The 113138-nt window shown below is 65.1% G+C and carries 105 protein-coding genes, 3 tRNA genes and 1 riboswitch; of the genes, 51 read left to right on the plus strand and 57 right to left on the minus strand.

Annotated elements, in window-relative coordinates; genetic code table 11:
• On the plus strand, positions 1–1207 hold a 1207-nt coding region (locus tag XH87_RS14465; protein WP_271587810.1), incomplete at its 5' end, for an OmpA family protein.
• 52 nt (positions 1208–1259) lie between these two features.
• On the opposite strand, the gene XH87_RS14470 is transcribed toward XH87_RS14465, so the two are convergent.
• Positions 1260–2216 carry a homocysteine S-methyltransferase family protein gene (locus XH87_RS14470; protein ID WP_271587811.1) on the minus strand — a complete coding sequence of 319 codons (957 nt, stop codon included), beginning with the start codon at positions 2214–2216 and terminating at the stop codon, positions 1260–1262.
• 231 nt (positions 2217–2447) lie between these two features.
• Between XH87_RS14470 and XH87_RS14475 the strand changes: the two genes are divergently transcribed.
• The gene (locus XH87_RS14475) at positions 2448–3068 is read left to right on the plus strand and encodes a TetR/AcrR family transcriptional regulator (protein ID WP_271587812.1); all 621 of its coding nucleotides are present in this window, start codon (positions 2448–2450) and stop codon (positions 3066–3068) included.
• Between the two features lie 9 nt (positions 3069–3077).
• Here XH87_RS14475 and XH87_RS14480 read toward each other — a convergent pair whose 3' ends face one another.
• From XH87_RS14480 to XH87_RS14510, 7 genes are all read right to left on the minus strand, one after another.
• Positions 3078–4835 carry an alkaline phosphatase gene (locus XH87_RS14480; RefSeq protein WP_271587813.1) on the minus strand — a complete coding sequence of 586 codons (1758 nt, stop codon included), beginning with the start codon at positions 4833–4835 and terminating at the stop codon, positions 3078–3080.
• A 116-nt stretch (positions 4836–4951) separates the two neighbouring features.
• On the minus strand, positions 4952–6289 hold the full coding sequence (argG, locus tag XH87_RS14485) for an argininosuccinate synthase (protein ID WP_271587814.1): 1338 nt from the start codon (positions 6287–6289) through the stop codon (positions 4952–4954).
• 91 nt (positions 6290–6380) lie between these two features.
• Positions 6381–7157 (minus strand): phosphatase PAP2 family protein, encoded by a 777-nt coding sequence (locus tag XH87_RS14490; RefSeq protein WP_035703034.1) that lies wholly within the window; start codon positions 7155–7157, stop codon positions 6381–6383.
• A 242-nt stretch (positions 7158–7399) separates the two neighbouring features.
• On the minus strand, positions 7400–7894 hold the full coding sequence (locus XH87_RS14495; protein WP_271587815.1) for a hypothetical protein: 495 nt from the start codon (positions 7892–7894) through the stop codon (positions 7400–7402).
• Between the two features lie 187 nt (positions 7895–8081).
• Positions 8082–9284, minus strand: a complete 1203-nt coding sequence (rlmN, locus tag XH87_RS14500) for a 23S rRNA (adenine(2503)-C(2))-methyltransferase RlmN (RefSeq protein ID WP_271587816.1) — start codon at positions 9282–9284, stop codon at positions 8082–8084.
• A gap of 168 nt (positions 9285–9452) precedes the next feature.
• A complete protein-coding gene (locus XH87_RS14505) occupies positions 9453–10106 on the minus strand; it encodes an invasion associated locus B family protein (RefSeq protein ID WP_271587817.1) in 654 nt (217 codons plus the stop codon).
• Positions 10107–10222: 116 nt separating this feature from the next.
• Positions 10223–11062: an SDR family oxidoreductase gene (locus XH87_RS14510; RefSeq protein ID WP_271587818.1), complete on the minus strand. Its 840-nt coding sequence runs from the start codon at positions 11060–11062 to the stop codon at positions 10223–10225.
• Between the two features lie 203 nt (positions 11063–11265).
• On the opposite strand from XH87_RS14510, the gene XH87_RS14515 reads away from it, so the two are divergent.
• The 3 genes from XH87_RS14515 (at position 11266) to XH87_RS14525 (ending at position 14516) form a co-directional block, all read left to right on the plus strand.
• Positions 11266–12240, plus strand: coding sequence for an NADPH:quinone oxidoreductase family protein (locus XH87_RS14515; RefSeq protein WP_271587819.1), 975 nt, complete (start codon positions 11266–11268; stop codon positions 12238–12240).
• A 251-nt stretch (positions 12241–12491) separates the two neighbouring features.
• A complete protein-coding gene (locus XH87_RS14520; protein ID WP_271587820.1) occupies positions 12492–13337 on the plus strand; it encodes a hypothetical protein in 846 nt (281 codons plus the stop codon).
• 18 nt (positions 13338–13355) lie between these two features.
• The gene (locus tag XH87_RS14525; RefSeq protein WP_271587821.1) at positions 13356–14516 is read left to right on the plus strand and encodes a TAXI family TRAP transporter solute-binding subunit; all 1161 of its coding nucleotides are present in this window, start codon (positions 13356–13358) and stop codon (positions 14514–14516) included.
• Positions 14517–14705: 189 nt separating this feature from the next.
• Here XH87_RS14525 and XH87_RS14530 read toward each other — a convergent pair whose 3' ends face one another.
• Positions 14706–15089 carry a YkvA family protein gene (locus XH87_RS14530; RefSeq protein WP_271587822.1) on the minus strand — a complete coding sequence of 128 codons (384 nt, stop codon included), beginning with the start codon at positions 15087–15089 and terminating at the stop codon, positions 14706–14708.
• Between the two features lie 100 nt (positions 15090–15189).
• Complete coding sequence (locus XH87_RS14535; RefSeq protein WP_271587823.1) at positions 15190–15480, minus strand: 4a-hydroxytetrahydrobiopterin dehydratase; 291 nt, start codon at positions 15478–15480, stop codon at positions 15190–15192.
• Positions 15481–15631: 151 nt separating this feature from the next.
• Between XH87_RS14535 and XH87_RS14540 the strand changes: the two genes are divergently transcribed.
• Both XH87_RS14540 and XH87_RS14545 read left to right on the plus strand, forming a co-directional pair.
• Positions 15632–17077 (plus strand): TAXI family TRAP transporter solute-binding subunit, encoded by a 1446-nt coding sequence (locus tag XH87_RS14540; protein ID WP_271587824.1) that lies wholly within the window; start codon positions 15632–15634, stop codon positions 17075–17077.
• 173 nt (positions 17078–17250) lie between these two features.
• A complete protein-coding gene (locus XH87_RS14545) occupies positions 17251–18792 on the plus strand; it encodes an alkaline phosphatase D family protein (RefSeq protein WP_271587825.1) in 1542 nt (513 codons plus the stop codon).
• Between the two features lie 3 nt (positions 18793–18795).
• Here XH87_RS14545 and XH87_RS14550 read toward each other — a convergent pair whose 3' ends face one another.
• Positions 18796–19179, minus strand: a complete 384-nt coding sequence (locus tag XH87_RS14550) for a response regulator (protein ID WP_271587826.1) — start codon at positions 19177–19179, stop codon at positions 18796–18798.
• Between the two features lie 180 nt (positions 19180–19359).
• Between XH87_RS14550 and XH87_RS14555 the strand changes: the two genes are divergently transcribed.
• Together XH87_RS14555 and typA are read left to right on the plus strand one after the other, a co-directional pair.
• The gene (locus XH87_RS14555) at positions 19360–20124 is read left to right on the plus strand and encodes a Crp/Fnr family transcriptional regulator (RefSeq protein ID WP_271587827.1); all 765 of its coding nucleotides are present in this window, start codon (positions 19360–19362) and stop codon (positions 20122–20124) included.
• A 550-nt stretch (positions 20125–20674) separates the two neighbouring features.
• Complete coding sequence (gene typA, locus XH87_RS14560) at positions 20675–22501, plus strand: translational GTPase TypA (RefSeq protein ID WP_035703080.1); 1827 nt, start codon at positions 20675–20677, stop codon at positions 22499–22501.
• A gap of 3 nt (positions 22502–22504) precedes the next feature.
• On the opposite strand, the gene XH87_RS14565 is transcribed toward typA, so the two are convergent.
• The gene (locus XH87_RS14565; protein WP_271587828.1) at positions 22505–24370 is read right to left on the minus strand and encodes a hypothetical protein; all 1866 of its coding nucleotides are present in this window, start codon (positions 24368–24370) and stop codon (positions 22505–22507) included.
• Positions 24371–24583: 213 nt separating this feature from the next.
• Here XH87_RS14565 and XH87_RS14570 point away from each other — a divergent pair, with 213 nt between their 5' ends.
• Positions 24584–25831: a flavin monoamine oxidase family protein gene (locus XH87_RS14570; RefSeq protein ID WP_271587829.1), complete on the plus strand. Its 1248-nt coding sequence runs from the start codon at positions 24584–24586 to the stop codon at positions 25829–25831.
• Between the two features lie 42 nt (positions 25832–25873).
• Here XH87_RS14570 and XH87_RS14575 read toward each other — a convergent pair whose 3' ends face one another.
• Genes XH87_RS14575 through XH87_RS14590 form a run of 4 tightly spaced genes read right to left on the minus strand, consistent with a single transcriptional unit; the run spans position 25874 to position 29033 of the window.
• Positions 25874–26281: a thiol-disulfide oxidoreductase DCC family protein gene (locus XH87_RS14575; protein ID WP_271587830.1), complete on the minus strand. Its 408-nt coding sequence runs from the start codon at positions 26279–26281 to the stop codon at positions 25874–25876.
• Between the two features lie 60 nt (positions 26282–26341).
• The gene (locus XH87_RS14580) at positions 26342–27661 is read right to left on the minus strand and encodes an SDR family oxidoreductase (protein WP_271587831.1); all 1320 of its coding nucleotides are present in this window, start codon (positions 27659–27661) and stop codon (positions 26342–26344) included.
• An 8-nt stretch (positions 27662–27669) separates the two neighbouring features.
• Positions 27670–28137, minus strand: a complete 468-nt coding sequence (locus XH87_RS14585; protein WP_271587832.1) for a DUF2269 family protein — start codon at positions 28135–28137, stop codon at positions 27670–27672.
• Positions 28134–29033 (minus strand): alpha/beta hydrolase family protein, encoded by a 900-nt coding sequence (locus XH87_RS14590; RefSeq protein WP_271587833.1) that lies wholly within the window; start codon positions 29031–29033, stop codon positions 28134–28136. Before XH87_RS14590 ends, XH87_RS14585 begins: the two co-directional genes overlap by 4 nt.
• A 266-nt stretch (positions 29034–29299) precedes the next feature.
• Between XH87_RS14590 and XH87_RS14595 the strand changes: the two genes are divergently transcribed.
• Complete coding sequence (locus XH87_RS14595; protein WP_158668698.1) at positions 29300–29809, plus strand: GNAT family N-acetyltransferase; 510 nt, start codon at positions 29300–29302, stop codon at positions 29807–29809.
• Between the two features lie 178 nt (positions 29810–29987).
• Positions 29988–30524, plus strand: coding sequence for an inorganic diphosphatase (gene ppa / locus XH87_RS14600; protein ID WP_247299836.1), 537 nt, complete (start codon positions 29988–29990; stop codon positions 30522–30524).
• A gap of 132 nt (positions 30525–30656) precedes the next feature.
• Here the strand turns inward: ppa and folD are convergent, their stop codons facing one another.
• The 3 genes from folD to XH87_RS14615 are packed head-to-tail and all read right to left on the minus strand — an operon-like array spanning position 30657 to position 32204.
• A complete protein-coding gene (gene folD / locus XH87_RS14605; protein ID WP_271587834.1) occupies positions 30657–31541 on the minus strand; it encodes a bifunctional methylenetetrahydrofolate dehydrogenase/methenyltetrahydrofolate cyclohydrolase FolD in 885 nt (294 codons plus the stop codon).
• Between the two features lie 10 nt (positions 31542–31551).
• A complete protein-coding gene (locus XH87_RS14610) occupies positions 31552–31896 on the minus strand; it encodes a DUF167 domain-containing protein (protein WP_271587835.1) in 345 nt (114 codons plus the stop codon).
• 17 nt (positions 31897–31913) lie between these two features.
• A complete protein-coding gene (locus XH87_RS14615; protein ID WP_018645113.1) occupies positions 31914–32204 on the minus strand; it encodes a YggT family protein in 291 nt (96 codons plus the stop codon).
• Between the two features lie 203 nt (positions 32205–32407).
• Between XH87_RS14615 and XH87_RS14620 the strand changes: the two genes are divergently transcribed.
• Positions 32408–32483: transfer RNA gene (locus tag XH87_RS14620), tRNA-Ala, on the plus strand.
• A 119-nt stretch (positions 32484–32602) separates the two neighbouring features.
• Here the strand turns inward: XH87_RS14620 and XH87_RS14625 are convergent.
• From XH87_RS14625 to XH87_RS14655, 7 genes are all read right to left on the minus strand, one after another.
• Positions 32603–33415, minus strand: a complete 813-nt coding sequence (locus XH87_RS14625; RefSeq protein ID WP_271587836.1) for an enoyl-CoA hydratase — start codon at positions 33413–33415, stop codon at positions 32603–32605.
• Between the two features lie 150 nt (positions 33416–33565).
• A complete protein-coding gene (locus tag XH87_RS14630) occupies positions 33566–34360 on the minus strand; it encodes a glutamine amidotransferase (protein WP_271587837.1) in 795 nt (264 codons plus the stop codon).
• A 117-nt stretch (positions 34361–34477) separates the two neighbouring features.
• Positions 34478–35257 carry an SDR family NAD(P)-dependent oxidoreductase gene (locus tag XH87_RS14635; RefSeq protein WP_035703103.1) on the minus strand — a complete coding sequence of 260 codons (780 nt, stop codon included), beginning with the start codon at positions 35255–35257 and terminating at the stop codon, positions 34478–34480.
• 222 nt (positions 35258–35479) lie between these two features.
• Entirely contained in the window at positions 35480–35968 is a 489-nt protein-coding gene (locus XH87_RS14640; protein ID WP_271587838.1) for a tellurite resistance TerB family protein, read from the minus strand.
• A 176-nt stretch (positions 35969–36144) separates the two neighbouring features.
• Complete coding sequence (locus XH87_RS14645; RefSeq protein ID WP_035703107.1) at positions 36145–37554, minus strand: adenylate/guanylate cyclase domain-containing protein; 1410 nt, start codon at positions 37552–37554, stop codon at positions 36145–36147.
• A 50-nt stretch (positions 37555–37604) separates the two neighbouring features.
• On the minus strand, positions 37605–38975 hold the full coding sequence (locus XH87_RS14650; protein ID WP_271587839.1) for a cytochrome P450: 1371 nt from the start codon (positions 38973–38975) through the stop codon (positions 37605–37607).
• A 35-nt stretch (positions 38976–39010) separates the two neighbouring features.
• Positions 39011–40384, minus strand: a complete 1374-nt coding sequence (locus tag XH87_RS14655; RefSeq protein WP_271587840.1) for a hydrolase — start codon at positions 40382–40384, stop codon at positions 39011–39013.
• 137 nt (positions 40385–40521) lie between these two features.
• Between XH87_RS14655 and XH87_RS14660 the strand changes: the two genes are divergently transcribed.
• The gene (locus XH87_RS14660; RefSeq protein ID WP_271587841.1) at positions 40522–42210 is read left to right on the plus strand and encodes an MFS transporter; all 1689 of its coding nucleotides are present in this window, start codon (positions 40522–40524) and stop codon (positions 42208–42210) included.
• Positions 42211–42326: 116 nt separating this feature from the next.
• Here XH87_RS14660 and XH87_RS14665 read toward each other — a convergent pair whose 3' ends face one another.
• Positions 42327–42542, minus strand: coding sequence for a hypothetical protein (locus XH87_RS14665; RefSeq protein WP_035703114.1), 216 nt, complete (start codon positions 42540–42542; stop codon positions 42327–42329).
• Positions 42543–42713: 171 nt separating this feature from the next.
• Complete coding sequence (locus XH87_RS14670) at positions 42714–43022, minus strand: hypothetical protein (protein WP_271587842.1); 309 nt, start codon at positions 43020–43022, stop codon at positions 42714–42716.
• 253 nt (positions 43023–43275) lie between these two features.
• Here XH87_RS14670 and XH87_RS14675 point away from each other — a divergent pair, with 253 nt between their 5' ends.
• Positions 43276–44331 (plus strand): polysaccharide deacetylase family protein, encoded by a 1056-nt coding sequence (locus XH87_RS14675; RefSeq protein ID WP_271587843.1) that lies wholly within the window; start codon positions 43276–43278, stop codon positions 44329–44331.
• Between the two features lie 294 nt (positions 44332–44625).
• On the opposite strand, the gene XH87_RS14680 is transcribed toward XH87_RS14675, so the two are convergent.
• The 5 genes from XH87_RS14680 to XH87_RS14700 all read right to left on the minus strand — a co-directional run bounded on the left by XH87_RS14680 (position 44626) and on the right by XH87_RS14700 (position 49249).
• Positions 44626–45018 carry a hypothetical protein gene (locus tag XH87_RS14680; RefSeq protein WP_271587844.1) on the minus strand — a complete coding sequence of 131 codons (393 nt, stop codon included), beginning with the start codon at positions 45016–45018 and terminating at the stop codon, positions 44626–44628.
• Positions 45019–45189: 171 nt separating this feature from the next.
• Positions 45190–45265 (minus strand) — tRNA-Thr (locus XH87_RS14685).
• Between the two features lie 98 nt (positions 45266–45363).
• On the minus strand, positions 45364–47136 hold the full coding sequence (locus tag XH87_RS14690) for a heme biosynthesis HemY N-terminal domain-containing protein (protein WP_271587845.1): 1773 nt from the start codon (positions 47134–47136) through the stop codon (positions 45364–45366).
• A gap of 36 nt (positions 47137–47172) precedes the next feature.
• A complete protein-coding gene (locus XH87_RS14695; RefSeq protein WP_271587846.1) occupies positions 47173–48441 on the minus strand; it encodes a COG4223 family protein in 1269 nt (422 codons plus the stop codon).
• A gap of 64 nt (positions 48442–48505) precedes the next feature.
• Positions 48506–49249, minus strand: coding sequence for a uroporphyrinogen-III synthase (locus XH87_RS14700; protein ID WP_271587847.1), 744 nt, complete (start codon positions 49247–49249; stop codon positions 48506–48508).
• Positions 49250–49405: 156 nt separating this feature from the next.
• Between XH87_RS14700 and tsaD the strand changes: the two genes are divergently transcribed.
• From tsaD to XH87_RS14715, 3 genes are read left to right on the plus strand one after another with little or no spacing between them, the layout of a single operon-like run.
• Positions 49406–50473, plus strand: coding sequence for a tRNA (adenosine(37)-N6)-threonylcarbamoyltransferase complex transferase subunit TsaD (tsaD, locus tag XH87_RS14705; protein WP_271587987.1), 1068 nt, complete (start codon positions 49406–49408; stop codon positions 50471–50473).
• Positions 50474–50475: 2 nt separating this feature from the next.
• The gene (locus XH87_RS14710; protein WP_271587848.1) at positions 50476–51456 is read left to right on the plus strand and encodes an NAD(P)H-dependent glycerol-3-phosphate dehydrogenase; all 981 of its coding nucleotides are present in this window, start codon (positions 50476–50478) and stop codon (positions 51454–51456) included.
• Between the two features lie 2 nt (positions 51457–51458).
• Positions 51459–51872 carry an EVE domain-containing protein gene (locus XH87_RS14715; protein WP_035703132.1) on the plus strand — a complete coding sequence of 138 codons (414 nt, stop codon included), beginning with the start codon at positions 51459–51461 and terminating at the stop codon, positions 51870–51872.
• A gap of 68 nt (positions 51873–51940) precedes the next feature.
• Here XH87_RS14715 and XH87_RS14720 read toward each other — a convergent pair whose 3' ends face one another.
• Positions 51941–53044, minus strand: a complete 1104-nt coding sequence (locus XH87_RS14720; protein WP_271587988.1) for an adenylate/guanylate cyclase domain-containing protein — start codon at positions 53042–53044, stop codon at positions 51941–51943.
• Between the two features lie 100 nt (positions 53045–53144).
• On the opposite strand from XH87_RS14720, the gene XH87_RS14725 reads away from it, so the two are divergent.
• The gene (locus tag XH87_RS14725) at positions 53145–53591 is read left to right on the plus strand and encodes an SRPBCC family protein (RefSeq protein WP_271587849.1); all 447 of its coding nucleotides are present in this window, start codon (positions 53145–53147) and stop codon (positions 53589–53591) included.
• A gap of 11 nt (positions 53592–53602) precedes the next feature.
• Here the strand turns inward: XH87_RS14725 and XH87_RS14730 are convergent, their stop codons facing one another.
• Entirely contained in the window at positions 53603–54772 is a 1170-nt protein-coding gene (locus XH87_RS14730; RefSeq protein WP_271587850.1) for a DNA topoisomerase IB, read from the minus strand.
• A gap of 398 nt (positions 54773–55170) precedes the next feature.
• Here XH87_RS14730 and acs point away from each other — a divergent pair, with 398 nt between their 5' ends.
• Together acs and XH87_RS14740 are read left to right on the plus strand one after the other, a co-directional pair.
• Positions 55171–57117 carry an acetate--CoA ligase gene (acs, locus tag XH87_RS14735; RefSeq protein WP_271587851.1) on the plus strand — a complete coding sequence of 649 codons (1947 nt, stop codon included), beginning with the start codon at positions 55171–55173 and terminating at the stop codon, positions 57115–57117.
• Between the two features lie 437 nt (positions 57118–57554).
• Complete coding sequence (locus XH87_RS14740) at positions 57555–58070, plus strand: L,D-transpeptidase (protein WP_158671039.1); 516 nt, start codon at positions 57555–57557, stop codon at positions 58068–58070.
• A gap of 51 nt (positions 58071–58121) precedes the next feature.
• On the opposite strand, the gene XH87_RS14745 is transcribed toward XH87_RS14740, so the two are convergent.
• Together XH87_RS14745 and XH87_RS14750 are read right to left on the minus strand one after the other, a co-directional pair.
• The gene (locus XH87_RS14745) at positions 58122–58712 is read right to left on the minus strand and encodes a thermonuclease family protein (protein ID WP_271587852.1); all 591 of its coding nucleotides are present in this window, start codon (positions 58710–58712) and stop codon (positions 58122–58124) included.
• Between the two features lie 70 nt (positions 58713–58782).
• Positions 58783–58983 carry a DUF1674 domain-containing protein gene (locus XH87_RS14750; protein WP_271587853.1) on the minus strand — a complete coding sequence of 67 codons (201 nt, stop codon included), beginning with the start codon at positions 58981–58983 and terminating at the stop codon, positions 58783–58785.
• A gap of 188 nt (positions 58984–59171) precedes the next feature.
• On the opposite strand from XH87_RS14750, the gene XH87_RS14755 reads away from it, so the two are divergent.
• The 3 genes from XH87_RS14755 (at position 59172) to purH (ending at position 64150) form a co-directional block, all read left to right on the plus strand.
• Positions 59172–60518 carry an RsmB/NOP family class I SAM-dependent RNA methyltransferase gene (locus XH87_RS14755; RefSeq protein WP_271587854.1) on the plus strand — a complete coding sequence of 449 codons (1347 nt, stop codon included), beginning with the start codon at positions 59172–59174 and terminating at the stop codon, positions 60516–60518.
• A 155-nt stretch (positions 60519–60673) separates the two neighbouring features.
• Positions 60674–62392, plus strand: coding sequence for a heparinase II/III family protein (locus XH87_RS14760; RefSeq protein ID WP_271587855.1), 1719 nt, complete (start codon positions 60674–60676; stop codon positions 62390–62392).
• A gap of 59 nt (positions 62393–62451) precedes the next feature.
• A riboswitch (ZMP/ZTP riboswitch) is annotated at positions 62452–62533 on the plus strand.
• Positions 62534–62557: 24 nt separating this feature from the next.
• Complete coding sequence (gene purH / locus XH87_RS14765; RefSeq protein ID WP_271587856.1) at positions 62558–64150, plus strand: bifunctional phosphoribosylaminoimidazolecarboxamide formyltransferase/IMP cyclohydrolase; 1593 nt, start codon at positions 62558–62560, stop codon at positions 64148–64150.
• Positions 64151–64323: 173 nt separating this feature from the next.
• On the opposite strand, the gene XH87_RS14770 is transcribed toward purH, so the two are convergent.
• Positions 64324–65712 (minus strand): MFS transporter, encoded by a 1389-nt coding sequence (locus XH87_RS14770; RefSeq protein WP_271587857.1) that lies wholly within the window; start codon positions 65710–65712, stop codon positions 64324–64326.
• A 101-nt stretch (positions 65713–65813) separates the two neighbouring features.
• Here XH87_RS14770 and ggt point away from each other — a divergent pair, with 101 nt between their 5' ends.
• Positions 65814–67565: a gamma-glutamyltransferase gene (ggt, locus tag XH87_RS14775; protein ID WP_271587858.1), complete on the plus strand. Its 1752-nt coding sequence runs from the start codon at positions 65814–65816 to the stop codon at positions 67563–67565.
• A 98-nt stretch (positions 67566–67663) separates the two neighbouring features.
• Positions 67664–68959: an MFS transporter gene (locus XH87_RS14780; protein ID WP_271587859.1), complete on the plus strand. Its 1296-nt coding sequence runs from the start codon at positions 67664–67666 to the stop codon at positions 68957–68959.
• 92 nt (positions 68960–69051) lie between these two features.
• On the opposite strand, the gene XH87_RS14785 is transcribed toward XH87_RS14780, so the two are convergent.
• On the minus strand, positions 69052–69717 hold the full coding sequence (locus XH87_RS14785) for a glutathione S-transferase family protein (protein ID WP_271587860.1): 666 nt from the start codon (positions 69715–69717) through the stop codon (positions 69052–69054).
• Between the two features lie 164 nt (positions 69718–69881).
• Here XH87_RS14785 and XH87_RS14790 point away from each other — a divergent pair, with 164 nt between their 5' ends.
• The 4 genes from XH87_RS14790 to panE all read left to right on the plus strand — a co-directional run bounded on the left by XH87_RS14790 (position 69882) and on the right by panE (position 73620).
• Complete coding sequence (locus XH87_RS14790) at positions 69882–70460, plus strand: DUF2239 family protein (RefSeq protein WP_271587861.1); 579 nt, start codon at positions 69882–69884, stop codon at positions 70458–70460.
• An 89-nt stretch (positions 70461–70549) separates the two neighbouring features.
• A complete protein-coding gene (locus XH87_RS14795; RefSeq protein WP_271587862.1) occupies positions 70550–71899 on the plus strand; it encodes an MATE family efflux transporter in 1350 nt (449 codons plus the stop codon).
• An 87-nt stretch (positions 71900–71986) separates the two neighbouring features.
• Positions 71987–72595 (plus strand): 2-hydroxychromene-2-carboxylate isomerase, encoded by a 609-nt coding sequence (locus XH87_RS14800; protein ID WP_271587863.1) that lies wholly within the window; start codon positions 71987–71989, stop codon positions 72593–72595.
• Between the two features lie 101 nt (positions 72596–72696).
• Positions 72697–73620 carry a 2-dehydropantoate 2-reductase gene (gene panE, locus XH87_RS14805; RefSeq protein ID WP_271587864.1) on the plus strand — a complete coding sequence of 308 codons (924 nt, stop codon included), beginning with the start codon at positions 72697–72699 and terminating at the stop codon, positions 73618–73620.
• A 184-nt stretch (positions 73621–73804) separates the two neighbouring features.
• Here the strand turns inward: panE and XH87_RS14810 are convergent, their stop codons facing one another.
• The 4 genes from XH87_RS14810 to XH87_RS14825 all read right to left on the minus strand — a co-directional run bounded on the left by XH87_RS14810 (position 73805) and on the right by XH87_RS14825 (position 77376).
• A complete protein-coding gene (locus XH87_RS14810) occupies positions 73805–74386 on the minus strand; it encodes a c-type cytochrome (RefSeq protein WP_271587865.1) in 582 nt (193 codons plus the stop codon).
• Positions 74387–74573: 187 nt separating this feature from the next.
• Positions 74574–75854 (minus strand): PQQ-dependent sugar dehydrogenase, encoded by a 1281-nt coding sequence (locus XH87_RS14815; RefSeq protein ID WP_158669383.1) that lies wholly within the window; start codon positions 75852–75854, stop codon positions 74574–74576.
• Positions 75855–76235: 381 nt separating this feature from the next.
• Positions 76236–77222 (minus strand): NAD-dependent epimerase/dehydratase family protein, encoded by a 987-nt coding sequence (locus XH87_RS14820; RefSeq protein ID WP_271587866.1) that lies wholly within the window; start codon positions 77220–77222, stop codon positions 76236–76238.
• Positions 77223–77301: 79 nt separating this feature from the next.
• Positions 77302–77376: transfer RNA gene (locus tag XH87_RS14825), tRNA-Gly, on the minus strand.
• A gap of 272 nt (positions 77377–77648) precedes the next feature.
• On the opposite strand from XH87_RS14825, the gene trxA reads away from it, so the two are divergent.
• Together trxA and XH87_RS14835 are read left to right on the plus strand one after the other, a co-directional pair.
• Positions 77649–78572 carry a thioredoxin gene (trxA, locus tag XH87_RS14830; protein WP_035703183.1) on the plus strand — a complete coding sequence of 308 codons (924 nt, stop codon included), beginning with the start codon at positions 77649–77651 and terminating at the stop codon, positions 78570–78572.
• Between the two features lie 33 nt (positions 78573–78605).
• Positions 78606–79283: an LON peptidase substrate-binding domain-containing protein gene (locus XH87_RS14835; protein WP_035703185.1), complete on the plus strand. Its 678-nt coding sequence runs from the start codon at positions 78606–78608 to the stop codon at positions 79281–79283.
• Between the two features lie 83 nt (positions 79284–79366).
• Here XH87_RS14835 and XH87_RS14840 read toward each other — a convergent pair whose 3' ends face one another.
• From XH87_RS14840 to XH87_RS14860, 5 genes are all read right to left on the minus strand, one after another.
• Complete coding sequence (locus XH87_RS14840; protein WP_271587867.1) at positions 79367–79957, minus strand: cytochrome b/b6 domain-containing protein; 591 nt, start codon at positions 79955–79957, stop codon at positions 79367–79369.
• Positions 79958–80017: 60 nt separating this feature from the next.
• On the minus strand, positions 80018–80296 hold the full coding sequence (locus XH87_RS14845; protein ID WP_271587868.1) for a PepSY domain-containing protein: 279 nt from the start codon (positions 80294–80296) through the stop codon (positions 80018–80020).
• 220 nt (positions 80297–80516) lie between these two features.
• Positions 80517–81329: an SDR family oxidoreductase gene (locus tag XH87_RS14850; protein ID WP_271587869.1), complete on the minus strand. Its 813-nt coding sequence runs from the start codon at positions 81327–81329 to the stop codon at positions 80517–80519.
• Positions 81326–82129, minus strand: coding sequence for a crotonase/enoyl-CoA hydratase family protein (locus tag XH87_RS14855; RefSeq protein WP_271587870.1), 804 nt, complete (start codon positions 82127–82129; stop codon positions 81326–81328). Before XH87_RS14855 ends, XH87_RS14850 begins: the two co-directional genes overlap by 4 nt.
• 30 nt (positions 82130–82159) lie before the next feature.
• On the minus strand, positions 82160–82510 hold the full coding sequence (locus XH87_RS14860) for a hypothetical protein (protein WP_035703203.1): 351 nt from the start codon (positions 82508–82510) through the stop codon (positions 82160–82162).
• Between the two features lie 102 nt (positions 82511–82612).
• Between XH87_RS14860 and XH87_RS14865 the strand changes: the two genes are divergently transcribed.
• The gene (locus XH87_RS14865) at positions 82613–83143 is read left to right on the plus strand and encodes a TetR/AcrR family transcriptional regulator (RefSeq protein WP_271587871.1); all 531 of its coding nucleotides are present in this window, start codon (positions 82613–82615) and stop codon (positions 83141–83143) included.
• 85 nt (positions 83144–83228) lie between these two features.
• Positions 83229–83426: a Trm112 family protein gene (locus XH87_RS14870; protein WP_035703192.1), complete on the plus strand. Its 198-nt coding sequence runs from the start codon at positions 83229–83231 to the stop codon at positions 83424–83426.
• A 216-nt stretch (positions 83427–83642) separates the two neighbouring features.
• Here XH87_RS14870 and XH87_RS14875 read toward each other — a convergent pair whose 3' ends face one another.
• Positions 83643–84863, minus strand: coding sequence for a ubiquinone biosynthesis hydroxylase (locus tag XH87_RS14875; protein ID WP_271587872.1), 1221 nt, complete (start codon positions 84861–84863; stop codon positions 83643–83645).
• A 197-nt stretch (positions 84864–85060) separates the two neighbouring features.
• Here XH87_RS14875 and tesB point away from each other — a divergent pair, with 197 nt between their 5' ends.
• Positions 85061–85924 (plus strand): acyl-CoA thioesterase II, encoded by an 864-nt coding sequence (gene tesB, locus XH87_RS14880; protein WP_271587873.1) that lies wholly within the window; start codon positions 85061–85063, stop codon positions 85922–85924.
• Positions 85925–85963: 39 nt separating this feature from the next.
• Here tesB and XH87_RS14885 read toward each other — a convergent pair whose 3' ends face one another.
• Positions 85964–86854: a DUF4339 domain-containing protein gene (locus XH87_RS14885; protein ID WP_271587874.1), complete on the minus strand. Its 891-nt coding sequence runs from the start codon at positions 86852–86854 to the stop codon at positions 85964–85966.
• A 235-nt stretch (positions 86855–87089) separates the two neighbouring features.
• Between XH87_RS14885 and XH87_RS14890 the strand changes: the two genes are divergently transcribed.
• The 10 genes from XH87_RS14890 to XH87_RS14935 all read left to right on the plus strand — a co-directional run bounded on the left by XH87_RS14890 (position 87090) and on the right by XH87_RS14935 (position 99214).
• Positions 87090–87428 (plus strand): P-II family nitrogen regulator, encoded by a 339-nt coding sequence (locus XH87_RS14890; RefSeq protein ID WP_028176997.1) that lies wholly within the window; start codon positions 87090–87092, stop codon positions 87426–87428.
• Positions 87429–87556: 128 nt separating this feature from the next.
• Complete coding sequence (locus XH87_RS14895) at positions 87557–88858, plus strand: ammonium transporter (RefSeq protein ID WP_271587875.1); 1302 nt, start codon at positions 87557–87559, stop codon at positions 88856–88858.
• Positions 88859–89167: 309 nt separating this feature from the next.
• Positions 89168–89506 carry a P-II family nitrogen regulator gene (locus XH87_RS14900; protein WP_008142813.1) on the plus strand — a complete coding sequence of 113 codons (339 nt, stop codon included), beginning with the start codon at positions 89168–89170 and terminating at the stop codon, positions 89504–89506.
• Positions 89507–89542: 36 nt separating this feature from the next.
• A complete protein-coding gene (locus XH87_RS14905; protein ID WP_035703199.1) occupies positions 89543–90991 on the plus strand; it encodes an ammonium transporter in 1449 nt (482 codons plus the stop codon).
• Positions 90992–91182: 191 nt separating this feature from the next.
• Entirely contained in the window at positions 91183–92805 is a 1623-nt protein-coding gene (locus tag XH87_RS14910; protein WP_271587989.1) for a caspase family protein, read from the plus strand.
• Between the two features lie 136 nt (positions 92806–92941).
• Positions 92942–93346, plus strand: a complete 405-nt coding sequence (locus XH87_RS14915) for a GFA family protein (protein WP_271587876.1) — start codon at positions 92942–92944, stop codon at positions 93344–93346.
• Positions 93347–93574: 228 nt separating this feature from the next.
• The gene (locus tag XH87_RS14920) at positions 93575–94789 is read left to right on the plus strand and encodes an aminotransferase class I/II-fold pyridoxal phosphate-dependent enzyme (protein WP_271587877.1); all 1215 of its coding nucleotides are present in this window, start codon (positions 93575–93577) and stop codon (positions 94787–94789) included.
• A gap of 8 nt (positions 94790–94797) precedes the next feature.
• Positions 94798–97275, plus strand: coding sequence for a DNA translocase FtsK (locus XH87_RS14925; RefSeq protein ID WP_271587878.1), 2478 nt, complete (start codon positions 94798–94800; stop codon positions 97273–97275).
• A gap of 152 nt (positions 97276–97427) precedes the next feature.
• Positions 97428–98186 carry an outer membrane lipoprotein carrier protein LolA gene (locus XH87_RS14930; protein ID WP_035703217.1) on the plus strand — a complete coding sequence of 253 codons (759 nt, stop codon included), beginning with the start codon at positions 97428–97430 and terminating at the stop codon, positions 98184–98186.
• Between the two features lie 212 nt (positions 98187–98398).
• Positions 98399–99214, plus strand: a complete 816-nt coding sequence (locus tag XH87_RS14935; RefSeq protein WP_271587879.1) for an exodeoxyribonuclease III — start codon at positions 98399–98401, stop codon at positions 99212–99214.
• Positions 99215–99273: 59 nt separating this feature from the next.
• Here the strand turns inward: XH87_RS14935 and XH87_RS14940 are convergent, their stop codons facing one another.
• Entirely contained in the window at positions 99274–99717 is a 444-nt protein-coding gene (locus XH87_RS14940; protein ID WP_035703221.1) for a cyclic nucleotide-binding domain-containing protein, read from the minus strand.
• 60 nt (positions 99718–99777) lie between these two features.
• Positions 99778–100464: a response regulator transcription factor gene (locus XH87_RS14945; protein WP_008142830.1), complete on the minus strand. Its 687-nt coding sequence runs from the start codon at positions 100462–100464 to the stop codon at positions 99778–99780.
• A 179-nt stretch (positions 100465–100643) separates the two neighbouring features.
• Between XH87_RS14945 and XH87_RS14950 the strand changes: the two genes are divergently transcribed.
• Complete coding sequence (locus XH87_RS14950) at positions 100644–101237, plus strand: L,D-transpeptidase family protein (RefSeq protein ID WP_271587880.1); 594 nt, start codon at positions 100644–100646, stop codon at positions 101235–101237.
• Positions 101238–101243: 6 nt separating this feature from the next.
• Entirely contained in the window at positions 101244–102029 is a 786-nt protein-coding gene (locus tag XH87_RS14955) for a 2-keto-4-pentenoate hydratase (protein ID WP_271587881.1), read from the plus strand.
• Positions 102030–102118: 89 nt separating this feature from the next.
• Here XH87_RS14955 and XH87_RS14960 read toward each other — a convergent pair whose 3' ends face one another.
• Positions 102119–102808, minus strand: coding sequence for a YggS family pyridoxal phosphate-dependent enzyme (locus XH87_RS14960; RefSeq protein ID WP_271587882.1), 690 nt, complete (start codon positions 102806–102808; stop codon positions 102119–102121).
• A 109-nt stretch (positions 102809–102917) separates the two neighbouring features.
• Between XH87_RS14960 and XH87_RS14965 the strand changes: the two genes are divergently transcribed.
• Positions 102918–104621, plus strand: a complete 1704-nt coding sequence (locus tag XH87_RS14965) for a diguanylate cyclase domain-containing protein (RefSeq protein ID WP_271587883.1) — start codon at positions 102918–102920, stop codon at positions 104619–104621.
• 125 nt (positions 104622–104746) lie between these two features.
• Here the strand turns inward: XH87_RS14965 and XH87_RS14970 are convergent, their stop codons facing one another.
• Positions 104747–105793, minus strand: coding sequence for a GGDEF domain-containing protein (locus XH87_RS14970; RefSeq protein ID WP_271587884.1), 1047 nt, complete (start codon positions 105791–105793; stop codon positions 104747–104749).
• Between the two features lie 192 nt (positions 105794–105985).
• On the opposite strand from XH87_RS14970, the gene leuS reads away from it, so the two are divergent.
• The 3 genes from leuS (at position 105986) to holA (ending at position 110286) form a co-directional block, all read left to right on the plus strand.
• Positions 105986–108610, plus strand: a complete 2625-nt coding sequence (leuS, locus tag XH87_RS14975; RefSeq protein WP_271587885.1) for a leucine--tRNA ligase — start codon at positions 105986–105988, stop codon at positions 108608–108610.
• Positions 108597–109148, plus strand: coding sequence for an LPS assembly lipoprotein LptE (gene lptE, locus XH87_RS14980; RefSeq protein ID WP_158669398.1), 552 nt, complete (start codon positions 108597–108599; stop codon positions 109146–109148). The genes leuS and lptE overlap by 14 nt, the downstream gene beginning before the upstream one ends.
• A 109-nt stretch (positions 109149–109257) precedes the next feature.
• Complete coding sequence (gene holA, locus XH87_RS14985) at positions 109258–110286, plus strand: DNA polymerase III subunit delta (protein ID WP_271587886.1); 1029 nt, start codon at positions 109258–109260, stop codon at positions 110284–110286.
• A gap of 147 nt (positions 110287–110433) precedes the next feature.
• Here the strand turns inward: holA and XH87_RS14990 are convergent, their stop codons facing one another.
• The 3 genes from XH87_RS14990 to rsmG form a co-directional block, all read right to left on the minus strand.
• Complete coding sequence (locus XH87_RS14990; protein WP_271587887.1) at positions 110434–111321, minus strand: ParB/RepB/Spo0J family partition protein; 888 nt, start codon at positions 111319–111321, stop codon at positions 110434–110436.
• A 149-nt stretch (positions 111322–111470) separates the two neighbouring features.
• The gene (locus XH87_RS14995) at positions 111471–112337 is read right to left on the minus strand and encodes a ParA family protein (RefSeq protein ID WP_035711999.1); all 867 of its coding nucleotides are present in this window, start codon (positions 112335–112337) and stop codon (positions 111471–111473) included.
• Between the two features lie 28 nt (positions 112338–112365).
• Positions 112366–113085, minus strand: a complete 720-nt coding sequence (rsmG, locus tag XH87_RS15000; RefSeq protein WP_442868276.1) for a 16S rRNA (guanine(527)-N(7))-methyltransferase RsmG — start codon at positions 113083–113085, stop codon at positions 112366–112368.
• Positions 113086–113138: the final 53 nt, after the last annotated feature.

Here is a 113138-nt window from a genome sequence, read left to right on the forward strand (position 1 = left end):
CGCGCCCGCAGCCGGAACCCCGGCTGCGTCACCGCAGGCTGGTGCCCCGGCCCGGCCGCCGGCGCCTCCCGCTGGCGCCGCGGCGCCGACCGTGGTGCCTGGCACGCCGGCCGCAGCACCGCCCCCCGACAGGGCACAATACAAACCGCCAACGGTCGCACCGGCCTTCCGCACCGCGCCCACGGTCGCAGCCCCGCTGCCGCCGCCGCCGCGTCCGCCGCAGCGTGACCTGACGCCGCTCGCGATCGGAGCCGGCGTGGTGGCCGGAGCCGTGATCGGCGCCACCATCGCCGACCTCCACAACCAGCGGCGCGAAACCGTCGAAGGCGGACGCACCATCTATACCGAGCCGGACCGCATCATCATCCGCGATCCGGGCGGACAGGCCTACGTCCGCGGCAATGACCTCTATCGCTTCCGCTATGGCGCCCGTGACATCCGGACCGATACGGTCGGCAGCGAAACCCGCACGGTTGTGATCCGTCCCGACGGCAGCGAGGTGATCACGGTGGTCGGCGCCGATGGCCGGCTGCTCAGGCGCATCCGCAGGGATCCGCGCGGGCAGGAGATCGTCATCATCGACAACAGCTACCGCGATCCGCGCGCGGTCGGCGGCTTCTATGTCGACGTGCCGCCGCCGGTCGTGAGCATTCCCTATGATCGCTACATCGTCAGCGCTGAGGACGCGTCGCCGGACGTGATCTACGCGACCATGCAGGCACCGCCGGTGCAGCGGATCGATCGGCGCTACTCGCTCGACGAGATTCGCTACAGCCCCAATGTCCGCATGCAGATGCCGAGCATCGACGTCAACACGATCAACTTCGAGACGGGATCGTGGACCATCCCGCCGGACCAGGCGGCCCGGCTGCAGGTGATCGCCGACGGCCTCAACCAGGCGATCCAGCGCAATCCGCGCGAAGTGTTCCTGATCGAGGGACACACCGACGCGGTCGGCAACGAGGTCGACAATCTGTCGCTGTCGGACCGCCGCGCACAGTCAGCGGCCGAATTGCTGACGCAGCAGTTCGGCGTGCCCGCGGAAAACCTGACGTCGCAGGGCTATGGCGAGCAGTACCTGAAGGAGCAGACGCAAGGGCCGAGCTTGATCAACCGGCGCGTCACCGTCCGCCGCATCACGCCACTGCTCAACGGCGGCACGGCGTCGCTGCCACCGCCCCCGCCCGGCACTGCGCCGCCGCGCTGAGGCGAAGCACAAACGCAAATGGCCGGGAGCAATCCCGGCCATTTCATTTGCATCAGACAGTCAACGCTTCCGGCGGCAGGCAGGCGTCGCAAACGGCGGCAACATGCCAGTGATCGGTGCCGCAACAGCCGCCGAGAATCCGCATGCCGGGGAACGTGCGCCTGAGCGAAAGGTACCGGCGGCCGAGATCGACGGGATCGCCGCTGTCGAGAGCCTCCGATTCGTCAAGCTCGGCATGACTCTTGATCGACGCATTGGCCCTGATGCCGTGGATGCGCCGGACCCAGGCCTCGCCGGCCGCGAGCGCACTCTCGAAATGAGTCGGGTGCGCGCAGTTGATCAGGAAATATTCGCAAGCACGGTCCGTTGCGTCGTCGACCGCTTCGATCGCTTCGCGCAGCGACTCTCCCCTGACGAGGCGGCCATCTGTCTCGACCGTGAAAGAGATCGCGACCGGAATTTTCCGCCTCTTGGCCGCACGCGCCACGCCAACGGCCTCGTTGATGCTGTTCAGCGTGAACGCAGTCACCATGTCGGCGCCAGCCTCGGCGAAGGCCGCGATCTGAGGCGCGTGGTAGGCTTCCGCCTCTGCCGCATCCATGTTGCCGGCCTTGTAACCATCGCCTCGCGGACCGATCGCGCCATTGATGACGCAGGGCATGCCGGGGGACTCCCAGTCGCCGCGCAATTCGTCGAGGAAGCGGATGGCACGCTTGTTGACGGCATCGAGCCCGGGCGCGTCGTAGCCGAGCTTGGCACCCCAATCCGGGTTGGCGCGCCAGGTCGGAGTGTCGAGCACGAAGCCGAGCCCGTGCTGCCGCGCGATGCGGAGATAAGCTTCGTAGTACCGCTTCAGATGCGCTCGGCCGTCCGCGCTGTCGAGCAGCACGAATGCCGCGAAGTGGGGCAGCTCCAGCCCCTCGTGAAAGATCAGGGTGGTCTCCATGCCGCCGTCGGTCAGGAAAATGCCGCCGCCGTGCTGCGGCAGACCATGTCGGTATCTGGCCATCGATCGCTCCATCATTTGGACGGGCTCGCTCTCTTCATTCGGTCGCGCCATGCCCGTGTTCGGTCTCGGCATTTGGTGCCGCATAATGTCGCGTCGCTCTAGAAGCCCCGTGGTGCGGCTGAACTTCCACCCGCAAGCGAAGACAAATCAAAGACTTGCATGATCCATTCGGAGTGGTCGCTGGCTGCGGGCGGCAAATTCCGCACCGTTGGTACGGTTTTGGAGTCATCGATGGGAAAGGGCGAAGCGACGCGCGAGCGCATTCTCGAGATCGCGGAAGCGGCGGTGCTCGCAAAGGGCTTCGGAGCGACCTCGATCGACGAGGTCATCGCCGAGGCCGGACTGACCAAGAGCGGATTCTTCTATCACTTCAGGGACAAGAACGCGCTCGCGCGGGAGATGCTGCGCCGCTATGTGGAGACGAACGATCGCCTGTTCGAGGAGATCTTCCAGCGAGGGCGTGAGCTCTCGGACGACCCGCTGCAGTCGTTCTTGATCTCGCTGAAGCTGCTCGCCGAAGTGATGGCCGACCTGCCGAACGGCCATCCCGGCTGCCTGATCGCCAGTATCTGTTATCAGGAGCGCTTGTTCGACCGCGAGGTCCGCGACCTGACCGCGCAATCGGTCCGGGCCTGGAATGCGCACTTCCGCGCGATCCTCGACGGCATCGCCGCAGTCTATCCGCCCCGCGAGCCGGTCGACCTCGACGATCTCGCGGAGATGATCTCGTGCGTGGTGGACGGCGCGATCATCATGTCGAAGACGCTCAACGACCCGAAGCGGCTGGAGCGGCAAATCCTGCTGTTCCGCAGCTGCGTGAAGCTGGTCTTCACGCCGCCGCCTTCCTCGTGAAGCGATGCGTCATTGCTGCGCAGCCAATCCCAATGCGTCGACCATCACACGGAACACTTCCGTGTTGTCCATCGAGCCGTGCACGCGCTCGCTGCCCGGACCGGCCGCGGTCAGGATGACGTCCTCGCCCGAATGCACGCTGGCGCCGATCATCGCCGACAGATTGCCGGGGCGCAGCACCGCGCCCGGGACGTCCTTGTATTTGTCGTTGGCCTTGAAGGTCCCGTCGGCGCCGGCCTTGACGGTCGGCTCGTTGGGATTGTCCAGCTTCGGACGGAACGTCTCGTAGTGATCCGGCAGACTGGCCGAGAAGATGGCCAGCCGGCGGCTCACGTCGATGCGTGCCGGATAGCCTTCCGCGTCGGGAGCCGGATAATTGGGAAATCCAGCCCGATCGTAGACGCCGACGCGCTCGCGCAAGGGAACGTTGGGCGTGGTGGCCATGTCGTCATTCACCGTGCCGACGAGGCTGTTGGGATGATTGTGGTCCGCCACCACCAGGATGAGGGTGTCGTCACCACGCGCCCGCGCCCATTCACGCGTCTGGCGCACTGCGTTGTCGAGCATGATCGTGTCGTAGACGGCGCGCTCCATGTCGAGGGCATGCGCATATTTGTCGATCAGTCCGGACTCGACCATCAGGAAGAAGCCGGCATCGTTCTTCGAGAGGATGTTCAGCGCTGCCCATACCTGCTCGGTCAGATCAGGCTGCTCAGGGAATTTCTTGACGCCGCCACCCTTCAGGAATCTGCGGTCGAGCACACCGTCCATGTTGCCGGTGGCGAACAGGCCGAGCAGCTTGGTCGTCTCCTGTTTTGCGGCAGACGCGCTGAGCTCGCTCGCGGTGGTCGCGACCTGATAGCCTGCATCGCGAAACTTCGCAATGTAGTCAGTCTCGTCCCTGCGTTTCGAGCCCGCAGCCGATTTCGGCAGAAGATTTGCGCTGCCGCCGCCCATCAGGACATCCGGCTTCGCCGCGAAGAGCTGCTCGACGATCCCGTCATAGGCGGCGCGCCGGCGGGTGTGCGCGACCATCGCCGCCGGCGTCGCGTCCTCGATCTCGGTATTGGTGACGATGCCGATCGCCATGCCGTGCCGCCGCCTGGCGAGACTGGTGATGGTTTCGACCCGGGGATCGTCGAACGGGCTCGCGGTGCGGTCCGCATAGACGCCGAGCGCGTTGACGGCGCTCTTGTGGCCGGTCGCATAGGCGCTGGCCGAGTTCGCGGAATCCGTGATGATCGAATCCGTGCCGGCGGTTGCCACCAGCGCCATGTGGGGCATGTCGTCGATGGCGAGCTTGCCGCGGCTCTTGCCCTCCGAAATCCCCTTGGACAGGATTCGGGCTGCGACCCGATGCGCCGGCGACATGCCGTCACCGATGAACAGGATGACGTTCTTCACCTTGCGCGGGCCGGTGTCGTAGACCGTCCATGTGACGTTGCGCTGGCGCGTGCCATCGCTCACGTCCACGGCAACGCTGCCCGGCGCGGTCAGCGCGACGTCGCGCAGGATCAGGGCCGACTGCTCCTTGCCGTCCTCGCGCTCGATGAAGGTCCCAGCACGGCCGAACGCGGTCGCATAATCCGCGCCGTTCACCGTCACCTTCAACTTGGCGGGATCGACCGGCCCGGGAAGCTCGACCTTGAAGTCGAATGTGGCTCCCGCCAGGATCTCGGCACGATCGATCGGATAGATCGTCTGCGCCGACGATGATGACGCCCAACAGAGGACGATGAGAGAGGCGAGTGCCGATCCCCTGACCATGCTCGATGCTCCGCAATCCGGTTTCCAACAGGAACAGGAAGCGTAGCGATCGAGAATGACATCGTCATTAAGCTCGTAACCCGGATGAGCAAGCGCGATTCGGGCCGGGGAAGGCCTCAGCCCTTGTCGCTCTCCAGGCGGAAGATCTGCGAGCCCTCGCTGCCCGACAACAGGCCGGTCTTGGAATAGAGGCCGAGCTTGGTGCGGGTATCGGCGATGTCGAGGTTGCGCATGGTGAGCTGGCCGATGCGGTCGGCCGGCGTGAAGGCGGCGTCCTCGACCTTCTCCATGCTGAGCCGCTCCGGCGCATAGGTGAGATTGGGGCTTTCGGTGTTGAGGATCGAATAGTCGTTGCCGCGGCGCAGCTCGAGCGTGACCTCGCCGGTGACGGCGCGCGCGACCCAGCGCTGCGCGGTCTCGCGCAGCATCAGGGCCTGCGAGTCGAACCAGCGGCCTTGATAGAGCAGGCGGCCGAGGCGCATGCCGCTGATGCGGTATTGCTCGATGGTGTCCTCGTTGTGGATGCCGGTGACCAGGCGCTCATAGGCGATGTGCAGGAGCGCCATGCCAGGCGCTTCATAGATGCCGCGGCTCTTGGCCTCGATGATGCGATTCTCGATCTGGTCGCTCATGCCGAGGCCATGACGGCCGCCGATCGCGTTGGCTTCGAGAAACAGCGCGACGGGATCGGAGAAGGTCTGGCCGTTCAGCGCGGTCGGCTGGCCCTCCTCGAAACGGACCACCACCTTCTCGGCTTTCACCGCGCAATCGTCGCGCCAGAACGGCACGCCCATGATCGGGTTGACGATCTTGATCCCGCTGTCGAGGCTCTCGAGATCCTTGGCTTCGTGCGTGGCGCCGAGCAGGTTGCTGTCGGTCGAATACGCCTTCTCGGCGCTCATCTTGTAGGCAAAGCCCTGGGCGGTCATGAACGCCGACATCTCGGCGCGACCGCCGAGCTCGTCGATGAACTGCTGGTCGAGCCAGGGCTTGTAGATCTTCAGGCCGGGATTGGTGAGCAGGCCGTAGCGGTAGAAGCGCTCGATGTCGTTGCCCTTGAAGGTCGAGCCATCGCCCCAGATGTTGACGCCGTCTTCCTTCATGGCGGCAACCAGCATCGTGCCGGTGACGGCGCGCCCCAGAGGCGTGGTGTTGAAATAGGTGATGCCGCCGGTCGAAATGTGGAAGGCGCCGGACTGGATCGCGGCGATGCCCTCGTGGACCAGCTGCGTGCGGCAATCGACGAGCCGAGCCTTTTCAGCGCCGAACTCCATCGCCTTGCGCGGGATCTCGTTGTAGTCGGCTTCATCCGGCTGGCCGAGATTGGCGGTGTAGGCGTAGCAGCGCGCGCCCTTCTGCTTCATCCAGAGCAGCGCGGCAGAAGTATCGAGGCCGCCCGAAAAAGCGATGCCGACTTTCTCACCCTTGGGCAGGCTTTTCAGGATCGTGGTCATGGCGCGTCCAATCGGTCTCAAATAGCTGATGTTGTTTGTGGCTCGGGCGGCGAATATCAAATTTCGCGAGGCTGAGCACGCATTTAATGGCTCAAACCGAGGGCTCGGGACCGGTCTTGCGGCCGAACAGGCGCTGGCGGAGCCGGTAGGCGGGCATGTTCAGCCGGGTCAGGGCGGCATCGACCGCCTCGTCCGAAAACCGCGTCCGTGGCCACCGGTAGATCAGCGCGTAGGCGAACCAGATCACGACGAAGGTGACGAGGCCCGCGATGGAAACGTCGGTGAAGAAGTGGCCCCCGAAGGCCATGCGCAGCCCGCTGGTCACGGCGCCGAACACCACGGCGGCAGCATAGGCGAGTGGGCGCCATGCCGGCGGCGCCAGCGCGGCCGGCGCGAGCGTCCAAAATGCCGTCGCCCCTTCCCCGGAGAAGAACGAGCAGTTGCGCCCGCAGCCGCCGCGCGGATCCCACCACGGCACGAATTGCTGATCGCCGGCAAACTCGGTCACCACCACCGGACGCGGCCGGCCCCAATAAGTCTTGAACGTCAGGTTGGTCAAAATGCCGGCCGACATGGTCAGCGTCACCAGCAGGAAGATGACCGTGCGCCCCGGCACCATCAGCGGCCGGTCGGGCCGGACCATCTTGACCACCAGCGCGACGAGCGAGGGCAGCGCGAACGCCCAGGCGATCCACATCGCCGCATCGCGCGCAAAGCCGGCCCAGCCGTTCAGCTTGAGCGGGAATGTCTTGGTCGCGGGATCGAAGAACAGCGCAGCGAGCTTGAGATCGAGCTCGGGATAGAGGCCGAAGACGACGCCGATCACGAGCCACAGCGCCAGGGCGACAAAGAGTCCAGTCCGGTTCATGGCGCGCGGTTTAGCGGAGTGGGACGGGGATGAAAACCCCAACCGGCGGTGCCCATCCTCCCCTGGAGGGGGAGGATCGATCGCGCGAAGCGCGAGCGAGGTGGGGTGAAGCCACACAAATGGTCTCTCGTCCGTCGCAACCCTGAGCCACACGCACCGCTATCGAGGATAGTCTGTCACCCCACCCCGGATCGCATCGATGATGCGATCCGACCCTCCCCCTCCAGAGGAGGGTAAGAAACTCACCTGGCATCCGGCCGCGAATTCGACGGCAGCGGCGGCGGCGGTTTCCGCGGGGGTGGCGGATTGCGCCAGGCGCCGGCGTTGCGGCCGGCGATCAGCCAGTAGACGACGCCGGCGACGATGCCCGCACCGGTCATGATTTCCAGGTGACGCCGCACGATACCTTCGAACTGCAGCGTGTCGGAGTGGAAGGGAACGAGGCCGAGATAGCAGGCCAGTCCGACGAGGCCGCCGCCGGCGGCGTAAGCGAGCGCACTGCGGATGTAGAGCGCTTCGGTGATCGCGACGATCACCGCCGCCGGCACCAGCGCGAAGCCCGAAACGAAGATGAAACCGAAGCCGAGCACGATATCGATCGTGCCTTGATCGACGGGACCGGCGCCGAGATCGGCGAATTCCGGAAACAGCAGCGCGATGACGATAATCATCCCGCCGACGAAGCAGGCGGCGAGGAAGCCGATGAAGATGACGATGAGGCGGCCGATCAGGGACATGGGATAAGCAGGTTGCTGATCAACGGCGTCGCGACGCCCACAACCGTCATGCCCGGGCGTAGCCGTCCGAAGGACGGCGTCGCTTCCGCTCGCCTATGCCCGGGCATCCACGGCTCTCGTGCTCGCGGCTCGACGTGGATGGCCGGGTCAAGCCCGGCCATGACGCGCGTGGAGTCCGTACGCATCGTCAATCCGTCATCGCCATGGCGCGGAGCGCCTGACGCTCGCGTGCGCTGAGCTTTTCGGTTTCAGACTTGAGCTGGCCGCAGGCGGCGAGGATGTCGCGGCCGCGCGGGGTGCGCACCGGGGAGGAATAGCCGGCGTTGAAGATATATTCGGAGAATTTCTCGATCTGGTCCCAGTCCGAGCATTCATAGGCCGTGCCGGGCCAGGGATTGAACGGGATCAGATTGATCTTGGCGGGAATGCCCTTGAGCATCTTCACCAGCAGCTTGGCATCGTCGAGCGAATCGTTGACGCCCTTGAGCATCACATATTCGAAGGTGATGCGGCGGGCGTTCGAGGCGCCGGGATAGTCGCGGCAGGCCTGCAGCAGCTCCTTGATCGGATATTTGCGGTTCAGCGGCACCAGCTCGTTGCGCAATTCGTCACGCACCGCATGCAACGAGATCGCGAGCATGACGCCGATCTCCTCGCCCGCGCGCACGATGTTCGGTACCACGCCCGAGGTCGACAGCGTGATGCGGCGGCGGGAAATGCCGATGCCCTCGTTGTCGCCAACGATGAGCAGCGCATCGCGCACCGCGTCGAAATTGTAGAGCGGCTCGCCCATGCCCATCATCACAATGTTGGTGACGCGGCGCGTGCCGTCCTCGCGGTCGGCCCAATCGGCGAGACGGTCGCGCGCGACCATGACCTGGCCGACGATCTCGCCGGCGGTGAGGTTGCGCACGAGGCGCTGCGTGCCGGTGTGGCAGAAGGCGCAGTTCAGCGTGCAGCCGACCTGCGAGGAGACGCAGAGCGTGCCGCGATCGGTCTCGGGGATGTAGACGCATTCGACTTCATGCGCCTTCTCGACATTGTCGCCGCTCGGCAGGCGCAGCAGCCATTTGCGGGTGCCGTCGTTGGAGATCTGCTCGGCCACGACTTCGGGACGGTCGACGGTAAAGTGCTGCGCGAGCTCGGCGCGAATGCCCTTCGAGATCGAGGTCATGTCGTCGAAGCTTTGGGCGCCACGGAAATAGAGCCAATGCCATAGCTGCTGCACGCGCATCTTGCGCTGTGCCGGCGCGACATCGATCTCGCCGAGGCGGTCGGCAAGCTCGGCGCGTGACAGGCCGATCAGCGACGGCTTCGCCGGCGGCACATAGGTTTCGAGCGGAGTCTTCTCCACCAGGATTGCGTTGTGCGGCTGGGTCGACGGTTGCATTGATGAGCCTGATGGTTTGGTCGTTCCGAGGCAGCTCGAAGAGCTGAACCCGGAACCTCGAGATTCCGGGTCTGGTCCTTCGGCCCATCCCGGAATGACGGAAGAAAATCTGGAACACGCTCTATATAGCAACCGGAACTGCCGATTGCGACCTTGTCGCCGGCAGTCTTAACGCCGGCAGTCCTGCGCGATCTTGTCCAACGCCTGGGACAGGCCCTTCAGCGAAAACGTGTCGGTCGTCTCCGTGCCCTTGGCCGAGACGCCCTTGACCACGAGATCCGCGGATTTTCGCATGGCTTCGACCATCCGCTCCTCCTCGGCCGCGTTCTTGATCCAGAGGCCGTCACCCTGCGTGTACATCGCGAAGGAGGCGCCGCCGACTTCGACGGTCGATTCCGAGCCCGGCTTCAGCGCGTAGCCGATCATCACCGAAACTTCGTTGTTGACCTTCTCCGCCGGCCGGGTCGAGACGAACGCATAGGCGGGATCGCGCGGCCGATTCGGCGGATTGGTCTTCGACGATGAAGGCTTGGCCAGTGCGAAGCAGACCTTCTTGCCGTTGGGCGTCGCCGAATAGGCGCCCCAGGTGCCGAACTGGCCGATCAGGGTCGGCTCGGCACCGCCCGCAACCGCCGCGGGCGAGGCTGCCGGCTTGCTCTCGGGCTTTGCAGCCGACTTCGCAGTCGTATGGGCCGATGGCGCGGCCGGCTTTGGTGTCGCCTCTTTTGGAGCAGACTTGTGCGCCGGTTGCGCCCGCGCGGAATCGGCGATTCCCCCGGCCATGACGCCAGTCATCAAAGCTAAAATCAGCACCCGCCACATGCCGCAGTGGTTCCCTCAATATTGTGACTGGAAGATGGCCCGACCGCGCGTTGTCCCCGGGCAGGGATAGCCGGGAAAGTCCAATTTGGGAAGGCAGTTAGCGGCAGCCGCGGCGGCTAGGCCTTGGATCGCGCGGCGCGTTGCTCGGCCCACTGCGTCTCGGTCCAGCCGAGCAAATCCTCGGCGCCGGAACTGCGCAAATGCGCGCCACCGTCGATCACCACCATCTCGCCATTGATGTAACCGGCGCGGTCCGAGACCAGGAAGCTGGCGAGATCGGCAAGCTCGCTGTGCTCGCCGGTGCGTCCGAGCGGGTTGCGCGCGGTCCAACTTTCGTCGCGGCCTTCGGGACGTAGCTGCCCGGATGCGCCGGCGGTCGGAAACGGACCCGGCGCGATCGCGACGGTGCGGATGCCCTTCGGGCCCCACTCCACCGCAAGGCTCCTGGTCATCGCCAGCAGGGCGGACTTCGCCATCGCCGACGGAACCGTGAAGGCGCGGCCTGTGATGGTGGAGGTCGATAGAATCGACAGCACGACGCCGCCACGCCTGCCATCGATCCAGCGTTTGCCGGCGGCGAGCGTGCAGTACATCGCACCATGCAGCGTCGGCGCCAGGATCGCATCCGCGGCACGGAAGGAGAGCTGCTCGCTCCGTGCGATGAAGGTCGCGGCAGCATTGTTGACGAGGACATCGAGTGGCGCTTCGCGCCAGATCTCATTCATCATGCCATCCACGGCGGCGCCCTCGCGAATGTCGCAAGCGATGGTCGTGACCTTGCCGCCAGTCTGTGCGCGCATCTCGCTCGCGGCAGCTTCCAGCCGATCGGGCTTGCGGCCGCAGATCACGAGTTCGGCGCCGAGCGCGAGGAAGCGACGGCCCATCGCGGCGCCGAGGCCCGAGCCGCCGCCGGTGACGAGGATGCGCTTGCTCTCGAGCAGGCTTGTTTCAAACATCGTTTGAATCCTCCATCCTCTTCTTGCTCCGTCATTGCGAGACTATTTCCGCGAGACGGACTCTGGATTGCTTCGCTTCGCCCGCAATGACGAGGATAGGCCGGAGCCTAGCCTCAGACAAAGAATCCCGATTGTCGGGCCGCGCCAAATCCGGCAGAAACGGCCAAACTATAATTCCACTCGAAACACCCCAAGGTGCCGCCATGAAAGCCATCCTCTGCTCGCAATATTGCCAGCCCGACGATCTCGTGCTGGCCGAGGTGCCGGATCCGGTGGCAGGTCCCGGCGAGGCCGTGATCGCGATCAAGGCGGCGGCGCTGAACTTCTTCGATCTCCTGATGATCCAGGGCAAGTACCAGATCAAGCCGCCGTTCCCGTTCTCGCCGGCGGCGGAAGTCGCGGGCGTGATCGAGAGCATCGGCCCTGACGTCACCGACCTGAAGGTCGGCGACCGCGTGGTGGCATCCTGTGGCCACAACGGCGCACGCGAGAAGATCGCGCTGCCTGCGGCGTCGATCGTGAAAATCCCCGACGATCTCGACTACGACCGCGCTGCCGGCATCATAATCATCTACGGCACCGCGCTGCATGCGCTGGAGGATCGCGCCAGCCCGAAACCCGGCGAGACGATCGCGGTGCTCGGCGCGGCCGGCGGCACGGGCCTTGCGGCCTGCGAGCTCGGCAAGCTGATGGGCCTGAAGGTGATCGCCTGCGCCTCGTCGGACGAGAAGCTCGAATTCGCCAAAGCTCATGGCGCCGAGCTGACGCTGAACTACGCCAGGGAAGATCTGAAGGAAGGCTTGCGAAAACTCACCGGCGGCAAGGGCGTCGACATCATCTTCGATCCGGTTGGTGGTGCTTACGCCGAGCAGGCGCTGCGCTCGATCGCCTGGGAAGGCCGCTTCCTCGTCATCGGTTTTGCCGCCGGCGACATTCCAAAAATGCCGTTGAACCTCGCACTGCTGAAGGGCTGCGACATCCGCGGCGTGTTCTGGGGGGCCTGGACCCGACTCAACCCGGCCAAGAACCGCGCCAATCTCGAAAAGCTCGTGAAGTGGACCGCGGAAGGAAAGATTTCATCGCATGTCGACCGCACGTTCCCGCTGGCCCAGACAGCGGACGCGCTGAAGGTGCTCGCGGGACGCCAGGCCATGGGCAAGGTGATCCTGCATCCGTGAGGATGTGGGGCGTCGCTCAGCATCCACAACCGTCATCGCTCGCCAACCATCACCGGTAAAATTGTGGTGCATTCCGCCGCCTCGCCGTAATCAAACCCAAATATCTCCAGATTCGCGCAAATCGCCGTCGTCTTTTGGGCTGAATCGGACGGCGATTTACCGGTTCCAGTTTGCGGGGCACTTCTGGACAACAACAAGAAGACTAAAGCCGGGAATGCCCCTGCGTTGCGTCAGTAATGGGGAGCATCACCATGGAGACGACGGCCCATCGTTTCTCGAGGGAGTCGAGCGCGTTCGACTCCAATCGAGCCGCATCACATCCGCAGACAGCGTCCTTTGTCCGTGCGCGCGCTGCACGGGTGGATCTTTCGCAGGACGAGGCAGTTCCACTGTTCCTGTCCGATCCGCTCGGGGCGCCCGACCCGAGCGAATATGCGCCGGTGAAGTTGCGCTCCAGAATTGTCCCGCGTGTGCTCGCGGCGGTTCTGGCGGCATCCACCCTTGCAGTCCTGATCACGCTGTTTCAATCCGACTTTCGCGGCCTCTTCGCCGCCAATGCCGGTAGCTGGATTCGCATCGTGGCTGACCAGGCCATGGCGTCAGCCAGCGCCCCGGCCATACCGCAGACCCCGCCCGAGAATGCGGTCCGCGTGAGCGATACGAGGCAGGCAAGCGCCGACACGCAGGCTCTCCCTGCACCGGCAACGCCGAGCCGCGAGGCGATCGCGACCGCCTATCAGACGGCGCTGCAAGCCCAGGCGCCTGCGCCCGTTGCGGCGCCGCCAGCACCGCCTGCGCCGCCTCCGCCCGCCAAGACGCTCGACGCCGACACACTGGCCGGGCTGATGACGCGCGCGAAGAGCCTGCTCGGTGTCGGCGATATTGTTGCGGCCCGCCTGCTGCTCGAACGCGCGGCCAATGCACAGGACGCGACGGCTGCGTTCGTGCTGGCGCAGAGCTATGACCCGGCCGTGCTGGGCACCAGCGACTCCCGGCGCATCGCCGCTGACGCGACCGCCGCGCGCGACTGGTACCAGAAAGCCGCGATACTTGGATCGGCGGAGGCGCGACAGCGCCTCGCCCAGCTCTCGAACTAGACCATTTCAGGGGACATCATGCGTAACGCTTTGGGAATGGCGCTGGCCGCCTTCATGACCGTCTGTGCCTTCACGGCGCGCGCCGAGCAGGCCGAATACGATCCGGCCAAGGTCTCGGACGGCCTGAAGGCCATCTTCCAGTTCGGCTCGACCTCGACAAAACGGGCGCTGAACGCCAACACCGTCACGCTGATAACGGGCACGATCGGCGGCACCTATGTGCAGTTCGGCGCCGACCTTGCCTCCGTGCTCGACGACGGCAACAAGATCCGCGTGCTGCCGATCGTCGGCCGCGGCTCGGTGCAGAGCGTTGCCGACATCCTGTTTCTGCAAGGCGTCGATCTCGGTATCGTCCGCGCAGACACGCTCGACTATCTCGAGCGCAAGGGTTTCGCCAAGGACATCAAGCGGCAGTTCACCTATGTGACCAAGCTCTACAACGAGGAGATGCAGGTGATCGCGCCGAAATCGGTCGCGACATTGAAGGACCTCGAAGGCAAGACCGTCAGTGTCGACCTGCCGAATGGCGGCACCTTCGTCACCGCGCTCACCGTGTTCGAGCGGCTCGGGATCAAGGCGAAATTCGTCTATGTCGAGCAGCGTATCGCGATGGAGAAGCTGAAGGCCGGCACGATCGACGCCGTCATCGTGGTCGGAGGCAAGCCGTACAAATCGGTCTCGACCTTCGCCAATGACGGCCGCTTCCATCTCGCGAAAGTCGACTATGAAAGGCCGCTTCAGAGCGACTATCTGCCCGCGACGCTGACCGCCAAGGATTATCCGAACCTGATCCGGGAAGGCGAAAGCGTGGACACGATCGCCGTGCCTGCGGTGCTCGCGGCCTATAATTGGGCACCCAACACCGAGCGCTATCGCAAGCTCGCGCTGTTCGTGGACGCGTTCTTCACGAAATTCACGGCGCTCCAGAACCCGCCCTTCCATCCCAAGTGGAAGGAGGTCTCGCTGGCGGCGCCGCTGTCAGGATGGAACAGATTGCCGGTGGCGCAGCAATGGCTCGACAAGCACGGCATCGAGCCGGTGACACGGCAGCGCTTCGAGGCGTTCCTGAAGCAGAGCCCTGCGGCCGCGCAGGTGTCCGACGCGGACAAGGAAGCGCTGTTCAAGCAATTCCAGGCGTGGGACGCGGCGAACGCGCGGGCGCAGGCGGGGCCGAAGTAGCGGTCGTCGCTGCGAGCAATGGTGTCGCAAGCGCCATCCACACACTCAGCCGTCATCGCCCGGCTTGACCGGGCGATCCAGCACTCCGAAACAGCAGTGATTGAACTTAAAGGCCGCGGCGTACTGGATTCCCCGCCTTCGCGGGGAATGACAGCGGAGTGTGTAGCCGCGACATGCCGCCGAAGACACCTATTGCGCCGCCTCCCCCTCGTCGACGCCACGCTTCAGCGCGGCGCGGGCGGCCTCGCGATGCTCGTTGGTGATGTGGCCGGCGACCATGCGGATGGCGGTGGCGAGCACGGCGGCGTCATCGGCGAAGCCGAGGATCGGCATCACATCCGCGACGAAGTCGAACGGCAGGACGAAATAGGCGATCGCGCCTAACAGCGAGGCCTGGACGTGGCGCGGCGTCTGCCGGTCGAACGCGCAGTAATAGGCGGCAAGCAAATCTTCCGCGAACGGCAGCTGCGCAGCGACACGCTTCAGCTTGCGCCAGAAGCGACGGCGCACGCTCTCGCGATCTTCCGCGAGCCGATCGGCCGGCTCGAACCCGACGCTGTGCTCGGCAGCCATGCTCAAGAATTCCCCGTTCTGCCGGAGGCGGAGGGTCGTCCCGTCCCGGCTGATCACAAGATGGGGATCCGGCCGATCCCCGCAAGACGCGAGCCTGGTGTCAGCCCGCGATGGCGTTCATCGCCTTGGCCAGCGCGACGTCGAGCGCGGTGACGCCGCCGGCGTCGTGGGTCGACAGCACCACCTCCACTGTCTTGTAGACGTTGCGCCATTCGGGGTGATGATCCATCTTCTCGGCGGCCAGCGCAGCGCGGGTCATGAAGCCGAACGCAGCGTTGAAATCCTTGAAGACAAAGGTCTTCCCGATGGCGTCGCGGCCTTTGACGTCAGTCCAGCCCGGTAGTCCGCCCAACGCCTGCTTGCGCGCCTCCGCCGCGAGCCGTTCTGCCATGGTTCTCTCCGTCCTTTAGAGGAACTTTACTCTAACACCGCGCCGACGCCCGGGTTCATACGGAATTCCTGCATCCGCTAACCATGACGGAGATGTAACCCCGCCGGGCAGGAAATTTGCTACAATTGCCCAAGTAAATCGCCGGCCAAAGATGAAATTGAGCCTGAAGCGCCTGTTTGGGAGATCGATGACCGGGGGATTGGACCTGGCCGAAGCGCCCCCTCCGCCTTCGCCGCGATCCGCGGCGCGGAAGACGGCGCTCGTGTCTCTGGCACTCGTGCTTGCGATCGTCGGCGCGCTGGCCGGCGGATATTACTTCGCGATGCGCCCGGTGACGCTCCGGATCGCAGTCGGCCCTGCCAACAGCGATGACGTCAAGGTCGTGCAGGCGCTGACGCAGGCGTTCACGCAGACCAAGGGCCAGGTGCGGCTGCGGCCGTTTCCGACCGAGGGCGCCACGGCCAGCGCCAATGCGCTTGCGGAAGGCAAGGTCGATCTCGCCATCGTACGCGGCGACGTCGACGTGCCCAAGAACGCGCAGGCGGTCGCGACCCTGCGCAAGAACGTCGTGGTGCTTTGGTCCGTGCCGGGCAAAGGCAAGAAGCGGGGCCCGAAGATCACCAAGATCGCACAGCTCGCCGGCCATCGCGTCGGCGTGGTGGGCCGCACCCAGGCCAACGTCAATCTGCTCAAGGTGATCCTCCAGCAATACGGCATCGATCCCGCCAAGGTCGAGATCGTGCAATTCCCCGCCAACGAAGCAGCCGAGGCGATCAAGGCGCGGAAGGCCGAGGTCTATCTCGCGGCCGGCCCCGTCAACAGCAAGATCACGGCGGATGCGATCGCCGCCTCCACCAAGGATTTCGGCGCGCCCACCTTCCTCGCGATCGATTCGGCGGACGCGATCGCGCAGAACCATCCGGTCTACGAAGCGTCCGAGATTCCCGCCGGCACCTATGGTGGCTCGCCCGCTCGCCCGGAGGACGAGGTCAAGACTATCAGCTTTTCGCACCATATCGTGGCGCGCAAAGGCGTGTCCGAAACCACCATCGCGGCGTTCACGCGCCAGCTGTTCGCCGTGCGGCAGCAACTGGTGACGGAATTCCCGCTCGCGGCGAAGATCGAAACGCCCGATACCGACAAGGATGCGGTGATCCCGGTGCATCCGGGTGCGGCCGCCTTCGTCGACGGCGAGGAAAAGACCTTCCTCGACAAATACAGCGATTACATCTGGTGGAGCCTGATGGCGCTTTCCGCCATGGGCTCGATCGGCGCCTGGTTCGCCGGTTATCTGAAGAAGGACGAGCGCGACAGCAACAGTCATCTGCGCGAACGCCTGCTCGATATGATCTCGGCGGCGCGCAAGTGCGAGACGGCCGAAGAGCTCGACCAGATGCAGACCGAGGCTGACGACATCCTGCGCGATACGCTGCGCTGCTACGATCACGGCGCGATCGAGGAAGGCGCGCTCACCGCCTTCAACATCGCGCTCGACCAGTTCCACGCCGCGGTCGCCGACCGCAAGGCGGTGCTGATAAGCCTGCCGCAGAACCTGCAGCGCGCAGGCGTGCAATTCCGGGCCGCCGGCAACGCGTAAGAGCTTGCCAGCGTTATTGCTGCGTCACATTGTCTCTATATAGCTTTGCCGTTATTCCGGGATGGTCCGAAGGACCAGACCACAGGTGGGCAATTGCGCACCAGGGAATCTCGAGATTCCGGATTCGCGCTTCGCGCGCTCCGGAATGACAGCGAGAGATGCGCGAGCCAGCCATGAACATCAAATTCTCCCGCCGCCGCTTCCTCGCCACCAGCGCCGGTGCGCTCGGCACGATCGCGATGCCATATCTCTCGCGCGCGGCCGATCGGCCGGCGGTCACTCATGGCGTGCAGTCTGGCGACGTCACCGTCGACGGCGGCGTGGTGTGGGCGCGCACCGACCGGCCCGCACAGATGCTGGTCGAGGTGGCGACGACCGAGTCCTTCAAGGACGCCCGCGCATTGCCGCCAATCGCCGCGCTCCCCGAGAGCGATTTCACCGCAAAGATGCTGCTGGAGAACATGCCGAGCGGACAGGACATCTTCTACCGCGTCCGCTTCCGCAATCTCTCGCACAGCGCTGTCGAGGGCGAGCCGGTGACCGGCCGCTTCCGCACCGCCCCGGCCGACCGCCGCGACGTTAGCTTCGTCTGGGGCGGAGACGTCGCCGGGCAAGGCTGGGGCATCAATCCGGACGACGGCGGCATGTTCACCTTTTCGGCGATGCGCAAGCACCGGCCGGACTTCTTCCTGCATTCCGGCGACACGATCTATGCCGATGGTCCCATCCAATCCGAGGTGAAACTTGCCGACGGCAAGATCTGGAAGAATCTGACCATCCCGGAGAAGGCCAAGGTTGCCGAGACGCTGGACGAGTACCGCGCCGCGCACAAATACAATCTCACCGACGACAATATCCGTGCCTTCAATGCCGAAGTGCCGATCTTCGTGCAGTGGGACGACCACGAAGTGACCAACAACTGGTCGCTGTCGAAGGACTTGCCGGCCGCCTACAAGGTGCGCGACATCTCGCTGCTCGCGGCCCGCGCGGGTCGCGCCTTTCACGAGATGTACCCGATGCGCGAGAGCATCACCGAGCCCGGCCGCGTCTATCGCCAGATCGCCTACGGCCCGCATCTCGACGTGTTCATGCTCGACGAGCGCAGCTATCGCGGCCCGAACGGCCCCAATCTCGACACCGCTTACGGTCCCGCCAGCTACTTCCTCGGCCCGGACCAGATCGCCTGGCTCAAGCGCAGTCTGTTGAATTCGCGCGCGACATGGAAAGTCATCGCGTCGGACATGCCGATCAGCCTGATTGTCTCCGACACGCCGAAGGGCGGCTCGGAAGCCATTGCGCAGGGCGGCGGCGCGGTGCGTGGCCGCGAGTTCGAGATCGCCGACATCCTCCGCTTCATCAAGATGGCGCCGATCCGCAACACGGTGTGGCTGACGGCAGACGTGCATTACGCCGCCGCGCATTACTACGATCCGAACAAGGCGCAATTCCAGGAGTTCGAGCCGTTCTGGGAATTCGTCTCGGGCCCGCTGCATGCCGGCACGTTCGGTCCGAACGCGCTCGACAACACCTTCGGGCCGGAGGTGCGTTTCGTCAAGGCACCGGGTAAGGACAGCCAGAACCTGCCGCCGTCCGCTGGCATGCAGTTCTTCGGTCACGTCAAGATCGACGGCGCCTCCGGCCGGATGACGGTGACCCTGCGCGACCGCGCCGACGTGGCGCTGTGGTCGACCACGCTCGATCCGAAGCAAAGCTGATCGCTAATTGGCGGCACGTATCTTGAGCGCCGCTTCCAGCGCGTCGCTCGAACACGGCTTCTGCAACCGCGGCCGGCCTGCCAATTCGGGCGGAATGCGCGCGTCGGCGCCGTAGCCGGTGACGAAAACGAACGGAACCTTCAGCGCGATCAGCCGCTCGGCGATCGCAAAGCTGGTCTCGCGGATCAGCTCGACATCGAGCAGCGCGAAGTCGGGCGTACGCTTCGCGATCGCGTCCAGCGCCTGGGTCACCGACCCGACGGTCCGCACACCGATCACACCAAATCCGAGCAGACGGTCCTCGAAATCGATCGCGATGATCGGATCGTCCTCGACGATCAGAACATCGGCTGGCCAGCTCGAGCCATTGGAAAGTGCGGGTGCCATGATCGCATCTTGCGTTCGGGGGTTTTCGGATCAGGACTGCCGCGACACGATGCCTGCGCGTAGCGCATCGAAGGGTTCCCGGAACGAAACTCACCACATCATCGTTCTTCAGTCTGTCCACTTGTGCACACAGGGCATGGACGGAACTCGCTAAGCTGGGAGGAAGGACAGGAGTTCACGATGGATGCGCGCATCGGCAAAGTCACCGAGGTCGAGAGCCGGCCGGCCAACAATCTGCTGCGGCGTTTGAGCCAGGCCGACTACACCCTCCTTGCACCGCACGTGACCGTCGAAGACTCCGCAGCGGGGCAGTTGCTCTACAATCCCGGCGATGACGTGCAGGTCGTCCACTTTCCCTGCGGGCCATCGCTCGCGACCTTCCTCGTTCCCAACGAGGACGGCCGGGACGTCGAAACCATTCTGGTCGGCCGCGAAGGCGCGGTCGGCGGCATCGTCAGCGAGGGATTTCTGCCGGCCTATACCCGGATCTGCGTGAAATTCAGCGGGCCGTTTGCGCGCGTTCACGTTGCCAAGCTGGAAGCGGCCAAGCTGCGCTCGGCTTCACTGCGCAACATCTTTGCCCGCTATGCCGATTGCATGCTGGCCCAGATCTTCCAGTCGACCGCCTGCAACGCGATCCATTCGATAGAACAGCGTACCGCCAAATGGATTTTGGCGGCGATGGAGCGGACCGGCGACGAAACCAGCGTGCCGCTGACCCACGAACAGCTCGCGACGCTGCTCGGGGTGGGCCGCAGTTATGCCAGCCGCGTGCTTCAGTCGTTCAAGGCGGAACGGATTCTCGACACAAGGCGCGGTTCGATCCTGGTTCGCAGCCGCGATGGCCTGAAGCTTCGCGCCTGCCTGTGCAACGATGCCGTGAAAATGCATTTCGAGGAGGTGCTGCGCGGCGTCTATCCGACCGAGGAACGTGAGGCAGGGTAGCGGCTCTTGCTTCCTTCCTTCTCCCCTTGCGGGAGAAGGGGCGCGCGCAGTGCGCGCGTCGGATCAGGGATTTTGTCCGCGAGCTCGCCTTGGTGCGAGAGACCCCTCACCACAACAAGCTTGTGGACAGGGCTGCCCGGCCTCTGCGCCCTGCTGTTCGGCGGGGCCTCGGTGATCGAGGGGAGCAAGATCGATTCCGACATCGCACCGCTGGTCTTCCTGGGGCTGGTCGTCAGCATTGGAGGCGCCGTCCTGATCTGGGCGGCGATCAAGCGGCGGAAGGCCCCGCCCATCCCGGAACCCAGCCCTAAGCCCCGGGAATCCCCGGGCAAAATTCAGTCAACCAACCAGCAAAGAACACATTGTTTTTTGACGGTTTTTGCATATATTGCGCCGCAAACGCGTAGGGTGCCCGGTCGAGCTGACCGGGCTTCCTTTTTGGGCGAAGCAGGCCCCGTTTTCCACGTTTCCAGCGTTGTCCGTGAAGAGGTCCCAGTCTGACCGGCGAGATCGCGCTTAACCCATTGTTCGACCGCAAAGAAGCTCACACATGAACCTTCGCAACGTCGCCATCATCGCCCACGTCGACCACGGCAAGACGACCCTGGTTGACCGCCTCCTCCAGCAATCCGGCACGTTCCGCGAGAACCAGAAGGTGACTGAGCGCGCCATGGACTCCAACGACCTGGAGCGCGAGCGCGGCATCACCATCCTGGCCAAGGCTGCCTCGGTGCAGTGGAAGGACACCCGGGTCAACATCGTCGACACCCCCGGCCACGCCGATTTCGGCGGCGAGGTCGAGCGCATCCTGAACATGGTGGACGGCGCGCTGGTGCTGGTAGACGCCGCCGAAGGCCCGCTGCCGCAGACCAAGTTCGTGGTCTCCAAGGCGCTCAAGGTCGGCCTCAAGCCGATCGTCGTCATCAACAAGGTCGACCGCCCCGACGCGCGCCCGACCGAGGTCATCAACGAGGTGTTCGACCTGTTCGCGGCGCTCGACGCCAGCGAGGAGCAGCTCGACTTCCCGATCCTCTACGGGTCGGCCAAGCAGGGCTGGATGGCCGAGAGCCCCGAGGGTCCGAAGGACAAGGGCATGGAGCCGCTGTTCGACCTGATCCTGCGCCACGTCGCGCCGCCGAAGGTCGAGGAAGGACCGTTCAGGATGATCGGCACCATCCTGGAGGCCAACCCCTATCTCGGCCGCATCATCACCGGCCGCATCTCGTCGGGCGTGCTCAAGCCGAACCAGCAGGTCAAGGTGCTGAACGCCGACGGCAAGCTGGTCGAGTCCGGCCGCATCACCAAGATCCTGGCGTTCCGCGGTCTCGAGCGCACCCCGCTCGATGAAGCCGAGGCCGGCGACATCGTTGCGATTGCGGGCCTGACCAAGGGCACCGTCGCCGACACCTTCTGCGATCCGAGTGTGGAAGTGCCGCTGCCGGCGCAGCCGATTGATCCGCCGACCGTGTCGATGTCGTTCATCGTCAATAACTCCCCGCTCGCCGGCACTGAAGGCGACAAGGTGACGAGCCGCATGATCCGCGACCGTCTGCTGCGCGAGGCCGAAGGCAACGTCGCCCTGCGCGTCGTCGAAGCCGCCGACAAGGATGCAATGGAAGTCTCGGGCCGCGGCGAATTGCAGCTCGCGATCCTGATCGAGACCATGCGTCGCGAGGGCTTCGAGCTCTCTGTGTCGCGTCCGCGCGTCGTCTACCAGAAGGACGAAGCGACCGGCGCCACCATGGAGCCGATCGAGGAGGTCGTGATCGACGTCGACGAGGAGCATTCCGGCGTCGTCGTGCAGAAGATGAGCGAGCGCAAGTCCGAGCTGGTCGAAATGAAGCCGTCCGGCGGCAATCGCCAGCGCCTGGTGTTCTACGCGCCGACCCGCGGCCTGATCGGCTACCAGGGTGAACTGCTCACCGACACCCGCGGCACCGCGATCATGAACCGCCTGTTCCACGGCTACGCTCCGTACAAGGGCGAGATCCAGGGCCGCCGCAACGGCGTCTTGATCTCCAACGACCAGGGTGAAGCGGTGGCCTACGCCATGTTCAAGCTGGAAGACCGTGGCCCGATGATGATCGAGCCGGGCTGGAAGGTCTACCGCGGCATGATCGTCGGCGAGCACACCCGCGACAACGATCTCGAGATCAACGTGCTCAAGGGCAAGCAGCTCACCAACATCCGCACCACCTCGAAGGACGAGGCCGTGCGCCTGACCCCGCCGATCCGCATGACACTGGAAAAGGCGCTGGCCTATATCGAGGACGACGAGCTCGTCGAGGTCACCCCGAAGTCGATCCGCCTGCGCAAGAAGCACCTCGACCCGAACGAGCGCAAGCGCGCGGAAAAGGCCAAGGAAGCGGTGGCGTAGGAGTTACCCTCCGGCTTCCCCCGGCGCGTCCTCGCCACGACCGACGAGATCGATGGTCGGCGTCCCGTCGGAGAGATTGACCGCGTCGCGCAGAACCGCAAGATGCGGCGCCTTCCAAGTGTCGGGCTTCCGGTCGACATTCCAATAGGCGGTGTGGGTGAAGAAGTCCGCACCGCCGGCCAATTTCGTCGAGACCGGCAGGTCGACGATGTGCCGGCCGAAGATCGGGGCTAACGGCCCGCCGATCGCGTCGCCCCAGAAGATCTGTTCGATCGGAAAGTAGATATTGGTCCAGCGCGTCAACCCGAACAGCGCGCCATGGTGGATCTGCCGTATCTTCTTCCTCGGATTGTCGAAGGCCAGCAAGCCATCCTGCTGGAGCCGCTTCGGCGGACAAGTCGGGAACTCGCGCTCCTCGACCCGACGCCTGAAATCTGCGCGCAACCTCTCGTGTCCATTCTTCTCGGCGGCATCGGGCTCCTTTGCCTCCTCGCACATCAGGAAATAAGCGTGGGACAGGGCGCTCCCGAGCGTGACGAAGTCGGTTACCAGCCAGCTCTTGAAATGCCGCTGTTCGACGGGCCGCCTGACGGTCACGTCGGCGATGTTTGCGATCAACTGCCGTGCCTTGCGGCGGAGCTCCACTTTCTCCTCGTGGGTAGCCACTTCCTCGGGCTGCCACGGCGCACCATCGATGTCCAAAAACTCCTGGCCGAGCAGTGTGACCGGCGGCAACTCGTCGCAAATCCTGCTGAAATAGGCTCGCAGCATATCGTAAGCGACAACAGTGCCCAGGCTGTGGGCGACGACGACAATACGGTCGTATCGGCCGCTTTCATGCAGGCGCGCCAGCGTGTCCACGGCCTCCTTCCGGATGGCCCGGCGAACGGCGACATTGGCCGGTGAGCCGCGGAAATAGCGCGCGGCATCGCCGAGATAAGGCTGGAGGAATGCACCGTTGGCGGCGAGATAGATGCCGATCACACCAAACGCGATGGGGGCGCTCCAGGGCGAATTCAATCCCCAGGGCCATGCCTTGAGCACCGTTTCGGCTAGTGATCTGTCGTACCAGTGCTGATCGGCCCAGATGAAGGCAAGGGACACGAGCAGCGAGACCGCGAGTGTGCGCCAGAACGCGCGCAATCCCTGCTCTCCCATCACAAGGTAGGTCGCCAGCAACGCATCCAGGGTCGGAAGACCAATCAGCGTCAAGATCTCGGCGCCATCGAGGCCCCCGTTTCCGCCGGGGAAGGTACCCTCAAGCCACAGATAGCCGAGGCCGGCCGCAAAACCCGCAGCGCAGAAGGCAGCCAGCCACAGGATGAGACGAAGAGCCTGCCATTTGAGCGCGACGTAGAGGCCGAACACGACGCTGCATAGAAGCAGAAGGAAGGGCGCAATCAGGATGTTTTGCGCGCTGGTCTCCGAAAACAGCAACACGCCCCTGAGCGCCAGCACGGCAAACGAGAGGTTCATCAGACACAGAAAGATGGACGCGGCCCACCAAAGCGCGTTAAGCCCGGTTCTCATGACCGGCCCCTTGCGGCACAACTCGTAGAGCCAGAGCAGCACGGCGACCGCCTTGGTCTCGCTCATGAGATGAGCCCAGTAGAGCTCGTGAAAATCGACCACGCGCTTGTCCGCCGATCCCGGCACTTCGCTGGTCGTCATCACCGTCAGATCGATGTCGACGCCGCTCTTCTCCGGATGCGTCCAGAGCTTGTTGCTCTTGTCGTCGGGATTGCCCTTGTTGCGCCAGACACCGCGGATGACGCCGCGCACGGTTTCCAGCGCGCGCTGGCTGCCAATACCGTGAACCACCAGAACTGCGGTTCGCTTGTGCTCTACGCCCGGGTCGATATTCAGCATGGGGCAATTCCTTGAAGAATGGACAGAAGAGAATACGAAATTGAATACAACCCTGGCACGAAAAACAAGTCGGCTCGGATCCCGATGCCACGCCGGTCTGCTTCACGAATGTTGCGTGACCGGAAACAAGGTGGCATCCGGGATCCGCGTGCGCTGCGGGAGGTATGCGTCGGCCGGCTTCAGCGCGCTCAGCGAACGTGCTAGAGCCCGCCCATGACCTCGCTCCCCTCCTCCGTGGACGTCGCGATCATCGGCGCCGGTGCCGCCGGCCTCGGCGCTGCACACGCGCTGCACGGCACCGGCCTCTCCGTGATCGTGCTGGAGGCCCGCGACCGGCTCGGCGGTCGCGCCTGGACCGTGCAGGCCTCACCTGAGGTGACGTTCGACGTCGGCTGCGGCTGGCTGCATTCGGCGGACAAGAACTCGTTCGTGCCGATCGCGCGACAACTCGATTTCGAGGTCAACAAGGACCTGCCGCCATGGCGCGAGCGCGCCTTCGGCAATGCTTTTCCGCAGGCCGAGCGTGATGACTTCATGCGCGCGATGGACGCATTCTACGAGCGTCTGTGGGAAGCGGCGCAAACGGGCAAGGACGAACCCGCGAGCTTGAGCCTCGAGGCCGGCAATCGCTGGAATCCGATGATCGACGCGATCTCGACCTATATCAACGGCTGCGAACTCGAGGACATGTCCACGCTGGACTGGGACGCCTATGAGGACACGAACCTCAACTGGCGCATCCGTCGCGGCTATGGCGCGCTTGTCGCGGCCTATGGCGCCCCCTGCCCGGTGGCGGTGAACTGCAGCGTCACACGGATCGATCATTCCGGCAAACGCATCCGCATCGAGACGTCGCGGGGCACGCTCACCGCCGACAAGGTGATCGTAACCGTCCCGACCAATCTGATCGCCGACGAGGCGATATGCTTCTCACCGCCGCTCCCCGCCAAGGTCGATGCCGCAGCCGGCCTGCCGCTCGGCGTGGACGACAAGGTGACGCTGGCGCTCGCCGACGCCGAGGCCTTTCCGAAAGAAGGAAACCTGCGCGGCGCCACCATGCGCACCGACATGGGCACCTACCACATCCGCCCGTTCGGCCAGCCCTGCATCGAAGGCTTCTTCGGCGGCAGCTTCGCCCGCGCGCTGGAAGACGCCGGCGACGGCGCCGTTGCCGCGCACAGCATCGACGAGATCGCGGGCTTCCTCGGCAACGATATCAGGCGCAAGCTGAAGCCGCTGTGCGAATCCCGCTGGGCGCGCGATCCCTTCGCGCGAGGATCCTATTCGCACGCGCTGCCGGGGCACTCGGGAGATCGCGCGGTGCTGGCCGCGCCGGTGGATGGGCGGCTGTTCTTCGCGGGGGAAGCAACGTCGCCGGAGTTCTTCACGACGGCGCATGGAGCACGGGACAGCGGGGAGCGGGCGGCAGGGGAAGTGCTGGCGGCAACGGGTAAGCCGTAGTCACGAACTCCGTCATTGCGAGCGCAGCGAAGCAATGACGGGCTAATCGATCACCCGCGCCCGCAGATCTGCATCGGGCACGAAGCAGGCGTCATATTTCCCGAAGATGCGATAGCGGTTGCGCGCGATGAGGCTGTAGATCGGATCCCGCAGCGACTTCGGCACGACGAATAATGCGCGCATCCAGCTCCAACCCGGCAGCTGCGACAGTACGGTCAGTGCAGCGTCGGACTTCATGAAAACCTCGCCGCCATGGATCACCGCGTTGGTGTCGGGGTCATCCGGATCGATGCCGAACGTGCGCGCCAATCGCGCCCCATAATCCGACTGGATCGGCGTGAAGCGGAATCGCTTCGCCGTGTCGCGCGCGGCAACGAACCGCACCCAGCGCGAGCAGAAGATGCAGACGCCATCGAACAGGATCACGTCGTCGTCGGGCCATTTGGGCATCAGCTGCTCTTTTTGACGCGTTTTCTTCACGCGAACCGGAATCCACTTCGCTCAAAAACGCTATCGATTGTCCAGCATCAGGAGCGCGACCAGCATCAGCACGATCGCCGGTCCGGTCTTGACCAGAGCCCCGAGCGGCTCGACCCAGAGATCGGGCGTGAGAATTGCTGCGCCAACCATATAGCCGAGCGAAGCCACAATGCCTGCGACGAGCCCCACCGCCGCGGTGCGGCGGAAGACGATCAGCAGGCCGATGCTGATGTCCATCAGGCTGGTGCCGATGGTGATGGGATCGACCGGCGCGGGTGGGAAGTCGTGCGCGATCAAGATGCCGGCCGCGGCGCGGTAGGACACGAACAGCGCGATGAAGCCGGAGACGATCCAGAACGCGACCAGGCTCGCGAAGATCAGTGCCTTGACCAGGAACAGTCGCGCGAACCATTTGTCCTGGATGGTGGCGGGATGGCGCCCGATCCCCTCAGCCGGCGTCTTCGGCGCAATGCCCGTCGCTGCGATCCAGGCGGAGGGATCGCCTCGCACGCCGCGGCGGAGCTCGGCGATGGCGGTGGAACGCATCGGCGACGCCCAGCCGAGAGTGCTGGCGAGATCGCCGATTTTCGCGCCGAGATCGAGCATGAAGGACGGTATCGCGGCAAGCGGCCAGCCGGCCGTGCCAAGCGCATGGCGGAACTGCTTGATGACGCCGGCCATGGTGACCGGCTCAAGCTGCATCAGGTCCCAAGCCACGGCTTTGACGGAGGCGTCGCCGATGTGGCGCGCGGCGAGCCAGGCGATGGTGGCCGAGATATCCTCGACCGCGACGGGCTGGAATGGCGTCGCCATTTCCGTCTCCGGCAGGTCCAGCGGACACGCGGCGAGCGCCCGCAGCATCGCGCTGCCGCCATAGGCGGATGGGGCGACCACGAAGCCGGGCCGCAGGATGGCATAGGGAACGCCTGATGCCGCGATCAGCCGTTCGGCCTCGCGCTTGGTCGTCGCAAAGGCGGTCCGATCAGCATCGGCCGTGCCGGGGATCGAGATGTGCACCAGCCGGACCGCGCGGCCGCTGTCGGCGACGGCCTGGAGCAGGCGCGCGACAAAATCGCGGTGCACGGCGCCTGTGCTGCTGCCCGGACCATCCTGGAGCACGCCGAGGCAGTTCACGACGATATCGACGGAATGTTTGCCCAGGAATCGTTTCAGGGCGGCCGTATCGAGCGCGAGGATCGGCAGCTCGATGTCCAGCGCGCTCATTGTCTGCGCCGGCGCTAGGCTGCGCGCGGCGCCGACGACGCGAAACCCCCGCGCGCGCAGATCATCGGTGACGAACCGGCCGATCAGGCCGGAGGCGCCGAGCACCAAAACGGTCCTTGGGTTCATCGCGTCTCTCAAAACGGTTTTGCGATCATCAGCCAGAGGATCGCCATCGTCGCACCGAAGCCCGGGAAGCCGAACGCGAACCAGCGGCGGAACAGGATGAAGTAGCGCTCCGGCAAAGCGGTGCGCTGATCGGCGGCCTTGCGCGCGAGATCACGCATTTCGATCTGCATGAACACGACGGGAATCCAGAACAAGCCAGCGATGGCGTAAAGCGCGAGCGAAGCGAGCAGCCAGTGCTCCGTGATCGACGTGGCAGACAGCATCATCAGCAGTCCGCCGCTGACCGGCTGGAAGATGACCGCTGACAGCGTGAAGATCGCATCCGCGACCACCACCACCGAGGCGGTGCGCGCGATGAACTCCGCGTCATGCGTACGATGCGCCATCAGCATGAAGAAGGCAATGCCGGTTCCGGTGCCGAGGATGACGATGGCGCCGAGCACATGCACATATTTGACCAGGAGATACAGCGTCATGGCTTCTTGGTCGCCACCGGCTTCGACTGGTTCAGCGCGCGTTCGAGTTCGGCGGCCGCGGCTTTCACGCCAGCTTCGGTCTCGATCATCCCGTGCCCTTCGCTGCCCACCGCGGGCAATGCGCGGAAATCGACTTTGCCGCCGGCGCCGCGAAAGGCATCCGCCAACGACTTCGAGAATGCCGGGGCAAAATAGCTGTCATTGCCTGCGACGAACCATGTGACGGGGATGCGCGCCGCCCGACCGATCTCGGTCGCCGCCGCGACAAGCGCATCTGGCGCGCAGATCCGGTTCGGCTCGTCATTGACGTGGCCGCCGCGCCCCGGCGCGAATGCGATGATGCCGGAAATCGCCTTTGGATCGGCATTCGCAATCGCCAGCGCGCCCCAGCCACCGGCGGAATGGCCAATCACGATCGCAGCATCCTTGCGGATGAAATCCTGCTTTCGCAAATGGTCCAGCGCGAGCGAGATCTCTTCGGCGGTCGCGCGAGCGGAGCGCGCATAGTCCGCATCATCGCAGCCGCCCTGGTCCTCGGCATAACGGCCGCCGGTCGCACCATGGCCGAGCCGCTCCGGCACCAGCACGGCAAACCCGCGCGCGACGAGAAACGCTGCGAGCGCGCGGTATTCCGGCTGCGGCATTTGCGCACGACGCAACGCATTCTGCGTCGAGGCATGCGCGATGACCGCAAGCCGGAACGGACCGGCACCGGCGGGGCGAAACAGCAGCGCATGCGCGGCAATGCTGGTATCCGGCGAAGGCACGCGCCACGCCTGCCGACGAAACGGCTCGCCTTCCGCGCCCGATGCACCGAACGTGACCTGCGCGCACAGAGGCGACGCGGTCAGAAGGGTCAGCAGAGGCAGGAGCGCAAGGATGTTGAAGAGCCGCATGAATGGCCAAAGGCGAGCACGGACAGCAACCGTCAGACTAGTAGGAACGAATCATTCCGGGCGGACTTTCTGCGTCGCCATCGCCCTTCATTGGTTGCTACAACGCAGTTTTGCACCGACGCGTGGCACGCGGTTGCCGTTCAGGGCTGCGCACTGTCCTCTTTCGGCACAACATGGTCATAATACTGATGCAGAAAGTCCACAGGTTAACCGATAATTAACGATAGGTCTTGCCGCCGGCGCGGCGACTTGGTTTGATCGCGTCCATGAGCACAACCCTGATCGAGGTCCGGCCGGCCAAAGCTGCAGACGCAACTGCGGTGGCGTGCACTCATGACGAAGCTTGGCGCTCGGCCTATCAGGGCATCATTCCCGGAGCCGAGCTGGAGAAGCTGATCAACCGCCGCGGTCCGCAGTGGTGGGACAGCGCGATCCGCAAAGGCAGCCGCGTCAGCGTGCTCGTGTTCGGTGACAAGATCGCCGGCTATGCCAACTACGGCCGCAACCGTGCCCGCAGCCTGCATTTCGACGGCGAGATCTACGAGCTGTACCTGCGTCCGGAATTCCAGGGGCTCGGCTTCGGCCGCCGACTGTTCGCTGCGGCCCGCCGCGATCTCATGCAGAGCGGGCTGAAGAGCATGGTGGTGTGGGCACTCTCGGACAACGACCCGGCGACCGAGTTCTACCGGGCGCTGGGCGGCCGTATGGTGGCGCGCTCTTCCGAGCGGTTCGGGCCGAAGTCGCTCGACAAGGTTGCCTTCGCTTGGACCAATTGAGCTGCTGAAACCTGATTCGGCAGCGTTTCCCGTCCGTCGATACCGTTGCCGCTCGCGCCGGTGATCGCCGGATTCATTATTTCACAAAAACGCGATGGATCAGCGGGCCAAGCCCGCGTATGACAGCGCCAAAATCGCTGCCGGGCGCGATTTCACCTCGGCAACAACGGAGCCTTGAATGCGTATCGATGCGGTCTCGATCGGGAAAAACGTACCACACGACGTCAATGTCATCATCGAGGTCCCCGTGGGCGGCGAGCCGATCAAGTACGAGATGGACAAGGAGGCCGGCACGCTGGTGGTCGACCGCTTCCTCTACACGCCGATGCGTTACCCCGGTAACTATGGCTTCATCCCGCACACGCTCTCCGACGACGGCGATCCCTGCGACGTCCTGATCATCAACACCCGCGCCATCATCCCCGGCGCCGTCATGAGCGTGCGCCCGGTCGGCGTGCTGTTCATGGAAGACGAAGCCGGCGGCGACGAGAAGATCCTGGCGGTGCCGTCGTCCAAGCTGACGCAGCGCTACGACAAGGTGAAGAGCTATTCCGACTTACCGGACATCACGCTGCAGCAGATCCAGCACTTCTTCGAGCACTACAAGGATCTCGAAAAGGGCAAGTGGGTGAAGATCCTGCGCTGGGGCGGCCCGGAGGACGCGCACAAACTGATCCTCGAAGGCATCGAGCGCGAGAAGAAGAAGAAGGGCTGAGCTTCTGTGTCCCGGACGCGGCGCGGCATGAAATGACGCGACGCTGAGCCGGGACCCAGCCGCCACTGGGCCCCGGCTCAGCAGCGCACCGCTGAAAAAGCGCTGCGCTGCGTCCGGGGCACGAGAGTCCACCTACACCGCCGGTTTCGGCAGGCCGGCGATCGCGCAAGCGGCCCGCAGCGTGTTCACCAGCAGACACGCCACCGTCATCTGGCCGACGCCGCCCGGCACCGGCGTGATCGCGCCGGCCACGCCAAGCGCTTCCTGATAGGCGACGTCACCGACCAGACGGGTCTTGCCGTCGTCTTTCGGGATGCGGTTGATGCCGACGTCGATCACGGTCGCGCCCGGCTTCAGCCAGTCGCCGCGCACCATCTCAGGCTTGCCGACGGCGGCATAGACCAGATCGGCGCGTCTCACGAGGCCGGGCAGATCGCGCGAGCGCGAGTGCGCAATGGTCACCGTGGCGTTCTCGTTCAACAGCAGCTGCACCAGCGGGCGGCCGACCAGGTTGGAGCGGCCGATGACGATGGCATTCATGCCTTCGAGCGAGGCGTGCACGCTCTTGGTCAGGATGATGCAGCCGAGCGGCGTGCAGGGCGACAGTGCTTCGAAGCCACCGGCGAGCCTGCCGGCATTGTTCGGATGCAGCCCGTCGACATCCTTGGCGGGATCGATGGCATTGATCACGGCCTCGGTGTTCAGACCCTTCGGCAGCGGCAGCTGCACCAGAATGCCATGCACGGCCGGGTCGCGGTTGAGCTTTGCGACCAGCGCCAGCAGATCTCCTTGCGATACATCGGCCGGCAGCTTGTGCTCGAACGAGGCCATGCCGGCGGCCTGGGTCTGGGTATGCTTGGAGCGGACATAGACCTCGCTGGCGGGGTCGTTGCCGACCAGGACCACCGCAAGGCCGGGGATCAGATCGTGCTCGCGCCTGACACGTGCGACCTCCTCGGCGACCTGGGCGCGCAGCTCCGCGGCAATGACTTTTCCATCGATGATCTTGGCGGTCATGTCAGTTCCCTCAGTCCTTCGATTTCGCCGACACGAGCTGGCGCAGAGCTTCTCCGAGCCGCGCCGGATCGCCATCGACCGCGATCTGCTTCAGCCGCGAGGTGGCGCCGGATAGCAATTTTACATTGGCCTTGGGCACGCCAAGCGATTTCGCCAGGAGCACCAGGACGGCCTTGTTGGCCTCGCCGCCATCGGCGATGGCACGCACCCGCACCTTGAGCACAGTGCGCCCATCCGAAAGTTGCTCGATCCCGTCGATGTCGTCGCGGCCACCGCGCGGCGTTACCCGCAGAGCGATGCTGATTCCCGTGGCCGAGTAGCGCCAGGGTTCTTTGCGAGCTTCCTTGGCAACCAAAGGCGCTCCAGCCGAGCTCAGATCACGTTCGGGTAGATGTAGTACAGGATCACCCGCTCGATGAACATGATGATGAGGATCAGGATGATGGGCGAGATGTCGAGGCCGCCGAGACTGGGCAGGAAATTGCGAATCGGCGCCAGCAGGGGTTCGGTGATCCGGTACAGGAACTCCGCCACCGCGGACACGAACTGGTTGCGGGTGTTCACCACGTTGAAGGCAATCAGCCAGGACAGGATCGCGGAGGCGATCAGCAGCCAGACGTAGAGGTCGAGCACGATGATGACGATGTCGAGAACGGCACGCATGGCTTTTGAGGCCTCTGGCTTTTGAAAACTTTGGCTGCGGTCGGGATTGACGCCTGTTGCTAGATATCGGTTCCCCCCGACCCAAACAAGGGAAGTCGGCGCCCGGAGGGCTAAAACCGGGTTACACCCGTCCTTGACTTGACCTTGGCAGGGACTTAAATGGCGCCCGGTTGTCGGCCGCGTTCACCAGAGCGGCCAGCAAAGGGGCCATAGCTCAGCTGGGAGAGCGCGTCGTTCGCAATGACGAGGTCGGCGGTTCGATCCCGCCTGGCTCCACCAGCCTTCGCTCGCTTCGCGAGCTACGGCTGGGCAAGCCTGGGAAGTCCCTCGTAGCGAAGTGAGCGAAGGCTGCCTCGCCGAAGCCCAAAGGGCGAAGGCGGGCTCCCTCCGAAATTCCCCTACCTCCCCGTAAACCTTGGCGGCCGCTTCTCCATGAAGCTCGCCACGCCTTCCCGGAAATCGCTCCCGTTCAGGGCCACCATCATCTCGCGGTTGGCCTCGATCGTCGCCTCGGCCAGCGTCTGGAACGGCACCTCGTAGAGCTGGCGCTTGATCACGGCCATGGCGCTCGGCGAGACGAACTCGGCGAGGTCGCGCGCATAGGCATAGGTCTCCTCGCGGAGCCCTTCAGGCGAACAGAGCCGGTTGACCAGCCCGATCCGCATCGCCTCCTCGCTCGACACGCGCCGCGCCGAGAGCAACAGATCCAGCGCATTGGCGTGGCCGACGATCCGCGGCAGCATCCAGCTGATGCCATGCTCGGCGATCAGACCGCGCCGCGCGAAGGCCGTGGTGAACACGGTGTTGTCGGCAGCAAAGCGCAGGTCGCAATAGAGTGCGTGCACGAGGCCGATGCCTGCCGTGGCGCCATTGAGCATGGCGATAACCGGCTTCTTGATCGACGGATAGAAGCCGTAGCGCGTCTGCCAGTCCGGCCGGCGATTCATGTCGAAGGGCGGCAGGTTCGAGGCGCGCCTGACGTCATCAGGATCGAGCCCCTTCAACGCGTCCATATCGGCGCCGGCGCAAAACGCGCGGTCCGCGCCGGTGAGAATGATGACGCGGACATTGTCATCGGCGCTTGAGGCTTCCATCGCATGACGCACGTCGCGTTCCATGATCGGCGTCCACGCGTTCATACGATCGGGGCGGTTGAGCGTGACGGTCGCGATCTTGTCGCTCACTTCATAGAGAATGTGCTCGTAGGCCATGGCGCTCTCCCTTTGTCTGCCGGCATGCGTTCGCACGCGCTCGTTCCAGCGAGCCTAGCATATTCGGGGATGGGCCAAGGTCTTGCGCCAGGGATCTGTGCAAAGGATCTGTGCGAAGGACCCGTGAACGACCTGCGCGAACCGCGTGGATTACTCGGCGGCCTGCGCCAGCACGGGCCGGCGCGCCAGCCAGCCGTCGATGAAATGGTCGAGCCAGGCGCGCTCGGCGACGTCGTAGACGGCACGATCCGCGAAGTGATGATGCCGCTGCCGCGCGCCGGGCGCGCTGAAGCCGTCATAGCCGCGCGTGGTCCAGCGATGCATCATCGCGTAGGTCACATCGGGGTGGAACTGCACTCCGAAAGCATTGCCGGCACGGAACGCCTGCACCGGAAAGTCATTGCCCTCGGCGAGCAGCTCAGTGCCTTCAGGCAGCTCAAATCCCTCGCGATGCCAGTGATAGACCTGCGCCGGCCAGTGCGGGCAGAGCGCACGGCCCGCAGCGGTCGGCCGGATCGGGTAATACCCGATCTGGGTCAGCGCCTGCGGATGGGGCGCGACGCGAGCCCCTAGCTGCATCGCGAGCATCTGCGCACCCAAGCAGATGCCGAGGAACGGCCGCTGCTCGCGGAGTGGAATTTCGATCCAGTCGATCTCGCGGCGGATGTAGTCATCGGGATCGTTGGCACTCATCGGGCCGCCGAAGATCACGGCGCCGGCATGCTGACCGAGCGTGTCGGGCAGGGAATCGCCGAAGCGGGGACGGCGGATGTCGAGGCGATGGCCGAGCCCGCGCAGCGCATTGCCGACTCGGCCCGGTGTCGAGCATTCCTGATGCAGGATGATCAGAACCGGCAGCCGGGTCTTGGAGGCGGCGACGCTCGGCGCCCTCTGTGGGAAGGCCACCACCTCCGCGTCACCAAACCTGTCCGTCCGGAACGACATGGCCTCTGCGAGTGCTATCGGTTCAGACCGCCAGCATAGCTAAGCGATGGTTAACATCGTGTGAGTTCGCGCACATACGTGCGATATCGAAGCAAACTCCGGGCCACTACGGGCCCTCTAGTGCCTGCGCCTCTGGAACCGACTGGTGGCTGCAAGGATGAAGCCGCGCGGGAAGAAGCGCAGCGCGAACGGCACGATCTTGATACCGAGACCAGGCAGCACTGCCCGTTTATTGGCCATCAGGCCACGATACGCCTCCCGTGCAACCTCGGCGGCAGAGACGTTGAGAACGGTCGTATCATGCTGGGAGCCAACGCCGGCGCGGGCCTGGAATTCGGTCGGCACCGGACCCGGGCAAAGGACGCTGACGCGGACGCCGCGCGGCGCAAGCTCTGCCCGCAACGCTTCGGTGAAGGAGATCACATAGGCCTTGGACGCGTAGTAGACGGCCATGCCGGGGCCGGGCAGGAAACCGGCGACCGATCCGACATTGAGAAGACCGCCCTTGTTCCTGATGAGCTGATCGGCAAAGCGCAGCGACAGATCCGTCAGGGCCCGGACGTTGACATCGACGATGCCGAGCTGCTCGACGCGGTCGCGCTCAACCGCATCGCCGAACACGCCGAAGCCGGCATTGTTCACGAGATGGTCGAGCTCGACGCCTTCGGCTGCAAGGGCGGCCGCGATCGTCTCGCCGGAATCCGCTTTCTCGAGATCGCAGGCGATCACGATCGGCTTCTTGCCGCCCTTGGCAGCGAGCTCGTTCGCGAGCGCTTCGAGCCGATCCGCCCGTCTCGCGGTCAAGACGAGGCGGTGTCCATTGGCGGCGAACACACGCGCCAGCTCCATCCCGATGCCCGCCGAAGCACCGGTAATCAGCGTCACCCGCTCAGCCACGATCGAAGTCTCTTGGATTCAAGTATTTGGCCCCGCAACAGCGGAACGAGAGCATAGGCCGTGCACAACAGGCAAGCGGGGCTGGCGGCATGGCCGTTTGAGCAAAACGACAGACAGCGCTGAAAAACCGTTGATTTGCAGGCGTATGTGGCGCAGGCGACGAATAAATTAAACTTTCGTCATGTGCCCATGCAGACCGCGATTCCGCCGAGTTCAGTGCCGTCAGCCGCTGACGGCGCTATCCTTGACCTGACCACCGGCCCGCTCCGCGACCGCATGCTTCAGCTCGATCCGGTCGCGCTGGGAAATCCCGAGCAGGTCGGAAGCACGCCAGACGACATTGTCCTCGAACTCGCTGACCTGGCCGTCGGCATAGACCAGCTCCCACATCATCCGGACGATGCGCTTGCGCCCCTCCTCGTCGAGCGAGCGCATGATGACGCTGGTGAAGTGATAGAGGTCCACCGCCTCGCCCTCTACCTGGGTGGCGTCCGCGATCAGACGATCCGCAGTGCCGCGATCGAGCCCGAAATGGCTTTCGATCAGGCTGTGCAGCTTGCGCTGCTCGGCCGCGCTCGGCTGGCCGTCCAGCGAAACCACGTGGACCAGCAGTGCAGTGGCCGCCAGCCGATAATCGCTGTCGCCGAATGCGCGGTCCGAGGCTTGAGGACCGACAATGTCGGAGATGAATTGACGTAAGCCGTCGAGCATAAGGTCCTACCGAGATCGATGACAGCCGCAAGGAGCGCGGCTGTTGCCAGCATTATATGAGCGGGAAACTCAACCGGCGCAACGTGCGTCAGTTCCGCGCTGCATTACTTTTCGGCAATCTGCTTACTGTCATTCCGGGGCGCGCACAGCGCGAACCCGGAATGACAGTTTGAGGCTCACGGTATCTCGTACACCACCATCTTGTCGGCGATGCCGCGCAGCGCGGCCTGCTTCTGGATCGGCCTGATCGCGCGCCGCTCGAGCACCTCGGCGACTGCGGGAGCGTCCAGCACCGGGCCGGTGATGTGGATCTCCTGCGCGGTCGACAGGCTCTGCACGCGGGCGGCAATGTTGACGGTCTGGCCGAAATAATCCTGCCGCTCGTTGAGCATCACCGCGAGACAGGGACCTTCATGGATACCGATCTTGACGATGAGATCGTCGGTGCCGCGCTTCTTGTTGAGCTCGTCCATGGCCGCGCGCATCCGCAGGCCGGCGACGATGGCGTGCTCGGGACGGACGAAGGTCGCCATCACGGCGTCGCCGATCGTCTTCACCACCGCGCCCTTCTCGGAGGAAATGATCTCGAGCAGCGCATGAAAATGCGCGCGCACGAGATCGAAGGCGGCGAGATCGCCGACCCGCTCGTACAGCGCGGTCGAGCCCTTCAAATCGGTGAACAGGAAGGTGAGCGAGGTGATCTGGAGGCGCTGATCGAGACTGAGATTGTCCGCCTTGAACACGTCGCGAAACGTCTGATTCGACAGCATCCGCTTGGCGGTGAGGAACGGCTTGCGCTTGCCGATGAGGTGATGGAGCGCCTCGGCCGCGATGAACACCGACGGCAGCACGCGCACGCCGGCCTGGTTCTCCAGCGACAGACGCAGCGGGCCCGGCCGCATCGTCGTCGTGCCCGTGGGGGCCTGGACCTTGTTGTACATGATGGCGAGCTGCTGGCGGTCCTTGGTCGGCTCGCCCTGGACGTCGATGAAATGCGCGGCGTGGGTCACCGGCTCGAAGATGATGACGAAGTCGTTCGGCAGTTGCAGCGACATGGTCGCCTTCTCTCCGGCCGGCAGCTCCATCGTGTCGAGCGTCACCTCATTCGCGAGTGCCGCAAAGGATTCCTTGTTGAAGTCGACGCCGGAGCTCCAGAACACCTGCTTGAAATATTCCCAGACCGGGAGCGTATCGGGAGCGTGCGCCGCGATGCGCCGGACGCGCGGGTTCACGGTGAAGGAGACCTCGACCTGGTCGTCGACGGAGGCTTTGTAGCCACAGGCGCAGAGTGCGCAGTGATAATCGTCCGGCTTGAGCGCCTTCAGCGTCGAGTGCGCGCCCAGCACGCCGCCGCAGCCCGGGCACAGCACGTTCCAGCCCAGGTCGAACAGTCCGAGCCGCGCCGAATGCAGGAACGCCGAGATCACGCGCTCCTCGTCGAGACCGTGCTGCCTGGAAAAATCGAGCACATTGACGCGGTTGAGCTCGTGATCCTCGCCATCCTCGATGAGGCGCGCAATCGCATCGGCCACCTTCGGATCGGCGGTCTGTTTCAGAACGGAAAACTGGGCCTGGATGTCGCTCATGGCGGGGCTCTATCTAGGGTGGATCACGCCATCGGCCAGACGAGCGCCCGTCACCGACGCGTGATGCGGAACATGGGTGAGTGGTCCGGCTGGGTCGTGACGACGCCGAGCGGGATCACGGGATTCGCAGTATCGGCGAGCTCGACACGGAATGCGCCGATCAGCCGGGCCAGCGCCAGCACGGATTCGGCCTGGGCAAACGGCGCGCCGATGCAGACGCGCGGACCTGCACCAAACGGCAGGTAAGCAAAACGGTCCGGCGCCTCTTTCGACAAGAAGCGCTTTGGAACGAACGCGTTCGGCTGATCCCACAGCTTCTCGTGCCGGTGCAGCAGCCAGGGTGCTATCATGATGATGTCTCCCTTGCCGATCTCGACACCGGCCGCATTGTCCTTCTCGCGTGCGGCGCGCGCGACCAGGAAGGCCGGCGGATAGAGCCGCATCGTCTCGTCGATCACGGCACGGGTGAATTTCTGACGATCGATATCGGCCATGCTGTCGAGATGCTCGCCGCGGGTCTCGGACGCCACTTCCTCCTGCGTATCGGGATCGAGCGCGAGCAGATAGAGCGCCCAGAACAGCGCCGTCGCCGTGGTCTCGTGACCGGCGAGGATCATGGTCGCGACCTCGTCCACGAGCTGCTCGTCCGAGAAACCCTTGCCGGTTTCGGGGTCACGGGCCTCGTCCATGAGATCGAACAGGTCGCGCGGCGGCGCGCCGTCCTTCTTGCCGACCGCACGTCGTTCGGCGATCAGCATCGCGACGAATTCGGTCCAGCGCCCGCGGAAACGCGCCCGCGCAAAATCCATCGGGCTCGGCCAGGACACCGGCAGCACCATGTCGAGGAAATAAGGCCGTCCCAGCCGCGCGGCATATTCCATGATGAAGTTGCGCAATGTCGCGCCATGCCGGTCCATGCCGAACGAGAACATCGTGCGCCCGGCGATCTCGAGCGTCATGCGCTGCATGACCTCGCGCAGGTCGACCGGCTCGCCGGTTCGCGTGTCGAGCTTTGCGATGGTCTCGTCGAGCACCGTCGTCATATGGGGGACGAGATTTGCGGTGGCGCGCGGCGTGAAGGCCGGCGCGAGGGTGCGGCGCTGAAAGGTCCAGGAATGACCTTCCGCGATCAGAAGGCCGTCGCCGAGCACCGGGCGCAGCATGCGGATGCCGGCCGGCGTGCGCGTATAGTTTTCGTAATTGCTGAGCAGAACGTGCCGGATCGCGTCCGGCTGGTTCAGGATAAAACTGTTGCGGAAAAAGAAGCGACCCGGGATGACCTCTTCCTCATAGGCGCGCTGCCCCCAGGTCGCGATCATGTTCTGCCTGACAACCGCGAGCCGGCCGAAGAACGACATGTCGTCGGGCGCACGCGGGGGAGCCGGAGGGATGACGGGCCGACGCACGCTGGCGATATTCATGGCTCCCTCCCGAGAGATGTGACGCAGGCAAATAGCTAATAAGTCAGCTCGGCGATCGCAATCCTGTTCTCGGCGGCAGGCCAGGCACGCGCCACGATCCGTTCTTCGCCAAACTGGGCCACGATGTTCCGCCCGACCTCGCCGGCCGGAAGCCGCAGGGTTGCTGCCGCATCCGTGGGCACGCCCGGCTTGACGTCGGCCGGCTCCTTGCCATCGAACAGCACCACGTCCCGCGGCAAGCCGAAATAGCCGCGCGGCCGCGACATGATCACGACCGCGCCTGCGTCCTTGTCGGCCGGCCCGAGCGGGCGCGCAGGCCGCAGATGCACGACCTCGGACGAGCGCGGGAATGGCGAGCGATAGAAATGCGTCGTCGGCGCGGCCGGCGACGTCAGGACGAATTCGAGCGACCATGTCGGATCGACCTGTGCCGGCCCCCAGCGTCCGTCAGCACCGGTCTTCGAGTTGTGCAACGCACCACCCTTGCGCTCCCCGGTATCAGGATCGACACGGAAGACATCGACGGTTGCGCCCGCGACCGGACGATTGGTCGGAACACCGCCTGGCGTGCCCGTGACAAGCCCGCTCAGCGTCACGCTGGTCTCCGGCACGATTGCGATGCGGGTGGGCTCGCGACCGGCGATGAACCTGTAGATCTCCCGGAACGCGCGCGGATGAAACGCCACCTCGCGATGATCGAGCGCGCCGAGCGCGAGATTGGTGGCGCCCTTCAGCTCCGGTCCCTCGGCAGTGACATTGGTCGGCGTGCCGGGCTTGCCGATAAACCGTCCATCGGGCTGGGCATATTTGTCCAGGCCGTCGCTGCGCAGCGTAAGGAAGGCGACGCCCGCCGTCACCTCGCTGTCGCCCGCGTTCAAGCCGCGAAGGAACTCGCCGCGGCCGTTGAACTCGTTGTTGGGCTGGTCATCGGTTGCGAACACGCCGTGATTGGGCGTGCCGCACAGCACGGCATGGCTGACATCTCCGGCAGTGCCGTTCTTGATGACATTGCGAATCGCATAGCCGCCGCGCGAGCTGCCGACCAGGGCCACGCGCGCCGCGCCAGTGCGGCGCTTCAGCTCGGCGATGGCAGCAGTGAGCTCGCGGCGCTGGTCCTCGGTCGAGGAGCGGTTCGCCTGCTCGACCTTGTCATCGCTGCGCGCCAGAGGATCGGTGAAATTGATCGCCATCGTCCGCTCCCGGGCGATGCCGTTCGATTCCATTCGCCACAAGGTCGTCATCCAGAGCGCGTCGTAATCGCCATTGCCGTGGACGAACAGGATCGGCGGCACTTCGGTGCTCGGCGTGGCCGCAGATGCGGTCTGGGCCATCGCGCCGGCCCGCAAGCTCGCAACCGCGAAAGGCAAGCTGCCAACGCCCTGCAGGATCGTCCGTCGCGACAGCTTCATGCGTTCCTCCCGAGCAAACCGCCTCTTTGCACCGCTTATAGCGGCCTAACCACTGGACAGCGAAGGACTTTCGCGGGCATCACTGAATTTGCCGGAATCGCCCGGGACCATTTCTGCCACACCGTTTGGAAGGGGATATGACCGAGCAGCCGAACCGCCAGAAAATGGCCGCCACCGGCATCACTGCGCCCCTGCGGTACACATTGTTCCGGCGCATCTGGCTCGCCAGCCTGCTCTCCAATCTCGGCCTCCTGATTCAGGGCGTCGGCGCAGCCTGGGCAATGACGCAGATGGCGGCGTCGGCCGACCAGGTGGCGCTGGTGCAGACCGCCCTGATGCTGCCGATCATGCTGATCTCGATGCCCGCGGGCGCCATCGCCGACATGTATGACCGCCGCATCGTGACCCTGGTCTCGCTGTCGATCGCGCTGACCGGCGCGACGGCGCTCACGATCCTGGCCGGGCTCAAGCTCATCACCCCGGAAGCGCTGCTCGCCTTCTGTTTCGTCGTCGGCAGCGGCAACGCGCTGTTCGGTCCGGCCTGGCAATCCTCGGTCAGCGAACAGGTGCCGCCCGATGCACTGCCTTCGGCCGTCGCGCTGAACGGCATCAGCTACAACATCGCGCGCAGCTTCGGTCCCGCGGTCGGCGGCGTCATCGTCGCCGCACTCGGCGCCGTCGCCGCGTTCGCCTGCAATGCGATCCTCTATCTGCCGCTGCTGGTGGTGCTGCTGCTCTGGCGCCGCGCGGTCGAGCCCTCGCGCCTGCCGCGGGAAAAGCTCAACCGCGCCATGGTCTCGGGCTTCCGCTACATCACCAATTCGCCGCCGATCAAGATCGTGCTGTTGCGCACGCTGGTGATGGGTCTGATCGGCGGCGCCGTGATGGCGCTGATGCCGCTGGTCGCACGCGACCTCTTGCATGGCGGCGCGCAGACCTATGGCATCATGCTCGGCGCCTTCGGCATGGGCGCGGTGATCGGCGCACTCAACATCCACGAATTGCGCAAGCGCATGAGCGGCGAGGCCGCGATCCGCGCCTGCACCATCTCGATGGCGTTTGCGATGGCCGCCCTCGCCCTGAGCTCGGAGCCGGTGCTGACGGCAACCGCGCTGGTCCTGGCCGGAGCGGTCTGGATGGCTGCGATCGCGCTGTTCAACATCGGCGTGCAGCTGTCGGCGCCGCGCTGGGTCGCGGGCCGCTCGCTCGCGGCGTTCCAGGCCTCGATCTCCGGCGGCATCGCGATCGGCGCCTGGGGCTGGGGCCATCTCACCGACTATGCCGGCGTCGAGATCGCATTGCTGACGGCGGCAGGCCTGATGCTGATCTCGCCGCTGCTCGGCATCTGGCTTGCAATGCCGCGCGTCGGCGCCCGCAACGAGGATGCCGAGGTGCTCGCCGATCCCGAGGTGAAGCTGTCGCTCACCGGGCGTAGTGGGCCCCTGGTGGTCGAGATCGAATACCGGGTCGCCCAGGAGAACGCGCGCGCGTTCCACAACGTGATGCAGGACGTGCAGCTCTCGCGCCAGCGCAACGGCGCCTATGGCTGGTCGATCGCACGCGACATCGCCGATCCGGAATTGTGGACCGAGCGCTATCACTGTCCGACCTGGTTCGACTATCTGCGTCAGCGCAACCGCTCGACCCAGTCCGAACGCGCGCTGCATCAGCAGGCGATCGATTTTCACATCGGACCCGAGCCGGTGCGGATCCGCCGCATGCTCGAACGTCCATTCGGCTCGGTGCGCTGGAAGGACGACACGCCGGACCGCGCCAATAGCGAGGTGCTGCCGGTGGTCGCGACCGCGGCGGGGAGCAGTACGTAGGTCTCTCGTCATTCCGAGGCGCGCCGTTAGGCGTGAACCCGGAATCCATTTATCTCAGGAGCTTGTCGTTCGATGGATTCCGGGCTCGCGCCGAACGGCGCACCCCGGAATGACGATCACTGCCCATGCTCCGTCAGCATCTTGTCGCAGGCCTTGCTGAGGCGGGCGCGGTGCTGCTTCAGGCAGGCGAGCACGGCGCTATCGCCATTGTTCATCACCGCGCGGCAGAAGCGGGTGACGTCGCGCGCGCAGGCATCGTGGCCGGCCTGCTGCTGCGCCGACGCGCCCGATGCGCACATGAGCAAAGATATGATGAAAAGAAATCTGGCCATCGCGTAATGCCTCGCAGCGCAAAAAAAGTGCGGGCGAAGCTAGTGCGGCGGTCCCGACGCTGCAACGGCTTTATTGCCAAGCGGGCCGAGCGCCGGCGCGCGGCCCGCGGCTTGACGCCGGGGCCCGTCGCGAGGGGAGCTGACCGGCGCAACGATCCCGGTTGCGCGCTCCTACTGCTTGTCCTGGGCGTCAGCGACCTTGCGTGAGGCGCCCTTGGCGAGGTCCTTGTCCATCACCGCGCGGCAGCCGGCGCTCAGATCCGAACGATGCTTGATCATGCACGCCGTGATCTTCGGGATGTTGGGGATCTCCGCCGAGCACAGACGGAAGGCATCGCCGGTGCACATCTGCTGCGCCTCGGCCGAGAAGGCGAAGCTGGCACTCGTCGAAGCGATCGAGACGATGGCGACCAAGCCCAGAGCCAGGCTGGTGTCGCGGATCTTGCTGGTAAACGACTTGGCGTTCAGAGACCTGGTCATTTGAAGCTCCCATTGGCACCGCGGAAGACGGGCCGGTTGTTGATGGGAGCCACGATGCTCCGGCAAAACCGTTTCCACTGTGATGACGCTCACGGGAGACCCATCCTCTGTGATCCCGGTCACTTTGGCGCACCCGACTGAAATTCCTCCGCAACCGCTGTCGTGTTGGCGTGACGTTAACTCTTGGTTCGCATTAATGGCTGGTCGCGCGGAAGATTCCGCCGGTTTGGTTGCGTAATTGGAAAGAGTTGCGATGCGTAATGCGTTGGGCCTGATGCTGGCCAGTGTAGTTGCGGCGGTCGTGATCGCCGCCGGCGGTTGGTTTTATTATTCCGCGCGCGCCGATCAGGGCGCTCCCAAGACAGTTGCCGCCCGTGCCGCCGATCAACTGCCGGCACAGGCGAAGCTCGCCGCCAGGGATGACGTCGAGACCACCGCGACGATCGCGGCCAAGCCGGCGGCAGCCGCTCCGGCACCCGCGCCTGCCCCGACCATGCCGGTGCAGCCGAAACAGGCCTGCGCCAATCCGAACGCGCTGGGTGTGTCCCGCGTCGTCGAGATCGACACCACGGGCGGCCCGGGCTTCGGCTTCGAGCATTTCAAGCAGTTCGACTTCCTCGCCGACAAGGAGGTCGTGCTGACCTTCGACGATGGTCCGTGGCCGGTCAACACGCCCGCTGTACTGAAGGCGCTCGCGGATGAATGCACCAAGGGCCTGTTCTTCTCGGTCGGCAAGCACGCGACCTATCATCCGGAAATCCTGAAGCAGGTGCTGGCCCAGGGCCACACGGTCGGCACGCACACCTGGTCGCATGTCAACCTCAACAGCAAGAAGATGACGGAGCAGCAGGTCAAGGACGAGGTCGAGAAGGGCTTCAGCGCCGTGCGATTCGCGCTCGGCACCAACCCGGCGCCGTTCTTCCGCTTCCCGCAGCTCCAGCACAATCCCGCGATGGTGACCTATTTCGGCACCCGCAACGTCGCGATGTTCTCGACCGACATCGATTCCTTCGACTTTAGGAAGGGCGCGACGCCCGAGAAGATCGTCGAGACCGTGATGGGAAGGCTCGACAAGCTCGGCAAGGGCATCATCCTGATGCACGACTTCCAGAAGCACACCGGCGAAGCCATGCCGGCGCTGCTCGCGCGGCTCAAGGCCGGCGGCTACAAGGTCGTGCAGATGAAGGCCAAGACGAGCTTCCAGACGCTGCCGGAATACGACGAGGCGCTGCTGAAGGAGCTCAAGGTGCCGACGGCGGGCACGAATGCACGCCCGATCTCGAGCGTGGTGCAGACGGTGTCGCAGTAGGCACTGCCATCCGTTCAGATAGCTTCAACTAGCGTCATGGCCGGGCTTGTTCCGGCCATCCACGGGTTTGGATCAGGGGCGAAGACGTGGATGCCCGGGTCAAGCCCACGGGTGTCCGGTTCAGAGGCCCAAGTGATTCAAATGATTCAGGTTCACACTCGCAAGTCCAGAGTGCCAGCGAATACTTTGAACCGAAGGCATTTCAACCACTTGGAACGACTCTTGAATCTCTGAACCGGACAGCCGTGGGTCAAGCCCGGGCATGACGGCGAGATTGAGGTACAGATCTGCGGCTCACCAATAGATGCCGTGACGATGCAACTCGCTGATGATGCGGCGTTCGGTCCAGCTGCGCTTGTGCTTCGGCTTGTCCGCTCCTGCCGCGCTCTTGGTGGCGGGCCTGGCTGTCGTGACCGGCGCGGAGGTCGTCGTGGGTGTGGTCACCGTCGGGGCGCTCGCCGCGGCCGGCGCGGAGAGCGACACTGCCGGCGGACGCTCGGAATATTTCGGAGCCTCGGTAGCCGGCGCGGCTTCGCTCACCTGCGTCATCGCGGTGCTCGCCGGCGTCGTGGTTTGCGGAGCGAAGGCCTGTTCGCCCGCCGCGGCCAGCGACAGACCGCGAGACGCGCCCGCATGGGCGGACGCAGAAGCCAGCAGCATGGCGGCAACCAGAATGATCTTGCGCATGTGAAGTCTCCCCGTGTTTGGCGTGACCGGGACGTTAGGGGAGTCATGTCCGAGATTATGTGATCGCGATCACCCAGCTGAACGAGCCTCATGAAGGCTGACGCGCTGGTCAAAATTCCGCGTTTGCAGGGATCGGATGAACCAATCTCTTCGGGCTGGACACTTGAGCGCTGGTGCCGCAAGAGGGATTCGAACCCCCGACCCCGTCATTACGAATGACGTGCTCTACCGACTGAGCTATTGCGGCGAACCCTGCCGGGACCTGGGCGATGCCGGTCCCGATACGCGCCCCTGATATCGGGCATGGCCCGAATTGGCAAGGACAAGCGCGGCCTGAAATGCGGCTCACGCGCCCCAGCGGGACCAGAATCCGCGCCAGCCGCCGGCCTGGGCCTTTGGGTGGGCCTTGGGCGTGCCGATTTGTTCCGTAAATTCATCGCTCGGGCCGTCGTCGTCGATTCCGGGATCATCCGGTGCACGGACGATCGGGATGACGGCCTGGACCGGCGCCGATGCCGGCTTGCCGAGGTCGGCCCGGGTTCGGAAGACCGGCGTTGCCCCCGCCGGCGATGATTCGGCCGGCGCCGGCGCCGGATTCACCGGCTCGGAGGGCGTGACCACCGGTTCCTCCTTCGCAGACTCCCTGGCGACCTCCTGGACCTGAGGAGGTGAATTGTCCTGGGCGGCTGGCGCTGACACCGGGGCCGTTACCGGCGGTTCCACCGGAGCCTCGCTGGGAGCGGCAGCCACCCGCTTCGGCGGCGGAGCGGCCAGCATCGCTTCCTCGAAGGCCGAGGATTCGATCGTGGGGCCCTTGTCCGAGGGCAGGCTCGCGACCGGCGTCTGCCACTGGAACGCATCGAGGCGGCCGGTAACCGGGGAGACCGGACGCCAGCGGTCGCTGACATAGCCGTCCGCGGTCCAGGCGGGATCGAGGCGGGCACGCACCGCGCGCAAGGTCCAGGCGCGGGCGCGGCCGCCGTCACCATGCTCGGTGCGCTCGATCTCGGCCATCAGCAGCGCGACGCGCTGGGTCGGATCCTTGAGATAAGGCGCGAGCACCTCACGCGCACGGGCAAACTCCGAGGCGTCGATCGCGGCGCGTGCGATCGCAAGCTGCCCTTCGACATGACCGGGCTTGTCGGCCGGCGTCTTCGCGGCGAGCGTCTCGACCCGCTGCAAGCGGTGCCACGCGGTATCGCCGAGCTTCACATGCGCATAGGCATCCGCCAGATCGGGATGCGGATTGGCGAGCCAGGCGGCTTCCACCAGCTTCATGGCGCGGCGCACCTGATGCGCCTCGCTCTCGAATTTTGCCGCCAGCACCGCCGCCGGCACCAGGGTCGGCGCGAGCTTGACCGCCTCCATCGCGCTCTCGCGCGCGACGTCGCGGTCCATCGTTTGCAATTCCAGCGCACGCGCGGCGAGCAGGACGCCGCGCTGCCGGCGATAGGTCTGCTTGTCGATCTGCCCCGCGCGCAGATTCGAGTCGAGGATCGCGACTGCGCCGCTCCAGTCGCCGCGCGCGCAACGGAAGCCGAGCACCGCATGCGAGGCCCAGGTCGAGGACGGCGACAGCTTGATCGCTTCCTCCGCGATCATCACCGCGCCGACCGCATCGTCGGCACGCTGCGCCTCGATGAACAGGCCGCGCAGGCCGAGCAGCCGCGTATCCTCGCGCTCGGCCATGACGCGGAAGACGCGCTGCGCCTCGTCGCGATTGCCTTCGAGCTGGGCCGACTGCGCGTGCAGCAGCAGCGCGAGCGGATCGTTCGGCGCGTGCCGCCGTGCCGCCTCGGCATGACGGCGGGCGAGCGCAGGATCGCCATGGCCGATCGCGAGCAGGCCATGGGTGATGGCATGACGTCCCCGCGCCTGGCGCTTTTCGTGGCGGCGGCGGCGCAAGCGACCCGGCGTGCGCCAGATCATCGTCAGGATGCTCCAGACCAGCACGACGGCCGCGGCAAAGAGCCCAAGCAGGAACACGAACCTCGGAAGCGTCGTCGAGATGCGGAAACCAGCTGCGGTCAGGACCAGATCGCCGGGCTGATCGGCAACCCAGGCCGCGCCGGCCGCCGCCAGTGCGATCAGGACGAGAAAAAGGACGATGCGAAGCATGGCGATCCCTATACGCGCCGATTGTTGCGCGAACCTTTACTGAAGGGGCTTGACCGGATCCGACTTGGCCGGATCAGACTTGGCCGGATCAGACTTGGCGAGATCCGCCATGGCATCGTCGGCGAATTTGCGGGACGCCGCGAGCGCGGCGTCCCGGGCATCGGTCTTGGCGAGCCAGGCCTGCGCCGGGGCGCGATCGGCCTCGGGCAGAGTCTTCAGCTCGCGCCGCGCTTCCGCGAAATCATTGCGGAGCGCAGCCGCTGTCACGCGCGCAACGATGGCGCCGCGATCGTTGCCGACCCCGTCGGTGCGCTCGATGCGGACGAGTTTTGACGCGCCGGCCTGGAGACGCTCGACGATGCCGGCGTCGCTCGCCGGAGCTTCCGCCGGGGGCGACAGCTTCGGCACGATGTTGAGGAGCTCGCGGCTCAGCGCGGCTGGCGTCGGAATGCCGGAGGATGCAAACATGTCGAGCGGCTTCAGCATGTCGGGCTTGGCCGCCAGCGACCGCGCCGCGGCCAGCTGCGATTGATAGGGATCGCCATGGCGAACGGCAACGTCGAGCAGGGCCGCGGCCACCACATGGCGGAGTGGCTTGTCATCCACCGTCCTGGTGTCGGCGATCTTCTCGCCCTGCTGCGCGAGTTCGGCGCGCTCCGTCTTGCCGGCGCGCTCGAGCTGAGCGATGCGGTCGATGACAGCGGCAAGATCCGGCGCTGCGGCAGGCGCCGCCGCTTTCGCGTCGTTCAGTGCATTCGCAGTCTTGTCGGACTGCGCACGCAGATTGGCCATGTCGCTGCGCAGACTGCCCACGGATTTTTCCAGCGCATCGATCCGCGCCGCCATGGCCGGATCGGCTGCGGGCTTGCCGGCCTTGGCTTCGACCGCGGCAACGCGTGCGCTCAGCGCATCGACTGTCGCACGGGTGACCTCAGGCGCGGCCGGCGGCGCCTGCACCGCGGGCCAGCCCAGCATCCAGCCGACCGCGATCACGACCGCCGCTGCGACAGCTCCGGAGAACGGCGCAATGACCCAGGGGGAAATCGGCGCCGACACGGGTGCGGCCCCGACGGAAACCTGCTCCTCTGCAGGCTCGGACTGAGGCTCGGCCTTGATTTCCTCGGATCCGGGCTCTTCGAACCTGGCCTGCTCCTGCGCGACCTGCTCGGACGCCTCGGGCTCACCCGCGACCTGCTGCGGCTGGGTTGAGACTTCGGTCGCCTCAAGGTCGATGGTGGGCGGGGTGCGCTTGGCACGACCCGTGTCGGGCGCCAATCCTGCATCTTCAGGCTTGTCGTCGGCCATCGTGACGGTTCCTCACACTTCCATTACCCGGGTGAACTCGATGCGTCGGATTCGGCCCGACCTCTTACGCCAAACGGGTGCGCAACGCACGCTCCAAGGTGTCGAATAAGGCACTTTCGTCCGGTGTTGCGGCCACCAGAACCTGTGACGCGCCGGCGTCGCGCAGCACGCCCGCAACCGTCTCGGACAGGCAGCAATGCAGGATAGCCAGGGCCGAGATTTCGACGCCTTCGTCCCGTGCCGCATCCAGGAACGCACGTGCGCTGCGCCGGGAGTAGTGCAGCACCGCCTCGACCCCGTGGGCGGCGAAGCCCTCGCAGACCTCCCGCGGCAGATGCTTGACCGGCGCCATGCGATAAGTGGTCTGCGTGACCACGCGGAAGCCCTCCGCACCGAGTTCGCCGCCGAGGTCGCGCGACAGATCCGCGCCCGCGAGATACAGCAGCGTGCTCTTCTTCAGCACCCTCTCGCGCGCGCTCTGCATCACCTTGTCGCACAAGGAGGCGGCATCGCCGCCAGCGACGATCACCTCGGTGAAACCGGCCTCGCGCGCCGCAGCAGCCGTATGTTCGCCGACCGCAAACAAAGGCAGCTCCAGGACACCGAGGTCCGGCAATTGCGGCGCAACGGCGCGGATCGCGTTGGCCGATGTGACGAGAACGGCACCGTAGGGAGCTTCACTCTCGCCATGGAACGCGGCAGGCTCGAACTTGAGCACCGGCGCAAGCAGCACCGCATGTCCTCGCGCGCGCAGACTTTCCGCCGTCGCCTCATTGTCGGGATGCGGCCGTGTGACAAGAATGGACATTGCTGGTGTTCCCGAGCCGCGTGGCGGTGATGCATGACCCGGACAGCTGCGCGTGACGATTGCGCAAGCCGACCCCGGGATGCTACCGGACCTACCAGAACTCTGCTTTACGGATGAGCGCAAGGGCGCAAATTGGATAACAATTCGCCAATGCTGGTGCTGGGCATAGAAACCACCTGCGACGAGACCGCCGCGGCCGTGATCGAGCGGGCGAGCGACGGCAGCGGCAAGATCCTGTCCAACATCGTGCGGTCGCAGATCGAGGAACATGCCCGCTTCGGCGGCGTGGTGCCGGAGATCGCCGCGCGCGCGCATGTCGATCTGCTCGACGGCATCATCGATCGCGCCATGCGCGAGGCCGGCATTGGCTTCGCCCAGCTCAATGGCGTCGCGGCCGCCGCAGGGCCGGGCCTGATCGGCGGCGTCATCGTCGGGCTGACCACCGCGAAGGCGATCGCAATGGTGCACGACACGCCGCTGGTCGCAGTGAACCATCTCGAAGCGCATGCGCTGACGCCGCGCCTCACCGACCGAATCGAATTTCCCTATTGCCTCTTTCTCGCCTCCGGCGGCCACACCCAGATCGTCGCGGTCACCGGTGTCGGCCAGTATGTGCGGCTCGGCACCACGGTCGACGACGCGATCGGCGAGGCCTTCGACAAGGTCGCGAAGATGCTGGGGCTGCCCTATCCCGGCGGACCGCAGGTCGAGCGTGCGGCGGCAGGCGGCGATGCCACGCGCTTTGCGTTTCCGCGGCCGATGCAGGGACGCCCCGATGCCAATTTCTCGCTGTCGGGATTGAAGACGGCGGTGCGCACCGAAGCGAGCCGGTTGGCCGAGATCACGCCACAGGACATCAGCGATCTCTGCGCGAGCTTTCAGGCCGCCGTGCTCGACTCGACGGCGGATCGGTTGAACGTCGGCCTCAGGCTTTTCCGCGAACGGTTCGGCGCGCCGCGTGCGCTGGTCGCTGCCGGCGGCGTCGCCGCCAATCAGGCGATCCGCGGCGCCCTCGACGACGTGGCGCGGCAAGCCGGGACGCAATTGATCATACCGCCGCCGGCGCTCTGCACCGACAATGGCGCGATGATCGCCTGGGCCGGCGCCGAGCGCCTCGCGCTCGGCCTGACCGACACGATGCAAGCGCAGCCGCGCGCACGATGGCTGCTCGACGCCAACGCGACGGCGCCCGCAGGTTACGGCAATACGCGGGCGGGATTTTAGCGATGACCGCGCTGCAATCCGTTGCGGTGATCGGCGCGGGCGCCTGGGGTACGGCGCTGGCGACGGTGGCAGCGCGAGCCGGGCGGACCGTCACGCTCTGGGCTCGCAATGCGGAACATGCCGCGCGGATTGCGTCGAGCCGCGACAATCCGCGGCTGCCCGGCGTGCGGCTCGCTCCGGAGATTGTCGTCACGGGCGAGCTGGCGTTTGCCGCGCGCGCCGACATGCTGTTGATCGCAACGCCTGCGCAGCATCTGCGCGGTGCTGTCAACATGCTGGCCTCGCGTGTTTCGAGGCCGGTGCCGATCGTCGCCTGCGCCAAGGGCATCGAACACGGCACCCACAAGTTCATGACCGACGTGATCGCCGAGGCTGCACCGGGCGCGCAGCCGGCGATCCTGTCGGGCCCGAGCTTTGCCGACGACGTCGCGCGCGGCCTGCCGACGGCAGTGACCCTGGCGGCAAGCGATGAGGCGCTGGCGCGCGCGCTCGTGCAGGCACTGGGCTCGCCGACGTTCCGCCCCTATCACTCCACGGACATCCGGGGTGTCGAGATCGGCGGTGCGGCCAAGAACGTGCTGGCGATCGCAGTCGGCATTGCGGTCGGGCGCAAGCTCGGCGCCTCCGCCCAGGCTGCGCTCACGACCCGCGGCTTTGCCGAGCTGACGCGCCTCGGCCGAGCGCTCGGCGCGCGCAGCGAGACGCTCACCGGCCTGTCAGGCCTCGGCGATTTGATCCTGACCTGCTCGAGCCCGCAATCGCGCAACTTCGCGCTCGGGCTCGCGCTCGGGCGCGGCGAGCAGCCTCCCGCCGGCAAGCTCGCCGAGGGCGAGTTCACGGCACCCGTGCTGATCGAACTCGCCGCTTCGCAAGACATCGAGTTGCCGGTATCAGAAGCGGTCGCGGCGATCCTGAGCGGCGCAAGCACGATCGATGCCGCGATCTCGGGGCTGATGTCGCGTCCCTTCAAGGCAGAGGAATGAGCATGGCGTACTGGCTGGTGAAATCCGAACCGTCGGTCTGGTCCTGGGACCAGCAGGTTGCGAAGGGCGCCAAGGGCGAGGCCTGGACCGGCGTGCGCAATTTCACCGCGCGCCAGAACCTCGTGAACATGAAGAAGGGCGACAAGGCGTTCTTCTATCATTCGAACGAGGGCAAGGAGATCGTCGGCATCGCCGAGATCATCAAGGAGGCCTATCCCGATCCGACCGACAAGACCGGCAAATTCGTCTGCGTCGACATCAAGGCCGACAAGCCCTTGAAGACGCCGGTGACGATGGCCGCGGTCAAGGCCGAGAAGAAGCTCGAAGGCATGGCCTTGGTGAAATATTCGCGCCTCTCGGTGCAGCCGGTGACGTCGGAAGAATGGAAGCTCGTCTGCAAGATGGGCGGGATGTAAGAGCAGGCACTGTAGCCCGGATGAGCGCAACGACAGCCGGGATAGTCCGGTCCCGCATGTCGCTACGCTCATGCGGGCTTCGATATTCGAACCTGCGGCTCCGGCAGCGTGAACACCTCGCAGGGCGCGGCTATGCCGCGCAGCAAATGCGATCCGAGCGCGATCAGCGGCATGTCCGCCTCGGCGGCGAGGGCGCCCGAGACCAGCACCGTCCTGCCGAGCGTCTTGCACAACCCCTCGAGCCGGCTGGCGAGATTGACGGCGGGACCGATCGCGGTGAAATCGAGCCGATTGGCGGCGCCGATGTTGCCCCAGAGCATCTCGCCGAGATGGAGCGCGGCGCCGAATGACAGAGGCGGCAGTCCTTGGGCACCGCGCTCCTTGTTGAGATAGGCCATCCCGGCTTCGGCTGCGCTTGCCGCGCGGAGAGCGGCATCGCAGGCGCGGCGCGGCGACGCCTCGATCACCGGAAAAATCGCGAGGACGCCGTCGCCGACGAATTTCAGCACCTCGCCGCCAAAGGCGTGAACCGCGCCTGCAATGCGATCGAACCAGGCGTCGAGCGCCGCGATGACATCGGCAGGCGGCGTGGTCTCCGACAAGACCGTGAAGTTGCGCAGGTCCGCATAGAGCAGTGCGGCCTGAATGGTCTCGCCGAGATCGCGGCGCAGAGGTGCCGCCAGCACCCGCTCCGCACTGCGCTTGCCGAGATAGGCATCCAAGGTCGCGCGCAACGTGGCGCGCGCGGCGAGCACGGCAAGGGGCGCCGCGGCAAAGCGCGCGGCCCGGCGCAATTGCTCGATCTCGTCCGCAGTGAACGGTCGCGGCCCGATCCAGCCGAGTCGGGGCCCATCGGGCCGGCCGACGATGTCTTCGTGCGCCTCGCCGCGAATGATGTCGCGCAGCCAGCGGCGGCCGGCATCGTTCGGCGGGTCCGGCGCCAGCCCGCCAGGCGCGAAGCCGAGTGCCTCGATCACCTGACCGCTGTCGGCGCGCCACAACCACGTGCGCTTCGCGATCAGCGGATGCGGTATCTCCAGCGTGAGGCTGCCTGCCGCAAGCGGCACGCCGTCGGCGACCAGATGTGTGCCGAGTTCCGCGAGCAGGCGGTCGGCCCCGGAACAATCCGAGGCGGCATCGACAAGCCAGGCGAGGGTCGAGGAGAGCTGCATGGCCCGATGATGACGAAGCAGAGCCGTCTTTGTCACGGCAATCCTTGACGGAGCGCCGCGGCGCCGCCATGTCCCAACGTCAGCGCAGGGATGATCGCCAATGGCCCAGCCGTTCATGGTGCAACGCGAAACCCAGATCGCGGCCCCGCGTGCCACCGTCTTTGCCTATCTCACCGACCCCGAGAAGATCCTGAGCTGGATGGGCGCTGACGCGACCACGGAGCCGTATCCCGGCGGTCTTTATCTGCTCAAAGGCGTCGGCCCGCGCGACGGCGTCGCCCGCGGCGCGTTCCGCGAGGTCGTGCCGGTGCATCGTCTGGCCTACACGTTCGGCTGGGAGGGTGGCCAGGAAGTGCCGCCCGGCTCGAGCCTGATCGAGATCGACCTGATCGAGCGCGACGGCGGCACGCTGCTGCGCATGACCCATAGCGGCCTGCCGAGCGAAGCGCAGGCCGCCGCCCACGCGAAAGGCTGGTCGCATTATCTGGAACGACTCACCACCGCGGCCGCAGGCGGTGATCCCGGTCCGGACAGGGGCGTTTCGTAGCAACGGGCAGGTCAGACCGCGGCCGTCGCCACCACCTGCGCCAGAAGCTGCTCGCGCCTCGCCTGCGAGCGCTGGCCCTTCATGGTCGCGGCGAAGCGCTCGAGGATGCCGTCCTCGAAAGCCGTGACGATGGTGTCGTGGACGTAGCTCTTGCGGCAGATCGCCGGCGTGTTGGAGAGCTTGTCCGCGGCGGCGCGGATTGCGTCCAGCACCTGCTTCTTGCGGCCGCGCTGGCTGGTCGCCGGCGTGATCCGCGACAGCGATTCCACCACGACGGCGGAGGCCATCAGCGTACGAAAATCCTTCAGCGAGATCTTGATGCCGGCGATCTCGCGCAGAAACGCATTGACCTGCGTGGTGTTGACCGCACGGACGATGCCGTAGGCATCGCGATACTGGAACATGCGCTTGCCGGGAACGCCGCGCAAAATTCCGATGGCGCGCACCAGCTTGGCCGCGTCGCACTCCTTGCGCACCGCCTTGCCGCCTTTTGCCTTGAAGGTCAGCACGAAGCTGTCGTCTTCCAGCGTGACGTTGGACTTCAGCAGCGTGGTGGCGCCGCGGGTTCCGTTGAGGCGGGCATAGGATTCGTTGCCCGGACGGATCGCGGTGCGGGCGATCAGTTCGATCACGGCCGAGAGCGCGAATTCGCGCGTCGGCTCATCGCCCGACAGGAACGCAGAGACCTTGCGCCGGATTTTTGGCAGTGCGCCGACGAGCTTTTCCAGGCGATGCGCCTTACGGTGCTCGCGGACCTTCTCCCAATCGGCGTGATAGCGATATTGCAGCCGGCCCGCGGCGTCGCGGCCCACGGCCTGAAGGTGCGAATTGGGATCGGCGGAGTAGCGCACCTCGCGATAGGCCGGCGGCACCGCCATCGCATGCAGCCGGCGGATGGTGCGGGCGTCACGGATGTGCGCTCCGTTGGGACGGACGAAGGAGTAGCCCTTGCCGCGCTTGATTCGGCGGATGGTCAGCTCGTTCTGGTCGCCGAGCCGCAGGCCGAGCTCCTTGGCGAGCGCCTCGACCGTCGCCGCGGGCGCCGTGTCGAAGACCTTCTTCGGGCTCGGGCGCCTGAAAGGGGCCGGTTTCGGCCATTGTCCGAGGGCTCTGGCCAGTGCAATGGCCGCAGGATCGGCTGAAGCGGGCCGCATCGTCCCGAGATTCTGCTGATCCATCATAGTCTTATGCCTTAGCCCTGTTTGTTGTCGATCAATGCCGTCGTTCTGATTTTTGTTCCGAGGGGTCTCTTTGGACCCGGGTTGGCCATTTAGGGTGTTCCGAACCGTATTGCGAGTCCCGAATCAGTGAGAAGAGGTTTCTAAATACCTCTCCTGCAGCATGAGGGCTCTGCACCGGCCTGTTCGCGCATCCAGACAAGAGCCCAAAGGCAGCCCGCAGGCCTGTTTCAGATCTGCGACAATCGCGGCAGTGGCCTTGATCCTCCGCATGGCCGGCGGCCCGCCGAAGGTCCAGCTTGTGCTCCTTGTCGGGTGCGGTTAGCCCGACGCATAATCAGTCAATGATCAAGTCGGCTCGCCGATCGCCGGCGTCGGCCTGCCGTATGTGGAGGGAAAGCATGTCCGAGAAGATCTATGATGTCCCCGCGGAGTGGGCGAAGCGCGCCTGGGTCGACCAGGCCAAGTACAAGGAGATGTATGCTCGCTCCATCTCGGACCCGAATGGTTTCTGGGCTGAGCAGGCCAAGCGCATCGACTGGATGAAGGCGCCGACGAAGATCGAGAACGTCTCGTTCGCGCCCGGCAACATCTCGATCAAATGGTTCGAGGACGGCATCCTCAACGTCGCTCACAATTGCATCGACCGGCATCTTCACACGCGCGCCAACCAGACGGCGATCATCTGGGAAGGCGACGACCCCTCGCAGTCCAAACACATCACCTACAAGGAGTTGCACGACGAGGTCTGCCGGATGGCCAACATCCTGCGCACCCGCAACGTCAAGAAGGGCGACCGCGTCACCATCTACCTGCCGATGATTCCCGAGGCCGCCTATGCGATGCTGGCCTGCGCACGCATCGGCGCGATCCACTCCGTGGTGTTCGCGGGCTTCTCGCCGGACAGCCTCGCCCAGCGCATCAACGACTGCCAGTCCAAGGTGATCATCACCGCTGACGAAGGCCTGCGCGGCGGCAAGAAGGTGCCGCTGAAGGCCAATGTCGACGCGGCGCTCGCCAAGGCCGACGGCGTCGACTGGGTCGTCGTGGTCAAGCGCACCGGCGGCAAGGTCGACATGAACCCGACGCGCGACCTCTGGTACCACGAGGCCGCCGCCATGGTGACGACGGAATGCCCGGTCGAGCACATGCACGCCGAGGACCCGCTGTTCATCCTCTACACCTCTGGCTCGACCGGCCAGCCCAAGGGTGTGCTGCACACCACGGCCGGCTATCTCGTGTTCGCCTCGATGACGCACCAATACGTCTTCGACTATCACGACGGCGACATCTACTGGTGCACCGCCGACGTCGGCTGGGTCACCGGCCACAGCTACATCCTCTACGGGCCGCTGGCGAACGGCGCGACCACGCTGATGTTCGAAGGCGTGCCCAATTACCCGGATAATTCGCGATTCTGGAACGTCATCGACAAGCACAAGGTCAACATCTTCTACACCGCGCCGACTGCGATCCGCGCACTGATGCAGGGCGGCGACGAGCCTGTGAAGAAGACCTCGCGCGCCTCGCTCCGCCTGCTCGGCTCGGTCGGCGAGCCCATCAATCCGGAAGCCTGGGAGTGGTATCACCGCGTCGTCGGCGATGATCGCTGCCCGATCGTCGACACCTGGTGGCAGACCGAGACCGGCGGTATCCTGATCACCCCGCTGCCGGGCGCAACCAGGCTCAAGCCGGGCTCGGCGACGCAGCCGTTCTTCGGCGTGGTGCCTGAGATCGTCGACGCCGACGGCAATGTTCTGGAGGGCGAAACCACCGGCAATCTCTGCCTGACGCGGTCCTGGCCCGGTCAGATGCGCACGGTCTACGGCGACCACGCCCGCTTCGAGCAGACCTATTTCTCGACCTACAAGGGCAAGTATTTCACCGGCGACGGCTGCCGGCGCGACGCCGACGGCTATTACTGGATCACCGGCCGCGTCGACGACGTCATCAACGTCTCCGGTCATCGCATGGGCACCGCTGAAGTGGAGAGCGCGCTGGTCGCGCACGAGAAGGTGTCGGAGGCGGCAGTGGTCGGCTTCCCGCACGACATCAAGGGCCAGGGCATCTACGCCTACGTCACCCTGATGTCCGGCGTCCAGCCGACCGAGGACCTGCGCAAGGAGCTCGTCACCTGGGTGCGCAAGGAGATCGGCCCGATCGCTTCGCCCGACCAGATCCAGTTCGCGCCGGGCCTGCCAAAGACCCGCTCCGGCAAGATCATGCGCCGCATCCTGCGCAAGATCGCCGAAGACGAGCCCGGCAGCCTGGGCGATACGTCGACCCTGGCCGATCCCGCGGTGGTCGACGACCTCGTCAAGAACCGGCAGAACCGGAAGTCGGCGTAAGGACGCTCTCGTGCCCCGGACGCAGCGCAGCGCGCACTTCAACGATGCGCTGCTGGGCCGGGGCCCATCTATCCGCATAAAGTAAAGAGCTGGGTCCCGGCTCTGCGTCGCGGCGCTACGCGCCGCGCCTTGTCCGGGACACAAGTCCGCGTGTCGCGCCCCCTAACAGCCAACAGCCGTTCACATCCTCACGCTCTTGTCAGCGCGCGCACCCGTGCGGCCAGCATCTTTCCCGGAAAGTGTTGTTTTCAGGTTATTTACTTTATTTCGAACATTTCCTTTGTTCCCGCCGCTGGCTGGCCCTCGGCTAGCGCGCGTGGAAACCATCCGGTTAACAGGCGCGGCTAAGAATGAGCGCTAACGAGGGCCTGACGCGGCGGAGATTGCCGGGTTCTGCGTAATTTTGGACGATCCGTTTGGGGCAAGGGGAAGCATCGATGTCGATGAGGATTGCGGTGACGCTGGCCGCCACCATCGGGGTTGGGGTCTTGATGTCGACAGCGGCAGAGGCACGGCCGGAAATGGTGGGGACCCACCTGGCCGACTACTCGCCGGGCACCATCGTGGTCAAAACCAGCGAGCGGCGGCTTTATCTGATCCTCGATAACGGCCACGCCGTGCGCTATCCGGTCGGCGTCGGCAAGGCCGGCAAGCAATGGGCCGGCACGACGAAGATCGACGGCAAGTATCTCAATCCGGCCTGGGCGCCGCCCGCCGAGGTGAAGCGCGACAAGCCGAATATTCCCGACGTCATTCCGGGCGGCTCGCCGCGCAACCCTATGGGTGTCGCGGCGATGACTCTGGCCGGCGGCGAATATGCCATTCACGGCACCAACGTCCCGGGCTCGATCGGCGGCTTCGTCTCCTATGGTTGCATCCGCATGCTCAACGACGACATTACCGATCTCTACGGCCGCGTCTCCGTCGGCACGACGGTGGTCGTGACGCGCTGATCGCCTGAATCAGTCGAGATAAAAGCCGCGTATTGCGACGCGGCTTTTTTGTTACCAGAAGCGCCAGCGCCGCGCGCACCAGCCGTCGCGATGGCCGCCATTGTAGCTGCGCACATAACCGCTCGCGAGCAGCGCAGCCGAGACGTTGGCGGTGCGCCTGGTGGCAACATCGGCGAGAACGCGGCCGTATTTGTCCTGACCAAGATTATAGACCATCACGCCGCCCTGGCCGAGCAGGTTGCGCAACGCATCGCCGGCGGCCTCGGCCTTGTCCAGCTCGTCCCGGCAGGATGCTTTCATCTCGGGCGCATCGATGCCGCGCAGACGGACACGTGCGACGAGATCGCGGCCGTCGCGCAGATGCACGCGCGCGAGGAAAGTGTCACCGTCGATGGTGCGGACGACCTCGACCGGTTGTCTCGCATCGGAATTGCCGGGTTGCCGCAGGATGATTTCGGCATCGCGCGATTGTTCGTCATCCACATGCGGGATGGGCCAGATCGTTCCCTGGCGGAAGCCGAGCACGATGGCCGTCGCAACGCCGACCACGAACATCCACGGCAACAGTCCGGAGAAGCGACGGCCGAACGGCGAGCCGCTGTATGAAGTCCGGTATGGACGGCTGGGATCGAAGCGCGACATCCGCGCACGCTAGGGCTGAGTCGGCCGAACCGGCAAGGTGGCTTGTGAGGAGCGCACGTAAAGCGGCGCCTCAGAAGTCCGAAGCGATGCCTTTACGCTCCCAATCGCCGTAACGGGTTGGCTCCGGTCCCTTCGGCCCCTGCAACTCCTTCGGCGCAGCTTCGGCATGCGCGGCCGCCGCAGCCCGCCGGCGCGCTTCGGCTTCGGCCAACGCCCGCTGGGCGGCCGGCGGCAGCGGCTTGCGATCGGGAAGGGCGGGCTGGTCACTCATCTCGGCGGGTTCCTAACGCAAGATCACGGAAAGGGCGAGGTCCAATAACGCATTGCTGAAATGGTCATTGCGGGCTCCAATCGCGAGGGGCCATTCTTACATTTGGCATATTCGCGTGTCAGAGATCAGTCTCTCAAGGCATGCGCCATTGCGGCGGAACTGCCGCTCGCTCAGAACCTTGCTTCCGTATGCCATCTCAACGTTTCGTCCCCCCATCCGAAGTGCCCGGTCTTGCGGCACGGCGGATAGCCGCCGACATCGTCGACGGCGTGCTGCACAAGCACCGCACGCTTGATGACCAGCTCGACGGCGGCGGCGCCCATCCCGGACTGAAGACGCTGGCCGATCGCGACCGCGCGCTGATGCGGCGCCTCGTCGCCACGGTGCTGCGCCGGCTCGGCACGCTCGGCCATGTGCTGTCCCGCCTGCTCGACAAGGGCATTCCCTCCGACGCGCCGCGCGCGCAGAGTGCGCTCCTGATCGGCGCGGCGCAGATCCTCTGGATGGACGTGCCGGATCACGCTGCGGTCGATCTCTCCGTTCGCCTCGTGCAATCCGACCGCCGCGCCGCGCGCTATGCCGGCCTCGTCAACGCCGTGCTGCGCCGCTGCGCGCGCGAGGGCAAGGGGCTGGTCGAGGAAGTCGCGACGCAATCGCTCGATCTGCCGCCATGGCTGCTCGCGCGCTGGACCGCGCATTATGGCGAGGCGACCGCACGAGACATGGCGCTGGCGCTCGGCCATGAGCCGTCGCTCGATCTGACGGTGAAGTCGGATCCCGCACAATGGGCGAGCCGCCTGCATGGCGAGACACTGCCGACGGGAACGGTGCGGATGCTGCTGCACGGTTCCGTGACGATGCTGCCCGGCTTCGCCGAAGGACAATGGTGGGTGCAGGACGCCGCTGCCGCGCTGCCCGCGCGGCTGTTCGGTGACGTCAAAGGCAAATCCATTGCCGATCTCTGCGCCGCCCCGGGCGGCAAGACCGCGCAGCTGGCACTATCAGGCGCGCATGTCACGGCGATCGACCGCTCACCGGCCCGGGTGGCGCGCCTGCGCGAAAATCTGATGCGATTGTCGCTCCAGGCTGAGACCGTCGTTGCCGACGCCGTGGAGTGGGCCGGCCCAGCCGAGGGTTTCGACGGCATCCTGATCGACGCGCCCTGCACCTCGACCGGCACGATCCGGCGACATCCCGACGTCGCATGGCTCCGGCAGGAATCCGACATCGCCGCCCTGTCCGCGCTTCAGCAGCGGCTGCTGAAGAAATCCGTCTCGCTGCTCAAGCCCGGCGGGACGCTGGTCTACTGCACCTGTTCGCTGGAACCCGAAGAGGGCGAGCAGGCGATCGCCACGCTGCTGGCCGCGGAGGCCGGCCTGCGCCGGGTGCCGATCGAGGCGTCCGAGGTGTCGGGTCTCTCCGAGATCATCACCGCCGAGGGAGACCTGCGCACCCTGCCCAGCCATCTCCCGAATGTCGATCCCAAGCTCGGCGGGCTCGACGGATTCTACGCAGCACGGCTCGTTAAATCCTGATTTTGCACCGGTTTTTGCGACGGCGCTGATTCGCACCCTTTCAAGGTGGTGTCGGCCGCTCGAATTTGGGATTAAGAAGGATTCGTCGCTAATCCTCTCCCCCATCAAGGCAAGGCGTGTCGGTCGCTCAACGCAGACATATCTCGACGCTGGTCATGAACCGCTTCGCGCGGAACATGCTCGCGCGCGCGAGCGGCGGTTCCGTTGCTTTGTCGCGGGTCTGGCCCGGCCGCACCGACCGGCTGATCATCGCGCCGCACGACTTGCGCACCGCGGACGCGACCCGCGCCGCCGAGATCTATGCCGGCCGCTTCGTCTTCGCCGGCAAGATCGTCAATTGCCACGGCCGCTCGATCTTCGATCTCGAGCCGCCGTCGGAGGATTGGGAAGTCGCGCTGCTCGGCTTCGGCTGGTTGCGTCATTTGCGCGCCGCCGACACTGCGCTGACGCGAGCGAATGCGCGCGCGCTCATCGAGGACTGGATCGCCAACCCCGCCAACAAGCGCCGCCCCGTCGCGCGCCGTGCCGACGTGCTGGCCCGCCGCGTGATCTCGCTGCTGTCGCAGGCGCCGCTGGTGCTGGGCGAGACCGACAACAAATTCTACCGCCGCTACTTGCGCGCGCTCGCCCGCGAGATCCGCTTCCTGCGCTACACCATGGTCGACATTCCGGACGGGGTGCCGAAGCTCCAGGTGCTGATCGCACTGTGCTATGCGGCCCTGTGTCTCGCCAACCAGGCGCGTCACATCCGCAGCGCCTCGAAGAAGCTGTCGGACGAATTGCAGCGGCAGATCCTGCCCGATGGCGGCCACATCTCCCGCAACCCGGGCGCGCTGATCGAACTCCTGATCGACCTGCTGCCACTGCGGCAGACCTTTGCTGCGCGTAACATCGCGCCACCGCCGGCGCTGCTCAACGCAATCGACCGCATGATGCCGATGCTGCGCTTCTTCCGGCACGGCGACGGCAATTTCGCCCTGTTCAACGGCATGAGCGCGACCTCTTCGGACCTGCTCGCCACGCTGCTCGCCTATGACGACACCCACGGCGCGCCGATGGCGAACATGCCGCATACCGGCTTCCAGCGCCTCGATGCCGGCCAGACCACTGTGATCATCGACACCGGCCCACCGCCGCCGGCCGGCGTCAGCCACGACGCCCATGCCGGCTGTCTGTCGTTCGAACTGTCGTCCGGCATCAGCCGCATCGTCACCAATTGCGGCATGCCGACCACGGGCCGCGACAATTGGCGGCCGTTCGCGCGCAGCACGGCGGCGCATTCGACGCTGACCTATCACGACACCTCCTCGTGCCAATTTGTGGAGATGTCGGCGATGAAGCGCCTGCTGCACGGCTCGCCCGTCACCAGCGGACCGGTCGAGGTCGAGAGTTATCGCGAGATCGTGCAGAGCGGCACGCTGCTTACGACCTCGCACGACGGCTATCTCGCCAAGTTCGGCGCGATCCACCGCCGCATGCTGATGATCGCCACTGACGGCGCGCGTATCGACGGCGAGGACACGCTGTCGCCGCCCCAGGGCGGGCGCTTCAAGGGCGCGGATGCCGATTTCGCGCTGCGCTTCCATCTGCATCCGGCAGTGAAGGCGAGCCGGCTGTCGGATGCCCGCGGCGTCATGCTGGTGCTGCCGAACCGCGACGTCTGGACCTTCGAGGCGCTCGACGACAAGGTCGACCTCGAGGACAGCGTGTTCCTGGCCGGCAATGACGGGCCACGCCGCACCGCGCAGATCGTGATCCGCCAGGACGCGCGGCAGGCGCCCTCGATCCGCTGGAGCTTTGTCCGCTCCACGGCTTCACCGGCCGTCACCAATGCCCGCCGCAACGCTCGCCGCGAGCCGGAACTTCCGCTGTAAACAGGCGCGATCCGGCCCTATCTCGTCGTTGTGAAAGCGGCCGAAAGCTGCTATCGAGCCCTCGCTCGCGCGACTGGCGACCTTGGATGGAGCACCATCGGGAAGCGCGGGACATATCCGCCGCGCGCCTGGGCATAGACACTCCCTGAACAGAGGATCTTGCTCATGACTGACCATCCCCGCCGCGTTACCCGTGCGCTTCTCTCCGTTTCCGACAAGACCGGCCTGATCGAGTTCGCCAAGGCGCTGGCCGCGCACGATGTCGAGCTGATCTCGACCGGCGGCACCGCCAAGACCATTGCCGCGGCCGGCCTCAAGGTGAAGGACGTCTCCGACCTCACCGGCTTCCCCGAGATGATGGACGGCCGCGTCAAGACGCTGCATCCGAAGGTGCATGGCGGCCTGCTTGCGATCCGGGACAACAAGGAACACGCGGAGGCGATGAAGGCGCACGGCATCGCGCCGATCGATCTCCTCGTCGTCAATCTCTATCCGTTCGAGGCGACCGTCGACAAAGGCGCCGGCTTCGAAGACTGCATCGAGAACATCGACATCGGCGGCCCCGCGATGATCCGCGCGGCCGCAAAGAACCATGACGATGTCGCTGTCGTGGTCGAGGCGCAGGACTATCAGGCCGTGCTCGACGAGCTCGCCGCCAACAAGGGCGCGACCACGCTGAAGCTGCGCCGGCGCCTGGCCGCGAAGGCCTATGCCCGGACCGCGGCGTATGATGCCGCGATCTCGAACTGGTTCAACCGCCAGCTCGAGATCAACGCGCCCGACTTCCGCGCCTTCGGCGGCCGGCTGATCCAGTCGCTGCGCTATGGCGAGAACCCGCATCAGACCGCGGCGTTCTACGCGACGCCCGACAAGCGCCCGGGCGTCTCCACCGCACGGCAGCTCCAGGGCAAGGAGCTCTCCTACAACAACATCAACGACACCGACGCCGCCTATGAGTGCATCGGCGAGTTCGACACCAAGCGCACCGCGGCCTGCGTCATCGTCAAGCATGCCAATCCCTGCGGCGTCGCCGAAGGCTCTAACCTCGTCGACGCCTACCGCAAGGCGCTGGCCTGCGATTCGACCTCGGCCTTCGGCGGCATCATCGCAATGAACCGCGCGCTCGACGCCGACACCGCGCGCGAGATCACCAAGATCTTCACCGAGGTGATCATCGCACCCGACGCGACCGAGGAGGCGATCGCCATCATCGGCGGCAAGAAGAACCTGCGCCTGCTGCTCGCCGGCAGCCTGCCCGATCCGCGCGCCCCGGGCTTGACCGCCAAGACGGTGGCCGGCGGCCTCCTCGTGCAGAGCCGCGACAACGCCGTGGTCGACGACATGACGTTCAAGGTTGTGACCAGGCGCGCACCGACCGACGCGGAAATGCGCGACCTGAAGTTCGCGTTCCGGGTGGCAAAACACGTCAAGTCCAACACCATCATCTACGCCAAGGATCTCGCCACCGTCGGCATCGGCGCGGGTCAGATGAGCCGCGTGGATTCAGCGCGCATCGCAGCGCGCAAGGCGCAGGATGCCGCCGTCGAGCTGAAGCTCGCCGAGCCGCTGACCAAGGGCTCGGTCGTGGCGTCGGATGCATTCTTCCCGTTCGCCGATGGCATGCTCGCCTGCATCGAGGCCGGCGCCACCGCCGTGGTGCAGCCCGGAGGCTCCATGCGCGACGACGAGGTGATCAAGGCCGCCGACGAGCATGGCATCGCCATGGTATTCACGGGAACGCGGCACTTCCGGCATTGAGCTTGCTGTCGTCCCGGACAAGCGACGCGCAGATCCGGGACCTCAGCGCGAGCGCTTGCGCTCGTCGCGGTCGCGACAGGGAGAAGTCTGGCGAGGACTCGGAGTGACCGGTCTCGCGCTGTATTTCCTCTTGGGGTAATGGGTCCCTGCGTTCGCAGGGGCGACGGCGAGAGTTAGGACTGCTTCACCCGCATCAACAGCCCCAGCCCCGCAACGAAGAACACGACCAGCACGGCCATGCCGGCCTTCTGGCTCGCAGTCACCGCGGTGATCATGCCGATCAAGAGCGGTCCGATGAAGGACGTCACCTTCCCGGTCAATGCAAACAGGCCGAAATACTGCGCGATGCGATCCTTCGGTGCGAGGCGGATCAATAGCGTGCGTGAGGCGGCCTGCAGCGGGCCGCCGGCCGCACCGATCAGGCAGCCCAGCACGAGATAGGCGCGCTCGGCCGCGCTCGAGAACAGGGGAGCACCTGCTTGCGGCGGCGCGACCTTGACGAACAGGACGCTATCCTTGTCGACCATAAGGATCGCGGCCACGGCCAGCAGCAGGACCAGCAGAGTGCCGGCGATGACGCGCTTCGGCCCGAGACGATCGTCGAGCTTGCCGCCGAACCATGCGCCGAACGCGCCGGCAATCGCGAGCATGATGCCGAAGGTGCCGATCTGGATCGTGTGCCAGCCGAACGTACCGGCCGCATAGATGCCGCCAAACGCGAACAGCGACACCAGACCATCGGTGTAGATCATGTTGGCGAGCAGGAATGCCGCGAGCGATTTCCGCTTGGGCAGGCCTTTGATCGATTGCTTCAGCTCGGACAGACCTTCGCGCAGCGCTTCGCGCAGCGGACGCTTCGCCGGATAATCCGGCGTGAACAGGAACATCGGCGTCACGAAGATGATGAACCACAGCCCGGTCAGTGGTCCCGCGGCGCGGTCGCCCTGGTGAGTGGCGGGGTCGAGCCCGAACAGCGGCGTGAAGCCCAGCAGCGTGCGACCGGTCTCGGGATTTGCGGCGAGGAAGCCGAGAACGATGATCAGGCTGACGATGCCGCCGACGTAGCCGGTCGCCCAGCCGGTGCCGGAGAGCCGGCCGATGCGCTCCGGCGGCACCAGGGTCGGCATCATCGCATTGTTGAAGACGGTGGCGAACTCCGCACCGACGCTGGCAAGCGCGACCGCGGTGAGCAGCGAGGGAATGATGGCGTAATCGCCGGGTTTGCCGATCCACAGCGTGCAGGATGCCAGCACCAGCACCGCGCCGAATCCCGCGATCCATGGTTTCCTGCGGCCCGATGCATCCGCGATGGCCCCCAGCACCGGCGACAGCAAGGCGATCGCAAGGCCCGCGGCGGCCATTGCAAAGCCCCACAGCGACTGGCCGGCGGCGGGATTTGGCGCGACGCTGGTGGCGAAATAGGGCGCGAATACGAAGGTCGTGATCAGCGTGAAATAGGGCTGCGCGGCCCAGTCGAAGAAGATCCAGCTGACGACGGCGGCACGCGGCGGATAGGTCCGCGGCGCGCCGGCCATGCGCGCATCAGGGGCGATCGTCGTCATCACGCAGTCCTCATCACGAACAGTTTTGTCTCTCCTGGAGCAAACCGTATAGCATTGCAGCGAGGCGTGTGAACCGGCCCGAGGCCGCGGCGGAAGTTTTGATGATGTCATCACATTCGACACGGCGGATATTCTTCGCCTTCATAGCCACCCTGGCGTTCAGTGTCGCTCCCGCGACCGCTCAGGATGCGCGGAGGGGCTATGTGCCGCCCGCGCGCGACACGGTACGCGCCGTCGCCGCCGAGCACGGCATGGTGGTGGCGCAGGAGAAGTTGTCCGCGCAGATCGGCGCCGACATCCTGCGGCGCGGCGGCAATGCGGTCGACGCTGCGGTCGCGACCGGCTTTGCGATGGCGGTGACCTACCCGCGCGCCGGCAATATCGGCGGCGGCGGCTTCATGGTGATCCATTCCGCCGATCGCAACGAAGACATCACGATCGACTATCGCGAGACCGCGCCGGCCGCGACGACGCCGCAGATCTTCCTCGGCGCAGACGGCAAGCCTGACACGACGAAGTCACGGGATTCCGCACTCGGCGTCGGCGTTCCCGGCACAGTCGCGGGCCTCGCGATGGCCTTGGACAGATACGGCTCCGGCCGGTTCACGCTGGCGCAACTCCTCGCGCCCGCCATAGCGCTCGCACGTGACGGCTTCATCGTCAGCGACGACATTGCCGATACGCTGCCGAGTTGGCACCGGCGGCTGGCACGCTGGCCTTCCTCGGCCAGGATCTTCTCGCGGCCTGATGGCACGCCGCTGGGCGAAGGCGACCGGCTGGTGCAGGGCGATCTCGCCGAAACGCTGTCGGCCGTCGCCGCGCTGGGGCCGCGCGGCTTCTACGACGGGCCGGTCGCGGAGAAACTCGCCAGGGCCGTGACCGACGCCGGCGGGATCATGGCGCCGGCCGACCTCAAGGCCTATCAGCCGGTCATCCGCGCGCCGGTGCGCGGCACCTATCGCGGCTACGACATCGTCTCGATGCCGCTGCCATCGTCAGGCGGCGTGGTGCTGGTGGAGACGCTCAACATCCTCGAGGGCTTTCAGCTGGCCGATTTGAAGCAGGGATCGCCGGCGTCGCTGCATCTGCTGATCGAGGCCATGAAGCGCGCCTATGCCGATCGCGCGCGCTATCTCGGCGATCCCGCCTTCGTCAACGCACCGATCGAGACGCTCATCGCGAAGGACTACGCCGCCAAGCTGCGCGCGGGTATTTCTACCGAACGCGCCACGCCGTCGCAGGAGCTCGTGTCCGCTTCCGCCGCGCCGCGTGAGGGCAGCAACACGACGCATTTCTCCGTCGTCGATGCCCGTGGCAACGCCGTCAGCAACACTTATACGCTGAACTTCAGCTATGGCGTCGGCCTCGTCGCCGACGGCACCGGCGTGCTGCTCAACAACGAACTCGACGATTTCACCGCAGCGGTCGGCGCATCCAATGCCTATGGCCTCGTAGGCTTCGAGGCAAATCTGCCCGGTCCCGGCAAACGGCCGCTCTCATCGATGTCGCCGACCATCGTGCTGAGGAACGGCAAGCCGGTGCTGGTGACGGGCTCCCCTGGCGGCAGCCGCATCATCTCGACCGTGCTCCAGGTGATCGTGAACGTCCTCGACTACAAGATGGATGTCGCGGCCGCCGTCGCAGCGCCGCGGCTGCATCACCAATGGCTACCGGATGAGGTGCGCGTCGAGCGTGGCTTTCCCGACGACGTGCTGCTCACGCTGAAGGCCATGGGCCACCTCGTCGTCGAGCCGATGGGGCAGACATCGGCGAATTCGATTCTCGTGACGCCGAACCGATTGCTTGGCGCGGCCGATCCGCGGACGCGCGGCGCGGAAGCGGCGGGGCAGTAGCCCGCTCTCCCTGCATGGCACGGCAGCGCGCGCCGGCTTGCTCGGGCCGGCGTGCGTGCTACCACCGCCCAGCCAAAGCAATTGCCGGGAAAACACACATGACCACCGCCGGTCCGAACCAGCGCATCGAACGCGCCGAGATCGATGACACCAGCCTGCTCGCCTTCTATCGCGACATGAACACGTCCGAGCGGCGGACGTTCTGGGCCTGCGCTGCGGGCTGGGCGCTCGACGGCATGGACTTCATGATCTATCCGCTGGTGATCGGCACCATCATCGCCCTGTGGAAGGTCGATGCGGCCTCGGCCGGCCTTGCCGGCACGGTGACGCTGCTCGCCTCCGCCATCGGCGGCTGGCTCGGCGGCTATCTCTCCGATCATATCGGGCGTGTCAGGACGCTCCAGATCACCATCATCTGGTTCTCGTTCTTCTCTCTGGTCTGCGCCGTCGTGCAGAATTTCGATCAGCTCCTGATCGCACGTGCCGTGCTCGGTCTCGGCTTCGGCGGCGAATGGGCGGCGGGTGCCGTGCTGATGGGCGAGGCGATCCGGCCGCAATATCGCGGGCGCGCGGTTGGCTCGGTCCAGTCGGGCTGGGCGGTCGGCTGGGGCCTGGCCGTGCTGTCGCAGGCGATCCTGTTCTCGGTCTTGCCGGCGGAGACGGCGTGGCGCTGGATGTTCGTGATTGGAGCGCTGCCGGCACTTCTGGTGTTCTACATCCGCCGCTCTGTCACCGAGCCAGAGATCGCGGCCGAGGCCCGCGCCAGGCGGGCGGAAACGGGCAGTCATCCGAAACTCTGGGAGATCTTCACCTTCCCGATCGTGAAGACCACGGTGCTTGCGTCGCTGATGGCGACGGGCTGCCAGGGCGGCTACTACGCCGTCACCTTCTGGGTGCCGCAATTCCTGACCAAGGAGCGGCACCTGTCGATCGTCGGATCGACCGGTTATCTCGCGACGCTGATCATCGGCTCCTTCATCGGCTATCTCGTGGGCGCGTGGCTCGCCGACCGGATCGGGCGGCGCAACCTGTTCCTGATCTTCTCGCTCGGAGCCATGGCGGTGGTGCTTCTCTACACACAGCTGCCGCTGACCAACGAGATCCTCTGGATACTCGGTTTCCCGCTCGGCTTCTTCGCCTCGGGCTATTTCTCCGGGCTTGGCGCGTTCCTGACCGAACTCTATCCGACGCGGTTGCGCGGCTCGGGCCAGGGCTTCTGCTACAATTTCGGCCGCGGCATCGGCGCGCTGTTTCCATTCCTCGTCGGCGCGCTGTCGGCGACGACATCGCTCGCCAATGCGATCGCGATCTTCGCGGTGGTGGCTTACGCGGTGTTCTTCATCGCCGCCTTCGCGCTGCCGGAGACACGCGGGCGCGTGCTGCACGCGGACTGACCTGTCATCCCTGGGCACGCGAAGCGTGAACCCGGGATCTCGAGATTCCGGGTCCGGTGCTACGCACCGCCCCGGAATGACGGGAGACAGGCCTACCGCCCCACCTGATACGGCCCGCCTCTTTCCAGCGCGCGCGCATACGCCGGCCGGGCGTGGATACGCTCCAGGAACGCCATCGCCTTGGGATGGCCCTGCTCGAGCCCACCGCGCGCTTGGGCTGCTTCCAGCGGAAAGCTCATCTGGATGTCGGCTGCGGTGAACTCGCTGCCGGCGAACCACTCGCTCTTGGCAAGCTCGCCTTCCCAATAGTCCATGTGTTGCTTCAGCTGCGGATTGACAAGCGCGGTCAGCGCCTGGTTGCAGACCTTGCGCACCAACGGGCGCAGCAGGGCGGGCGCGCGCTTGGGCATCAGCGTGAAAAGCAGCTTGAGCAGCAGCGGCTGCATCGCGGATCCTTCCGCATAGTGCAGCCAATAGGTGTACCGCAGCCGCTCCGGCGTGTTCGGCGGCGGGATCAGCCGGCCATCGCCGTGGGTTGCGATGAGATATTCGATGATCGCGCCTGACTCGGCAATGGTGTTGCCGTTGTCGGTGATGACAGGCGACTTGCCGAGCGGATGGATGGCCCGCAGTTCCTTCGGCGCGCGCATATCCGGCTGGCGTTGATAGCGCACGATCTCGTAGGGAACGCCCAACTCCTCGAGCAGCCACAGCACGCGCTGCGAACGGGAATTGTTGAGGTGGTGAACGGTCAGCATTTTGAGGTCCTTGGCGCTAGGCGTGTCGGTCGGCTGCGCCGTTCGTGCCAGCCCGGGAACACATTGTCGAGGCGCCGGTGCGGATATTTTCACCCGGGTATATTGACGTCGATAATTTACCCGGATATTAAGCTGCCACCACGGTCAATATGGCAATGATTCCAATGCAAGGGACCTACACAGCCTTCGCCGGCCAGCGCCGGCTGGCCTCAGGGACGGCGGGCGAAGTCGCGCTTGCCGTCAAGCGCGAGACGCAGCCGCTGGACCAGCCGATCATCATCTTCGACGACGGGACGGGCCGGTCGGTCGATTTCGACCTGCGCGGCAACGATCATGAGGTGCTGGCGCGGCTGGCGAAGCTCATGCCGCCGGCCGAGACGGTCGAGGCACCCGCAGAGCCGCGCGGCCGCGGCCGGCCGAAGCTCGGCGTGGTCGCGCGCGAGGTGACGCTGCTGCCGCGGCACTGGGAGTGGCTCAACGCACAGGCCGGCGGCGCCTCGGTTGCACTGCGCAAGCTGGTCGACGAGGCCAGGCGCGTCAGCGGCGACAAGCACCGCGCGCAGCAGGCGCGCGATGCGGCCTATCACTTCATGTCGACCATGGCCGGCAACCTGCCGCAGTTCGAGGAGGCCTCGCGCGCACTGTTCGCGGATGATCGGCGGCGCTTCACCGGACTGATCGCCGATTGGCCGACTGACATCCGCGACCACATCGTCAAGCTCGCCTACAGCGACCGCGCGTAAACCGCGCGGCCGCTCTTCACAACCCCATCGACGGCCGAGCCGCGCATTGCGCGGCAACGGCTTCGCACGCCCTGATGAAAGGCCGATCCATGTCCGCTCCAAAACCGCTCTGGACCACATTCCTGCGCTTCCTCGCCCCCTTGATGCTGAGCAACGCCCTGCAATCGCTGTTCGGCACCGTCAGCAATGTCTATCTCGGCCAGATGATCGGCGTCGACGCGCTCGCCGCAGTCTCGGTCTTCTTCCCGGTAATGTTCTTCCTGTTCGCCTTCGTCATGGGACTGAGCACCGGCGCCACCGTGCTGATCGGCCAGGCCTTTGGCGCGGGCAAGCACGGCCAAATCAAGATCATCGCGGGTACGACACTCGCAGTCGGCTTGCTGCTGTCGATTTCGGTTGCACTGATTGGCGGGCTCTTCAGTCGTCAATTGATGATGGCGCTCGCCACGCCCGCGGACATTCTCGATGCGGCCAGCGCCTATGCGAGGATCATGCTGCTGACCATGCCGCTCGGCTTCGTCTTCCTGCTGATGACGGCGATGATCCGCGGCGTCGGCGACGCGCTCACGCCATTGTTGGCGCTGGCGATGTCGACTGCGATCGGCCTGGTCCTGACGCCATTGCTGATCCGCGGCGCGTCCGGATGGCCGGCGACTGGCATCACCAGCCCGGCATGGGCGGCTGCGATCTCGAACGCACTCACGCTGATCATGCTGGCCGTCCATCTGCTGCGCAAGAAGCACGCGCTCGCGCCGGACGCGGCGCTGCTGCGTCACCTGCGGCTGAACGGCACCGTGCTCGGAAAGGTTCTCGGCATCGGACTGCCGAGCGCGATCGGCATGGTGGTGATGGCGATCGCCGAGCTGGTGCTGCTCGGCCTCGTCAACGGCTATGGGTCCGACGCCACGGCCGCGTACGGCGCCGTCAACCAGGTGATGGGCTATACGCAGTTCACGGCGATGTCGATTTCGATCGCGGTCTCGATCCTCGGCGCGCAAGCTGTCGGCAGCGGTGACAGGACATCGCTCGATGGCATCGTCCGTACCGGCCTCACGTTCAACATCGTCCTGACCGGCGGGCTGGTGACGCTGATCTATCTCGCCCCGCGCGCCGTGCTTGGTATCTTCATCACCGATGGCGCCGTCCTCGATCTGGCGAAAGGGCTGCTGTACATCGCCTTGTGGAGCTCGGTGCCGTTCGGCCTCGCCACGGTGTTTTCAGGCGCGATGCGTGCGGCCGGTGTCGCGTTCACACCGATGCTGCTGTCGATCTTCGCGATTGTCGCGATCGAACTGCCGGCCGCGGTGATCCTGAGCCGCACGGTCGGCCTTGCGGGCGTCTGGGCTGCCTATCCCATCGTGTTCTGCGCCATGTTCGTTTTGCAGATGGGCTATTACCTCCTGGTGTGGCGCAAGCAGGCGATCCGGCGTCTGGTCTGACTCAAAGTATTATGATCATCATTAAACGGTGGACCTGCGGGGCATGCTGCGCCACAATGGGTGAAAGCGTCCTCAGGGAGAATGAGTTTGACCCGCACCGCCCCGCAGTTCCTGTTCGATTTCGGCAGCCCGAACGCCTATCTCAGCCATCTCGCGATTCCGGCGATCGAGCAGCGCATCGGCGTCAAGTTCGAGTACGTCCCGATCCTGCTCGGCGGCATCTTCAAATCGACCAACAACAAGTCGCCGGCCGAGACCCTCGCCGGCGTCAAGAACAAGCGCGAATTCCAGCAGGTCGAGACCGAGCGCTTCATCAAGCGCTTCAAGGTCCAGCCCTATGCCTGGAATCCGCATTTTCCTGTCAACACGCTCAACCTCATGCGCATGGCGATCGCAGCGCAGCTCGAGGGCGTGTTCGAGCCCTATGTCGAAGCCGCCTTCCACCATATGTGGTGCGAGCCGAAGAAGATGGACGATCCTGACGTCGCGGCCAAGGCGCTGGCGTCCTCCGGGCTCGACGCGCAAAAGCTGTTCGCCCGCGGCCAGGAGCCCGAGGTGAAGGCCAGGCTGATCAAGAACACCGAGGAGGCGGTAGCCCGCGGCGCGTTCGGCTCGCCGACCTTCTTCGTCGGCAACGAAATGTTCTTCGGCAAGGAGCAGCTGCGCGAGGTCGAGGAGACGGTGAAGGGCGAATAGGGAATGGCGAATAGTGGAAACGTGACTCGCATTTCATTGCGCGTTGCCCTATTCGCTAGTCCCTATTCGCCATTCGCCAAGAACAATAGCGGAGTTCTCCCATGCGTGTCCTCGTGGTCGGCGCCGGCGCCATCGGCGGCTATTTTGGTGGCAGGCTGTTGCAGGCCGGCCGCGACGTCACCTTCCTGGTCAGGCCACGACGCGCCAGCGAGCTCGCGAGCGCGGGCCTCGTCATCAAGAGCCCGAACGGCGACGTGACCTTGAGAAATCCGCCGACCGTGCAGGCGGACGCGCTGAAGGACAAGTTCGACGTCGTGCTCTTGAGCTGCAAGGCGTTTGACCTCGACGATGCCATCAGGTCGTTTACCGCGGCGGTCGGACCGAACACCGCGATCATTCCGATGCTCAACGGCATGAAGCATCTCGACACGCTGGATGCCCGGTTCGGCAAGGAACGCGTGCTCGGCGGCCTCTGCGCCATCGCCGCGACCTTGAACGAGAAGCGCGAGGTGGTGCAGCTCCAGCCGATGCAGTCGATCAATTACGGCGAGCGCGACGGCAAGATGTCGGACCGGGTGAAGGCGATCGACGAGGCCTTCAAGAGCGGCATCACTGGCGCCACCGCCAGCCAGAACATCATGCAGGACATGTGGGAGAAGTGGGTGTTCCTGTCCTCGCTCGCGGCGTCCACCAGCCTGATGCGCGCCTCGGTCGGCGACATCCTTGCGGCTCCGGGCGGCCGCGATTTCCTGCTCGGCATGCTCGATGAGACCAGCGCGATCGCCACCGCGTCGGGCTATCCGCCGGGCGGGCCGTTCTTCGAGCGGGTGAAGGGCAACCTCACCACCGAAGGCTCGCCGATGACGGCCTCGATGTTCCGCGACATCAAGGCAGGCCTGCCGGTCGAGGCCGATCACGTGATCGGCGATCTCATCGCGCGCGCAGATGCCGCCAAGGTGCCGGTGCCGAAGCTGCGCATCGCGTACACGCATCTGAAGGCGTATGAGAAGCAGCGCGCGAGCTGACCACAAGCTCGGTTGTCGTCCCGGGACGCGCGTAGCGCGAGCCCGGGACCCAATCACAGGCAGCAGTTTGTTGCGCTGCTCCCACTCCGAATCATCGCAAAACGACTTCCTGTGGGTATGGGTCCCGGATCTGCGCTACGCGCGTCCCGGGACGACAGCGGAGTTTGTGGCAACGGCTCCGCTGCTATTTCAAATGCGCGAGATAGTGCGAGACGGTCGTGATTTCCTCGTCGCTCATGTGATAGGCGACGTCGGCCATCGCCGCGACGCCGCCGCCGACGCGCTGGCCGGCTTTGTAGTCGTGCAGCGCCTTGACCAGATATTCCTCGCGCTGACCGGCGAGCCGTGCGACTCCCTTGGTGCCGGCAAAGCTATCCGTATGGCATGAGGCGCAGCGGCGGCCGGCGGCAACCTGCGCGCCTTTCTTCGAGAGGTCAGGGTCCTTGTCCTCCGAGCCTTTCGGCGGCGTCAGCTGCGAGAAATAGGCGCCGAGATTGCGGATGTCCTCGTTGGTGATCTCCTCGACGATCGGTTGCATCTGCTCGTTCTTGCGCGAGCCGGCGCGAAAGAACACGAGCTGCCATTGCAGGAATTGATCGGGCTGGCCGGCCAGTGAAGGGATGTTCTCGGTCTGCGAGATGCCGTTCTCGCCGTGACAGCCGGCGCACACCTGCGCCTTGGCCTTGCCGGCAGCGACGTCGGCGGCACGCGTGGCCGGCGCAACCAGAAGGGTGGCTGCCAGAACTCCAAACCAGACTGCTCGCATGGATGATCTCTCCGACTGTCATTTGCCGGGCTTGCCCCGGCAATCCATCCCGTTTTTGAAAGGCTTCTCGATTGATGGATGCCCGGATCAAGTCCGGGCATGACGAACGTGTTCCGCTGTGAGCCTGCCGCGTCAAACAAAAGGCCGCGGCGCCTTCCGGCCACCGCAGCCTCGTGTCGTGCGCGCGCTACTTCTTGCTGTAGCTGATGCGATAGATCGCCCCGGCCCAGTCGTCGGCGACGAGGATCGAGCCATCCTTGGCGAGGATGATGTCGTCGGGACGACCGAGATAGCCCTGGTCACCCTCGATCCAACCGGAGGCGAACACCTCCTGCTTGGGGTTCTTGCCGTCGGGCCCGACGATCACGCGAACGATGCGGCCGCCCTGGTACTTGTGCCGATTCCAGGAGCCGTGCTCGGCGATCAAGATGTTGTTCTTGTACTCGGCGGGGAACTGGTCGCCGGTGTAGAACTTCATGCCGAGCGGAGCGACATGGGCGCCGAGATTCAGCACGGGCGGCGTGAACTCGGAGCACTTGTGGCCCATCGCGAACTTGTCGTCCGGCAGGTTGCCCTGGTGGCAATAGGGATAACCGAAATGCTCGCCGATCCTGTTGATCATGTTCAGCTTGTCTGAGGGGAGATCATCGCTGATCCAGTCGCGGGCATTCTCGGTGAACCAGTACTTGCCGGTGCGCGGATCGACGTCGCCGCCGACCGAGTTGCGGACGCCGAGGGCCCAGATTTCGGCGTTGCCGGTCTTGGGATCGACGCGCCGGATCTGCGAGACGCTGGTCGGCGGGATGCCGATGTTGAAGGGCGGTCCGAACGGAATGTAGAACCAGCCTTCCTTGTCGACCGCGATGTACTTCCAGCCATGCGCGGCATAGGACGGCATGTCGTCGTAGACGACCTTGCCCTGCCCGAGATTGTCGAGATTGGCTTCGGCGTTGTCGTAGCGGATCAGCTTGTCGACGGCGATGACGTAGAGCGCGCCGTCCTTGAAGGCGAGACCGGTGGGCATGTTCAGGCCCTTGAGGACGGTCTTGACCTCCTTCTTTCCGTTGTTGTCCTTGATGGCATAGACGTTGCCGAGGCCGAAGGAGCCGACGAACAGCGTGCCCTTGTCACCCCAGGCCATCTGCCGCGCGGCCAGCACGCCCGAGGCATAGACCTCGATCTTGAAGCCCGGCGGCAGCTTGATCTTCTTGACGATATTGGCGAGCTCGGCGTCGGAGGCGCCGGTTGGCGGGCCCGAGGGCGGCGCGAGGCCCTTCTGAGCCTCGGTCTCGTCGCCAAGGAACCAGTCGTCCGGCGGGTGTGTCCAGAACTCCTTGGTGCCGGATTCGTATTTCTTCAGCGCCCGGTTCTTGTCCTGCTGTTGCGCATTGCCAGCGCTCGTCCCTGCGAGAAGGGCAGCCGCTGCAAGCGCCAGAACGGATTGAAAGACGGATCGATGGAATTTCATCGCGTCACTCCCCTAAGGCAGCCGTGAGGGCTGCGCGTTATTTTATTTTGCCAGTCGAGAGGCGAAGTCGTGGGTCCGTCGGAACGACAGACGCAAAAAGGTTAGCACATCTGCGAACGGTGAGAAGCGCGACGCCTGCACCGCGTTCGCGCTCCGAAAAAATTGAGACGGAATGTCAATAAGCGGGCGAACGCCGCGACGACGACGCTCTCGCTGCAACGCGGAATCGAGAAGGCGCCTGGATTCCTTTCAGACGGCACGAGGGTGGACACGCAAAAGCGCGAAAACAACCCCATGCACAGTAGAACGGTCCAGGCGGCGTTGCTCGTGGTGACGCCGGGCAGGCATTTGAGCTGTCGAGCAAAATGGCAAACGCGGCGCTTACGAGGCGACGGGGTAGGGCCCGTCGTCGAACACCGTATCATGATAGCCTTTGGAGCCGATCTCGCGCGCCAGCGCGCTGCGAAAATCCTGTCCGACGCGCAGGCTGTGCAGCACATGCGCGAAGTCGAATTCGGGCCGCCAGCCCAGCTCGCGCCGCGCCCGCGCGTTGACATAAACCCGGTCGATCTCCGGGAAGAGCCGCCAGCCGCGTGCCGCATAGAGCCGCGCGCACTCCGGATAGAGCTCGCGCACGACACCGGCCGCATCGCGTGCAAGCGCCGCGAGGTGGCGCGGCTCGAACGGGCTCGTCGCCGAGACGACGTAGCGGGCGAACCCGATCTTCGCCGCGCGCTCGATGGCCAGCAGATGCGCGCCCACCGCGTCCGCGATATCCAGCCGGCGATAGAGCAGCTCGTTGGCCTGCGCGTTCTCGAGCGCGTAAGCCGAGCGCATCGCCGGATCATCGTCGTCCTCCGGAAAGAAGCGCGAGGTCCGCAGGACGACGACCGGCAGGGCGCGCTCGCGAAAGAACAGCTCGCAGAGATTCTCGGCCATCAGCTTGGTCGTGCCGTAGATGTTCTTCGGGACGGGCGGCAGATCCTCGGCGACCCACACCGCGGCCTGTCCCGCCTCGGGGCGGAGCTGCGAGCCGAACGCGCTGGTGGTGCTGGTGAAGACGAAGCTCTTCACACAGGCCGCCGCGGCCGCCTCGAGCAGATTGAGCGTGCCGGTGACATTGGTGTCGACGAAGTCCTGCCTGGAGTGGGTCGCCACATGCGGCTTGTGCAGCGTCGCGGTGTGGATCACGGCGGAGACGCCGTCCATCTGCTCCCGCACGAACGCGGGATCGACGATCGAGCCGACGGCGGCGGTGAAGGGGGAGGGCTTCAGATCGAGCCCGCGCACGGGCAATCCGCGCCCGCGGAGCGTTCGGACTATGGCCTCACCGAGGTGGCCCGCGCTGCCTGTGATCAGGATTGTCATTTGACACCCAACAATACAGCGGCCAGCGCCGCGGAAAACCGCGGCCCGACCCGGTTTGGCTGGATGCTCTGGGAAAAATTGGAGCGGGCGAAGGGGCTCGAACCCTCGACCCCGACCTTGGCAAGGTCGTGCTCTACCACTGAGCTACACCCGCATCCTGTGTCGGTCGCGTGACGCGCCGGCAACGGCTGTCGTATGCCAAAAGCGGACAGGGAATGCAACAGCTACCGGCGGCATAGATTCGCAATCGGAGACCCCATATGGACCCCGAATGCGACGAAACCGCCCGAAAGAGCCCCGGAACCGGCGAATCGGGTCGCCTGGATTGAAATTCGGCCCGTTCGGCCCAATTTAGGAGCCGACAACGAGCATATGATGTGGCGGCGTGCTAAAGAGCAGCCATTCCAGACATGACGAGGGGATCCCGTGACGATCATCGACCAGGGTAACGGAGCGGCGGGCCCGGCTGCGGCCGACCTGATCAAGGACACCACCACCCAGACCTTCGTGAAGGACGTGATCGAGGAATCGAAGCGCCAGCCGGTGCTGATCGATTTCTGGGCGGAGTGGTGCGGCCCCTGCAAGCAGCTCACGCCCGTGCTGGAGAAGGCGGTGAAGGCGGCCAAGGGCAAGGTCAAGCTGGTCAAGATGAACATCGACCACCATCCGGCGATCCCGGGCCAGATGGGCATCCAGTCGATCCCGGCCGTGATCGCCTTCGTCAACGGCCAGCCGGCCGACGGCTTCATGGGCGCGGTACCGGAGAGCCAGGTCAATGCCTTCATCGAGCGGCTGACCAAGGGTGTCACCGCGCCGGGCGAGGTCAATGTCGCCGAGATCGTGCAGGAGGCCGAAGCGGTGCTCGCCGAGGGCGACACGGCGGCGGCGGCGCAGATCTACGCCGAGGCGCTCCAGCATGATTCGACCAATATCGCGGCGCTTGCCGGCCTTGCGAAGTGCTACACCGTCTCCGGCGCGATGGAGCAGGCCAAGCAGACGCTGGCCATGGTGCCGGAATCCAAGCGCAACGATCCGGCCGTGAAGGCCGTGCAGACCGCGATCGATCTCGCCGAGCAGGCGAAATCGCTTGGACCGGTCGCCGAGCTGGAACAGAAAGTCGCCGCAAACCCGCTCGATCATCAGGCCCGATTCGACCTCGCCACCGCGCTCAACGCGCAAGGCAACCGCGCAGCGGCGACCGAGCAGCTGCTCGAGATCGTCAAGCGCGACCGCAAGTGGAACGACGACGGCGCCCGCAAGCAGCTGGTGCAGTTCTTCGAGGCCTGGGGCGGCACGGATGATGCAACCGTCGAGGGACGCAAGCGTCTGTCGACGGTCCTGTTTTCATAGGGACGTACTGGCAACGCCAGGGGGACCGGGCAGATGCCGATCAACATCGAATATCGCGGGCCCGCCGACCTCCCGGAGATCATTCCGGTCTTTCCGCTGCCGGGCGCACTGCTGCTGCCCCGCGGCCAGATGCCGCTCAACATCTTCGAGCCGCGCTACCTTTCGATGGTCGACGATTGCTTCCGCGACGGCCATCGCCTGATCGGCATGATCCAGCCCGACGTGGCGCACTCGCCGAAGAATTCCGACAAGCCGGCGCTGTTCCGCGTCGGCTGCGTCGGTCGCATCACCCAACTCGCCGAATCCGGCGACGGCCGCTACATCCTCGAGCTCACCGGCGTCGCGCGCTTCAAGGTGGTCGAGGAGCTCGACGTGCTTACCGCCTATCGGCAGTGCAAGGTGGATTTCTTCGCCTTCGTCGACGATTTCACCGCCCGCATGGGCGAGGACGAGGTCGATCGCGAAGCGCTGCTGGCGGTGCTGGCGGACTTTCTGAAGGCCAACAATCTCAAGGTCGACTGGGAAGGCGTCGAGAGCGCGCCCAACGAGGCGCTGGTCAACGCGCTGGCGATGATGTCGCCCTATGGCCCCGCGGAGAAGCAGGCGATGCTGGAGGCGCCCGACTTGAAGACCCGCGCCGAGATCCTGATCGCCGTCACCGAGATGGATCTCGCCAAGAAGCGCACCAGCGGCGATCCGCCGTTGCAGTGAGGCACTGCAAGCTCCATCATGCCCGGGCTTGTGCCGGACAAGCCCACGGCCATGACGAGGAGGGAATGTCGCCTTCAAAAATTCTACGAATGATGCCGGATGCGCTTGCGCCCGGTGATCATCGCGCGGATCAGATTCTCGCGCTGGAGAAGTCCCATCAGCACCACGCCGGCAACGTGGAGCACGACCAGGACGATGACGGCGTCCGACGAATAGTGGTGAGTGTCCTCGACCCACCAGACGCCGAAGAAGGTGACGGTCACCGACATCGCGCCCGTGATCGCCGAGACGGCGAGCGAGACCAAGAGCGCGACCAGCATCAAGGTGCCGGCGGGATTGAGCCCGATATAGCGGCCGGTGATGCCGCGGCGCAGATTCCAGAGATAGCGAGGCGCCGCGCGAAGCCTGACCCCGACCATCCGGAAGCGCGAATAGCGGCTTCCCCAGAAGCCCCAGACCAGGCGAAAAGCGAGTAGTCCCAGCACCGTATAGCCGGCTACGCGGTGAAGGCCGTCATGAACCGTCGGCGTGAACCACGCGACCAGAACGCCGGCCGCGAGAGCCCAGTGCCATAGGCGCAGCGGGAGATCCCAGACCGCGAGCGTCCGCGAAACAGTTCGCTCGGCGGGGGTCCGGTCGGACACCCCGCGCGCGTCTGGCGCTTGTTCGATCAAGCGAAGACCACCCTCAAGCCTAGCTGTGCGCAGATTGCGTCGCGCGACCGACGTCGCAGTTCACTTGGCGATCGTGTGCTTCAGGCTGAGATCTTCGGGGCTGTAGAACAGCTCGTAGAGCTTGCCTTCCTTGACGCCGTAGACCTCGTAGCACGAGCCTTCGATCTTGGACCGCCGCACTTCATAGCCCAGCGCCTTGGCCTTGGCTTCGGCTTCGCTGGCCGGCTTCCACGACGCCTTGTCGAGCTTGGTGCAATCCTTGAAGCCGTCGGCCATGGCGGCCGACCCCATGCTCGTCCCGACCGTCAGTGCAATGGCAACAACACGAATGACCTTCACGAAAATCTCCTCCTCTGTCGTGCGCGCTACGCGAGCCGCGAAGCGGAACTGAAGGAAGCAAAGGTGATGGTGAAGTCAATCCGGTACGAGGCCATTTGCATTTAGAGTTGTTCTAACGATCGCCAAAAGATCAGCGCTCTCCGCATGCAGCATGCTTTCGCTGGATCGCTGCGGCCTTACGCCTCACGGGTCGGATGGACTGCTCACCTCGCCAGTTGCGCTAGGCCGCACTTCGCAGTCCCGGATAGTTGCGCTGCAGCCAGTCCTCCCAGCGGAGACGTCCGCGCGCGCCATGGCTGACGACCAAGCCCATGCCGCGCGCCTTCGCCTCGGACAGGCCGATTGGCAGGATCTTCCGGTGCAGCCGCCTTGCATCCCTGTATTGGCGGACGATGGCAACGAGATCGAGCGCTTCGGGGCCGCCGATCTCGGCGCGCGCGCCGCGCTGCCCGTCGAACGCACAAGCCAGAACGTGATCGGCGACATCCGACGTAGCGACGGGATCGAACAGCGTCGTCGGCACCGGCCACACCGGAAGCCAGACGAGGCCCGAGAGCAACTTGTCGAGCAGGTAATAGAACGGCATTGCGCGAACGATGGACCAGGGCAGCGCTGACGTACGCACCAGCCGTTCACCCGCGAGCTTGACCCGCGCGTAGGGCAGGGTCGCTTGGTCGAGCCCGACGATCGAAACGTGCAGGAAGTGCCGGATGCCGGCCTCCCCGCAGAGCGACAGCAGCCGCTCCGTTCCCTCGACGTCCACGGCGGAGGGCGATCTGAAGAAATCGATCGGACGTATGCCGCCGCGCCGTGCGATCGGCGAATGCGTCGCCGCGTTGATGACCGTATCGACGTCGCGCAGTGCTTCGCGCAACCCGGCGCCCGTGGCGAGATCGCCTGCGGCCCATTCGACGTCCGATCGCATGCCCGGCGATCGCGCAAACACCCGGACGCGACGGCCGTCGCGAACCAGACGATCGACGATATCCCGGCCGAGATGACCTGTGCCGCCGGTGACGAGCGTCAGCGTCATGCGAAACTCCATCTTGGCGCACGACGTTCCAGATTGCTCCTGACCGCTTCGCGATGATTGACGGATCCAAGCAGTCCGGCCTGTTCAGCGGTCTCCGCAGCGAGACCGGACGCCGCGTCGCAAGTTGCGGACAGGTTGAGCAGTCGCTTGGCGGCACGGATCGCATCGGGGCTGCGGCCCGCAATGTCGCGCGCCGTGGCCAGCGCGGCGGCGACGGGATCATCGGCAAGCCGCGTCGCAAAGCCGTAAGTCAGCGCTTCGTCGGCCGAAAAAATGCGCCCGGTGTAGGTCAGCTCCCGCACCACATCCTCGCGCGCGAGATGGCGCATCAATTGCGTGCCGCACATATCCGGCACCAGACCCCATTTGGTCTCGATGACCGCGAGCTTGGTATCGGGCGCGAGATAGCGCAGGTCCGCGCCGAGCGCGAGTTGAAGGCCGCCGCCGAAGGCAACGCCGTGCACCGCTGCGATCACCGGCACGGGCAGCTCGCGCCAGAGCCAGACGAGGTGCTGGGCATAGTTCGCAATGCCGTGGGTTCGGCGTGTCAGGTCGACGGATGGGAGCAGCGGTTCGTGCTTCACCGTGGCGAGAAGGCGGTCCAGATCGAGGCCTGCGCAAAATGCGCGGCCCTCGCCGGAGAGAACGGCGACGCGGATGTCATTGCGCGAGCGAAGCTGCGTGCCGGCGTCAACAATCGCCTCGAACATCGCGGGGTCGAGCGCATTCATCTTGTCCGGACGATTCAGCCGAACATGGGCCACGCCATCGTCGATGGACAGACGGACACGGTCGCTCATCGTGCTTCTCCTGTGGCTTGCATCGCGGGTTCAGTATCCAGCGATCGCCAGCGCAACCACGGCGGCGAGAGCCTTCCAGCCGAAGCCGCGGCCGCGCGACCACCAGGCGTTGGCGACGGCTGCAAAACCGTAGACGGTGACAATCGTCGCGACGATCCAGTGCCGCGCGCTGTCCGATCCCAACATGGGGGCGGCAAGCAGGAGCGCGCCGCCGCCGATCCAGGCGACCGTCCCGGCCTGCCAGACCAGCCGGATCAACGTGCGCAGGCTTTCCGGGGTGATGGTCGCCTTGGCGAACACCTTGGTTTCGCCCAGCACGCCATGGATCAGGGCGACCACGATTCCCGCGGCGCCGGCACATTGCAGCAGCAGATCACGCATCAGCAGACCTCGCCCGATATCCATACACTACTGTATGGACAGATAGGCGCTGGCCGACCGCCTGTCAATACACTAGTGTATGGTCGGACCCGGGAACCCGACATGACCGAACAGCTCTCCGCCGACGACTGGATCAAGGAAGGCCTCAAGGCGCTGGCCAAGAGCGGCTTCACCGCGCTCAAGGCCGATCCGCTGGCAAAGGTGATGGGCGTGTCGCGCGGCAGCTTCTATTGGCATTTCGCCGATCTCGGTGCCTTCCAGGCCGCGGTGCTGAAACGCTGGCGCGAGATCGCGGCGGAGCAGATCATCGCCGACGTCGAGGCCGCCGGCGACGAGCCGCTGACGGCGCTGCTGCGCAGGTCGTTCGGCGCGCGGCTCGATCTCGAACGCGCGGTGCGCAATTGGGCGGCGTTCGATGCGGCGGCGCAAGGCGCCGTGCGCGCGATCGACCGCCGCAGGCTCGACTATATCGAAGGCCTCCTGGAAGAGCGTGGGCTCACCCCGGCGGCGGCCCAGGCCCGCGCGCAGATCCTGTACTGGACATTTCTCGGCTTCGCGCTGTCGGGCCCGCCGGTGCCGGCCGCGCGGCTTCAGGCCCTGCTCGACGAGCTCCTGGCGATGGTCTCCGCCTAGAGTATCCCGATCGCACTGCGATCTTGGCTCGCGATGGGCGGGCGCGAATTTCCATGCTAAAGGCAACCGACTGCCGGAGATCCCAATGAACGCGCCCACCGAACGTCCCGAAGCCAGCGTCGATCCGAAATTGCTGGAGATTCTGGTCTGCCCGCTGACCAAGGGCCCGCTGGAGTTCGATCCTGCGAAGCAGGAGCTGATCTCGCGCAGCGCCAAGCTCGCCTATCCCATTCGCGACGGCATCCCGATCATGCTGCCGGAAGAGGCGCGCAAGATCGATTGATCTCGCGTCGCTTGAATGGGGCACTATGGCCGCGCCACATTCTCGCTGTCATCCCCGCGAAAGCGGGGTTCCATAACCACAGGCAGTGGTTGTGGCACGAGGCTGGCAACTCCGCGTCTTCGCAAAACTGTTGCTGCGGCGTATGGGTCCCGGATCTGCGCGCGCCTATGGCGCGCTTGTCCGGGACGACAGCTGAGTATGCGGTAAGAACACGCGCTACAACGCCTCGCCCTTCAGCAATCTTGGTACCTCGCCGGTGAGCCCGGCGGCCTGGCGGATGAAGAGGTTCTTCAGCGGCGGGGCGCGGTCGACAAGGCCGAGGCCGATGTCGCGCACCGTGCGCAACAGCGTCGACTGGTTGGAGAACAGGAAGTTCAGCGAGTTGGTGGCAACGCCCATCGCCATGGTGTCGAAGCGGCGCCAGCGCTGGTAGCGTTCGAGCACATCCGCCCCGCCGATATCCATGCCGAGCCGCGCGGCATCGACCACGACCTCCGCCAGCGCCGCGACGTCCTTCAGCCCCATGTTGAGGCCCTGGCCCGCGATCGGGTGGATGACGTGGGCGGCATCGCCGACCAGCGCGAGGCGCTCGGCGATGAAGGAACGCGCGACGAAATAGGACAGCGGAAACGCGCGAGGCTTGTCGAGCGCCTTCACCTCGCCGAGATGCAGGCCGAAACGCTGCTCGAGCTCACTGTGAAATTCTTCGTCGCTGAGCGCAACGATGCGCGCGGCCTCGGCTCGGCGCTCGGTCCACACCAGCGACGAACGCTTTCCCGACAGCGGCAGGATCGCGAACGGGCCCGCCGGCAGGAAATGTTCTTCGGCGCGCCCCTCGTGATCGCGCTCGTGGCCGACGGTGACGACGATGCCGGACTGGTCATACTCCCAGCCATGAGTGGCGATGCCGGCGCGCTCGCGCAGCTTCGACCGCGCGCCATCGGCGGCGATCAAAAGGCTCGCGGCGATCACGCTGCCGTCGCCGAGCGTCACGTCGATGCCGTCTGCGCGCGCATCGTAGGACGCCACCGTGGTGGCGCGAAGATCGACGCCCTCGGCTTCGGCGCGCACGACCAGCGCATCGATCAGGCGGCGGTTCTCGACCATGTGCGCAAAGGGCTCGCCGGGAGCGACGTCGCCGGCAAAATTCAGGAACACCGGACGGGTGGCGTCCTCCAGCCTGGAATCGGTGACGACCATGTCGAGGATCGGCTGGGCCTCGCTCCTGACCCCGTCCCAGGCGCCGATCGCCTCGAACAGGCGACGGCAGGCGGCGACGATCGCCGTGGCGCGGGGATCTCGGCTCGGCCGTGTGCCGAGCGCGGGATCGGCGACGATGACGGGAATCTCGGGCCCGAGCCCCTGGCGCAGCGCCAGGGCCAGCGCAAGCCCTGCAAACGCGCCGCCACCGATGACAATGCTACCCTGTACCGACATACCAAGTTTCCCGGTCAATTCTCGGTCTTGCTAGCAGACTTGAGCTGGGCGAAACAGTGCGGTGAAACAAGGGCAGCTTCTTCCTGTCATTCCGGGACGCGCAAAGCGCGAACCCCGGAATGACGAGGTTTTGGCTCGAGATTCCGGGTTCAATGCTCCGCATCGCCCCCGAATGACGACAAGGCGAAAGCACCATCATGTCCAAAAGCCTGATCGACCTCATTTCGATCCTCGACCTCGAACAGCTCGAGGTGAATCTGTTCCGCGGCAACAGCCCGAAGACGAGCTGGCAGCGGGTGTTCGGCGGCCAGGTGATCGGGCAGGCGATGGTCGCTGCCTGCCGCACCGTCGAGGGCCGGCTGCCGCATTCGCTGCATTGTTATTTCATCCTGCCGGGCGATCCGCAGATCCCGATCATCTATCAGGTCGAGCGCCTGCGCGACGGCAAGAGCTACTCGACCCGCCGCGTCACGGCGATCCAGCACGGCAATGCGATCTTCTCGATCATGGTGTCGTTCCACGCCGAGGAGGAGAGTGCGTTCGACCATCAGGACGGGATGCCCGATGTGCCGCCGCCGGAAAAACTCACGGCGGAGGAGGTTGCGAAGCAGCCGATGTTCAAGGAGATGCCGGAGTTCATCCGCCGCTACTATGAATCCGATCGTCCGATCGAGCTGCGCCCGGTCGAGCTCGGCCGCTATTTCGGCCAGAAGATCGACGACGGCCGCATTCACGTCTGGATCAGGACCGCAGCGAAGCTGCCCGACGATCCGGCACTGCATATGTGCGCGCTTGCCTACGCTTCCGACTTCTCGCTGCTGGATGCGATCATGGCGCGCTATGGTCGAACGCTGTTCGACAAGCGCATGATGCCTGCGAGCCTCGACCACGCGATGTGGTTTCACCGCCCCTTCCGCGCCGACGAATGGCTGCTCTACGCCCAGGATTCGCCGAGCGCCCAGGGCGGCCGCGGCCTGACGCGCGGCTCGATCTTCAAGCCTGACGGCACGCTGGTCGCCTCCGTCGCGCAGGAAGGCTCCGTGCGCGAGCGGAGGGCATAGCTCCATCGGCGCGATAGATCGCGCTCATGGCTTTCCGGGTCACGCTCCGAGCGAGCCGCGCGGAACGAGCTCGGTCTGGGATGCGAACCAGTTCATGATCCAGCGATACACCCACGGAATCGGGATGATGAGGCTGCTCAGGATCGCGGCGACGATGCCGCGCCAGAGGATGTCGAGACCACTGCCCTTGAAGACGATCTCGCGGCGTGTGCCTTCGATGCTGCGGCAGAACCAGCGCATCTGAGCCGCAGCGACCCAGGCCCAGCCGATGATGGTGATAATCGAGATCGCGAACAGCAGATTCCAGCCGATATAGGCCCAGATCGAGCCGGTGAAGCTCAAGCCCAGCGGCTGCCCGTTGGAGGCGAGGTTGGCGACCATCCATTTGATCAAGAGCCAGTAGAGAACCAGCTGGACGATGAACAGCAAATTGCTCAGCAACTGACTGCCGAGGTAGCCGATCACGATCGCCAGGACGATGAAGCCGAAGAACCAGGGCACCAGGGCCATCGCAGTGCCGGTGAAGCTGAAATTGGGCCGGCCCGGGACCTTCACGCAGGACACGATCCATTTCGTGTACCAGACGAACACCCACGGCATCGGGATGATGAAGCACATGCCGATCAGCATCACGATGCTGCGCCAGGTGAATTCCAGGATGCCGAAATCGACCGCCAGCGAGCCGCCGCTGCCCGTGCCGGCGTAGCCGCCGGAACCCATCATCGGCGGGCCTCCGGCCGGCATCATCGGCGGCGCGCCGCCGCCTCCGATCAGGCCGGGGATTTCTGCGGCCTTCTGCCAGCCGGCCATGCCCTCGGTCCATACCAGCGTATCCGGGCGCACGATGCCCTGAGCGACGAGATCGCGGAATTGCCCTTCCGGAAAAGGCCCCTGCTGCTTGCCCTCGGATGCGTAGAACCAACTCGCCATGAAGCGTCCCCCAAAACACTTATGTACCGCTCGACCGGTGCGGGTTCACTGTTTCCATGCCAAAAATGCATTGTGAATGATGAACGGTTGCCCTGTACAGAGGCGGCCGTTCACAAGCCCAATCGTTTTTCCGCTTCAATCTGCAACTTTTTTATGCCATTTGCCCGGAAAGATGCCAGATTGACGCTGCGCCGGGGACATACGGCGCGGCGCATCCCGGGGAATAGGCCTGACCATGAAACTCGTCGTCGCGATTATCAAACCCTTCAAGCTCGATGAGGTCCGCCAGGCCCTGACCGCGATCGGCGTCCACGGCATGACCGTGACCGAGGTGAAGGGTTACGGCCGGCAGAAGGGCCACACCGAGATTTATCGCGGCGCCGAATATGTCGTGAACTTCCTGCCCAAGCTGCGCATCGAGATCGCGGTCGCCTCCGACGTTGCGGACAAGGCGGTCAGCGTGATCACCGCGACCGCGCGCACCGGGCAGATCGGCGACGGCAAGATCTTCGTCACGCCGATCGACCATGCGCTGCGCATCCGCACCGGCGAAACCGACAGCGACGCGCTCTAGATTCTGGTTTTGACGCGTTTTCTTCAAGCGAACCGGTATCCACTTCGCTTGAAAACGCTTTGATCTTCTTCGATCGCACCGGGCAACGACCACACTGTGCGACGCCAATTGATGCCGGGGGGAACGACATGGCGGGATTGTTGCGCCGCGCGGCTGCCGTGGCTGCGCCGATCGGGATTGTGTCGATCACGGCTTCGCCGGCAGCGGCCGCCGGCTCGGAGATCAACACGGCCGATACGGCCTGGATGATCGTCGCCACCGCGCTGGTGCTGATGATGACGATCCCGGGGCTTGCGCTGTTCTATTCCGGCATGGTGCGCAAGAAGAACGTGCTCGCCACCATGGCGCAGAGCCTCGCCGCAGTGATGCTGATCTCCATTCTCTGGGTGGCGTTCGGCTATTCGCTGTGCTTCGTCGGCGACGGCCCGTGGATCGGCACGCTCGACCGCTGGTTTCTCACCGGCATGACCATGGACAGCGTCAACCCGGCGGCGAAGACCATCCCGGAATCGCTGTTCATGCTGTACCAGATGACCTTTGCCGTCATTACCGTGGCGCTGGTCGCAGGCTCGGTCGCCGACCGCATGCGGTTCTCCGCCTATCTCCTGTTCGCGGTCGCCTGGTTCATCTTCGTCTACATTCCGCTAGCGCATTGGGTGTGGGGCGGCGGCTTCCTTGCCAGCATGGGCGTTTTGGATTTCGCCGGCGGTCTCGTGGTGCACCTGTCGGCCGGTACCGGCGGCCTCGTTGCGGCCAAGGTGATGGGGCGCCGTCACGGCTACGGCACCGAGAATCTCTCGCCGTTCGATCTCTCGCTCGCGGTGATGGGCACCGGCCTGTTGTGGGTCGGCTGGTTCGGCTTCAACGGCGGCTCGGCGCTGGCGGCCAATTCACGCGCGGTGATGGCGATCATCGCGACCCACCTTGCCGCCTGTGCCGGCGCGCTGACATGGGGCGCGATCGAATGGTCGACGCGGCGCAAGCCCTCCGTGCTCGGCATCATCTCCGGCGCGGTGGCCGGGCTCGGCACCATCACGCCGGCCTCGGGCTTCGTCGCACCCTGGCACGGCATCGTCATCGGCATCGTTGCCGGTGCGGTCTGCTACTGGGCCTGTACCTGGCTGAAGCACCGCTTCGACTATGACGATTCGCTCGACGTATTCGGCGTCCACGGCATCGGCGGCCTGACCGGCACCCTGCTTGCCGGCGTGTTCGCGACCAGCGCCATCGGCGGCACCGCCGGTCTGCTGGAGGGCCATCCTCAGCAGCTTCTGATCCAATTCTACGGGGTCGCCGTCACCTTCGTCTGGTCGGCGGGCGTGAGCTTCATCCTGCTCAAGCTGGTCGGTCTGTTCGTGCCCCTGCGCGTATCCCGTGAGCACGAACTCGAGGGACTGGATATTTCGCAGCACGGTGAAGCCCTGCAATAAGGGTCGACACTACTCAATTACCTTCCTGCTGCCCGACACATGAGCAACATTGTGTCGATAGCCTGTCGTGCCCTTGTTTTGAGCAGACATGATCACGTTTTGAGCGCGACGTAATAGCGCACCGCACCACAATACCCGTCAAACGCGAAAACGCCCGTTTTCATAATCCGTTAGGCAACACGTCCGATCTGGCACGGCATTTGATTCTAGGGTCCCGGCTGTGCCCGCGTGTGAAACTTCTCCCTCGTGGCGAACCAGTCGAGAAACGCCCGGCCACGTCCGGACCGGGCCCAAGCGGGGATAGGACCCATGAAAATTGTTATGGCGATTATTAAGCCATTCAAGCTGGAAGAAGTCCGTGACGCCCTGACCGCCATCGGCGTTCACGGTCTCACGGTGACGGAAGTCAAGGGGTATGGCCGCCAGAAGGGCCATACGGAAATCTATCGCGGCGCCGAATATGCCGTGAGCTTCCTGCCCAAGATCAAGATCGAGGTCGCTGTCGCCTCCGACCAGGTCGACAAGACCATCGACGCCATCACGTCCGCCGCGAAAACCGGACAGATCGGCGACGGCAAGATCTTCGTCATCAACCTCGACCATGCGGTGCGCATCCGCACCGGCGAGGCCGATGCCGCGGCCCTTTGATTTCGCGCTCAACCTTACCAATCAGGAGTAAATAATATGACGTTCAAGCGTCCCTATGGCGCGGGATTGGCGGCTCTCGCAGTCGGCCTGTTCGCTGCGACCGCGGCCTACGCCGAGCCAACGGTCAACAAGGGAGACAACGCCTGGATGATGACATCGACAGTGCTCGTGCTGTTGATGACGATCCCCGGCCTCGCGCTGTTCTACGGCGGTCTCGTCCGTTCCAAGAACATGCTCTCTGTCCTGATGCAGGTGTTCTACACCGTCTGCGTCGTCACCGTGATCTGGGCCGTCTACGGCTACAGCCTCGCCTTCACCGGCGGCTCCGACTTCATCGGCGGCTTCTCCAAGGCCTTCATGATGGGCGTCACCACCGATTCGAAGGCCGCGACCTTCTCGGTCGACGCCAACATCTCGGAGCTCATCTATATGTGCTTCCAGATGACCTTCGCGGCGATCACACCCGCACTCATCGTCGGCGCCTTCGCCGAGCGCATGAAGTTCTCGGCGATCGCCCTGTTCATCCCGCTCTGGGTCACGCTGATCTACTTCCCGATCGCTCACATGGTCTGGTACTGGCCGGGCCCGGACGCGATTCAGGATGCGGCCAAGGCGCTTGCCGATGCCACTGACGCGGCGGCGAAGACCGCGGCGCAGGCCAAGCTCGACGAGCTCAACGCCGACGCCGGCTGGATTTTCAAGATGGGTGCGATCGACTTCGCGGGTGGCACCGTGGTGCACATCAACGCCGGCATCGCAGGCCTCGTCGGCGCTCTCCTGATCGGCAAGCGCGTCGGTTACGGCAAGGAGCTGATGGCTCCGCACTCGCTGACCATGTCGATGATCGGCGCCTCGCTGCTCTGGGTCGGCTGGTTCGGCTTCAACGCCGGCTCCAACCTGGAAGCCAATGGCGGCGCTGCGCTCGCCATGACCAACTCCTTCGTCGCCACCGCAGCCGCCGCGCTGTCGTGGATGTTCGCGGAGTGGATCATCAAGGGTCATCCCTCCGTGCTCGGCGTCATCTCCGGTGCCGTCGCGGGTCTCGTGGCCGTCACGCCTGCCGCCGGCTTCTCCGGCGTGATGGGCGCGATCGTCCTCGGCCTCGTCGTTGGCGTGGTCTGCCTGTTCTTCTGCACCGTCGTGAAGAACGCGCTCGGCTACGATGACTCGCTCGACGTGTTCGGCGTGCACTGCATCGGCGGCATCGTCGGCGCCATCGGCACCGGCATTCTCGTCAACCCCGCGCTCGGCGGCGCCGGCATCGTCGACTACACGGCCATCCCGCCGAAGGTTGCCGATTACGACTTCGCCACGCAGATCCTCGCCCAGATCAAGGCCGTCTGCACCACGCTGGTGTGGTCGGGCGTCGGTTCGGCGATCCTCTACAAGGTCGTCGATGTGATCGTTGGCCTCCGTGCCAATGTCGAGAGCGAGCGTGAAGGCCTCGACATCACCGAGCACACCGAGCGCGCCTACAACATGTAAGTCTCCTCCCGGACGGGATCTCCCCGGAGACCCCGTCCACAACTCCGGTTCGGGCACATACCCGGCAATGCCCCGACCGTTGAGGGGCTCCAGCGCAAGCTGGAGCCCCTTTCTTTTTGGCGCGCCGCATCGTCGCAGCGGCTGGGCCTGCATAAGACCCAAATTGCATTGTCCCGAGACTGGTGAATATCATGCTCCCGCCGGAGCACGGTTTCATGCGCCTGTTGCGTTACATGACCTTGTGTTTGCTGTCGCTCGCCTTGTCTGCCCTCGACGCCAAGGCTGACAAGCGCGTCGCGCTGGTAATCGGCAACGGTGCCTACCGGAACGTTCCCACCCTTGCGAATCCGACCAATGATGCGGCCGACGTCGGCGCGGCCCTGAAGCGATCGGGATTCGAACCTCTGGTCGTGACCGATCTCGATCAAGCCGCCATGCAAGAGACCGTTCTTCGGTTTGCGCGCGCGGCTCGCGGCGCCGACGTGGCCCTGTTCTATTACAGCGGACACGCGCTTCAATTCGCAGGCGTCAACTATCTGGTGCCCATCGATGCTGTCGTGCGCGACGAGGTCGATCTGCGGCGCCTGGTGCGCGCCGACGAGATCCTGGCGGATCTGCAACAGGCCAAGAACCTGCGCATCCTCGTGCTCGACGCCTGCCGCGACAATCCATTCGCTGACGAGCTTCGGCGCAACATCGGACAGGGTCGCGGCGTGGCCATCGGCCGCGGGCTGGCCAAGATGGAGAGCCCGGAAGGCACCATCATCTCCTATGCGACCCAGGCCGGTCGCACAGCCGACGACGGCAATGGCCGCAACAGTCCCTATACCGGTGCGTTCCTTGAGCACATCGGCGACAAGGACCACATCAACACAGTGTTCCAGACGATCGGCGCCGACGTCTATCAGCGCACCAGGGGATCACAGGTCCCGGAGCTGTCACTGTCGTTCTTCGGCGAGTTTTACCTCAATGGCAAGGCCGAAACCGCAGCGCTGACACCAGCGTCACCCCGGACTGACCCTTGTACAGAGGCCGCCGACCATTGGCGCGGCGCGGACGCGCTCGGCACCGTCACGGCATTCAGGGATCATCTGCTTCGCTTCCCGTCCTGCGCCTTCGCAGACCTCGCGAAATACCGCATCGAGCTGTTGTCGAGACCCATCGAAAGCGCGAAGCGCCCGACGACTTTCGACGGGGCCTGGATCGCCAACGAAAGTTGCGAAAGCAAGCCGCCTTTTCCGGAATCGCATCGCCAATATGTGTTTCGCATCAAGGACGGAGTGTTGCACACCGTGTTAGGGGATGCAGGCAAGCCCGGCTCTGTGATCTATGACGGCAAGATCGAACCGGACGGCAGCAGTACCATCTCCGTCAACGGTATCATTGGCGACAAGGATCCGCTGAACCGCGCTCGCGGATCGTCCTATCAGTACAAGATCGTGATCGAACTGAAGGATTCCAAAGGGGCAGGCGTCCGCACTGAAACCTATTGGCCGTGTCGCTACGGCTTTTCGAAGGTATCAGCGCCGAGCGCAGAAGCCGATCGGAGGCAGCCCGACCCGAAGCGCGCCGCAAAGCGCAATGACAATGCGGCTGCTGCACCTTCCGATCGGCGCGGGGGCGGACAGGCTACGCCGGGCGGCAACGTGATGAGTTGCTCCATCATGCGCAGAAATTGCGCGGTGGCTTGCGTCAACTTTGGCGGTCAGCCGAATTGCGGCTCAACATTTTGCGTGCGACAGGAAGCGGAATGCATGAGCAGCGGATGCTGGAGAAGTCGAGCTTTCAACGGCTGCGGCCTCGCCAAGCGATAGGCGCAAGGCAATATTCATGGCCTGAACATCGATCGCGCCGCATTCTTTTTGGCAGGCGCGCAAAAGAAAACGATTGCCATTCCGCGCAGCCGGCGCAGAAATATCGACCTACAAAGATAACAATCGGGAGGTCGTCATGCGTTTGGAAGGCGGATGCTATTGCGGCGAGGTGCGCTACGTGGCCGAAGGCGATCCGATGATGCAGGCTCAATGTCACTGCCGCGAGTGCCAGTACATCTCGGGCGGAGCGCCCAACACCTTCATAGCGATGCCGGCGGCCGGCTTCACCTACATCACCGGGCAACCGAAGCAATTCACGCGCAAGGACCTCGAACGCGCCGTCACGCGCGAATTTTGCGCCGAATGCGGCACGCATCTGGTGACCAAGGTTCCAGGACTGCCGGCGGCTGTCGTGAAGGTCGGCACGCTGGACGAGCCGGAGCAGTTCCAGCCCCAGATGGCGATCTACACCTGCGACATGCAGGAGTTCCATGCGATTCCCGCGGGCTTGAAGACGTTCGAGAAGCTACCGGGGCGCTGACGAGCGAATCGAGCCAAGAGAGCGGTGCGCTCCCTCTTCCGCAAGCAAGCGGAAGGGGTTGGCGCGGCCATGCATCCCAACGCCATCCGGCCTCGATATTCCCGCTCTGGACGCGGGCGGCGGCCGATGGTTAATCGCGTCTTAACCTCGCCCTATCTATGGTGAACTGAACCGCTTCCCGCCGGCGCTTTCGCGCGACCGGCTGTTCCAAGAGTGCTGGCGCCCAGAATGGCTATGACCGCTTCATCCCGTGCGCCGCAGGCCGGTGGAAGCTCCGACACCGACCGCTCGCCCTTCATCCGGCTGAACGAGCTGCTGGCACCGCATCAGCCCGGTAAGCCCTTGATCACGCTTGCAGTCGGCGAGCCCCAGCATCCGGTGCCCGACTTCGTCGGCCCGGTGCTGGCGAAGCACATCGCCGATTTCGGGCGCTACCCGCTCGGCAAGGGCATCGAGCCGTTCCGCAAGGCCGCCGGCGCCTGGCTGTCGTCGCGGTTCAAGCTGCCGCGGTCGCTCGATCCCGAGAGCGAGATTCTCGTGCTCAATGGCAGCCGCGAAGGGCTGTTCTTCGCTGCGATTACCGCGGCGCGCTATGTCGGGCCGCGTCCCGGCAAGCCTGCGATCCTGATGCCGAACCCGTTCTATCCCGTCTATGGCGCCGGCGCCCGTGCAGCGGCTTGCGAGCCGGTCTATCTGTCGACCACCGTCGAGAACGGCTTCCTGCCCGATCTCGATGCCATCGACGAGGCTACACTGGCGCGCACGGTGGCTTTCTACCTGGCTTCGCCGGCCAATCCGCAGGGCTCGGTCGCCTCGCCCGACTATTTCAAACGATTGAAGCAACTCGCCGACCGCTACGGCTTCGTGATCCTCAGCGACGAGTGCTATTCCGAGATCTACACCCGCGAGGCTCCTGGCAGTGCACTGGAATGCGCTGGCCCCGATTTCACCCGCGTGGTCGCGTTCCAGTCGCTGTCGAAGCGTTCCAACCTGCCGGGCATGCGCGTCGGCTTCGCCGCCGGCGACAGGAAGTTCATCGGCATGTTCCTGGAGTTGCGCAACGTTGCGGCGCCCCAGGTGCCCGTGCCGCTCCAGCATGTCGCGACCGTCGCCTATGGCGACGAAGCGCATGTCGAGGAGAACCGCAGGCTCTATCGGATCAAGTTCGATCTCGCCGACCAGATCATCGGCAATCGTTACGGCTATCGCCGGCCCGATGCCGGCTTCTGCGTCTGGCTCAACACGTCCGCCCTCGGCGACGACGTGTCGGTGACGCTGAGACTCTTCAAGGAGGCAGGCGTGCGCGTGGTGCCCGGCAGCTATCTGGCCCGGCTTCAGCCCGACGGCTTCAATCCCGGTGCGGGCTATATTCGCCTCGCGCTGGTGCAGGATGGAGAGACCACGGCGCAGGCACTGCACCGCCTGGTCGAGACTCTGGGTTAGGCGGGCCCATGAGCATGTCGGCAATCGAGCGTGTCATTCCACTGGTCGGCCATCTGCCGCCACCGATCCGTGAGGGTCTGGCGCGGCGCATGCGCGAGCTTACCGGTCTCGGCCTGATCGCGTTGGCGGGGGTCGCCTCCGCCGCGCTGATGACGTGGTCGGTGCAGGATCCCAGCCTCAGCCACGCCACCTCGCGTCCGATCCGCAACATTCTCGGCTATGCCGGCGCGATCGGCGCCGACCTCGCGATGCAGATCCTCGGGCTCGGCGCGATCATGCTGGTCCTGACGGTTGCGGTCTGGGGCTGGCGCATGATGACGCATCGCCCGTTCGACCGCGAGGCGCTGCGGCTCGGCTCCTGGATTCTCTGCACGGTGATCGCGGCGGGCTTCGTCAGCTGCTGGCCACATGGCGGCGCATGGCCGCTGCCGACCGGCCTCGGCGGCGTGGTCGGCGACGCCCTGGTACGCGCGCCGGCGGTGATTTTCGGACCGGCCGGCACGGTCTATCGCATCGTGCTGGGCACGATCCTGTTCGCCGCGATGACCGTGACCTTCCTGATCGCCTGCGGCCTTGGCGCGCGCGAGCAGGACGACGAACTCGCGGAGATCGAGGATGACGACAAGCCGCTCGACGAAGACGAGGAGAGCGATCGCGGCTCGGTATCGCTGGGCTGGCTGTTCCACGCGCTGATGAGCACCAAGGCGCGGCTGATCTGGCTGCTTGGCGCCGCTTACCGCTCGCTGGTCTCGAGTGGACCGAAGACCAAGGCCACCCAGTTCAGCCGTCAGGAGCCGAATCTGGGCGGCGGCCGCGCCGCGCCCTCGATCTCGCCGCAGACCGAGGACGAGGATTGCGAGGACGCGCACGACGAAGAGGAAGACGAGGAGGAGGAAGAGGAGCAGCCCACTGCGCGCGCCCCGCGCAAGAAGGCCGCACCCAAGGCCACGGCCAGGAAATCCTCCGACAAGTTCGACCTTCCGTCCGTCTCGATGCTGGCGGCGCCGAAGGCCGGCGATCGTCAGCCGCTCAGCAAGGCCGAGCTGGAGAACAATTCCCGTTCGCTCGAAGGCGTGCTGCAGGATTTCGGCGTGCGCGGCGAGATCGTGAAGGCCAATCCGGGTCCGGTGGTCACGCTGTACGAGCTCGAGCCGGCGCCCGGCATCAAGTCCTCGCGCGTGATCGGACTTGCCGACGACATCGCCCGCTCGATGAGCGCGCTATCGGCGCGCGTCGCGGTCGTGCCGGGCCGCAACGCGATCGGCATCGAGCTGCCGAACGCGCATCGCGAGAAGGTCTACTTGCGCGAATTACTGGTGGCGAAGGAGGCGACCGACACGGTGGCAAAGCTGCCGCTGTGCCTCGGCAAGACCATCGGCGGCGATCCTGTCATCATCGATCTCGCCCGCACGCCGCACATGCTGATCGCCGGTACCACCGGCTCGGGCAAGTCGGTCGCGATCAACACCATGATTCTCAGTCTGGTCTACCGGCTGCGCCCGGACCAGTGCCGGCTCATCATGGTCGATCCGAAGATGCTCGAACTCTCCGTCTATGACGGCATTCCCCATCTGCTCACCCCCGTCGTCACCGACCCGAAGAAGGCGGTGGTCGCGCTGAAATGGGCCGTGCGCGAGATGGAGGAGCGCTACAAGAACATGGCCAAGCTCGGTGTGCGCAACATCGACGGCTACAATACGCGCCTGCTCGAACTGAAGGCCAAGGGCGAGGAGCCGACGCGCACGGTGCATACCGGCTTCGACAAGGAAACCGGCAAGGCGATCTACGAGGAAGAGAAGCTCTCGCTCGACCCGCTGCCCTACATCGTCATCATCGTCGACGAAATGGCCGACCTGATGATGGTCGCCGGCAAGGACATCGAAGGCGCGGTGCAACGTCTCGCGCAGATGGCGCGCGCCGCCGGCCTGCACGTGATCCTCGCCACGCAGCGTCCGTCGGTCGACGTCATCACCGGCACAATCAAGGCGAACTTCCCGACCCGCATCGCCTTCCAGGTCACCTCCAAGATCGACAGCCGCACCATTTTGGGCGAGATGGGCGCCGAGCAGCTGCTCGGTCAGGGCGACATGCTCTACATGGCCGGCGGCGGCCGCATCAGCCGCGTGCATGGACCGTTCGCCTCCGACGAGGAAGTCGAGAAGGTGGTGCGTCACCTCAAGACGCAGGGACAGCCGGAATATCTCGAAGCCGTCACCGCCGAAGAGCCGACCGAGGACGAGGACGGCGCCGTGTTCGACGCCACCGGCATGGGCGGGGATGGCGGCGGCGATCTGTTCCAGCAGGCGGTTGCGATCGTCAAACGCGATCGCAAGGCCTCGACCAGCTACATCCAGCGCCGCCTGCAAATCGGCTATAACCGCGCCGCATCGCTGATGGAGCGTATGGAACTGGAGGGCATCGTCGGTCCCGCCAATCACGCCGGCAAGCGCGAGATTCTGGTCGAGGAAGAAGACAGCCATATGTGAGGCGAGGGGCCTCGCGACATCATTTCACGCAAAATCGATATCTGCTTTTGCCCGAAATCACGCTAAAAAGGCGCCAGCCACGTTAGGACGACGCGTTGATCAGACATCCGGACATTCGATTCGCTACCACCATCGCTGCGCGAAGCATGCGCATGGCCGGCGTGCTTCTCGTCACCGCCGCGATGGTGACCGCTGCGTCGCTCGCGCAGACCGTGCCCGTGCCGAAGCCTGCACCGAAGGGCCGCGGCGATGGCGGGCCGGCCGGCAGTGGGCCCGCTGTCACCGGCGCGACCCAGACTCCGCCTAATCCAGTCATCCCGGATCCGCGCCGCAACGTGCCGAGCAGCATCTTCCAGACCTTCGATGCCAACCAGAAGGCGCAGGCCGCCAAGGTTAGTGCCTATCTGTCGTCGCTTCAAACCCTGGTCGGGAATTTCGTCCAGGTCGGGCCCGACGGCAGCAAGACGCAGGGCGATTTCTACATCCAGAAACCGGGCAAGGTGCGCTTCGAATATGACGCGCCGAGCCCGATCGACATCGTCGCCGACGGATCGTCACTGGTGGTGCGCGACCGCAAGCTCGCGACCCAGGACGTCTATCCGCTGTCGCAGACGCCGCTGCGCTTCCTGCTGTCCGACCGCATCGACCTGATGAAGGACACCAACGTCGTCAACGTCTCGGCCGATGACGTCTACGTCAGCGTCATGATCGAGGAGAAGCAGGCGCTGGTCGGCACCAGCCGCCTCCTGCTGATGTTCGGCGCCAAGGATGGCCAGCTCAAGCAGTGGACCGTGACCGATCCGCAGGGATACGACACCACGATTGCGGTCTACAATCTGGATTCGAGCAAGAAGCTCGACCCCAACATGTTCAAGATCGATTTCACCAATTACGGCCCGTCGCCGGGCTGAGCTCCCGTGTCCCGAACGGGCGAAGCGGAGCGCAGAGCCGGGATCCAGAACGCCGCAAAATGGGCCCCGGCTCTGTAGCGCGTCACTTCGTGCCGCGCAGCGTCCGCGGCGCGCGATCGAAGCGACCGTTCGCGTCCAGCCTCCAAAAGACGGTGGGCACGGTGCTTTGCGCCTTTGCCCACCCTGCGAGGACTTGCTAAGACGCATCCTCCATGCGTCTTTCCCTGACAACCTGGAACATCAATTCGGTGCGCCTGCGCATCGATCTGGTCGCGAAATTCTTGAAGAGCGCGCGGCCGGAGGTGCTGTGCCTGCAGGAGACCAAATGCATCGACGATGCCTTTCCGCTGAAGCGCTTCAAGCGGCTCGGCTATGAGCACGTCGCGCTGAACGGGCAGAAGGGCTACCATGGCGTCGCCATCGTCTCGAAGATTCCGTTCGAGTCGAAGGACATCCGCACCTTCTGCGACAAGGTGGATTCGCGCCACATCTCGGTGTCCTTCGGCGAAAAGGCGGGCATCGCAAAGCCGCTGGTGCTGCATAATTTCTACGTGCCCGCCGGCGGCGACATTCCCGATCCCGCGCTGAACGAGAAGTTTGATCACAAGCTTCGCTTCCTCGACGAGATGAAGGCGTGCGAGCCGCTGCATCCGCGAGGGCAAGACCGCCACATCCTGGTCGGTGATCTCAACGTCGCCCCGCACGAGAACGACGTCTGGTCGCACAAGCAGTTGCTGAAAGTTGTCTCGCATACGCCCGTCGAAACCGAGAAGCTGAAGGCGGCACTCGCCGCCGGTGAATGGGTCGACGTCGCGCGCGAGCGCATCCCAATGTCGGATAAGGTCTATACGTGGTGGAGCTACCGCTCCGCGGATTGGACCGTCGGCGATCGCGGCCGCAGGCTCGATCACATCTGGGTTTCGCGCGCGCTGAAGGATGCGGTCAGCGATTTCAGCATTCTGCGCGATGCGCGGAGCTGGGAGCGGCCGTCGGACCACGTGCCGGTGACCGTGACGCTGGAGGTTTAAGCCCCGCCGCAGTCCGGAGCGCGACAAAGGCGCGAGCCCGGAATGACGCCTGGAGAGGGCTACGACGTCAGCTTCGCACCGGCCATCAGGATATCGCTGGCGATCTGGCTGGAGCGCACCGCGAATTCGTCGCGGAGGCGAACGGCGGCGGCGGGGTCGCTCTCGAGCACGCGCTGGAACAGGCTGCGTGCGACGCGGATGACGGACGAATGCTCCAGCGCGATCGCACTCGATGGCCGCTTCATCGGCACCACCAGTGCAAGCTCGCCGATCAGCGCGCCGGGGCCGGCGATCATTTCGGCGCCAGCGCCGTCCTCGACCCTGAACGCGCCTCGCTGGACCACGTAGCCGGCGTCGGCGTCATCGCCCAGATTGAACAGGACGTCGCCGCGGACGAAGTCACGCTGCTCGGAACCGATCGCCAGCATGCGCAACGAGGCGTCTCCCAACAGGCGCAATGTCGGGACACGCTCGAGAAGCGCTACGTCGTCGTCGATTGACATTCCGGTCCGTGGCTCGAGGAACGCGCCAATTTATGACGAATCGCGCGTTTCCGGAACGTATCACGGCACCAGCTTGTAGCCACCGGCTTCCGTGACCAGGATCTCGGGGTTGGCGGCGTCCTTCTCGATCTTCTGGCGAAGCCGATAGATGTGGGTTTCCAGCGTGTGGGTGGTGACGCCGGAATTGTAGCCCCAGACCTCCTGGAGCAAGGTCTCGCGCGACACCGGCATCTGGCCGGCCCGGTAGAGGAAGCGGAGAATGGCGGTTTCCTTCTCCGTCAGCCGCACCTTGCGCGCATTGGCCGCGGTCAGCATCTTGGAGCCGGGCCGGAAGCTATAGGGCCCGACCGAGAACACCGCGTCCTCGCTGGCCTCGTGCTGGCGCAGCTGGGCGCGGATGCGGGCCAGCAGCACGGCGAAACGGAAGGGCTTTGCGACGTAGTCGTTAGCGCCGGATTCCAGGCCCAGAATCGTATCGGAATCGGTGTCATGCCCGGTCAGCATGATGATCGGGGCCTTGAAGCCACCCTTGCGCAGGGAGCGGACAACTTCGCGGCCATCGGTGTCGGGCAGACCGACGTCCATCAGGACCAGATCGGGTGAATTGGCCTTTGCGGCGCTCGCACCCTTGGCGCCGGTATCGACGGCGGAGGCCTCGAATTCTTCGTGCAGCGATAATTGCTCCACCAACGTGTCGCGCAGATCGGTGTCGTCATCCACGATCAGGATCTTGCGGGCATTGGCCATAGGGTATCATCCTTTTGGGGTCCGGCCCGGCGCGCATGCATGCCGCGCCCAGCCGCGAGGGAAAGTTTAGGGGTCGCCATTATTATTGTTGTTCATGTTGAAGTAGTGGGCTGTTACCGATTCACAAGCCGGAACCACTCTAACCCAGAATAACAGGGCGTTTTGATGAATGTCCTGTAATGAATTCGACATTGCACGTTCACATGAAAAACAACGTCACTTCAACTGATTATACCAGAAACCGAGGCGCCGGGCCGCTGTCTGCGATCCGCGTCAAGCCTGCCGCCGGGAATCGGCGCCGGGGCTGGCTGACGGCCGGAGCGCTGACGATTCCCGTGGCGCTGGGGCGGGGAGGCATCCTCGCCAACAAGCGCGAGGGCGATGGCGGTACGCCAAGGGGCAGCTTCCGTCCCAGGCGGTTGTGGTGGCGGGGTGACCGGCACAGCCGTCCCCGGACGTTCCTACCGACCCGGATGATCACGGACGTAGACGCCTGGTGCGAGGATCCAAGGGACCGTCATTACAACCAGGGAGTCCGGCTCGGCAAGGAGCAGGGCGGTGACCGGCTCAAGCGGGCCGACCATCTCTACGACTTCATCGTCGAGATCGATCACAACACGAGACCACGCATCGCCGGCCGCGGCAGCGCGGTGTTCTTGCACCTCGCCCGCGACAATTTCGGCCCGACCGCGGGCTGCGTCTCCATGACGAAATCTGCGATGCTGCAATTGCTGCGGCGCTTGGGGCCGCGAACGAGAATCATCATCGGGTGAGGGTGCATGCTCGGCAACGATCAGATCGCCGCCGCTTCTCAGGTCCTGGTCAAACACTGGCGCGACGGCACCAAGCTGGACGCGCTGGAGGCACGATTGCGGCCACAAAGTCGCGCCGAGGGCTACGCCGTCCAGGCCGCGCTCGAACGACAAACGAGCGGGACATTGTTCGGCTGGAAGATCGCGGCAACGAGCGAGGCCGGACAGAAGCACATCAATGTCGCAGGCCCCATGGCCGGACGCATCATGAGCGACACCGTGATCGCTGACGGCGGTGCTGCATCGATGAGGGGTAACGAGATGCGCGTCGCCGAGCCGGAATTCGCCTTTCGGATGGGGCGCGATCTGCCGCCGCGAGCGACGCCGTACACCGCTGACGAGATCCTCGCCGCCGTCGAAACCCTGCATCCCGCGATCGAGATTCCCGATTCGCGCTTTGCCGATTTCGCCAGCGCCGGCGAGGCGCAGCTCATCGCGGACGATGCCTGCGCGCATCTGTTCGTGCTGGGCGCAGCGACATCGGCGGACTGGCGCGGGATGGATCTCGTCGCCGAGCGGCCGCAGATCACGCTGCGCGGCGAGCGCTATATCGGCCACGGCAGGAACGTGCTCGGCGATCCCCGCGTTGCGCTCGCCTGGCTTGCCAACGAGCTGCGCGGGCTCGGCATCACGTTGCGGGCAGGGGAGGTCGTGACGACGGGCACATGCCATCCGCCGCTGCCGATCCAGGCCGGCGATCATCTCGCGGTGGATTTTGGTGTGCTGGGGAAGGCGTCGGTACGGTTCGTGTAGGCGCGACACACACCGCCGTCAACGCGAGCGCAGCGAAGCAACGACGAAATCGATGGCGGTTGCTGGGGCGCGTTTCCCGCTAACGGCTCTTACCGATGCCCAAAGATCGCACTTCCCACCCGCACATGGGTGGCGCCCAGCATGATCGCCGTCGCGAAATCGGCGCTCATCCCCATCGAGAGATTCTTCAATCCATTACGCGCGGCGATCTTGGCGGTGAGAGCAAAGTGCGCGGCCGGCGGTTCGTCGGCCGGCGGGATGCACATCAGTCCGGAGATCGTGAGCCCATAGGTGTCGCGGCAGCTCGCGAGGAAGGCATCGGCCTCGCCGGGCGCGACGCCGGCCTTCTGCGGCTCCTCGCCGGTGTTGATCTGGACGAAGAGCTGCGGGTGCTTGTTCTGGGATTCGATTTCCTTGGCTAATGCCTGGCAAATGCTCGGGCGATCGACCGAATGGATGGCGTCGAACAGCGCGACCGCGTCTTTCGCCTTGTTGGATTGCAGCGGCCCGATCAGATGCAGCGCGGTATCGGGGTAAACGGACGTTAACGCCGGCCACTTGCTCTTGGCCTCCTGCACCCGATTCTCGCCGAATACGCGCTGTCCGGCGGCGATGACCGGGATAATTGCATCCGCGGCGAAAGTCTTGGACACCGCGATCAGCGTCACGGAGGCGCGGTCGCGCCGCGCGTCCTTGCAGGCGCGGGCGATTTCGGCTTCGACCGCGGCGAGCGCGTTTAGTGAATGGCCGGTTACCGGCGCGGCGTTGGCTTCTGTCATGACGTCTCTTGGCTGTGATCGTAGCCCGAGTTAAGTCCAATTTTACCGAGTTCAAGAAACAGTTTTTGAACCCTTCGCTTTACCTTAGCCCGCGGGGTGGGTAGCGAAGATGGCAAGCGTCAGTCTCAACCGCAAACGAGCGAAACTCAAGCAGGTTCTCGGAATCCGGGCGAGGCTTGCGTTGCTCGCGGTGATTCTCGTGGCGCCGTTGATGCTCGATCGCATTCGTTCGCTCGAAGACACGCGCACGCGGCAGATCGCGCAGGCCGCGGCTGAATTCACTACGGTGGCAAGGCACAGCGCCGACGCGCAGCGCGAGGTGATCTCGTCGGTCGAGACCATCCTGAAATCGGAGGCCTTCATCCGCGCGTCCGCCGGCGGCATCAGCAAGAGCTGCGACGTGCTGCGCGCAAGCCTTCCGTCGAGCCTTCCCTGGATCCGCACGCTGCTGATAGCCGGCCAGGATGGACGCATCCAATGCGCGACCAACAACATGTATGTCGGCCTCGATCTCAGTGATCGGCCCTACTTCCAGCAGGCACAGCAAACCGGCCGCTTCGTTCTCAGTGATTTCATCCTGTCGCGGCCAGTGCCGTCGCCGACGGTGATGGCGGTTTATCCGGTGTCCGCCTTCAGCGGGGTCGCCGATGCCGTCGTGCTCGCCACCGTCAATCTCGACTGGATGTCGAAGGTCATGAGCAATCTGGGCGGCCGTGCCGGCATCACCGCCGTGCTGGTCGACAGCGCGGGCACCGTGCTGGCGGCCCCGGCCGATCAGCGCAGTGCGGTTGGCCGTCCCCTCGACAACATGCCGCTGATGTCCGCGATCGCCGACAAGGCGCTGCGGTCCGACCAGGACGAGGGTTCTCTGTCCTTCCTCGCCGCCGATGGCTCCCGCCGCGCTGTCAGCTACATCCGCATCGCCGGCACCAATGCTCGCCTGATCGCCAGCATCGACGAAGACAAGGTGTCCGCAGCGGTCAGCCGCGACATCCGCACCGCGTATCTCCAGCTCGCTTTCGTCGTCGTGTTCGTCCTGCTCGGCGCGCTGATCGCCGCCGAAAAGCTCGTCATCAAGCCGATCGAGATGCTGGTCGACATGGCCAAGCGTCTCGGCGAGGGCGACCTGTCGGCCCGCGCGGCACGCAATCGGCTGCCGGCCGAGTTCGTGCCTCTGGCCCGCGCGTTCAACGCGATGGCTGCGCAGCTGAGCCAGCGCGAGCGCGAGCTGATTGCGAGCAACGATCGCCTGACGGTGATGGCCTCGATCGACATGCTGTCCGGGCTCGCCAACCGCCGCGGCTTCCAGAGCCGGCTCGACTTCGAATGGATGCGCGCGCAGCAATATGGCAGCGATCTCGCGCTTCTGATGATCGACGTCGACCATTTCAAGCTGTTCAACGACACCTATGGCCATCTCGAGGGCGATTCCTGCCTGACCCGGCTCGGCGAGTCGCTGTCCGGCATCGCCGCCGACACGATGGGCTTTGCGGCACGCTATGGCGGCGAGGAATTTTGCCTGTTGCTGCCGAACACCGACGCGATGCGCGCCGCCGAGATCGGAGAGCAGGTGCGCGCGGCCGTGCTGAAACTCTGCCTGCCGCACATCACCTCGAACCACATGATCGTCACGGTCTCGATCGGGGTTGCCGCGACGAAGCCGAACGAGGCCTTGCGTCCCGGCGACCTGATCGAAGCCGCCGACGCCGCGCTCTATACCGCCAAGCACCGCGGCCGCAACAACGTCGTCGAGCACGGCGTGCAGGCGGTCGAGGTCGGCGCGGCTCACATGATGATGGTGGCCAGCGCCTGAAAGCATGATCCGGAAAAGTGCGCAGCGGTTTTCCCTCGCGACAAGCGCGGAACGCGTTTGCGCGGAGATCATGCTTGAACAACAACCTGAAGCGCGATGACGATTCATCCTAATCGCATCGCGCTTTAGCCGGCGGCTCCGGCCCGCTCGAGCTCGACCTCCGTCACCACGCGATTGCGCCCGCCGCCCTTGGCGAGATAGAGCGCGCGGTCGCAACGCTCGATCAGGTCGGTGATAGCTTCGCCGGTCCGGTACTGCGCCACGCCGATCGACACGCTGATGTTGGGCAGGATCTCGCCGGTCGAGCGACGCGTGATCGTGCATTCGGCGATCGCGCGCCTGATGCGCTCGGCGATCTCGGCACAGGCGCCAAGGTCGGCGTCCGGCAGCACCGCAATCAGCTCCTCGCCGCCATAGCGGGCCGGCAGACCCTGCTCGCGAACCTTTTCGCGCAGCACCTTCGCCATCAGGCGCAGCACCTGATCGCCGACGCCGTGGCCGAAATTGTCGTTGAAGGCTTTGAAGTGGTCGATATCGAGCATCAGCACGCTGAGCGGCTCGCCCCATTCCGCAGTCGTCTGCGCCTTGCGCAGGAATTCGTCGAGCGCCCTCCGGTTCGCCAGCCCCGTCAGCATGTCGGTCCGGGCGCGCTGCTCGGACCTCGACAGCGAATCGCGGATCACGTCGAGCTCGCGGGTCTTCTCCGCAAAGCCTGCCTCCAGCCGCGTCGCCCTTGTGGCGGCCCGCGCCAGCTCGTTCATGAGCTGGGCGACCAGCAGTTTTGGATCGACGCCGGCCCTGCCCTGGTCCGCCACCTGGCTGATGACCTGCATCTGCGAATGATTGTCGGCGATCGCGGTCGCCAGAAACTCCTTCGCGACCCCCATGAGCGCCTGCAACCGCTCGGACGTGTCGACCACGGCGGCACCCACCTGCGGCGCGACGTAGGTTTCGAACAGATCCTGATTGGTTCGGGCATCGAAGGGGCGATTGTGGTCGATGAGGAGATCGATCGCGTTGCGCAGATCGTCATGGCTGCCTGCGAAATACTGGAACCAGACCGCAAAATTGGCCGGAGTCGGCGCAATCCGCTGCTCGGCCATGCTCCGCATCGCCCGTCCGGCGATGGACGCGGCATAGTCGTAATCGGTATCGTCAAAGCCGGAATGCATCTGCGGTAACGCGGTCCTGTCGGGCCGCAAATTGGCATCGACCCCTTAATCCCACCCCAACGTGGGCCCTCGTAGTTATGCGGAGGCGCGGTCGAAGTTCCAGAAGGCGGGCAACCCATTGACCCCCTGAGGTCTTCTATGGCCTAGTCCGCCGTCTTGAGACGGCCGAACCCACGAAAACCCAACGATTCCATGACCTCCGAACGTTATAACGCCCGCGACGCCGAACCGCGCTGGCAACGCCTCTGGGACGAGCAGGCGATCTTCGTCTCCAGGAACGACGATCCGCGGCCGAAATACTATGTGCTCGAGATGTTCCCCTACCCCTCCGGGCGCATCCATATCGGCCATGTCCGAAATTACACGCTCGGCGACGTGCTGGCCCGCTTCATGCGCGCCAAGGGTTTCAACGTGCTGCACCCGATGGGCTGGGATGCCTTCGGCCTGCCGGCCGAGAACGCCGCGATCGAGCGCAAGGTCGCCCCGAAGGCCTGGACCTACGACAACATCGCCGCGATGAAGAAACAGCTTCGCTCGATCGGGCTCTCGCTGGACTGGTCCAGGGAGATCGCGACCTGCGATCCCAGTTATTACAAGCACCAGCAGAAGATGTTTCTGGACTTCCTGCGCGAAGGTCTCGCCGAGCGCGAGAAGCGCAAGGTGAACTGGGACCCCGTCGACATGACCGTGCTCGCCAACGAGCAGGTGATCGACGGCCGCGGCTGGCGCTCCGGCGCCGTGGTCGAGCAGCGCGAGATGAACCAGTGGGTCTTCAAGATCACGAAGTACTCGCAGGAGTTGCTGTCGGCGCTGGACGGGCTGGACCGCTGGCCCGACAAGGTCCGGCTGATGCAGCGCAACTGGATCGGCCGCTCGGAGGGCCTCCTGATCCGCTTCGCGCTGGATCCGGCGACAACGCCCGCCGGCGAGAACGAGCTGAAGATCTTCACAACGCGGCCCGACACGCTGTTCGGCGCAAAATTCATGGCGATCTCGGCGGATCATCCGCTGGCGCAGGCCGCAGCTGCGAAGAGCCCTGATCTCGCGGAGTTCATCGCCGAGATCAAGAAGATCGGCACCGCGCAGGAGATCATCGACACCGCGGAGAAGCAGGGCTTTGACACAGGCATCCGCGCGGTGCATCCGTTCGATCCGTCCTGGAAGCTGCCGGTCTATGTCGCCAACTTCGTGCTGATGGAATACGGCACCGGCGCCATCTTCGGCTGCCCCGCGCACGACCAGCGCGACCTCGACTTCGTCAACAAGTACGCTCTCGGCAACACGCCGGTGGTGTGCCCGGAAGGCCAGGATCCGAAGTCGTTCGTCATCACCGACACCGCCTATGACGGTGACGGCCGCATGATCAATTCGCGCTTCCTCGACGGCATGACCATCGAGCAGGCCAAGGACGAGGTGGCGAAGCGTCTCGAGAGCGAACTGCGCGGCAATGCGCCGGTCGGCGAGCGCCAGGTGAATTTCCGCCTGCGCGACTGGGGCATTTCGCGCCAGCGCTATTGGGGCTGTCCGATTCCGGTCATTCACTGTCCGAAGTGCGATGTGGTGCCGGTGCCGGATGCCGATCTGCCGGTGAAGCTGCCTGATGATGCGACCTTCGACAGGCCGGGCAACGCGCTCGATCATCATCCGACCTGGAAGCACGTCACCTGCCCCAAATGTGGCGGCAAGGCCCAGCGCGAAACCGACACCATGGACACCTTCGTGGATTCGTCCTGGTACTTCGCGCGCTTCACCGATCCCTGGAACGAGAACGCGCCGACGACGCCCGCCGTCGTCAACCGGATGATGCCGGTCGACCAGTATATCGGCGGCGTCGAGCACGCGATCCTGCATCTGCTCTACAGCCGCTTCTTCGTGCGCGCGATGAAGGCGACCGGCCATATCGCGATGGACGAGCCGTTCGCCGGCATGTTCACGCAAGGCATGGTGGTGCACGAGACCTACCAGACGGCCGACGGCACCTATGTGCAGCCGGCCGAGGTGAAGATCGAGGTCGGCGGCAACGGGCGCCGCGCGACGTTGCTGACGTCAGGCGAAGACATCCAGATCGGCCCGATCGAGAAGATGTCCAAGTCGAAGAAGAACACGGTCGACCCCGACGACATCATCGAAACCTACGGCGCCGACGTCGCCCGCTGGTTCATGCTGTCGGACTCCCCGCCCGATCGCGACGTGATCTGGAGCGACGAGCGCGTCCAGGGCGCCTCGCGCTTCGTGCAGCGGCTGTGGCGGCTGGTGAACGATTCCGTCGAGCTCGGCAAGGGTGCGCCGACGGCCCGGCCGGCCAGCTTCGGCCCGGACGCCACCGCCTTGCGCAAGGTCGCCCACGGTGCACTGGACAAGGTCACCACCGGTATCGAGCGGCTGCACTTCAACGTCTGCCTCGCCCATATCCGCGAGTTCACCAATTCGTTTTCGGAAGTGCTGCAGCGACCCGTCCAGCCCGCCCCGGACCTTGCTTGGGCGATCCGGGAGGCCAGCCAGATCCTGGTCCAGCTATTCTCGCCGATGATGCCGCATCTGGCTGAGGAGTGCTGGCAGGTCCTGGGGCAGAAGGGGCTGGTTTCGGAGGCCAATTGGCCCCAAATCGAACGCGATTTGCTAGTTGAAGACAGCGTGACCCTGGTGGTCCAGGTCAACGGCAAGAAGCGGGGGGAGGTCACAGTTGCAACAGCGGCCCAGAATCCGGAAATCGAGGCTGCCGTTTTGGCCCTCGATGCGGTAAAGCTGGCGCTGGATGGCAAGCCCGTCCGCAAGGTGATCATCGTCCCCAAGAGGATCGTGAATGTTGTCGGCTAGGATCCGTATCGCAGCCCGCTTGCTGGCGGTCGCCGCCCTGGCGGCGCTGACGGCCGGCTGCTTCCAGCCGATGTATGCCGAGCGAACCGACGGCACCCCCGGCCTGCGTGAGAAGCTGATGGGGGTGGAGCTGCCCCCGATCAACAAGCCCAATGCCTCGCGCGAGGCCCGCGTCGGCGTCGAAATCCGCAACGCTCTGGCCTTCAAGCTTTACGGTACGGCGACGGGCATGCCGCCGACCCACCGACTGGACATCCGCTTCACCACCACCCGCTCCTCGCTGATCGTCAGCGCCACGACGGGACTGCCGACCAGCGAAAATCTCGGAATCGATGCCCAGTACAATCTGGTCGAAGTCGTGACCGGCAAGTCTGTCATGACCGGCTCGACCTTCTCACGCGTGTCCTATGACATGCCGGGGTCCTATCAGCGCTTCTCGCGCACCCGCGCCGTGCGCGATGCCGAGGATCGTGCCGCCAACGAGATCGCCGAGAACATCACGACCCGGCTCGCCTCGTTCTTCACCGCGGGAACGTAGTTCATTCCTGTCATTCCGGTGCGCCCGCAGGGCGAACCCGGAATCTCGATCCCCAACCTCTGGATTCCGGGTTCGCGCTGCGCGCGCACCGGAATGACAGTTAGCTCACATGGTCGCACTGCGCGGAAAAGAGATCGACGCCTTCCTCGCCCGCCCCGATGCGGGCCGTCCGATCATCCTGCTCTACGGTCCCGATGCCGGCCTCGTGCGCGAGCGCGCCGATGCGCTGATCGCATCGGCGGTCGACGATCCCAACGATCCGTTCTCGCTGGTCAAGCTCGACGGCGACGAACTCTCCGCCGAGCCCTCGCGCCTCGTCGACGAGGCCATGACGGTGCCGCTGTTCGGCGGCCGCCGCGCCATCCGCGTTCGCGCCGGCTCGCGCAGCTTCGCCAGCGGCATCGAGACGCTGGCCGAGATGAACGTGAAGGATTGCCGCATCGTGATCGAGGCTGGCGAGCTCCGCCCGGAATCGCCGCTGCGCAAGACTTGCGAGCGCGCCAAGACGGCGGTGGCGATCGGCTGCTATCCCGATACCGAACGCGATCTTGCCAGGCTGATGGACGATGAGCTTCGCATCGCGAATTTGCGCATCGCGCAGGACGCCCGCGCAGCGCTGATGTCGTTCCTCGGCGGTGATCGCCAGGCCTCGCGCAACGAGCTGCGCAAGCTGACGCTCTACGCCCACGGCAAGGGCGAGGTCACGCTGGACGATGTCATGGCCGTGGTCGCCGATGCCTCAGAACTGAAGCTCGATCCAATCGTCGACGGCGCCTTTGCCGGGCGGCCCGACATCGTCGAGAGCGAATTCGCCAAGGCGATGATCGCCGGCACCTATCCCGGCGTGATCATCTCCGCCGCACAGCGGCAGGCCGCGTGGCTGCACAAATCCGCGCTCGCGATCGCAGACGGCACGCCGGCCTCCGCCGTGCTCGACGGCGGCTTTCCGCGGCTGCATTTTTCGCGAAAGCCCCAGGTCGAAACCGCGCTGCGCAATTTCAGCCCGGCGCGGCTCGCCGCCATCATCGAGCAGCTTGCGACCACCGCGCTCGACACCCGCAAGCAATCCACCCTCGCCGCCGCAATCGCCCAGCGTACGCTGATGGCGATTGCCGCGAACGCGAAGCGACGGGGTTAGGCCTTCGCTCCCTCCGCGTCGGACGTAACTCTCTCCACCCGTCATTGCGAGCGCAGCGAAGCAACCCAGCGTCCCTCCGCGGGTGTGGATGCAGACGCGCGCCACATACTCGTCTCGCCCAGCGAACGCAGAGGACGAGAGCCGGGCTTACAGCGCGCCCTTCGCCAGCCGCTTCATCACCTCGTCGAGCTGATCGAGGTTGCGGTAGTTGATCTGCACGGAGCCACCGGGATCGCGGTGATTGACGGTGACCTTGAGACCGAGCGCGTCGCTGACGCGCCTTTCGAGGTCGAGCGTATCAGGGTCCTTTTCCTTGCCCCCAGTGGCGCGCGCCTTCTGGGGCTTGCGCTCGGGTACGCCCTCTTCATGCGCCAGCGCCTCGGCCTGGCGGACGTTGAGACCCTCCTCGACGATGCGCTTGGCGGCGGCGAGCGGATCCGGCACGCCGATCAGGGCGCGGGCGTGGCCGGCCGTCAGCTCGCCGGTCGCGATGAAGGCCTGCACCTCGGCCGGCAGCTTCGTCAGCCGCATCATGTTGGCGACGTGGCTGCGGCTCTTGCCGACGACCTTTGCGATGTCGTCCTGGCTGCGTTTGAACTCGTTGGCGAGCGCGTGATAGCCCTGCGCCTCTTCCATCGGGTTGAGGTCTTCGCGCTGCACGTTCTCGATGATCGCGAACTCCAGCGCATCGCTGTCGCTAATGTCGACCGGAACGATCGGCACGTCATGCAGGCCCGCGAGCTGCGAGGCGCGCCAGCGCCGCTCGCCCGCGATGATCTCGTAGCGGTCCTGCGCGCCCTTCACCGGACGCACCACGATCGGCTGGATCACGCCGTGCTGCTTGATGGAGTCGGAGAGCTCCTTGAGCTCGGTCTCCGAAAAATTGCGGCGCGGGTTGCGCGGGTTGGGCTTGATGAATTCGATCGGCACCTTGCGCTGCGCGCGCGGACGATCGACATGCTGAGCCTCGCCGCCGACGTCACCGATCAGACTCGCAAGACCTCGGCCCAGTCGCGAACGCGCTTCGTCGGCCATCGCCAGCTCCCTTGGATTCACGGTGCAGCACTCCAGAACTGAATTGTCGAAACTTGTAGGATGGGTAGAGCGAAGCGAAACCCATCGCTGTTCGTGCGTGTGATGATGGGTTTCGCTGCGCTCTACCCATCCTACGGGTCAACGTCGCGTCAATGCGTCGTGCGCAGTTCGCGCTCGCGCTGGATCACTTCGGTGGCAAGCCGCAAGTAGGCTTCGCTGCCGACGCATTTGAGATCGTAGACCAGCACCGGCTTGCCATAGGACGGCGCCTCGGAGATGCGCACGTTGCGCGGGATCATGGTCTTGTAGACCTTCTCGCCCATGAACTGCCGGACGTCGGCGACGACCTGGTTCGAGAGGTTGTTGCGCGAGTCGAACATGGTCAGCACGATGCCGTGGATCGACAGGTTCGGATTGAGCGTCGAGCGCACCTGCTCCACCGTCTGCAGCAATTGCGACAGACCCTCGAGCGCGAAGAACTCGCATTGCAGCGGCACCAGGATCGCGTCGGAGGCCGCCATCGCGTTCACAGTGAGCAGGTTGAGCGAAGGCGGACAGTCGATCAGCACATAGGTGTAGTCGGCATCCGGCGAGACGTTGTTGTTGAGCGCGCCGATGGCGTCGCGCAGCTTGAAGGCGCGGCCGGGCGTGGTGCCGAGCTCGAGCTCAAGGCCGGAGAGGTCCATGGTCGAGGGCGCGATGTGCAGCCGCGGCACCGCGGTCGAGACCACCGCCTCGCGCAAGGCGGCTTCGCCGACCAGCACGTCGTAGGTCGAGCAGGAGCGGTTGCGGCGATCGATGCCGAGGCCGGTCGAGGCGTTGCCCTGCGGATCGAGATCGACGATCAGGACGCGCTCGCCGATCGCCGCGAGCGCCGTGCCAAGGTTGATCGCTGTGGTTGTCTTTCCTACCCCGCCCTTCTGATTCGCCAACGCAAGAATGCGCGGGTGGCCATGAGGGACCTCATGGGTCTCTTGGGCCGGCTGCTCTTGCTGTGGTTCGTCAATCACACTCATCGCAATTCCCCACTCACCCCTGAACGCCTCAGCTGCGCCGTTCGGCGGCATTCAGCTCCACGATCCAACCATCACCCGTTCGACTTTGGTGGAGCTGAGGCCGAATATTCCAATATTTAGCGGCTTCGGTCAATTCAGCCTCTACATCTTGACCCTTGAGAAATAGCGCCTTCGCGCCTTGGCGCATCAGCGGCTCCGCAAAGCCGATGAGTTGATGTAGCGGAGCCAGTGCACGCGCGGTGACGCAATCGACGGGACCGGTGATTCTATCCACATTATCCCCGATCTCAGCGAGATGTACGACTCCCGGAGATGTGGTGACGCGAATCGCTTCGCGCAGGAAAGCCGCTTTCTTGGCGATTCGCTCGACAAGGTGGACGCTCGCGCCCGGTGTCCCCGCCATGGCGCAGGCCAGGACGACGCCGGGGAAGCCGCCGCCGCTGCCGAGGTCTGCCCAGCATTTTGCAGTGGGCGCCAGATCGACCAGCTGGAGCGAATCGGCGATGTGCCGCGTCCAGAGCTGCGGCAAGGTCGAAGGTGCGACCAGATTCGTCTTAGCCTGCCACTCGCGCAGCAGGGCGATGTAGCGATCGAGCCGCGCCTCGGTTTCACGTGAAACGGGAGCAAGCTTGAGCGCCGCGATCTTGTCGGCTGCGATGATCGAGTCGAGTGCCTGATCGTTGGCGCTGGCCTTGTCGATCCTCGGCTTGGCCGGCGGTTCGGTTCGCCGGCCAGCCCCCTCACCCATCGCGTTCTTTCCTGATGACGATCTGCCGCCGCCCGGCCCGCGCTGTTTCACGT

The sequence above is a fragment of the Bradyrhizobium sp. CCBAU 53415 genome, assembly GCF_028128735.1.
Lineage (GTDB): Bacteria > Pseudomonadota > Alphaproteobacteria > Rhizobiales > Xanthobacteraceae > Bradyrhizobium.

What these genes read in the sequence shown, in the direction of transcription:
- XH87_RS14470 (WP_271587811.1), bottom strand. Translation starts at nt 2,216, where the DNA reads ATGGCCAGATACCGACATGGTCTGCCGCAGCACGGCGGCGGCATTTTC.
- XH87_RS14475 (WP_271587812.1), top strand. Translation starts at nt 2,448, where the DNA reads ATGGGAAAGGGCGAAGCGACGCGCGAGCGCATTCTCGAGATCGCGGAA.
- XH87_RS14480 (WP_271587813.1), bottom strand. Translation starts at nt 4,835, where the DNA reads ATGGTCAGGGGATCGGCACTCGCCTCTCTCATCGTCCTCTGTTGGGCG.
- argG (WP_271587814.1), bottom strand. Translation starts at nt 6,289, where the DNA reads ATGACCACGATCCTGAAAAGCCTGCCCAAGGGTGAGAAAGTCGGCATC.
- XH87_RS14490 (WP_035703034.1), bottom strand. Translation starts at nt 7,157, where the DNA reads ATGAACCGGACTGGACTCTTTGTCGCCCTGGCGCTGTGGCTCGTGATC.
- XH87_RS14495 (WP_271587815.1), bottom strand. Translation starts at nt 7,894, where the DNA reads ATGTCCCTGATCGGCCGCCTCATCGTCATCTTCATCGGCTTCCTCGCC.
- rlmN (WP_271587816.1), bottom strand. Translation starts at nt 9,284, where the DNA reads ATGCAACCGTCGACCCAGCCGCACAACGCAATCCTGGTGGAGAAGACT.
- XH87_RS14505 (WP_271587817.1), bottom strand. Translation starts at nt 10,106, where the DNA reads ATGTGGCGGGTGCTGATTTTAGCTTTGATGACTGGCGTCATGGCCGGG.
- XH87_RS14510 (WP_271587818.1), bottom strand. Translation starts at nt 11,062, where the DNA reads ATGTTTGAAACAAGCCTGCTCGAGAGCAAGCGCATCCTCGTCACCGGC.
- XH87_RS14515 (WP_271587819.1), top strand. Translation starts at nt 11,266, where the DNA reads ATGAAAGCCATCCTCTGCTCGCAATATTGCCAGCCCGACGATCTCGTG.
- XH87_RS14520 (WP_271587820.1), top strand. Translation starts at nt 12,492, where the DNA reads ATGGAGACGACGGCCCATCGTTTCTCGAGGGAGTCGAGCGCGTTCGAC.
- XH87_RS14525 (WP_271587821.1), top strand. Translation starts at nt 13,356, where the DNA reads ATGCGTAACGCTTTGGGAATGGCGCTGGCCGCCTTCATGACCGTCTGT.
- XH87_RS14530 (WP_271587822.1), bottom strand. Translation starts at nt 15,089, where the DNA reads ATGGCTGCCGAGCACAGCGTCGGGTTCGAGCCGGCCGATCGGCTCGCG.
- XH87_RS14535 (WP_271587823.1), bottom strand. Translation starts at nt 15,480, where the DNA reads ATGGCAGAACGGCTCGCGGCGGAGGCGCGCAAGCAGGCGTTGGGCGGA.
- XH87_RS14540 (WP_271587824.1), top strand. Translation starts at nt 15,632, where the DNA reads ATGAAATTGAGCCTGAAGCGCCTGTTTGGGAGATCGATGACCGGGGGA.
- XH87_RS14545 (WP_271587825.1), top strand. Translation starts at nt 17,251, where the DNA reads ATGAACATCAAATTCTCCCGCCGCCGCTTCCTCGCCACCAGCGCCGGT.
- XH87_RS14550 (WP_271587826.1), bottom strand. Translation starts at nt 19,179, where the DNA reads ATGGCACCCGCACTTTCCAATGGCTCGAGCTGGCCAGCCGATGTTCTG.
- XH87_RS14555 (WP_271587827.1), top strand. Translation starts at nt 19,360, where the DNA reads ATGGATGCGCGCATCGGCAAAGTCACCGAGGTCGAGAGCCGGCCGGCC.
- typA (WP_035703080.1), top strand. Translation starts at nt 20,675, where the DNA reads ATGAACCTTCGCAACGTCGCCATCATCGCCCACGTCGACCACGGCAAG.
- XH87_RS14565 (WP_271587828.1), bottom strand. Translation starts at nt 24,370, where the DNA reads ATGCTGAATATCGACCCGGGCGTAGAGCACAAGCGAACCGCAGTTCTG.
- XH87_RS14570 (WP_271587829.1), top strand. Translation starts at nt 24,584, where the DNA reads ATGACCTCGCTCCCCTCCTCCGTGGACGTCGCGATCATCGGCGCCGGT.
- XH87_RS14575 (WP_271587830.1), bottom strand. Translation starts at nt 26,281, where the DNA reads ATGCCCAAATGGCCCGACGACGACGTGATCCTGTTCGATGGCGTCTGC.
- XH87_RS14580 (WP_271587831.1), bottom strand. Translation starts at nt 27,661, where the DNA reads ATGAACCCAAGGACCGTTTTGGTGCTCGGCGCCTCCGGCCTGATCGGC.
- XH87_RS14585 (WP_271587832.1), bottom strand. Translation starts at nt 28,137, where the DNA reads ATGACGCTGTATCTCCTGGTCAAATATGTGCATGTGCTCGGCGCCATC.
- XH87_RS14590 (WP_271587833.1), bottom strand. Translation starts at nt 29,033, where the DNA reads ATGCGGCTCTTCAACATCCTTGCGCTCCTGCCTCTGCTGACCCTTCTG.
- XH87_RS14595 (WP_158668698.1), top strand. Translation starts at nt 29,300, where the DNA reads ATGAGCACAACCCTGATCGAGGTCCGGCCGGCCAAAGCTGCAGACGCA.
- ppa (WP_247299836.1), top strand. Translation starts at nt 29,988, where the DNA reads ATGCGTATCGATGCGGTCTCGATCGGGAAAAACGTACCACACGACGTC.
- folD (WP_271587834.1), bottom strand. Translation starts at nt 31,541, where the DNA reads ATGACCGCCAAGATCATCGATGGAAAAGTCATTGCCGCGGAGCTGCGC.
- XH87_RS14615 (WP_018645113.1), bottom strand. Translation starts at nt 32,204, where the DNA reads ATGCGTGCCGTTCTCGACATCGTCATCATCGTGCTCGACCTCTACGTC.
- XH87_RS14625 (WP_271587836.1), bottom strand. Translation starts at nt 33,415, where the DNA reads ATGGCCTACGAGCACATTCTCTATGAAGTGAGCGACAAGATCGCGACC.
- XH87_RS14630 (WP_271587837.1), bottom strand. Translation starts at nt 34,360, where the DNA reads ATGTCGTTCCGGACGGACAGGTTTGGTGACGCGGAGGTGGTGGCCTTC.
- XH87_RS14640 (WP_271587838.1), bottom strand. Translation starts at nt 35,968, where the DNA reads ATGCTCGACGGCTTACGTCAATTCATCTCCGACATTGTCGGTCCTCAA.
- XH87_RS14645 (WP_035703107.1), bottom strand. Translation starts at nt 37,554, where the DNA reads ATGAGCGACATCCAGGCCCAGTTTTCCGTTCTGAAACAGACCGCCGAT.
- XH87_RS14650 (WP_271587839.1), bottom strand. Translation starts at nt 38,975, where the DNA reads ATGAATATCGCCAGCGTGCGTCGGCCCGTCATCCCTCCGGCTCCCCCG.
- XH87_RS14655 (WP_271587840.1), bottom strand. Translation starts at nt 40,384, where the DNA reads ATGAAGCTGTCGCGACGGACGATCCTGCAGGGCGTTGGCAGCTTGCCT.
- XH87_RS14660 (WP_271587841.1), top strand. Translation starts at nt 40,522, where the DNA reads ATGACCGAGCAGCCGAACCGCCAGAAAATGGCCGCCACCGGCATCACT.
- XH87_RS14665 (WP_035703114.1), bottom strand. Translation starts at nt 42,542, where the DNA reads ATGGCCAGATTTCTTTTCATCATATCTTTGCTCATGTGCGCATCGGGC.
- XH87_RS14670 (WP_271587842.1), bottom strand. Translation starts at nt 43,022, where the DNA reads ATGACCAGGTCTCTGAACGCCAAGTCGTTTACCAGCAAGATCCGCGAC.
- XH87_RS14675 (WP_271587843.1), top strand. Translation starts at nt 43,276, where the DNA reads ATGCGTAATGCGTTGGGCCTGATGCTGGCCAGTGTAGTTGCGGCGGTC.
- XH87_RS14680 (WP_271587844.1), bottom strand. Translation starts at nt 45,018, where the DNA reads ATGCGCAAGATCATTCTGGTTGCCGCCATGCTGCTGGCTTCTGCGTCC.
- XH87_RS14690 (WP_271587845.1), bottom strand. Translation starts at nt 47,136, where the DNA reads ATGCTTCGCATCGTCCTTTTTCTCGTCCTGATCGCACTGGCGGCGGCC.
- XH87_RS14695 (WP_271587846.1), bottom strand. Translation starts at nt 48,441, where the DNA reads ATGGCCGACGACAAGCCTGAAGATGCAGGATTGGCGCCCGACACGGGT.
- XH87_RS14700 (WP_271587847.1), bottom strand. Translation starts at nt 49,249, where the DNA reads ATGTCCATTCTTGTCACACGGCCGCATCCCGACAATGAGGCGACGGCG.
- XH87_RS14710 (WP_271587848.1), top strand. Translation starts at nt 50,476, where the DNA reads ATGACCGCGCTGCAATCCGTTGCGGTGATCGGCGCGGGCGCCTGGGGT.
- XH87_RS14715 (WP_035703132.1), top strand. Translation starts at nt 51,459, where the DNA reads ATGGCGTACTGGCTGGTGAAATCCGAACCGTCGGTCTGGTCCTGGGAC.
- XH87_RS14720 (WP_271587988.1), bottom strand. Translation starts at nt 53,044, where the DNA reads ATGCAGCTCTCCTCGACCCTCGCCTGGCTTGTCGATGCCGCCTCGGAT.
- XH87_RS14725 (WP_271587849.1), top strand. Translation starts at nt 53,145, where the DNA reads ATGGCCCAGCCGTTCATGGTGCAACGCGAAACCCAGATCGCGGCCCCG.
- XH87_RS14730 (WP_271587850.1), bottom strand. Translation starts at nt 54,772, where the DNA reads ATGATGGATCAGCAGAATCTCGGGACGATGCGGCCCGCTTCAGCCGAT.
- acs (WP_271587851.1), top strand. Translation starts at nt 55,171, where the DNA reads ATGTCCGAGAAGATCTATGATGTCCCCGCGGAGTGGGCGAAGCGCGCC.
- XH87_RS14740 (WP_158671039.1), top strand. Translation starts at nt 57,555, where the DNA reads ATGTCGATGAGGATTGCGGTGACGCTGGCCGCCACCATCGGGGTTGGG.
- XH87_RS14745 (WP_271587852.1), bottom strand. Translation starts at nt 58,712, where the DNA reads ATGTCGCGCTTCGATCCCAGCCGTCCATACCGGACTTCATACAGCGGC.
- XH87_RS14750 (WP_271587853.1), bottom strand. Translation starts at nt 58,983, where the DNA reads ATGAGTGACCAGCCCGCCCTTCCCGATCGCAAGCCGCTGCCGCCGGCC.
- XH87_RS14755 (WP_271587854.1), top strand. Translation starts at nt 59,172, where the DNA reads ATGCCATCTCAACGTTTCGTCCCCCCATCCGAAGTGCCCGGTCTTGCG.
- XH87_RS14760 (WP_271587855.1), top strand. Translation starts at nt 60,674, where the DNA reads ATGAACCGCTTCGCGCGGAACATGCTCGCGCGCGCGAGCGGCGGTTCC.
- purH (WP_271587856.1), top strand. Translation starts at nt 62,558, where the DNA reads ATGACTGACCATCCCCGCCGCGTTACCCGTGCGCTTCTCTCCGTTTCC.
- XH87_RS14770 (WP_271587857.1), bottom strand. Translation starts at nt 65,712, where the DNA reads ATGACGACGATCGCCCCTGATGCGCGCATGGCCGGCGCGCCGCGGACC.
- ggt (WP_271587858.1), top strand. Translation starts at nt 65,814, where the DNA reads ATGATGTCATCACATTCGACACGGCGGATATTCTTCGCCTTCATAGCC.
- XH87_RS14780 (WP_271587859.1), top strand. Translation starts at nt 67,664, where the DNA reads ATGACCACCGCCGGTCCGAACCAGCGCATCGAACGCGCCGAGATCGAT.
- XH87_RS14785 (WP_271587860.1), bottom strand. Translation starts at nt 69,717, where the DNA reads ATGCTGACCGTTCACCACCTCAACAATTCCCGTTCGCAGCGCGTGCTG.
- XH87_RS14790 (WP_271587861.1), top strand. Translation starts at nt 69,882, where the DNA reads ATGCAAGGGACCTACACAGCCTTCGCCGGCCAGCGCCGGCTGGCCTCA.
- XH87_RS14795 (WP_271587862.1), top strand. Translation starts at nt 70,550, where the DNA reads ATGTCCGCTCCAAAACCGCTCTGGACCACATTCCTGCGCTTCCTCGCC.
- panE (WP_271587864.1), top strand. Translation starts at nt 72,697, where the DNA reads ATGCGTGTCCTCGTGGTCGGCGCCGGCGCCATCGGCGGCTATTTTGGT.
- XH87_RS14810 (WP_271587865.1), bottom strand. Translation starts at nt 74,386, where the DNA reads ATGCGAGCAGTCTGGTTTGGAGTTCTGGCAGCCACCCTTCTGGTTGCG.
- XH87_RS14815 (WP_158669383.1), bottom strand. Translation starts at nt 75,854, where the DNA reads ATGAAATTCCATCGATCCGTCTTTCAATCCGTTCTGGCGCTTGCAGCG.
- XH87_RS14820 (WP_271587866.1), bottom strand. Translation starts at nt 77,222, where the DNA reads ATGACAATCCTGATCACAGGCAGCGCGGGCCACCTCGGTGAGGCCATA.
- XH87_RS14835 (WP_035703185.1), top strand. Translation starts at nt 78,606, where the DNA reads ATGCCGATCAACATCGAATATCGCGGGCCCGCCGACCTCCCGGAGATC.
- XH87_RS14850 (WP_271587869.1), bottom strand. Translation starts at nt 81,329, where the DNA reads ATGACGCTGACGCTCGTCACCGGCGGCACAGGTCATCTCGGCCGGGAT.
- XH87_RS14855 (WP_271587870.1), bottom strand. Translation starts at nt 82,129, where the DNA reads ATGAGCGACCGTGTCCGTCTGTCCATCGACGATGGCGTGGCCCATGTT.
- XH87_RS14860 (WP_035703203.1), bottom strand. Translation starts at nt 82,510, where the DNA reads ATGCGTGATCTGCTGCTGCAATGTGCCGGCGCCGCGGGAATCGTGGTC.
- XH87_RS14865 (WP_271587871.1), top strand. Translation starts at nt 82,613, where the DNA reads ATGACCGAACAGCTCTCCGCCGACGACTGGATCAAGGAAGGCCTCAAG.
- XH87_RS14870 (WP_035703192.1), top strand. Translation starts at nt 83,229, where the DNA reads ATGAACGCGCCCACCGAACGTCCCGAAGCCAGCGTCGATCCGAAATTG.
- XH87_RS14875 (WP_271587872.1), bottom strand. Translation starts at nt 84,863, where the DNA reads ATGTCGGTACAGGGTAGCATTGTCATCGGTGGCGGCGCGTTTGCAGGG.
- tesB (WP_271587873.1), top strand. Translation starts at nt 85,061, where the DNA reads ATGTCCAAAAGCCTGATCGACCTCATTTCGATCCTCGACCTCGAACAG.
- XH87_RS14885 (WP_271587874.1), bottom strand. Translation starts at nt 86,854, where the DNA reads ATGGCGAGTTGGTTCTACGCATCCGAGGGCAAGCAGCAGGGGCCTTTT.
- XH87_RS14890 (WP_028176997.1), top strand. Translation starts at nt 87,090, where the DNA reads ATGAAACTCGTCGTCGCGATTATCAAACCCTTCAAGCTCGATGAGGTC.
- XH87_RS14895 (WP_271587875.1), top strand. Translation starts at nt 87,557, where the DNA reads ATGGCGGGATTGTTGCGCCGCGCGGCTGCCGTGGCTGCGCCGATCGGG.
- XH87_RS14900 (WP_008142813.1), top strand. Translation starts at nt 89,168, where the DNA reads ATGAAAATTGTTATGGCGATTATTAAGCCATTCAAGCTGGAAGAAGTC.
- XH87_RS14905 (WP_035703199.1), top strand. Translation starts at nt 89,543, where the DNA reads ATGACGTTCAAGCGTCCCTATGGCGCGGGATTGGCGGCTCTCGCAGTC.
- XH87_RS14910 (WP_271587989.1), top strand. Translation starts at nt 91,183, where the DNA reads ATGCTCCCGCCGGAGCACGGTTTCATGCGCCTGTTGCGTTACATGACC.
- XH87_RS14915 (WP_271587876.1), top strand. Translation starts at nt 92,942, where the DNA reads ATGCGTTTGGAAGGCGGATGCTATTGCGGCGAGGTGCGCTACGTGGCC.
- XH87_RS14920 (WP_271587877.1), top strand. Translation starts at nt 93,575, where the DNA reads ATGGCTATGACCGCTTCATCCCGTGCGCCGCAGGCCGGTGGAAGCTCC.
- XH87_RS14925 (WP_271587878.1), top strand. Translation starts at nt 94,798, where the DNA reads ATGAGCATGTCGGCAATCGAGCGTGTCATTCCACTGGTCGGCCATCTG.
- XH87_RS14930 (WP_035703217.1), top strand. Translation starts at nt 97,428, where the DNA reads ATGGCCGGCGTGCTTCTCGTCACCGCCGCGATGGTGACCGCTGCGTCG.
- XH87_RS14935 (WP_271587879.1), top strand. Translation starts at nt 98,399, where the DNA reads ATGCGTCTTTCCCTGACAACCTGGAACATCAATTCGGTGCGCCTGCGC.
- XH87_RS14940 (WP_035703221.1), bottom strand. Translation starts at nt 99,717, where the DNA reads ATGTCAATCGACGACGACGTAGCGCTTCTCGAGCGTGTCCCGACATTG.
- XH87_RS14945 (WP_008142830.1), bottom strand. Translation starts at nt 100,464, where the DNA reads ATGGCCAATGCCCGCAAGATCCTGATCGTGGATGACGACACCGATCTG.
- XH87_RS14950 (WP_271587880.1), top strand. Translation starts at nt 100,644, where the DNA reads ATGAATTCGACATTGCACGTTCACATGAAAAACAACGTCACTTCAACT.
- XH87_RS14955 (WP_271587881.1), top strand. Translation starts at nt 101,244, where the DNA reads ATGCTCGGCAACGATCAGATCGCCGCCGCTTCTCAGGTCCTGGTCAAA.
- XH87_RS14960 (WP_271587882.1), bottom strand. Translation starts at nt 102,808, where the DNA reads ATGACAGAAGCCAACGCCGCGCCGGTAACCGGCCATTCACTAAACGCG.
- XH87_RS14965 (WP_271587883.1), top strand. Translation starts at nt 102,918, where the DNA reads ATGGCAAGCGTCAGTCTCAACCGCAAACGAGCGAAACTCAAGCAGGTT.
- XH87_RS14970 (WP_271587884.1), bottom strand. Translation starts at nt 105,793, where the DNA reads ATGCATTCCGGCTTTGACGATACCGATTACGACTATGCCGCGTCCATC.
- leuS (WP_271587885.1), top strand. Translation starts at nt 105,986, where the DNA reads ATGACCTCCGAACGTTATAACGCCCGCGACGCCGAACCGCGCTGGCAA.
- lptE (WP_158669398.1), top strand. Translation starts at nt 108,597, where the DNA reads ATGTTGTCGGCTAGGATCCGTATCGCAGCCCGCTTGCTGGCGGTCGCC.
- holA (WP_271587886.1), top strand. Translation starts at nt 109,258, where the DNA reads ATGGTCGCACTGCGCGGAAAAGAGATCGACGCCTTCCTCGCCCGCCCC.
- XH87_RS14990 (WP_271587887.1), bottom strand. Translation starts at nt 111,321, where the DNA reads ATGGCCGACGAAGCGCGTTCGCGACTGGGCCGAGGTCTTGCGAGTCTG.
- XH87_RS14995 (WP_035711999.1), bottom strand. Translation starts at nt 112,337, where the DNA reads ATGAGTGTGATTGACGAACCACAGCAAGAGCAGCCGGCCCAAGAGACC.
- rsmG (WP_442868276.1), bottom strand. Translation starts at nt 113,085, where the DNA reads ATGGGTGAGGGGGCTGGCCGGCGAACCGAACCGCCGGCCAAGCCGAGG.